Annotated in this window: 94 protein-coding genes, 2 pseudogenes, 2 riboswitches and 1 other annotated feature (1 of these 99 cut by a window edge); of the genes and pseudogenes, 32 read left to right on the top strand and 64 right to left on the bottom strand. The window is 53.5% G+C overall.

Translation table 11 applies throughout. The features are described 5' to 3' along the window. From ACTID9_RS04870 to bcp, 7 genes are all read right to left on the bottom strand, one after another. On the bottom strand, positions 1-954 hold the 5' portion of the coding sequence (locus ACTID9_RS04870) for a glycosyl hydrolase family 18 protein (protein WP_441070142.1). Its footprint begins 789 nt before the window's first position; the window shows 954 of its 1,743 coding nt (coding positions 1-954); its start codon is at positions 952-954; its stop codon lies beyond the left edge, outside the window. Positions 955-1,153: 199 nt separating this feature from the next. Beyond that, entirely contained in the window at positions 1,154-1,585 is a 432-nt protein-coding gene (perR, locus tag ACTID9_RS04865) for a peroxide-responsive transcriptional repressor PerR (RefSeq protein ID WP_441070141.1), read from the bottom strand. Positions 1,586-1,691: 106 nt separating this feature from the next. Next, positions 1,692-2,345, bottom strand: a complete 654-nt coding sequence (nth, locus tag ACTID9_RS04860; protein WP_441070140.1) for an endonuclease III — start codon at positions 2,343-2,345, stop codon at positions 1,692-1,694. A gap of 156 nt (positions 2,346-2,501) precedes the next feature. After that, complete coding sequence (locus tag ACTID9_RS04855) at positions 2,502-3,050, bottom strand: cob(I)yrinic acid a,c-diamide adenosyltransferase (RefSeq protein WP_441070139.1); 549 nt, start codon at positions 3,048-3,050, stop codon at positions 2,502-2,504. 48 nt (positions 3,051-3,098) lie between these two features. Beyond that, positions 3,099-3,854 (bottom strand): class I SAM-dependent methyltransferase, encoded by a 756-nt coding sequence (locus tag ACTID9_RS04850; protein WP_441070138.1) that lies wholly within the window; start codon positions 3,852-3,854, stop codon positions 3,099-3,101. Between the two features lie 22 nt (positions 3,855-3,876). Then, positions 3,877-4,932, bottom strand: coding sequence for a M42 family metallopeptidase (locus ACTID9_RS04845; RefSeq protein ID WP_441070137.1), 1,056 nt, complete (start codon positions 4,930-4,932; stop codon positions 3,877-3,879). 30 nt (positions 4,933-4,962) lie between these two features. After that, a complete protein-coding gene (gene bcp / locus ACTID9_RS04840; protein WP_441070136.1) occupies positions 4,963-5,430 on the bottom strand; it encodes a thioredoxin-dependent thiol peroxidase in 468 nt (155 codons plus the stop codon). Positions 5,431-5,646: 216 nt separating this feature from the next. Between bcp and ACTID9_RS04835 the strand changes: the two genes are divergently transcribed. Beyond that, entirely contained in the window at positions 5,647-6,261 is a 615-nt protein-coding gene (locus tag ACTID9_RS04835) for a helix-turn-helix domain-containing protein (RefSeq protein WP_441070135.1), read from the top strand. A gap of 114 nt (positions 6,262-6,375) precedes the next feature. On the opposite strand, the gene ACTID9_RS04830 is transcribed toward ACTID9_RS04835, so the two are convergent. Continuing rightward, on the bottom strand, positions 6,376-6,984 hold the full coding sequence (locus ACTID9_RS04830) for an ECF transporter S component (protein WP_441070134.1): 609 nt from the start codon (positions 6,982-6,984) through the stop codon (positions 6,376-6,378). A gap of 247 nt (positions 6,985-7,231) precedes the next feature. Beyond that, positions 7,232-7,381: riboswitch (FMN riboswitch) on the bottom strand. A 306-nt stretch (positions 7,382-7,687) separates the two neighbouring features. On the opposite strand from ACTID9_RS04830, the gene ACTID9_RS04825 reads away from it, so the two are divergent. After that, positions 7,688-8,014: a hypothetical protein gene (locus ACTID9_RS04825; protein WP_441070133.1), complete on the top strand. Its 327-nt coding sequence runs from the start codon at positions 7,688-7,690 to the stop codon at positions 8,012-8,014. An 82-nt stretch (positions 8,015-8,096) separates the two neighbouring features. Here the strand turns inward: ACTID9_RS04825 and ACTID9_RS04820 are convergent, their stop codons facing one another. Genes ACTID9_RS04820 through ACTID9_RS04810 form a run of 3 tightly spaced genes read right to left on the bottom strand, consistent with a single transcriptional unit; the run spans position 8,097 to position 10,698 of the window. Continuing rightward, positions 8,097-8,894 (bottom strand): ABC transporter permease, encoded by a 798-nt coding sequence (locus ACTID9_RS04820; RefSeq protein WP_441070132.1) that lies wholly within the window; start codon positions 8,892-8,894, stop codon positions 8,097-8,099. Between the two features lie 6 nt (positions 8,895-8,900). After that, the gene (locus tag ACTID9_RS04815; RefSeq protein WP_441070131.1) at positions 8,901-9,695 is read right to left on the bottom strand and encodes an ABC transporter permease; all 795 of its coding nucleotides are present in this window, start codon (positions 9,693-9,695) and stop codon (positions 8,901-8,903) included. Then, positions 9,688-10,698: an ABC transporter ATP-binding protein gene (locus ACTID9_RS04810; RefSeq protein WP_441070130.1), complete on the bottom strand. Its 1,011-nt coding sequence runs from the start codon at positions 10,696-10,698 to the stop codon at positions 9,688-9,690. Before ACTID9_RS04810 ends, ACTID9_RS04815 begins: the two co-directional genes overlap by 8 nt. Positions 10,699-10,934: 236 nt before the next feature. Between ACTID9_RS04810 and ACTID9_RS04805 the strand changes: the two genes are divergently transcribed. From ACTID9_RS04805 to ACTID9_RS04790, 4 genes are all read left to right on the top strand, one after another. Further along, positions 10,935-12,233, top strand: coding sequence for a glutamate-1-semialdehyde 2,1-aminomutase (locus tag ACTID9_RS04805; protein ID WP_441070129.1), 1,299 nt, complete (start codon positions 10,935-10,937; stop codon positions 12,231-12,233). Between the two features lie 73 nt (positions 12,234-12,306). Beyond that, positions 12,307-12,447 (top strand): hypothetical protein, encoded by a 141-nt coding sequence (locus ACTID9_RS04800; protein ID WP_441070128.1) that lies wholly within the window; start codon positions 12,307-12,309, stop codon positions 12,445-12,447. 458 nt (positions 12,448-12,905) lie between these two features. Further along, positions 12,906-17,447 carry a glutamate synthase-related protein gene (locus tag ACTID9_RS04795; RefSeq protein WP_441070127.1) on the top strand — a complete coding sequence of 1,514 codons (4,542 nt, stop codon included), beginning with the start codon at positions 12,906-12,908 and terminating at the stop codon, positions 17,445-17,447. A gap of 253 nt (positions 17,448-17,700) precedes the next feature. Further along, positions 17,701-18,387, top strand: coding sequence for a zinc metallopeptidase (locus tag ACTID9_RS04790; protein ID WP_441070126.1), 687 nt, complete (start codon positions 17,701-17,703; stop codon positions 18,385-18,387). Between the two features lie 49 nt (positions 18,388-18,436). Here ACTID9_RS04790 and ACTID9_RS04785 read toward each other — a convergent pair whose 3' ends face one another. From ACTID9_RS04785 to ACTID9_RS04770, 4 genes and pseudogenes are all read right to left on the bottom strand, one after another. Further along, the gene (locus tag ACTID9_RS04785; RefSeq protein ID WP_441070125.1) at positions 18,437-18,637 is read right to left on the bottom strand and encodes a hypothetical protein; all 201 of its coding nucleotides are present in this window, start codon (positions 18,635-18,637) and stop codon (positions 18,437-18,439) included. Between the two features lie 3 nt (positions 18,638-18,640). Beyond that, positions 18,641-19,372 carry a cytidylyltransferase domain-containing protein gene (locus tag ACTID9_RS04780; RefSeq protein WP_441070124.1) on the bottom strand — a complete coding sequence of 244 codons (732 nt, stop codon included), beginning with the start codon at positions 19,370-19,372 and terminating at the stop codon, positions 18,641-18,643. Between the two features lie 135 nt (positions 19,373-19,507). Further along, positions 19,508-19,872, bottom strand: a pseudogene (locus tag ACTID9_RS04775) (NAD-dependent epimerase/dehydratase family protein); the annotation flags it as partial. Between the two features lie 547 nt (positions 19,873-20,419). Further along, positions 20,420-21,427 carry a sporulation protein gene (locus ACTID9_RS04770; RefSeq protein ID WP_441070123.1) on the bottom strand — a complete coding sequence of 336 codons (1,008 nt, stop codon included), beginning with the start codon at positions 21,425-21,427 and terminating at the stop codon, positions 20,420-20,422. Between the two features lie 133 nt (positions 21,428-21,560). Between ACTID9_RS04770 and ACTID9_RS04765 the strand changes: the two genes are divergently transcribed. After that, the gene (locus tag ACTID9_RS04765; RefSeq protein WP_441070122.1) at positions 21,561-22,382 is read left to right on the top strand and encodes a pyrroline-5-carboxylate reductase dimerization domain-containing protein; all 822 of its coding nucleotides are present in this window, start codon (positions 21,561-21,563) and stop codon (positions 22,380-22,382) included. 66 nt (positions 22,383-22,448) lie between these two features. Here the strand turns inward: ACTID9_RS04765 and ACTID9_RS04760 are convergent, their stop codons facing one another. The 4 genes from ACTID9_RS04760 to ACTID9_RS04745 form a co-directional block, all read right to left on the bottom strand. Further along, positions 22,449-22,640, bottom strand: coding sequence for a hypothetical protein (locus ACTID9_RS04760; protein ID WP_441070121.1), 192 nt, complete (start codon positions 22,638-22,640; stop codon positions 22,449-22,451). Between the two features lie 128 nt (positions 22,641-22,768). Beyond that, the gene (locus ACTID9_RS04755; RefSeq protein WP_441070120.1) at positions 22,769-23,398 is read right to left on the bottom strand and encodes a DL-endopeptidase inhibitor IseA family protein; all 630 of its coding nucleotides are present in this window, start codon (positions 23,396-23,398) and stop codon (positions 22,769-22,771) included. 47 nt (positions 23,399-23,445) lie between these two features. Next, positions 23,446-24,657, bottom strand: a complete 1,212-nt coding sequence (locus ACTID9_RS04750) for an MFS transporter (RefSeq protein ID WP_441070119.1) — start codon at positions 24,655-24,657, stop codon at positions 23,446-23,448. A gap of 35 nt (positions 24,658-24,692) precedes the next feature. Further along, a complete protein-coding gene (locus tag ACTID9_RS04745) occupies positions 24,693-26,480 on the bottom strand; it encodes an ABC transporter ATP-binding protein (RefSeq protein ID WP_441070118.1) in 1,788 nt (595 codons plus the stop codon). A 168-nt stretch (positions 26,481-26,648) separates the two neighbouring features. On the opposite strand from ACTID9_RS04745, the gene pdxR (ACTID9_RS04740) reads away from it, so the two are divergent. Beyond that, a complete protein-coding gene (gene pdxR, locus ACTID9_RS04740; RefSeq protein WP_441070117.1) occupies positions 26,649-28,082 on the top strand; it encodes a MocR-like pyridoxine biosynthesis transcription factor PdxR in 1,434 nt (477 codons plus the stop codon). Between the two features lie 79 nt (positions 28,083-28,161). Here pdxR (ACTID9_RS04740) and ACTID9_RS04735 read toward each other — a convergent pair whose 3' ends face one another. Further along, positions 28,162-28,698 carry a DUF402 domain-containing protein gene (locus ACTID9_RS04735; RefSeq protein WP_441070116.1) on the bottom strand — a complete coding sequence of 179 codons (537 nt, stop codon included), beginning with the start codon at positions 28,696-28,698 and terminating at the stop codon, positions 28,162-28,164. Between the two features lie 68 nt (positions 28,699-28,766). Beyond that, positions 28,767-29,180: a GNAT family N-acetyltransferase gene (locus tag ACTID9_RS04730; RefSeq protein WP_122915975.1), complete on the bottom strand. Its 414-nt coding sequence runs from the start codon at positions 29,178-29,180 to the stop codon at positions 28,767-28,769. 771 nt (positions 29,181-29,951) lie between these two features. Between ACTID9_RS04730 and ACTID9_RS04725 the strand changes: the two genes are divergently transcribed. From ACTID9_RS04725 to ACTID9_RS04715, 3 genes are all read left to right on the top strand, one after another. Beyond that, positions 29,952-30,113: a hypothetical protein gene (locus ACTID9_RS04725; protein WP_441070115.1), complete on the top strand. Its 162-nt coding sequence runs from the start codon at positions 29,952-29,954 to the stop codon at positions 30,111-30,113. A gap of 161 nt (positions 30,114-30,274) precedes the next feature. After that, complete coding sequence (locus ACTID9_RS04720) at positions 30,275-30,436, top strand: hypothetical protein (RefSeq protein ID WP_441070114.1); 162 nt, start codon at positions 30,275-30,277, stop codon at positions 30,434-30,436. Between the two features lie 27 nt (positions 30,437-30,463). Further along, positions 30,464-31,441, top strand: coding sequence for a S66 family peptidase (locus ACTID9_RS04715; protein WP_441070113.1), 978 nt, complete (start codon positions 30,464-30,466; stop codon positions 31,439-31,441). Positions 31,442-31,517: 76 nt separating this feature from the next. Here ACTID9_RS04715 and mutY read toward each other — a convergent pair whose 3' ends face one another. Together mutY and ACTID9_RS04705 are read right to left on the bottom strand one after the other, a co-directional pair. Continuing rightward, positions 31,518-32,615, bottom strand: a complete 1,098-nt coding sequence (mutY, locus tag ACTID9_RS04710) for an A/G-specific adenine glycosylase (protein WP_441070112.1) — start codon at positions 32,613-32,615, stop codon at positions 31,518-31,520. Between the two features lie 11 nt (positions 32,616-32,626). Beyond that, complete coding sequence (locus ACTID9_RS04705; RefSeq protein WP_441070111.1) at positions 32,627-32,911, bottom strand: hypothetical protein; 285 nt, start codon at positions 32,909-32,911, stop codon at positions 32,627-32,629. A gap of 179 nt (positions 32,912-33,090) precedes the next feature. On the opposite strand from ACTID9_RS04705, the gene ACTID9_RS04700 reads away from it, so the two are divergent. After that, entirely contained in the window at positions 33,091-34,092 is a 1,002-nt protein-coding gene (locus ACTID9_RS04700) for a metal-dependent hydrolase (RefSeq protein WP_441070110.1), read from the top strand. 39 nt (positions 34,093-34,131) lie between these two features. Here ACTID9_RS04700 and ACTID9_RS04695 read toward each other — a convergent pair whose 3' ends face one another. Further along, the gene (locus ACTID9_RS04695) at positions 34,132-35,469 is read right to left on the bottom strand and encodes an APC family permease (RefSeq protein ID WP_441070109.1); all 1,338 of its coding nucleotides are present in this window, start codon (positions 35,467-35,469) and stop codon (positions 34,132-34,134) included. A 457-nt stretch (positions 35,470-35,926) separates the two neighbouring features. Next, entirely contained in the window at positions 35,927-36,556 is a 630-nt protein-coding gene (locus ACTID9_RS04690) for a LysE family translocator (RefSeq protein WP_441070108.1), read from the bottom strand. A 108-nt stretch (positions 36,557-36,664) separates the two neighbouring features. Between ACTID9_RS04690 and pdxR (ACTID9_RS04685) the strand changes: the two genes are divergently transcribed. Then, the gene (gene pdxR / locus ACTID9_RS04685; protein ID WP_441072415.1) at positions 36,665-38,071 is read left to right on the top strand and encodes a MocR-like pyridoxine biosynthesis transcription factor PdxR; all 1,407 of its coding nucleotides are present in this window, start codon (positions 36,665-36,667) and stop codon (positions 38,069-38,071) included. Positions 38,072-38,101: 30 nt separating this feature from the next. Here pdxR (ACTID9_RS04685) and ACTID9_RS04680 read toward each other — a convergent pair whose 3' ends face one another. The 4 genes and pseudogenes from ACTID9_RS04680 to ACTID9_RS04665 form a co-directional block, all read right to left on the bottom strand. Then, positions 38,102-39,304: a serine hydrolase domain-containing protein gene (locus tag ACTID9_RS04680; RefSeq protein ID WP_441070107.1), complete on the bottom strand. Its 1,203-nt coding sequence runs from the start codon at positions 39,302-39,304 to the stop codon at positions 38,102-38,104. Between the two features lie 16 nt (positions 39,305-39,320). Then, the gene (locus ACTID9_RS04675; RefSeq protein ID WP_441070106.1) at positions 39,321-40,217 is read right to left on the bottom strand and encodes a cation diffusion facilitator family transporter; all 897 of its coding nucleotides are present in this window, start codon (positions 40,215-40,217) and stop codon (positions 39,321-39,323) included. A gap of 212 nt (positions 40,218-40,429) precedes the next feature. Beyond that, positions 40,430-40,624 (bottom strand): annotated as a pseudogene (locus tag ACTID9_RS04670) (multidrug ABC transporter ATP-binding protein); the annotation flags it as partial. A 71-nt stretch (positions 40,625-40,695) separates the two neighbouring features. Continuing rightward, positions 40,696-41,304, bottom strand: coding sequence for a superoxide dismutase (locus tag ACTID9_RS04665; RefSeq protein ID WP_441070105.1), 609 nt, complete (start codon positions 41,302-41,304; stop codon positions 40,696-40,698). 203 nt (positions 41,305-41,507) lie between these two features. Here ACTID9_RS04665 and ACTID9_RS04660 point away from each other — a divergent pair, with 203 nt between their 5' ends. After that, positions 41,508-42,275 carry a TSUP family transporter gene (locus ACTID9_RS04660; protein WP_441070104.1) on the top strand — a complete coding sequence of 256 codons (768 nt, stop codon included), beginning with the start codon at positions 41,508-41,510 and terminating at the stop codon, positions 42,273-42,275. 363 nt (positions 42,276-42,638) lie between these two features. Here ACTID9_RS04660 and ACTID9_RS04655 read toward each other — a convergent pair whose 3' ends face one another. The 3 genes from ACTID9_RS04655 to ACTID9_RS04645 all read right to left on the bottom strand — a co-directional run bounded on the left by ACTID9_RS04655 (position 42,639) and on the right by ACTID9_RS04645 (position 43,726). After that, entirely contained in the window at positions 42,639-43,103 is a 465-nt protein-coding gene (locus ACTID9_RS04655) for an EVE domain-containing protein (protein ID WP_441070103.1), read from the bottom strand. A gap of 188 nt (positions 43,104-43,291) precedes the next feature. Then, entirely contained in the window at positions 43,292-43,480 is a 189-nt protein-coding gene (locus ACTID9_RS04650; RefSeq protein ID WP_441070102.1) for a hypothetical protein, read from the bottom strand. 18 nt (positions 43,481-43,498) lie between these two features. Continuing rightward, positions 43,499-43,726, bottom strand: a complete 228-nt coding sequence (locus ACTID9_RS04645) for a YneF family protein (protein WP_122915990.1) — start codon at positions 43,724-43,726, stop codon at positions 43,499-43,501. Between the two features lie 192 nt (positions 43,727-43,918). Between ACTID9_RS04645 and ACTID9_RS04640 the strand changes: the two genes are divergently transcribed. Beyond that, entirely contained in the window at positions 43,919-44,707 is a 789-nt protein-coding gene (locus tag ACTID9_RS04640) for an N-acetylmuramoyl-L-alanine amidase (RefSeq protein WP_441070101.1), read from the top strand. On the opposite strand, the gene ACTID9_RS04635 is transcribed toward ACTID9_RS04640, so the two are convergent. The 7 genes from ACTID9_RS04635 to ACTID9_RS04605 all read right to left on the bottom strand — a co-directional run bounded on the left by ACTID9_RS04635 (position 44,685) and on the right by ACTID9_RS04605 (position 50,121). Next, positions 44,685-45,536 carry a metallophosphoesterase gene (locus tag ACTID9_RS04635; RefSeq protein ID WP_441070100.1) on the bottom strand — a complete coding sequence of 284 codons (852 nt, stop codon included), beginning with the start codon at positions 45,534-45,536 and terminating at the stop codon, positions 44,685-44,687. The two genes, ACTID9_RS04640 and ACTID9_RS04635, sit on opposite strands and share 23 nt — an antisense overlap. A 130-nt stretch (positions 45,537-45,666) precedes the next feature. Beyond that, complete coding sequence (locus ACTID9_RS04630) at positions 45,667-46,299, bottom strand: response regulator (protein ID WP_441070099.1); 633 nt, start codon at positions 46,297-46,299, stop codon at positions 45,667-45,669. Continuing rightward, the gene (locus tag ACTID9_RS04625; RefSeq protein WP_441070098.1) at positions 46,296-47,432 is read right to left on the bottom strand and encodes a HAMP domain-containing sensor histidine kinase; all 1,137 of its coding nucleotides are present in this window, start codon (positions 47,430-47,432) and stop codon (positions 46,296-46,298) included. Before ACTID9_RS04625 ends, ACTID9_RS04630 begins: the two co-directional genes overlap by 4 nt. A gap of 13 nt (positions 47,433-47,445) precedes the next feature. Continuing rightward, on the bottom strand, positions 47,446-48,243 hold the full coding sequence (liaF, locus tag ACTID9_RS04620) for a cell wall-active antibiotics response protein LiaF (RefSeq protein WP_441070097.1): 798 nt from the start codon (positions 48,241-48,243) through the stop codon (positions 47,446-47,448). A 29-nt stretch (positions 48,244-48,272) separates the two neighbouring features. Further along, positions 48,273-48,836, bottom strand: coding sequence for a class I SAM-dependent methyltransferase (locus ACTID9_RS04615; protein ID WP_441070096.1), 564 nt, complete (start codon positions 48,834-48,836; stop codon positions 48,273-48,275). 86 nt (positions 48,837-48,922) lie between these two features. Beyond that, a complete protein-coding gene (locus ACTID9_RS04610) occupies positions 48,923-49,639 on the bottom strand; it encodes a PspA/IM30 family protein (RefSeq protein WP_441070095.1) in 717 nt (238 codons plus the stop codon). A gap of 68 nt (positions 49,640-49,707) precedes the next feature. Then, positions 49,708-50,121 carry a LiaF transmembrane domain-containing protein gene (locus ACTID9_RS04605; protein ID WP_441070094.1) on the bottom strand — a complete coding sequence of 138 codons (414 nt, stop codon included), beginning with the start codon at positions 50,119-50,121 and terminating at the stop codon, positions 49,708-49,710. Between the two features lie 328 nt (positions 50,122-50,449). After that, positions 50,450-50,591: riboswitch (cyclic di-AMP (ydaO/yuaA leader) on the top strand. A gap of 7 nt (positions 50,592-50,598) precedes the next feature. Between ACTID9_RS04605 and ACTID9_RS04600 the strand changes: the two genes are divergently transcribed. From ACTID9_RS04600 to ACTID9_RS04590, 3 genes are all read left to right on the top strand, one after another. After that, positions 50,599-51,123: a C40 family peptidase gene (locus ACTID9_RS04600; protein ID WP_441070093.1), complete on the top strand. Its 525-nt coding sequence runs from the start codon at positions 50,599-50,601 to the stop codon at positions 51,121-51,123. Between the two features lie 184 nt (positions 51,124-51,307). Then, the gene (locus ACTID9_RS04595) at positions 51,308-52,030 is read left to right on the top strand and encodes a response regulator transcription factor (protein ID WP_441070092.1); all 723 of its coding nucleotides are present in this window, start codon (positions 51,308-51,310) and stop codon (positions 52,028-52,030) included. Between the two features lie 2 nt (positions 52,031-52,032). Beyond that, positions 52,033-53,376: an ATP-binding protein gene (locus ACTID9_RS04590; protein ID WP_441070091.1), complete on the top strand. Its 1,344-nt coding sequence runs from the start codon at positions 52,033-52,035 to the stop codon at positions 53,374-53,376. A 184-nt stretch (positions 53,377-53,560) separates the two neighbouring features. Here ACTID9_RS04590 and ACTID9_RS04585 read toward each other — a convergent pair whose 3' ends face one another. From ACTID9_RS04585 to ACTID9_RS04540, 10 genes are all read right to left on the bottom strand, one after another. Further along, positions 53,561-54,907 (bottom strand): cytochrome P450, encoded by a 1,347-nt coding sequence (locus ACTID9_RS04585; RefSeq protein ID WP_441070090.1) that lies wholly within the window; start codon positions 54,905-54,907, stop codon positions 53,561-53,563. Between the two features lie 393 nt (positions 54,908-55,300). Continuing rightward, the gene (locus ACTID9_RS04580; protein WP_441070089.1) at positions 55,301-55,564 is read right to left on the bottom strand and encodes a hypothetical protein; all 264 of its coding nucleotides are present in this window, start codon (positions 55,562-55,564) and stop codon (positions 55,301-55,303) included. A 181-nt stretch (positions 55,565-55,745) separates the two neighbouring features. Beyond that, positions 55,746-56,534 (bottom strand): SDR family NAD(P)-dependent oxidoreductase, encoded by a 789-nt coding sequence (locus ACTID9_RS04575; RefSeq protein ID WP_441070088.1) that lies wholly within the window; start codon positions 56,532-56,534, stop codon positions 55,746-55,748. Further along, complete coding sequence (locus ACTID9_RS04570) at positions 56,524-58,029, bottom strand: class I adenylate-forming enzyme family protein (protein WP_441070087.1); 1,506 nt, start codon at positions 58,027-58,029, stop codon at positions 56,524-56,526. The genes ACTID9_RS04575 and ACTID9_RS04570 overlap by 11 nt, the downstream gene beginning before the upstream one ends. Beyond that, entirely contained in the window at positions 58,026-59,192 is a 1,167-nt protein-coding gene (locus tag ACTID9_RS04565) for a thiolase family protein (RefSeq protein ID WP_441070086.1), read from the bottom strand. The genes ACTID9_RS04570 and ACTID9_RS04565 overlap by 4 nt, the downstream gene beginning before the upstream one ends. Before the next feature lie 88 nt (positions 59,193-59,280). Beyond that, entirely contained in the window at positions 59,281-59,871 is a 591-nt protein-coding gene (locus ACTID9_RS04560) for a biotin transporter BioY (RefSeq protein ID WP_441070085.1), read from the bottom strand. Between the two features lie 127 nt (positions 59,872-59,998). Beyond that, entirely contained in the window at positions 59,999-60,550 is a 552-nt protein-coding gene (locus ACTID9_RS04555; RefSeq protein WP_441070084.1) for a hypothetical protein, read from the bottom strand. A gap of 148 nt (positions 60,551-60,698) precedes the next feature. After that, positions 60,699-60,845, bottom strand: a complete 147-nt coding sequence (yhfH, locus tag ACTID9_RS04550; protein ID WP_441070083.1) for a protein YhfH — start codon at positions 60,843-60,845, stop codon at positions 60,699-60,701. Between the two features lie 180 nt (positions 60,846-61,025). Next, the gene (locus ACTID9_RS04545; RefSeq protein ID WP_441070082.1) at positions 61,026-61,877 is read right to left on the bottom strand and encodes an EamA family transporter; all 852 of its coding nucleotides are present in this window, start codon (positions 61,875-61,877) and stop codon (positions 61,026-61,028) included. Between the two features lie 174 nt (positions 61,878-62,051). Further along, positions 62,052-62,393 (bottom strand): hypothetical protein, encoded by a 342-nt coding sequence (locus ACTID9_RS04540; protein WP_441070081.1) that lies wholly within the window; start codon positions 62,391-62,393, stop codon positions 62,052-62,054. A 144-nt stretch (positions 62,394-62,537) separates the two neighbouring features. On the opposite strand from ACTID9_RS04540, the gene ACTID9_RS04535 reads away from it, so the two are divergent. Then, the gene (locus ACTID9_RS04535) at positions 62,538-63,464 is read left to right on the top strand and encodes an RluA family pseudouridine synthase (RefSeq protein WP_441070080.1); all 927 of its coding nucleotides are present in this window, start codon (positions 62,538-62,540) and stop codon (positions 63,462-63,464) included. Between the two features lie 54 nt (positions 63,465-63,518). Here the strand turns inward: ACTID9_RS04535 and ACTID9_RS04530 are convergent, their stop codons facing one another. After that, on the bottom strand, positions 63,519-64,082 hold the full coding sequence (locus ACTID9_RS04530; protein WP_441070079.1) for a DJ-1/PfpI family protein: 564 nt from the start codon (positions 64,080-64,082) through the stop codon (positions 63,519-63,521). Positions 64,083-64,131: 49 nt separating this feature from the next. Next, positions 64,132-64,359: a binding site (T-box leader), on the bottom strand. Between the two features lie 161 nt (positions 64,360-64,520). Here ACTID9_RS04530 and ACTID9_RS04525 point away from each other — a divergent pair. Next, positions 64,521-65,186 carry a CPBP family intramembrane glutamic endopeptidase gene (locus tag ACTID9_RS04525; RefSeq protein ID WP_441070078.1) on the top strand — a complete coding sequence of 222 codons (666 nt, stop codon included), beginning with the start codon at positions 64,521-64,523 and terminating at the stop codon, positions 65,184-65,186. A 39-nt stretch (positions 65,187-65,225) separates the two neighbouring features. Here ACTID9_RS04525 and ACTID9_RS04520 read toward each other — a convergent pair whose 3' ends face one another. Both ACTID9_RS04520 and ACTID9_RS04515 read right to left on the bottom strand, forming a co-directional pair. Next, positions 65,226-66,056 carry a 1,4-dihydroxy-6-naphthoate synthase gene (locus ACTID9_RS04520; protein ID WP_441072413.1) on the bottom strand — a complete coding sequence of 277 codons (831 nt, stop codon included), beginning with the start codon at positions 66,054-66,056 and terminating at the stop codon, positions 65,226-65,228. Next, on the bottom strand, positions 66,056-66,688 hold the full coding sequence (locus ACTID9_RS04515; RefSeq protein ID WP_441072411.1) for a futalosine hydrolase: 633 nt from the start codon (positions 66,686-66,688) through the stop codon (positions 66,056-66,058). The genes ACTID9_RS04520 and ACTID9_RS04515 overlap by 1 nt, the downstream gene beginning before the upstream one ends. A gap of 243 nt (positions 66,689-66,931) precedes the next feature. Here ACTID9_RS04515 and ACTID9_RS04510 point away from each other — a divergent pair, with 243 nt between their 5' ends. Then, positions 66,932-67,354, top strand: a complete 423-nt coding sequence (locus ACTID9_RS04510) for an NUDIX domain-containing protein (protein WP_441070077.1) — start codon at positions 66,932-66,934, stop codon at positions 67,352-67,354. 227 nt (positions 67,355-67,581) lie between these two features. Here ACTID9_RS04510 and ACTID9_RS04505 read toward each other — a convergent pair whose 3' ends face one another. Beyond that, positions 67,582-67,899, bottom strand: a complete 318-nt coding sequence (locus tag ACTID9_RS04505; RefSeq protein ID WP_441070075.1) for an ArsR/SmtB family transcription factor — start codon at positions 67,897-67,899, stop codon at positions 67,582-67,584. Between the two features lie 2 nt (positions 67,900-67,901). After that, entirely contained in the window at positions 67,902-68,315 is a 414-nt protein-coding gene (locus ACTID9_RS04500; RefSeq protein WP_441070073.1) for an SRPBCC family protein, read from the bottom strand. 232 nt (positions 68,316-68,547) lie between these two features. Here ACTID9_RS04500 and ACTID9_RS04495 point away from each other — a divergent pair, with 232 nt between their 5' ends. The 4 genes from ACTID9_RS04495 (at position 68,548) to ACTID9_RS04480 (ending at position 73,371) form a co-directional block, all read left to right on the top strand. Then, positions 68,548-71,859: a DEAD/DEAH box helicase gene (locus ACTID9_RS04495; protein ID WP_441070071.1), complete on the top strand. Its 3,312-nt coding sequence runs from the start codon at positions 68,548-68,550 to the stop codon at positions 71,857-71,859. Between the two features lie 11 nt (positions 71,860-71,870). Next, positions 71,871-72,329, top strand: coding sequence for a GNAT family N-acetyltransferase (locus ACTID9_RS04490; RefSeq protein WP_441070069.1), 459 nt, complete (start codon positions 71,871-71,873; stop codon positions 72,327-72,329). 66 nt (positions 72,330-72,395) lie between these two features. Further along, the gene (locus ACTID9_RS04485) at positions 72,396-72,863 is read left to right on the top strand and encodes a GNAT family N-acetyltransferase (RefSeq protein ID WP_441070067.1); all 468 of its coding nucleotides are present in this window, start codon (positions 72,396-72,398) and stop codon (positions 72,861-72,863) included. Between the two features lie 88 nt (positions 72,864-72,951). Next, on the top strand, positions 72,952-73,371 hold the full coding sequence (locus tag ACTID9_RS04480; protein WP_441070065.1) for a cytidine deaminase: 420 nt from the start codon (positions 72,952-72,954) through the stop codon (positions 73,369-73,371). Here ACTID9_RS04480 and ACTID9_RS04475 read toward each other — a convergent pair. The 3 genes from ACTID9_RS04475 to ACTID9_RS04465 all read right to left on the bottom strand — a co-directional run bounded on the left by ACTID9_RS04475 (position 73,355) and on the right by ACTID9_RS04465 (position 75,692). After that, positions 73,355-74,755 (bottom strand): glycosyltransferase family 4 protein, encoded by a 1,401-nt coding sequence (locus ACTID9_RS04475; protein WP_441070063.1) that lies wholly within the window; start codon positions 74,753-74,755, stop codon positions 73,355-73,357. The genes ACTID9_RS04480 and ACTID9_RS04475 overlap by 17 nt on opposite strands. A gap of 22 nt (positions 74,756-74,777) precedes the next feature. Continuing rightward, on the bottom strand, positions 74,778-75,284 hold the full coding sequence (locus tag ACTID9_RS04470) for a PIG-L family deacetylase (RefSeq protein WP_441070061.1): 507 nt from the start codon (positions 75,282-75,284) through the stop codon (positions 74,778-74,780). Positions 75,285-75,428: 144 nt separating this feature from the next. Beyond that, the gene (locus tag ACTID9_RS04465; RefSeq protein WP_441072409.1) at positions 75,429-75,692 is read right to left on the bottom strand and encodes a DUF3817 domain-containing protein; all 264 of its coding nucleotides are present in this window, start codon (positions 75,690-75,692) and stop codon (positions 75,429-75,431) included. A 293-nt stretch (positions 75,693-75,985) separates the two neighbouring features. On the opposite strand from ACTID9_RS04465, the gene ACTID9_RS04460 reads away from it, so the two are divergent. From ACTID9_RS04460 to ACTID9_RS04450, 3 genes are all read left to right on the top strand, one after another. Continuing rightward, a complete protein-coding gene (locus ACTID9_RS04460; RefSeq protein WP_441070059.1) occupies positions 75,986-76,318 on the top strand; it encodes a DUF1904 family protein in 333 nt (110 codons plus the stop codon). Between the two features lie 122 nt (positions 76,319-76,440). Beyond that, positions 76,441-77,661, top strand: coding sequence for an amidohydrolase family protein (locus tag ACTID9_RS04455; RefSeq protein WP_441070057.1), 1,221 nt, complete (start codon positions 76,441-76,443; stop codon positions 77,659-77,661). 80 nt (positions 77,662-77,741) lie between these two features. Next, positions 77,742-78,320 carry a TIGR00730 family Rossman fold protein gene (locus tag ACTID9_RS04450; RefSeq protein ID WP_441070056.1) on the top strand — a complete coding sequence of 193 codons (579 nt, stop codon included), beginning with the start codon at positions 77,742-77,744 and terminating at the stop codon, positions 78,318-78,320. Here the strand turns inward: ACTID9_RS04450 and ACTID9_RS04445 are convergent. Further along, positions 78,317-79,069 carry a hypothetical protein gene (locus tag ACTID9_RS04445; RefSeq protein ID WP_441070054.1) on the bottom strand — a complete coding sequence of 251 codons (753 nt, stop codon included), beginning with the start codon at positions 79,067-79,069 and terminating at the stop codon, positions 78,317-78,319. The genes ACTID9_RS04450 and ACTID9_RS04445 overlap by 4 nt on opposite strands. Positions 79,070-79,182: 113 nt before the next feature. On the opposite strand from ACTID9_RS04445, the gene ACTID9_RS04440 reads away from it, so the two are divergent. Continuing rightward, positions 79,183-79,584: a gamma-glutamylcyclotransferase family protein gene (locus ACTID9_RS04440; RefSeq protein ID WP_441070052.1), complete on the top strand. Its 402-nt coding sequence runs from the start codon at positions 79,183-79,185 to the stop codon at positions 79,582-79,584. On the opposite strand, the gene ACTID9_RS04435 is transcribed toward ACTID9_RS04440, so the two are convergent. Together ACTID9_RS04435 and ACTID9_RS04430 are read right to left on the bottom strand one after the other, a co-directional pair. Continuing rightward, positions 79,574-80,095 carry a DUF6886 family protein gene (locus ACTID9_RS04435; RefSeq protein WP_441070050.1) on the bottom strand — a complete coding sequence of 174 codons (522 nt, stop codon included), beginning with the start codon at positions 80,093-80,095 and terminating at the stop codon, positions 79,574-79,576. The two genes, ACTID9_RS04440 and ACTID9_RS04435, sit on opposite strands and share 11 nt — an antisense overlap. Next, positions 80,092-80,616, bottom strand: coding sequence for a GNAT family N-acetyltransferase (locus ACTID9_RS04430; RefSeq protein ID WP_441070048.1), 525 nt, complete (start codon positions 80,614-80,616; stop codon positions 80,092-80,094). The genes ACTID9_RS04435 and ACTID9_RS04430 overlap by 4 nt, the downstream gene beginning before the upstream one ends. Before the next feature lie 93 nt (positions 80,617-80,709). Here ACTID9_RS04430 and ACTID9_RS04425 point away from each other — a divergent pair, with 93 nt between their 5' ends. Next, positions 80,710-81,501, top strand: a complete 792-nt coding sequence (locus tag ACTID9_RS04425; RefSeq protein WP_441070046.1) for a GNAT family N-acetyltransferase — start codon at positions 80,710-80,712, stop codon at positions 81,499-81,501. 2 nt (positions 81,502-81,503) lie between these two features. Here the strand turns inward: ACTID9_RS04425 and ACTID9_RS04420 are convergent, their stop codons facing one another. After that, on the bottom strand, positions 81,504-82,040 hold the full coding sequence (locus tag ACTID9_RS04420) for a GNAT family N-acetyltransferase (RefSeq protein ID WP_441070044.1): 537 nt from the start codon (positions 82,038-82,040) through the stop codon (positions 81,504-81,506). Between the two features lie 70 nt (positions 82,041-82,110). Here ACTID9_RS04420 and ACTID9_RS04415 point away from each other — a divergent pair, with 70 nt between their 5' ends. After that, positions 82,111-82,902 carry a DUF4184 family protein gene (locus ACTID9_RS04415; protein WP_441070042.1) on the top strand — a complete coding sequence of 264 codons (792 nt, stop codon included), beginning with the start codon at positions 82,111-82,113 and terminating at the stop codon, positions 82,900-82,902. Between the two features lie 14 nt (positions 82,903-82,916). Next, on the top strand, positions 82,917-83,585 hold the full coding sequence (locus ACTID9_RS04410; protein WP_441070041.1) for a hypothetical protein: 669 nt from the start codon (positions 82,917-82,919) through the stop codon (positions 83,583-83,585). 5 nt (positions 83,586-83,590) lie between these two features. Here ACTID9_RS04410 and ACTID9_RS04405 read toward each other — a convergent pair whose 3' ends face one another. The 3 genes from ACTID9_RS04405 to ACTID9_RS04395 form a co-directional block, all read right to left on the bottom strand. Next, positions 83,591-84,973 carry an MDR family MFS transporter gene (locus tag ACTID9_RS04405; protein WP_441070039.1) on the bottom strand — a complete coding sequence of 461 codons (1,383 nt, stop codon included), beginning with the start codon at positions 84,971-84,973 and terminating at the stop codon, positions 83,591-83,593. A gap of 98 nt (positions 84,974-85,071) precedes the next feature. Beyond that, positions 85,072-85,470, bottom strand: coding sequence for an acyl-CoA thioesterase (locus tag ACTID9_RS04400; protein ID WP_441070037.1), 399 nt, complete (start codon positions 85,468-85,470; stop codon positions 85,072-85,074). A 115-nt stretch (positions 85,471-85,585) separates the two neighbouring features. Next, the gene (locus tag ACTID9_RS04395) at positions 85,586-85,792 is read right to left on the bottom strand and encodes a hypothetical protein (protein WP_441070035.1); all 207 of its coding nucleotides are present in this window, start codon (positions 85,790-85,792) and stop codon (positions 85,586-85,588) included. Positions 85,793-86,049 lie beyond the last annotated feature (257 nt).

Genomic DNA, 86,049 nt, shown 5'->3' with positions numbered 1-86,049 from the left:
GCCTTTGCTGTGTGCCCATTTCACGTAAGCCGCATCCGCTTTGTTTGTAAACGTCCCTTTGTCATCCTTCAGCTCGAACCAGGTGGGTGAAACGACGTTCAAGCCTGCCATTTCAGGAAAATTCGCTGTATTTGCCGTCTTTTTGGTGACCTGCTCCCACGCGAGAACGATCTTTTTGCCGAGCGGCTTCCAGGCTGCTGCTTCCTGCTCGATCGTCGGACTTGCAGGGGCAATCGTTTTAATCGCAGTCAGCGAAACCGCATCCTTCGGCAAATAGCCGACCAAGCCGTTTTCCGCTTGCACCCGGTACCAGCCCTCCCGCTCAGCCAACACTTGCACGATCGAATCGCCCGCCAGATCGCCCGCGATCGGATTTTTAATGCCAGCCCCTGTCCGCAGCGGCTCCGTGTCCCCATCGGCCACGACTTTCCCTTCCTGTACGCTTGCGCCGTGCTTGGCCACTTTCAGCACATTTGTTTGCGCCACGAGATCGAGCTGGAACGGATACAGCTTTTCCAACGGGGCATACGGCACATAGCGGATGCCATCTTGCTCGGTCAGCGGGATCTGCAGGGTAACCGGTGTTTTGTTCAAATAAGCGGTCAGCTGGCCGCTCTCCATTCGCAATACTTTGTCTTTTGTCGTAATGATCAAGGAATCCGTCGGCTCGTCCCAAAACGCATTGGGATCGAGATGCGCCTTGATAAAATCGAACGGCAGCATGATCTGCCCATTTTCTGTGCGATACGGCTGCTCGAATGCTTCTCCGTTAAAGACAATGACATTGGTTTTTCCGCCAAAAGGCGCGACATGTTCCGTAGAAGGCAACTGATTCACATACCAAATCCCGATACTCCCCACAACCAAGACAAAAAAGCAGAGGAGCATCAGACGCGGTCCCCACAATTTTCGCTTTCGCTTGATGCGCGGAGGAGAATGTAACGATAGGCTCACAACGGTTCCTCCTCATTTCTTTTCCCGATCATACATTGTATGTACTGTTTACTTCCGCATTTCCCCAAGCAATAAGACGTCGAAAGGCATCAAGAAGTTACATTTCCGTATTTCACTTCCACATGGACGAAGACAAAAAAACATCTTCACTACCGTTCGTCACAGCAGATAAGATGTCTTCCCCAAGGATGAAACTCGATCAATGCGGTTTTTTCTGGCAATCTTCGCACAATCCGTATACTTCCATCCGGTGTCCCGTCACCTTGAAGCCTGTGAGCTGTGCGGCAGAATGCTCAGCTTCACTCAGGTACGGAAACTGGAAGTCACGGATGACTCCACAGCCGGAGCAGATCACGTGGTAGTGCTCTTCCTCAACATTCGCGTCAAAACGGCTGGATGCGTCACCATAGGTAAGCTCTTTAACCAGCCCGGCATCTTTAAAGACACGCAGGTTGTTATAGATCGTCGCAACACTCATGTTGGGGAATTGTCCCTCAAGCGCCTTGTATATCTCATCAGCCGTAGGATGGTTCATGGCATCCAAAAGATACGCCAAGATCGCATGACGCTGCGGAGTCATGCGCACTCCGGTATGCTTCAAAATTTCGATCGCTTTTTCCACTCGCGCCATATCATCTTGCACCTCCTATCCGTAAGCATCATGGTAACAATTACAATCATTTTAGAATTGTTATAAATAAAGTGTATCTCTAGTTTGTCAAAAATGTCAATATCAATTACGATGAAGCCTTCGACTTGGAAAGATTCCGTCTTGACGGACACGCATCGAACAGCGGACAGGTGGCGCACTGCGGGTTTTGTGCCTTGCAGTGGTAGCGTCCGAAAAAGATCAGACGATGATGGTTCACGGTCCATACCTTTTTCGGGATTTTGCGCATCAGCGTCTTTTCCACCTGCAGCGGCGTGTCCTCTTCCTCACAAAAGCCGAGACGCTTGGAGACGCGCTCCACATGCGTGTCGACAGCCAGCGCAGGGACACCGAACCAGGTCGAGACGACGACGTTTGCCGTTTTGCGCCCGACCCCCGGCAGCTTGACCAACTCTTCGTGCTTCTCCGGAATTTCGCCATCGTAATGATCGATCAACATCCGACACAATTCTTGAATATGCTTCGCTTTGTTTTTATATAACCCAATTTGCCGGATGTCCTCCTGAAGCTCTTCAAGCGGAACCATCAAATAATCGGTCGGCGTTTTGTATTTTTGAAACAGCCGCTCCGTGACCTGGTTCACCTTTTTATCCGTGCATTGCGCAGACAACAGCACCGCGATTGTCAGCTCAAGGGCGTTGGTATGATTCAGCTCGCAATGCGCATCGGGGAACATGTCCGCGAGCGTCTGCAGGAAACGTTTCATCGTTAGTTTTGCCATAGCCTGCCCCTCACCTCTTCTCTATTCCTTATATTATAACACGCCATCCCACATTCACTGGGAAGACCTTTCTGGGAAAACCTCATCGGCATATGTACAAAAAAAAGCGTGCCTGGACGCTGCTACTTCCGCCCAACACGCTTTTTGCTGCAACTTCTATTCGTGCAAATTCGGCTCCACATTGCCCGTCTTGCTGTTCACATAGCGGGCGGCGACAAACAGATAATCGGACAGGCGGTTCAAATATTTGATGACGACCGCATTCACTTCTTCCGCAGTCGAGAGTTGAACGGCTTTTCGCTCGGCTCTGCGCACGACGGTACGAGCCACATGTAGCGCTGCTGCACTCGGGTGTCCGCCTGGCAGAACAAAATTGGTGAGCGGCGGCAAATGGCCGTCGAGCGTGTCGATCTGGGCTTCCAGGTCGAGAACATCCTGCTCCTGGATCGGCCATCCCACCTTTTTATCAGCTGGCGTAGCCAGTTCCGCCCCGATATGGAACAGCTTCGTCTGCACGATATGGAAAAAACCGCGCAGCTCCCGCCACTGATCGTCCTGCGGCAGCGTAGACAGCGCAAGCCCGATCACCGAGTTCGCCTCGTCGCATGTCCCGTACGCCTCGACCCGATCCGCATATTTGGGCACACGCGCGCCGTACACAAGCGATGTTTCCCCTTTGTCGCCCGATTTCGTGTATATTTTCATCCCGCACAACCCCTCCCCAGATTCCATTTTGCAAGCCGTGAGCATCGATTATTCCGCAACGAGAATCAGCTCGCTGCTTTTCGCGTCGAACGGCGATTTGTCAAAAGCGCCGTACCGTTCGATCACTTTAAAGCCGTTTAACCGCAGCAAATGGTGCAGCTCCGTCGGAAAAATATAGCGCAGCGTGAAGCGGCCGACCACTTTTTCCGTAACGACGCCTTGCGGACTGAGCCGCTCGTACGTCCGTGTCACCTCGGAAAGCTGCTGGAAATGGTCATAGCGCGTGTAATCCCACATGGCCACCTGCTCGCCTGTCTCCAACGGAAAAATGCTGCGCAGCGACATTTTTTCGCTTTCTTCGTAAAGGTGTTCGATTTTCGGCACAAACACGTTCATGATCAGCTTGCCGCCGGGCTTCAGATGGCGCCGGATGCAGCCGAGCGCTTTCATCTGCTCGTGGATTTGCAGCAGATGCAGAAACGAGCGGAACGGAATCATGATGACCGAAAACGTTTTGCCAAGCTCGAATTTGCGCATATCGCCTTGCAGGAACGTGATCTGCTCAAAGAAACCGGCTTCTTGCGCCTTGACCTGGGCGCGGGCCAGCATCTCGCTCGACAAGTCCATGCCTGTCACCTCAAGACCCGCCTCCGCCAAAGGAATGCTGATCCTGCCTGTACCGCAAGCCAGATCAAGAACGTCCCCTCCGTATTTGCGCGCCGTTTCCACATAAAAAGAAACGTCTCCCGGAACGCCGCGCTGCGTCAAATCGTAGTAATCCGCCCAGCTGTACATGTTGTTCAACCTTGATTGCCCCTTCCGCCGCCTACGCCATCAATTCGCCATGCAGCAGGTAGGCGAGAGCCAGCTTGTAAGTATTTTCAAACGATTCGCGGTGCGTCCGTTCAAACGAGTGGGACGCATCCACGCCCGGTCCGATCAGGCCATGTACGATATCATGCCCTGCCCGCAGCGCAGCGCTTGCGTCAGAGCCGTAGCTTGGATAAATGTCCACCTGATAGTTGAGCCCAAGTTCATCAGCCAGCTTGACCAGATGCTTGCGCAAACCATAGTGGTACGGGCCGGACGAATCTTTCGCGCAGATGGAGACGCAGTATTCGTCCGTGGCCTGTCCTTCACCGATCGCGCCCATATCGATCGCCAAATACTCAACGGTTTGCGCAGGAATGTTGGAATTCGCGCCATAGCCGATCTCTTCGTTATTGGCGATATAAAAATGCGTGGTGTACGGCAGTTTTTGTCCGCTCTCGTTCAGATGGCGCAGCAAGCCGAGGATAATCGCTACGCTCGCCTTGTCATCGAGATGGCGCGACTTGATGAATCCGCTGTCCGTCACAGTCACCCGCGGATCGTAGGAGACGAAATCGCCGACGCGGATTCCGAGGTCGAGCACATCCTGCTTGGACACCACTTTTTCATCCAGGCGAACTTCCATCACTTTTTCCGTCCGCTCCGTCTTGCCCACCTCAGTGCTGTGCACATGGACGGACGACTTCATCATCACGACGGTGCCGGTAAACGTTTTGCCGGTGATCGCCGACTCGATGGTGCAATACTCGCCTTCCACCGTATTCCACGCATAGCCGCCGATATTGGTCAGGCGGAGCCTGCCGTTGCTCTTGATTTCCTTGACCATCGCGCCCAGCGTATCGACGTGCGCCGCTACAAGACGGTGCTTCTCGTCATTGGCTCCCTTGACTGTCGCCAGCACCGCTCCTTTGTTCGTCCGCGTCACCGCCAGCCCAAGCTTGCGGAATTCTTCTTCCACCCACGCGATCGCTGGGCCCGCGTTTCCGGTCGGGCTTGGAATGTTGGCGAGTGTGACAAACGATTCAATCATATAATCCATAGGTATGCTCATGCGTAATCATTATCCCCTTTGGCAAATGGTCTACTTCTGTTGCGCGCGAATGAAATCGAGCACTTCCTGCACATGGCCTTTCACCTTCACCTTCGTCCATGCCTTGGCAATGTTTCCTTCCGGATCGATGACAAAGGTTGAGCGCTCGATGCCCATGTACTCCCGGCCGTACATTTTCTTCAGCACCCACACGCCATATGCTTCCGCTACCTGGTGGTCGGTGTCGGCAAGCAGCGGGAAAGGCAGCTCGTGCTTGACGGTAAACTTGTCATGCGACTTGACATCGTCCGGGCTAATGCCCAAAACGATCGTGTTCAGTTTGGCGAAATCGCCGTGGTAATCCCGGAAATCGCACGCTTCTGTCGTGCAGCCCGGCGTCATGTCTTTCGGATAAAAATAAAGCACAACATAGCTGCCTTTGTAATCGGAAAGCGAGATCGTCCGATTGTTGCTGGCTGGCAAAGAAAACGCAGGGGCGGCTTGTCCGACTGAATTCATGGAAATCCCTTCCTTAAAGAGATGGTTTTGCTCACATTTTACCATACACGAATGAGAAACTTAATTTTTTCGCACATTAATGTATTAAAAACATACAGGAGCAAGTTGCGATTTGCCCAAGAAAACGATAGAATTGATGGATGGCAGCAATTATAAAGAATTGTTAAGAGTGTAGATGAATCTTTCATATAGAAGCTGGACGGTGAACTGAAAGTCATGAGAGAATTTTACGATGTTACAGATCCTGAAGCCTTAAAATCATTGGCGATCCCCGAGCGTGTGAAAATTCTGGAGTTATTCGAAGATTTGGAGCCGCGGACAGCCAAGCAGATCGCGACAGAGCTGGGCGAAAACGCAGCCCGCCTTCACTATCATGTCAAAGAGCTGGTGCGTGTCGGCTTGCTTGAGCAAGTGGATACCCGTGTCAAAGGTTCCATCGTCGAAAAATATTACCAGCCTGTAGCTAAGCTGATCACAGTCAAGCTGCAAGTGATGATCGAGGAAAACGCCCACCAGTTGAGCGACGTGATGTTTACGCCGATCCGCACCACCGAGCAGGACCTCATGCGGACCTTGAACCACTTCATCGCCAGCGATGTCGATGTCCGCAAAGAGTACAAGGATACATTCGGGTACAACATCACCGAATTCAACCTGACGAAAGAAGAGCGGAAAGAGTTTTTGAACGAAATCTCCAACCTGATCAAACGGTACCGCGAGCTGAAGCCGGACGAGAACCGCAGAAAGTACAAATTTTACGACATCCTCTTCCCGTATACGCCGCCACATCCGTCCGAAGATGCGGACGAGCCGTTTGAAGACATCGATTAATCGCGCACATCCGGTTACGAAAGCGGCCCCGCCAAGCGATTGGACGGGGCCTTTGTCATGATACTCCCGTTCTAGCAAAAAAGGACAGCCTCTTCTCGAGAGCTGTCCTTTTTCTCATGATCCCATATGTTTGATTCGCGGTTCGATTTTGACATAAATCAAAAATGCCAAAATGGAAACGAGAACACCTTTGACAATATTGAAAGGCGCAATGCCGTATACGATCAACGACCACAAGCTGTCCATCCGGAACATTTCCAGCAGTTTTTCTACCGGCATCTGGTACAAGACAGCATAAGCCGGAATCATCACAAAATAGTTGGCTACCGACATAAACACCGTCATCAGCACGGTTCCCAGCGCGAAACCGGCAATCAGCGAGCCTTTCCCTTTGCCCATGCGCTGCATCGTGACCGTCAAATAAATGAAGCAGGCGCCGGCGATAAAGTTGGCCAATTCACCGATCAGCAAGCCGTCTGTGTTTTTCAGCAGCAAATGGAGGCCGTTTTTCAGCAATTCCACCATGATACCAGCTACCGGACCGAATACAAGTCCCGCGAAAATGCCAGGCAGCGTGCTGAAATCAAGCTTCAGAAACGTCGGGAAAAACGGCAGCGGGATTTCCAACGCTTGCAGAATAAAGGCAACCGCCGCCAAAACCGGGATCGCCACCAGCCGTTTCATCTGCGTCGGCTGATTCAAAGACAATTCATGTTTTTGCATCTGTTCCATCTCCTCTTTGGCTACTTCTCCTTCTTGAGGAATGGCAACAGTCTCGCGGCACGCCCTGCCCGACGAAACGTAAAAAGCCCCCGAGCTGCATCAAAAGACGCATGATTCGGGGGCATGGGTATCGTTTCTTGCGTGAAAATGAGATAGGGAAACAAGAGGTGCTCCATCCCGCAAAACGGCGCCTCTTCCACCCCAGTCATTTGCACAAGCAAACAAGCACGTGTGCGAACGTACTGTCGTCATCCTTCTCCCATCCAGACTGTACTGTCGGCTTTGGAATCGCACCAAATCCTGCACTCTGCCGCTTGAAGCGACGAGAGGCTCGCGGGCTTACACAAAAATCGTGATCACCGCCGGTCGGGAATTGCACCCTGCCCCGAAGGAATTGTGAAGTTTTTTCCCACTTATTATATACGCGGGTATTGTTTTTGACAATAAGAATTGCTACCTAATTCCTAGGAATTATTTCTTTCAAGCTCCTCGTGTAGGTAAAGCCGCCTTTTATTGTAGATAGACATTCGGCCTGTACTTCTCTCCTTCCCTCTTCCAGACTGCCTTTTGGCAATATTGCCTGAACGTCTGTATTCCAGCCATCCCCTCTTCAGCAATAATAAGTTGCACCCGACCGCGCTTGTTCCCGTACGACAGTGCGTAGAGGCGTCGATCGATACTCATGCAGAAGGTGGTCATCTTGATGACAAATGAGGTACAAATAAGCCTCGCCCAAACCAAAAAAGCGATTGTCACAAACCTTTATCACTTGATCAAATCGGTGCCGGACGATACGGACCGCACATCTGTCGTCAGACTTCTCACGTACTTGAACGGATTGCTCCGCATCAAAATCGTCACCCCGCCGACAGCGGAAATCATGGCCTTGATCAAAGCCCAAAAGCCAACCTTATATAACGCTGCCCGCAGAGCTTTATTCCCTTCTTCACATCTCTACATGCTTTTTCAGATCGATATGGACCCGAAGCTGGCAGTAGAGCGATTGTCACGCTACGTGGAGGAATTGTAATCGTCACAGTAAAAAACGCCGAATCCCGATGTAAATCAAGGATTCGGCGTCATGTGCTAATTGCTTGTTTGCTTGTAAACGCCTACGACCCGGCACCCTGGTATTTCTTCACGCCATACTGCCAGACAGCAAGACCGATGGCAAAAAAGATCACGCCCATCACGGGAGTCAGCATGGTGAACGTGTACCACTGCTCTTTTTTCAAGAAGTAGGCGGACGGGTAAAAGCCGACGAAAGCAAACGGCAAAATGTAGGTCAGCAAAAACCCGATAAACTTGTTGTAAATCTCCACCGGGTAGCGGCCGTAGTTTTGCAGGTTCCAAATCATCGGGGAAATCCCGGTCCGCGAATCAGAGAAAAAGCTGACCGCAGCGATCGCCGTGTACACGCCGGCATAAATCAGAACGCTGCTGATCACCAGCCCGATAAAAATAAACGGATCATACCATGTAAAACTGAGCTTGAGCTGAAAGGCAGCGTAGCCCATGATGATCAAGCCGCTGATCACGCCGAAAATGCGGTCCGGCGCGATTGACTCCAGGCACACTTGCGCAAGATTGTGAACCGGACGCGTCAGGATGCGATCCATCTCGCCGCGGATAATGTAGCGCTCGTTGAAATCCCAAAATCCGAAAAACATGCTGAACAGTGCGTACGGAATCAAAAAGAAGCCATAGATGAATATCACTTCATACATCGTCCATTCCTTCAGCGTCGGCACATGCTGGAAGACGACAATGATGAAAACAAGATTGATCAGCTCGAACACCAGATTCGAGACGAGTTCGCCGAGGAAATCCGCGCGGTAGGCAAGCCGCGTCTTGAAATATTGGCTCAAGTAGTCGGCAAACAAACGAAAGATGGTTCCCATGTTCTTCATGTCATATCACCCTCCCTGCACGATCAGCCGGCGGCGCGCACGCGTCCACAACAGCCAGATCGGGAGCAAAATTACGAATACCCAAATGAGCTGGATGCCGATGACCGACAAAGCCCCATCGGCCTGAATCGCTCCGGTAAAAATCATGCTCGGGTAGTAATTGATCGCCTGGAACGGCAGCCATCCCATTGCCGTCTGCGCCCACAGCGGGAAAAAGCTGATCGGCAAAATCAAACCGGATAACAGATCGACGACGACGCGCTTGGCGTGCATCATGCCTTCATTGCGGAATAAAAAGAACGTCAGCACGCCGGTCAGCAGGTTGATCTCCGTGTTGATGATAAAGGCCAACAGCAAGCTGACCAAATACAGCCCCCAGGCAGCCAAACTTGGCGGAAAGCTGAGCGGCAAAAAGATGCTGACCAGCACCATCCCCGGCAACGCGAAAAAGATCATGCGAAAAATGCCTTCCCCCAGCGCTTGTGCCGTCTTGACCGACAAATAGTTGTACGGCCGGATCATTTCGATGGCGACTTTTCCATCGCGCACATCTTGGGCGATCTCCTGATCGATATTATTGAAGTAAAAAGCCCGGGACATCCAGGCAATCGCCACATAGGAAGTCATCTGGGCCACGGACAATCCGGCCAGATTAGGCTGGTCGCCATAGATGGCGCTCCACAAAAAGTAATACGCCCCGATATTCAGCCCATAGATGATGATGCCGCTGTAATAGTTGACCCGATAAGCGAGCAAGGTGAGAAAACGCATGCGGATCAGCTCGGCGTACAGTTTACCCATGGCTCGCTACCTCGCCATCCGTCGAGTAAATGTTGCGCACGATTTCTTCTGTGTTCGTCTCCAGCATTTTCACATCCGCCACTTCAAACGAAGCCATGACAGTCGACAAGATATGCGGGAGCGCATTTTGGCTCTGTTTCATCCGCACGCGCATGCTCATATTGTTCTCGGCCGTCAAGTCACAGACAAAATCGCCCAGCGCCGCGCGGACTTGCTCGACAGTCGTGCGCTGCTTGAACTGGAACACCACCTCGGTACCGTCGCCCCAGCGCGTTTTCAAATCGTGCAGCAGCCCGTCGAAGATCAGCTTCCCTTTGTCCATGACGATGACCCGTTTACAGAGCGCTTCGATGTCGGACACGTCATGTGTCGTGAGCAGGATGGTCATTTTCTCCGTCTGGTTCAAATTGTGCAGGAAATCGCGAATCTTTTGCTTCACCAGTACATCCAGCCCGACTGTCGGTTCATCCAAAAACAGCAGCTTGGGCTTGTGGATCAGGGAAGCCGCGATCTCACATCGCATCCGCTGACCAAGGCTCAGCTTGCGCACCGGCTGGTTGACGAATGAGGATATTTCCAGCTCCTCCACCAAACGGTCAAGCCATGCGTTGCCCGCAGCGTCGTCCACTTTGTACACCCGACGCAAAAGGCGGAACGATTCGAGCGGCGACAAGTCCCACCACAGCTGCGAGCGTTGGCCGAATACAACGCCGATCGACTTGACGTATTCCTCCCGCTCTTTGAACGGCACGAATCCGTTCAGGCTCATTTCGCCCCCTGTCGGCGTCAAAATTCCCGTAAGCATCTTGATCGTGGTCGATTTGCCCGCGCCGTTTTCACCGATCAGTGCAAAAATTTCCCCCTCCTCTACATCAAAGGAGATTGAATCGACAGCCTTCACCGTCTTGTATTCCCGACTGAACAAATCCCGCAACGCGCCGCCAAGCCCTGCGCGCGCCTGATGGATCTTGAATTCCTTTTGCAGGTTCTTTACGTGGATCATTTTCACACATCCTTACCACTTGAAGATCGAATACCTTTGTAAGTGTATATGAGACTCGTAGCACGATGCAAAGAAAAATGCGCGGTGAATTTGCTCGTTCCCGAAAAAGCAGGCATGATAACCGGCAGATGGCTGATCTCTTCTATAATAATAGAAACTTCGCCTCCCTTCCCCGCTTGCCTAAATGTGTTATCATATTCCGTGATACCATTTCGGAAAAAAGCGAGGAATGATTTATGAATCACGAGAATTCAGCCCGTCTTCATGAAAAAGCTCTGGACTGCATCGTCGGCGGCGTAAACAGCCCGTCCCGTTCGTTCAAAGCGGTTGGCGGCGGCGCTCCTGTCGCGATGGAACGTGCCCAAGGAGCTTATTTCTGGGATGTCGACGGCAACCGTTACATCGACTACTTGGCGGCATACGGCCCGATCATCACCGGCCATGCGCATCCACATATCACCAAGGCGATTGTTCGTGCGGCGGAAAACGGCACCCTGTACGGAACACCGACCCCGTGGGAAGTCCAATTCGCGGAAATGATTCGCGAAGCGATCCCGTCGATGGAAAAAATCCGCTTCAACAACTCGGGAACCGAAGCTGTCATGACGTGCATTCGCGTGGCCCGCGCCTATACCAATCGGATTAAAATCATCAAGTTCGCCGGCTGCTATCACGGCCACTCCGATCTCGTGCTGGTGGCAGCAGGCTCCGGCCCTTCCACGCTTGGAATTCCTGACAGCGCGGGCATTCCGCAAAGCATCGCGAACGAAGTGATCACCGTGCCATTCAACGATATCGATGCCTATGCAGACGCAATCAAAAAATGGGGCAGCGAGGTCGCAGCGGTTTTGGTCGAGCCGATCGTCGGCAACTTCGGGATCGTCGAACCGAAGCCGGGCTTCCTCGAAGAGGTGAACCGTCTGACGCACGAAGCAGGCGCGCTCGTCATTTATGATGAGGTAATCACCGGCTTCCGCTTCTGCTACGGCGGTGCGCAAAACTTGCTGGGCGTCACGCCGGACCTGACGGCATTGGGCAAAATCATCGGCGGCTGCCTGCCGATCGGCGCTTACGGCGGACGCAAAGACATCATGGAACAAGTTGCGCCGCTCGGCCCTGCCTACCAAGCGGGCACGATGGCCGGCAACCCGGCTTCGATCCAAGCGGGCATCGCCTGCCTGGAAGTGCTGAAACAGCCTGGCGTGTACGAAAAACTCGATCGCCTCGGCGCCATCCTGGAGGACGGAATCCGCACAGCAGCTGCCAAACATGGCGTGACGATCCAGCTAAACCGTGTCAAAGGCGCTCTCGCCGTTTATTTCACAGACAAAGAAGTCGTCAACTATGACGATGCGCAAACAGCAGACAGCGAGACGTTCGGCCGCTTTTTCCGCCTGATGCTCGAGGAAGGGATCTGCCTCGCTCCGTCCAAATACGAAGCGTGGTTCATCACCACCGCTCACACGGAAGCGGATGTGCACGAAACGATCGCTGCAGTGGATCGTTCCTTCGCAGCATTAGCAAGCGCGCGTTAATCACCAGCAATTTCCGAAAGGCTGCCTCGTGTTCTAAGACATACTAGGAGTGAAGCTGAACAGGAGGTGCCATATGTCAAAAGGCGAAAAAAGCTATCCCCAAGCACCTGAGCAAACATTGGATTCAAAAATGAGTTCCAAAATGCTTGAAGTAACCGGATTTCAAAATCCGCGCAAAACCGAGCACCACAAGGCTCAAAAGCAGGATTCATAAGACATGTGCGAGGCACTCCGGACGCTAACTGCGTGCAGAGTGCCTCGTTTTTTTTACATAAAAATTCATTTCAATTGCATAATATATACATTTTACAGATATTACAGAAAATTTACATTTGTTCACGTGGCGTACTTACTGTTATAGAACAAAATTTTTTACTGATTTTACCGGTAGAAAAGCGAACGTTTTTATCTATTTACAATTTAATGTACGAGAATAGTGCTCAACCGAAAATACATGTCACAAAATTGCCAAAAAATATTTCTGTATAAAAACGCTTACATTTGTATATTTAGCCAATCTCAGGTTGTATCTTCAGAATATTCGTGTTATCCTTATGATACTTTTTTTGTACTGATGAGAATTTTTACACAATTCTTGTCTCGCAGCAGCGCTTTCTAAGCCTGTCATTCTTTAAAGGAGGTGGAGGATCGGTTGAAAAAGCCGATCGGAGTATGAAAAAAAGAGACCATAGAGAGATTATCCAACGTTTTGAAGGGTACCGCGACATTGAGCACGATAGCTGCGGCATTATCAGCATCGTCGAGAAATCAGGAATCCCGTCCCGCCGCAATGTAGACGAAACCATTCGCTCGCTGATTCAAATGGAGCACCGTTCCGGCTTCATCGACGGTGAGGGAGACGGGTGCGGAATTTTGACCGACCTGCCTCGCGCACTTTGGGCTTCCCATCTGGACGCAGCTGCACTTGATCCTTCCCTCGTGGGCGATCCGGGATTCGCTGTCGCTCATATCTTCGTTCCTCGCCACGGGCATGACGAAGCAGCCGTGAAGGCTGGCATTCGGCACATTATTGCCAAATATGGTCTGAATATTCTGTTAGAACATAACAACGAGGTCAACTCGGCGGTACTCGGCAAAAACGGCAAGCAGGATGAGCCGTCTTTCTGGCAAATCGCCGTCATGCCTGCCGATCGCGAATCGTTCGCTGCCGGAGCTGCTTATTCGGCACTACTTTTCGATGCGCACGTCGAAATTGAAGCAAGCTACAACGTGCACGTCGCTTCGTTCAACCAACATTCAACCGTGTACAAAGTGATGGGAGCAGCAAACATTTTGCCGCTGTATTTCCTTGATCTTTCCAATGAAGCGTTTGCCTCTTCGGTCACGATCGGTCACAACCGGTATTCGACCAACACCCTGTCCAACTTTTTCCGCGTTCAACCGTTTTCCCTGCTCGGTCATAACGGTGAAATCAACACCATCAGCAAGCTGCAGGAAGAAGCGAGCATGCTGAATGTGCCGCTGGTCGACGGTGGAAGCGATTCGCAAAACGTCAACCGCACGATCGAAACATTTATCAATCGCTACGGGCTCAGCCTGTTTGAAGCGATGGAGGTCGTTTTCCCGCCGATCCATCATGAAATGAAAAACTTTTCGGACGACCTCCAGGATCTGTACGTGTATTTGCGCCAAGCTTGGGGTCATTTCGCCCAAGGCCCTGCCGGCATCGTTTCCCGCTATGGCAACGAATGCGTCTACAGTGTCGATTCGCTCGGGCTGCGCCCGCTCTGGATGGTGCAAAGCGAAAGCTCGCTGTATTTCTCCTCCGAGCAAGGCGTGCTGCCGGTTTCGCAGATGACGGCCGAGCCGAAATCGATCGCTCCCGGCGAAAAAGTGGGACTGCGCCTGGAACCTGGCTCCCCTGTGGAAGTGCTGTACCATCATGAGCTGCAGCAGGTTGTCTTGGAGCGCTTCCAAGCGAAAGCTTCCTTTGCTGGCGAACGCAAGCATCTGACATACAGCTACACCTGTGACCTGCAAGCAGGCGAACCGGACGCTGCAGAGCCGACTTCTTCCTTCTACAGCGCGTTTGGCTGGGACCGTGAACAAATTCAGCTGATTGAGCAGATGGCGGTAAGCGGTGCCGAACAGATCCGCTCGCTCGGCCATGATGGCCCGCTGGCCGCACTCTCCAAGGAACGCCAAAATTTGGCCGACTTCATCAAAGAAAGCGTCGCCGTCGTTACCAATCCGGCAATCGACCGCGACCGCGAAATCGAACACTTTTCCACGCGCGTCATCCTCGGAGCACGGGCGCCGTTCGCCGCAAAACAAACCGATGGCAAGCGTATGGAGCTGCCGTCGCCGCTTTTGTTCGAAGGACAGTCGCTCCAGCAAACAGCCGGGGAACAAGGCACTTTTACCTTGGAGCAAGTCATCCATACATTCAATGATCATCCGGGCAGCATCGTGATTCTCTCCACTTCCTACTCGCTTGAGGAAGGGTTGGCAGCAGGTCTCGCTCGCCTCGCCACAGAAGCCCGGACGGCAGTGGAAAATGGCGCTGTCATCCTGCTCCTCGATGATTCGGACTGCCACCGCGACAACCGCTATTGGATCGATCCGCTGCTTGTGGTTGGACAGATCGATCGTTCGCTCAAATCGGCAGCATCGGAGGAAATCCGCAACTACCGCCGCCAAACGAGCATCGTGCTGCGCTCCGGCGCGATCCGCAGCCTGCACGATCTGGCGCTCGCTTTGGGCCTCGGCGCAGATGCCGTTTCTCCTTATGGCATGTTCGCCACCGCTTTCGCCAAATCCGGTGCAAGCTCCGTTGCGAATCTGTACGCGGCTTTGAACAAAGGGCTGGAAAAGGTGATTTCCACCATCGGGATTCACGAGCTGCGCGGCTATGGCCGCCTGTTCTCCTCCATCGGCTTGCACAATGAAGTCGCGGATGTGCTGTCCATCGTCAACTTCTGCGGCTCGGATGAGGCTGGCACCTCGTTTGCCGCCCTGCAGGAAGACAGTGTCCGCCGCTATCATGATTTCGCCAATGAGCAGGCGCGCGAGTCGAAGACATTCCATCTCTTCCCGCGCTTGTGGAAGCTGATCGGCCAAGTGGCTGCCGGTGAAATTCCTTATGCAGACTATGCACTGAAAATCGAGGAGAATGAGCGTCAAAATCCGATTTCCTTGCGCCACCTGACAGACTTCTCCTTTACGGAAAATGATCGTGCGATCGCTGCAGATGATGTCGATCTCACGGTTGGAGAGCATTCGCTGCCTTTCCTCATTTCCTCCATGTCGTTCGGTTCGCAAAACGAAACCGCGTTCCGCGCGTATGCGGAAGCGGCTGAGCAGCTGAACATGGTGAGCATGAACGGCGAGGGCGGCGAAATCAAAGACATGCTGGGCAAATACAAAAAAACGCGCGGCATGCAGATCGCTTCCGGCCGATTCGGGGTAAACATCGAACTGGCCAACTCCACCAACCTGCTGGAAATCAAAATCGGCCAAGGAGCGAAACCGGGTGAAGGCGGGCATCTTCCGGCATCCAAAGTGACGGAGAAAGTCGCGGCCGCGCGCAATGCGACAGTCGGGTCTGACCTTATCTCCCCGTCCAACAACCATGACATTTACTCGATTGAAGATTTGGCGCAAATGATCACGGAATTGAAAACCGCAAACAGCCACGCCAAAGTATGCGTGAAAGTGCCGATCGTGCCAAACATCGGGACGATCGCGGTCGGAATCGCCAAAGCAGGTGCTGACATCATCACGTTGTCCGGATTCGATGGCGGTACAGGGGCTGCGCGCGTGCATGCGCTGCAGCATGTGGGACTCCCGGCCGAAATCGGTGTCAAAGCGGCTCACAACGCCCTGCTCGAAGCGGGCTTGCGCCAGAACGTGGAGCTTTGGGCGGACGGCGGCGTAAAAAGCGCAGCAGATGTCGTGAAGCTGATGCTGCTCGGCGCCAACCGGATCGGGTTTGCCACGCTGGCGATGATCGCCGTAGGCTGCACGACGTGCCGCGGCTGCCATCTGGATACGTGTCACGTGGGGATCGCCACGCAGATCGACTCTTTGGAAGAAGCGCACGAAAAAGGGCTGCGCCGCTTCGTGCCGCGCGAGCTGGATATCGCTGTCGGCGGTCTGAAAAACTTCTTCACCTTGTTCGGGCAAGAAGTGCAGCGCCTCACCGCTGCCCTCGGCTTTACACGCGTGCAGGATCTGGTCGGCCGCTCCGATCTGCTAATCCAGGCGCGCCTGCAGGAAAAAATCGATTTGAGCAGCCTGCTGACCGTTCATCCGCTTTATAAAACGGACAACGTGCAGACATCAAACCGCGAGGCAGCACATGTGCTGGTGGCGGCAGGCGCTATCGGCGAGAGCGAGGAAACCCGCTATTTCAGCGCAGACCGCCCGATTCAGGAGACATTCAGCCGCATCCTTTCCGGCGAGCGCGTTTTGGGCAGCCGCTGGTCCGGCGAACGCGTAAAAAATCATCTGGACGGCAGCTACGCCTCCCTCCCGGAAGTGTCGCTTTCCTTCACGGATGGCAGCGTGCCTGGCAACGGCTTGGCTGCATACAACGCACAAGGCGTTAACATTCGCGTCGAAGGCGGCGCGCAGGATGGCGTGGGCAAAACCGGGTTCGGCGGACGCGTCTCCATTTTGAAAGCAAAAGGGGCAAACGGTGCCTATCTGGACGGTTCTGTCGGCAAAAGCTTCTGCTATGGCGCGCAAAAAGGCTTGTTCCTTGTACAGGGCAATGCGGACTCCCGCGCATGCATCCGCCTGTCCGGTGCCGACGTCGTCTTTGGCGGCGAAATCACCGAACCGCTCCGCGATGAGCTTGGGGGAATCGGGGCACGTGCCAATATCAAAGGATTTGCTTTCGAGTATATGACGAATGGCCGCGCCGTCGTGTTGGGCGATCCCGGTCCATGGATGTGCGCCGGAATGACCGGGGGCGTGATCTATGTCCGCATGCAGCCGGAGCTTGGCTTTGACCGCAAAGCGCTGAACCGCCGCATCGCGAAAGGCGCCAAAGTGTTCATTTACGACCTGGATCAAAAGGGCGCAGCCGATGTGCGCGAGCTGCTGACCGCTTATCGCGAAGAGCTGCTGGCCACCGAGCAATATGAAGCAGCCAGCGGCGTACAGAAATTGATCGACGCGCCGGAAGCGAATTTTATCATGATTTCGCCGAAGCGCGATCAGGCTGATCCATCCGTTTCGACCGAGTAAACACAGCCGCACACCGTAGACATTCCGCCAGCTTTGGACATGATAAAAGGCAGGGGCCATTTCGCCTCTGCCTTTTTGCATTTTGCTTCGGCGCAGTTCATCGTTGCCGTTATCGAGCGAAAATTTGAACATATAAACGCATGTGAATATTGTCATTCACGAAAAGGAAGTGTACAATTTTTTTAGAAACCTCCTGCCAGGTCAATCGTATAAAACAAGTGTAGGAGCAAGAAAATAAGGAGTGAACCCGCATATGTTCTTTCATCCGATGGATTTTCTGATTTTGATTGCGTTCGGTCTGTCGCTGTGGGCGCAATTTCGTGTCAAGGGAACATTCAATCGGTTCGCCGAGGTTCCTGTGTCCACCGGAATGACCGGGGCAGAGGCCGCACGCCGCATGCTTGATGCCAACGGTTTGTCCAACATTCCTGTCGAGCACATCCCCGGCACGTTAACAGACCATTACGATCCGATCGATCGCGTCGTACGTCTTTCAGACCCGGTCTATCTCGGCCAATCGATTTCTGCCGTATCGGTGGCATGCCACGAAGTGGGGCACGCCATTCAGCATAAAGTGTCCTATCCGATGCTGGTGGCGCGCCACCGCATCTTCCCGATCGTCAATTTTTCGTCCGGCATTGCGCCGCTGCTGCTGATCGCCGGATTCCTGCTGCATCAGCCGAACCTGATTTTGTTCGGGATCATCTTCTTCTCGGCGGCTGTCGCATTCCAGCTGATCACGCTGCCAGTCGAGTTCAACGCCAGCAGCCGTGCTCGCACGCTGATGGTTCAAATGGGCTTCATCCGCAATTCGGAAGAAGACGGCGTGGGCAAGGTACTCAACGCCGCAGCTCTCACCTATGTAGCCGCAGCCTTGATCTCGCTGCTTGAGTTGATCAAGTACGTATGGATCTTCAATAGCTCTTCTGACGATGATTAAAAATCGTCGGTAGCCCAACGCAAAGAAGCTGAATCGGGTTTCAACCGGTTCAGCTTTTTTCAACATTTCTTATGCAGGCAACCACCTCGATCAGCCGGACCCATGGCTCCGCCGTCTGTCGCATGATGAAATGCGAACGGATGCCCATTGTACCGAGCGCCTTCGCCAACGCCACGCACCGCTGCACATGCCCGCTGCCCGTGAACCGATCCGCATCGCAGCGAAAGCAGACGGAATATTCACGATTCATTCGTTATGCCTCTTTTTGCTGGACATCCGCGTTGATTTTAACCAATTCCGGTTTTTGGGCCAGCAGGGCAAGGACGTCTTTCCAAGAAAACGCCGGGTTGTACGGATACAAGTGACGATACACCTCCTGGATAAATCGCCAATCCTGCACCGTGTCCAGCGTCCAGCGATAAGCGGAGTAATCGATCGGATTGGCATACATCCCCAAACGGAACTGCTCGGGATGCCGGTACAAATACGGGGTGACGTGCTCCCGTTCATCGGCATGCGCAGCAAACAGGTAAGCTGCCTCCAGTGCCTGCATGGTAAAAATCTCGACATCCAGCCCGCGCGGAAAACTGCGCATGAGCGTATTGCTCATATAATCAAAGGCACTCGCTTCACCGGTGAACTGTTCGACCATCTCATCGATGATCCCGGGATCAATCAGTGGGCAATCCGATGTGATCCGGACAATCAGATCAGTCGGAAACGCTCGCGCTGCTTGAACGAATCGTTCGAGCACATTTTGCTCGCTGCCGGCAAAAACCTGCACGTTGTATCGTTTGGCCTCCTCTACAATCGAGAGGTCCCTCGTCAAATCGCTGGTCGCCACAACGATTTCATCCAAGCAGCGAGACCGCTGCAATCTGGTGATGACATGACCAAGCATCGTTTTATCCTGCAATGTCAGCATGACCTTGCCGGGAAGACGCGTCGACCCCATACGTGCCTGCACAATCGCTGTCGCCTTCATCCGTAAAACCCCTTTGCCCTGTAATAATGGATGACTTTCTCTACCGCATCGATCACGTCTTGAACATCTTGGTCGCTCATGGCCGGAAACAGGCTGGAAACAGCGGAATGTCTTTCCCCTTCAGGCAGTTGACCAAAAAGTAGAAACGACGACGCCCTCGCCGCCAGCTTTTTGATAGGGGCCGTATGTATGAAACGGCCGAACAACCACAACGGGCAAATCATAGGCATAGTGATAGGAAAGCGCCATGCACTCCGCGGCGAGCTTGGCTCCCGCATATGTCGACGCCGGCTTGGTCAGATCGGTCTCGCGTATGCCCATTGGATGCGTGGAACGATCGCACACCATGCAGGTGCTCATGAAGACTATCTTGATGCGGGGCTTTTTGCCTTGCTCCAGCAGCAGGAACGTCCCCCCCATACATCATGGCCATCCTCGAGCAATCGCTTTACGTCCCAGCGGCCAATAAATCCCGCCCCGCCGGTAACCCGTACATTCATGTTGAGACTCTCCTCTCGGTGTCCTCTTTTATCCGTATGCAGCAATGCCGCTTTCGGTTCAGCCTAAGCCGAATCCCGGACGCCACCATCCGGGATTCGTTTCCCCTTTTTATCCTTGGCCTTGCAAGAAAACTCGAACGCCGACTACGCTTGCGTCGGCGCCACATTTTTGACGGAAAGGCCGTCGTCGTGACGGTCGCAGAGCTTGTCGTATCGCGGGTGACCGGTTATGTTGTGATGTTCAAGGCTGATGCGAGCGATTGGAAGACTTGCACGCGCAAAGTTGAATAGGTTGACTGCAAGACGCGCACGTAAACGATGATGCTAGTTCCACCTCCCCTCACTCTATTACTATGTAGCCTGACCGTATCTGAACAGGCATTTGGCAGTGTTCATCCGTGCATTTTTGTAGAAAAGGGGCTTGCTTATGACACAGCCTATTGAGCGAACGAATGGCCGCCAGCGTGAGAGACGTCGAAAAAGGCGGCATGACATGACAAAAATGGGGCAGCGGGCGCAACCGCTGCGCCCCACTGCCCACCCGTGCTTATTCGTCAAATCCGCCGAAATCGCCGAACCCGCCAAAATCTCCGCCATCGCTGCCGCCGTCATCCGTGGAAGTATCGTCATCGCTGAAAATGCCGGTGTCATCGCCAAACAAGGAGTCACCCGCAATCTCACTGGCATCATCGATCAGCTCATTGAGCAGCATGCCGCCCAACAAGCCGACGGCCATACCGCCCATCATCTCCCCAATGCCGAAAGAAGAAGGCGAGTGATCGTAGCGATCGCCGTAACGCGGATACGATACATACGGAATCGACTCCGGATTTTGCAAATACTGTTCGAGCTTTTCTGACAGAAAATCGGTCAGCTGCGGCAGCGCATCCTCCTGCAGCAACTCACGCGGGATGATGATTTCCGCCCGAAACTCGCGCTCGCGCCGGAACCATCCAGCCTGCGCGACATCCAGTTCAAGCAATAGCCGCAAACCCTCTGCCGCCTCCGAAAATGTTACGCTGATCTCTTGCAGCGGCACGGAAAACGGTCGCCCCGGGAAAAACGAAAACTCTTGGCCATAGCGAGTCAGTTTGCCTGAGCTTGCTTTTTGGCGCAAATCCAGCTGCTCGAATGCGCGGAACACTTGCTGAACCTCCGCTGTAGGTAGCACCGTCACGCGATCCAGATCGGTCGGATCGACAGCCATCTCCACATCCAGGACGGTTTGCAGGTGATACCCGATCGCCGGTGTCGAAATCGCCAGCTCTTTGGGGAGCGCGTAGTAGAACGGAACTTCTTGTGCAAATGGCTTCGGTTGCACGATGAAGTGCTGCAGCACCGGGATCGTTGCAACCACACGGGTCACGACGCTGCCTTTGACGTTGGCTTTGAGCACAAGCGCCACGGAAAGCTTCGAGATTCGCTGCTCGACCGCACCGCCTTCGATATGAATCATCCCCGTAATCGTCTCGCCCAGCCGGAATGCTTCCCGATCCAGGCGCAAATCGACTGTGGCAGCACCGATGCCGAATTTTGCCATGATTTTTTTAAACATGCGCTTTTCCACTCTCCCAACTGAAACATGCGTGTTTCCTTATGGTTATCATAGCGCATTCCCAACACTTTTTCATTTTCTCTTTCTTTGCTTATAATTAGGGAAATGAGAAAAAGAAAGGGCGGTCGCTTGAATGAAAATCGGTATCATCGGGCTGGGCAGCATCGGCCAAATGCTGGTGAAAGCCTTCACCCGCAGCAAAGCTGCCTTTGCAGATTCACTCTATGTCTATAACCGCACGCGCGAAAAAGCGGAAGCCTTTGCCAAAGATTGGCCGTTCATCGTATGCGATTCGGTTCACGAATGCGCCGCAAAGGTGGACATGCTGTTTTTGTGCACGAAACCGCTCGACATTTTGCCTGTCGTCGATGAAATCGCAAAGGATCGTACAGTGCGAGCGCACCTGGTGTCTGCTGCCGCCGGCGTCAGTCTGGATGATTTGGCCTCCCGCTATGCCGGTCCCGTCTCCAAGCTGATTCCAACCGTCACCTCGCAGGAGCTGCATGGCGTTTCGCTCTTTTGCTGCCACCGATCCGTCTCCGCCCACGATCGCGAGGTGCTGATCGGCCTGCTCGACCATCTGGGCAAACCGGAGGAAGTGACCGAATCGACGATTGAGACGGCCACCATCCTCACGAGCAGCGCGCCGGGACTGATTGCCGGAATTCTGGAGCAGTTCGCACAGGCAGGCACGCGCCACACGCCGGAATTGTCCATCGAGCAGACGCGCCGCTATTTGGTCGAAACGTTGCTGGGAACGGCGATGCTGCTGCAAGCGGAGAACCTCGGCTTCGACCAGCTGATCGAGCGCGTCGCCACAAAAGGCGGCATCACGCAAGAAGGGCTGGAGGTGCTCGGGAAGTTTTTGCCTGCCGCTTTTGATGAGGTTTTCGCCATGACCACCCAAAAGCATCAGCTGCTCAAAGAAATGATTGCCCGGCAGCAGAAAGCATAGCGGAATTCACCGCATGTTCGTAAAAAGAAAAAAGCACCCGATCCGAGTGCTTTTTTCTTCTGCCCGCTAGTCGACCGTACGGACTTTAATGTACGAAATGTTTCTCACGTTGATGACGATGTCATCGTATTGCAGCCATCCATCGCTTTGATTCGCAACCATTTGAATAATTTCTTCCGGCCCAGTGGTGATGATGGAGACGGTATCGCCGCCGCAAAAGTGAAAATCAACCCTCGTCTCTACTGCCACACGCTTCATCCTCCCAAGAACGCCCGAGCCCGCCTACCATCGGACAAAGCCAAGCCGCCCACTTGTCGATAAGAATCGGCCTCTCCAAAAGGAATATCTTTCCTCGAAAAGAGCACCTGTTTCTTCTATCGGCAAGACTACTTCAATTCATGAGGGGGCGTGTTGATGAACCAGGCTTTTCCCTTTTCCCGCTTCATTTCCACCATGACCGGTTGAAACTGGACTTCTTTTCCTTCGCCGACAGGCACCTTCATCTCGTACTGCTTCATATTCTCCGCCTCTTTGGCAAGCTCGGCCGTCGCTTTGTCCCATTGCAAGATGCTGCCGCCGTCCGCGTTCGGCTGGGCCGTCCGCCCCTCCTGCACGATGATGCGGGCATGCTCGATGAACGCTTCCACCGCTTCACCCGTGAAGTATTGGCCCAGGTAGGCTCGCAGCTTTTCCATGGTGTCCAGATCGCTTCCGAGATAACGGTATTCCATTCCGTCGACCAGAAACGTTTGGACCGGTGCGCCATCCTCAGCCGGTTTGCCTCCTGTCATCACGTGCCAGTATGTTTTGATTGCGCTTGCTGTCATTTCAACCGCCGTCGCTTCATCCATTTGCATATACTTCTCCGACTCTTCGGCAGCGGGTATCTCTGGCTGTGTTGTATGCGTGGAGCCGGCGTTTGGCTGCTGCGGCGCCGCAGGGGTTTTGCCCGAGCAGCCGCTTGCGGCGAGCAGGAGGATGAGCCCTAATACGAAAAATAATTTCCATTTCTTCATTTTCCAATCACTCCCTGCTAACGTAGACGTTACGGACAGGAAAAACGTTACAATTCCTTTCCCTCTTTTGCCAATGGCGCGCGGTATAGATTGACAGCGACCCAGATCGCATTGAGGAACAGCAGTCCGCTCGTCACGTAGAAAACGCTGCGCAAGCCGATGGTGCTCGCGATGAAGCCGCCTGTGATCGGGCCGAACAAGTTCCCGACACAGACGAAGCTGTTGTTGAAGCCGTACACCCGACTCACCATGTGCACAGGCGTGATTCGCCGCAGAAGCGAGTTGACGGAAGGCAGCAGCCCCCCGAGACACAGCCCGAGCAGAAAGCGCAGTGCCACCAGCTGCCAGATGCTTGTCACCATCGCTTGCGGAATAAACAGAACAGCAGCGATCGCGAGGCAGATGAGCAAGACTTTGTTCGGGCCAAAGCGATCCCCCAGCTTGCCCAGCTGCGGGGCAGACAGCACGTTGGCGATGCCCATCGCAGAGGCAACGATGCCGGCGTAAAATGCGACGTTTTCCGGCGATTCAAGCAAGCTCTGAATATAGAGGGGCAGCACAGGCACGATGCTGAACAGGGCGAACTGGATCATGACCGTCACACCGAAGATCGCCGGCATCATCTTCAGTGAGAAAATTTGGCGCGTGTCTTCGCGGAAGCTCGTTTTTTCCTGCTTGGCAGGCGGTACGAACTGCTCCTTCACCGTGACCAACACCAAAAGGGTGGCCAGCAGCAGCAAGGCACCCGTAAAAACAAAAATCATGCGAAACCCGATGCGGTCCGCCAAAATGCCGCCGATCAGCGGTCCCATGATGGAACCTGCCACCGCGGACGACTGCAGGATGCCGAGCGCCCACCCCGAATTTTCGCGCGGAACGCTGGAGGCAACCAGCGCGGTGCTCGACGGGATGAACCCGCTCATCGTCCCGTTCAAAAGCCGCAGCGCCAGCAGCTGCCACATGCTTTGGGCGAATCCGGTCAGCGCGACCGTGATCGCCATGAAAAAGCCGGAGCGCAGCACCATGATTTTGCGGCCATACCGGTCTGCCAGCCTGCCCCAGATCGGCGAGACGATCCCCGCCGTCAAAAAGTTGGAGCCGAAAATGATCCCGGCCCATAGCGTCACTTGCTTTTCGTCCTCGATCCCAAAATCTTGGTGTATATAGAGAGGCAAAAACGGCATGATCATGCTCATCGCCATCATGACGACAAACACGGCGACACATAGCACGTACAGATTGCGTTTCCACACTTCCACAAAGCTCCACTCCTATCATGCCAGGCACGTTACATTCATGTTGCAGGCGTGGATTCTGCCGGCACACCAAAATCTTGCACATTCCACAGCGTGTGGTACACGCCTTCCTTTGCCAGCAACTCCTCGTGCCGTCCCATCTCCACGATCCGCCCTTCCTTCATCACGATGATCTTGTCGGCGTGGGTAATCGTCGACAGACGGTGGGCGACGATGATTGTCGTCCGGCCTAATGTAAGTTTTGCCAACGATTCCTGAATCATGTGTTCCGATTCCAGATCGAGCGCCGAGGTGGCCTCATCCAGAATGAGAATGCCCGGATTTTTTAAAAACACGCGCGCGATTGCCACCCGCTGCTTCTGCCCGCCTGACAGCTTGACTCCCCGCTCGCCCAGCTCGGTTTCATAGCCTTCCGGCAGATCCAGCAAAAACTGGTGTGCGTTCGCTGCCTTGGCTGCTTCAATCATCTCTTCCTCGGAGGCATCGGGGTTGCCCATCATGATGTTTACGCGCGCCGACTCGCTGAACAGGATGTTGTCCTGCATCACGATACCGATATGGCTGCGCAAATTTTGCTGGGTCACATCGCGAATATCCACTCCGTCGATGGTGATGCGTCCTTCCGTCACATCCCAAAAGCGCGGCAGCAGGCTGATCAAGGACGACTTGCCCCCGCCTGACATGCCGACGATCGCCACGGTTTCGCCCGCCCGGATCACCAGATCGATGTCATCGAGCACGTAATCCCCTTCGTCACGGTACCGGAACGACACATGCTCAAACCGGATTTCGCCGCGAATGCGTCCCGTATCCGGCTGCACGGGCAGCACGCCCGCCCCCGGCTTGTCGGTGATGTCATACTCTTCATCGATAAATTCAAACATCCGGTCCATCGCTGCGGTTGCCTGCGTCAGCGTGGTGGAGGAATTGACCAGACGGCGCAGCGGCGTATACAGCCGCTCCAAATACGCGTAAAACGCGACCATCGTCCCGATGCTTAAGCCCCCCGCGATCACCTGATAGCCCGCGATCCAGATCACCAAAAGCGGCGCAATATCCGTGATCGAATTGACCACGGAAAACGTGTACGCATTCCAGCGCGTTTGGGCAAAAGCTTTGTCAAGGAAATTGCCGTTCTGCTTGGCAAACTGCTTTTCCTCGTATTCCTCCAGCGCAAAGCTGCGAATGACGGGAATTCCGTTCACACGCTCATGCAGATGGCCTTGCACCTGCGCCAAAGCAGCGGCCCGATCGCGTGTCAGCTGGCGCAGCCGCTTGTAGAAAAACTTTACGGAGAAGCCGTACAACGGAAAGACCAAAAGCGAGGCCAGCGTCAAGGTCGTATCCATTGACAGCATGATACAGGCGGTCAACGCGATCGTGATCATATCGAGCCATATGTTCATCAAACCCGTCTCGATAAAGCTGCGCGTCGACTCGACGTCGTTGATCACGCGCGAAATGACCTCGCCCACCTTGTGGTTGTTGTAATACCGCATCGACAGGCGCTGAATGTGATTAAACAGCTGGTTGCGGATGTCGTAGAGCACCCGGCTTGACACCCACTGCGCATAGTATTGCCGGTAATATTCCACAGGCGCGCGGACAACGGTAAAGACAAAAAGCGCCCCGATCATAAGCCAAAACAGCTGCTTCATTTTTTCATCCGCCGGCATCTGGCTTGGCAGAAGGTCATCGAGAATGTATTTGATCAACAGCGGGAGCAGAAGCGGAATCCCGAATTTCAGAATCCCGATAAAAATGGTGAGCACGATCTGTTTCCAGTAGGGCATGACGAATTGCATGTAGCGTCTTATATTGTTCATGCCATCCCTCCTCTTCTTTCCAAATTCTACACCTTTCTTCCCGTTTTGTCTCTTTGGAAGCGACTGCGAACCAGCTTGCCGTTTTGCCTCGTCCCGCTTTTCATCGCCCGTCCATTTTTCCTATAATGGAGACAAAACACGGAATTGGCAAAGGCGGTCATGGAACGGATGGATTGGAAACCTGTCCCGCAAAAGGGCACCCCTTATTACAAGCAAATCGCTGAACATCTGGAGCGGCGCATCTCGTACGGCGAGTTTCCCGCAGGCAGCTTTCTCCCCTCGGAACGGACGCTGGCCCGCGAGCTGAACGTGAATCGCAGCACGATCGTCGCTGCTTACGAAGAACTCCGCGCCGCAGGGCTGGTGGAAAGCATCCAGGGCAGCGGGACACGCGTCAGCCACGACATTTGGGGCTTGACCAAAAATCGCGTGCCCAACTGGCGTCACCTCGTGGAAAGCGGCTCGTTTTTGCCCAACCTCCCGCTGATCCAGCGCATCCGCAAAGAGACGCAGGAAAACGGCCTGATCGATATGGCGAGCGGCGAGCTGTCGGCAGACCTGTTTCCGACCGCGTCCTTTCAGACCATCATGGCGACGCAGCAGTTTGACGGTCATCTCGGCTATGACCACCCCCAAGGCCATTTTCCTTTGCGTGAAACGATTTGCCAACATGTCGGCAGCCTCAAGCGGATTGAGGCGACGCCCGACTCCATCCTGATCACATCGGGCGCGCAGCAAGCGCTGCATCTGGTGGTGCAATGCCTGCTGAAGCCGGGGGATGCGGTGGCGATCGAAGACCCGTCGTACTGCTATTCGCTGCCGCTGTTCCAATCGGCCGGCTTGCGGACGTTCCTGTTGCCTGTGGAGCATGACGGCATCAATCCGGAAGAACTCATCGCGCTGCACCGCAAGCATCGGATCAAGATGGTTTTCGTCAATCCGACCTATCAAAACCCGACGGGCACGACGATGTCGATGGAAAAACGGCTTCGGCTGCTGGACATTTCCACCGAATACGGCATTCCGATCGTCGAGGATGACCCGTACAGCCTGATTACTTTTGCCGGCCAGCAAATGCCGACGCTCAAATCGCTCGATCGGCATGGAACGGTGCTCTACATCAGCTCGCTGACCAAAATCGTGGCGTCCGGCCTGCGGATCGGCTGGGTCATCGGACCGCAGACGGTCATCCAGCGACTGGCGGATGCCAAGCAGCAGGTCGATTTCGGCCACAGCATTTTTCCGCAGTGGATCGCCCAGCGTTTTCTCGCTTCCGCCGAATTCGACGCGCACATCGAGCTGTTGACGGATGCGCTGCACCATAAGCGCGATGCGATCCTCTCCGCCTTGACCCGCCACCTGAAGGGACAGGTCGACACCCAACCGCCGGATGGCGGCATCCATCTGTGGTGCAAGATAAAAGCACCGGTCAAGGACACCCCGCTGCTGAAGGAAGCGATACGCGCGGGCGTCGTCTATGTGCCAGGGAATGTACTGGGCAGCAAAGAAGGCTATGTGCGCTTCACGTACGGACACGCGCCGCTTCACCTGATCGACGAGGCGATTGAACGCTTTTCACAGGCTTTGCAAAAGCTTTTGTAGCATTCCTCCCTCTTCATCATGAGCTACGCCCTTGCAAAAAAAAAGAAAATCCTTCTCCCGTTACAAACGGGAAAAGGATTTAGTCTTCATCCTGTCGGACAAGCTGGTAACGCTCATACCAGCGCTGGACGAATCCGCTTTGGAACGGACCGCGTCTGAGTCGAACCCATTGCAATACATCATCTAATGCTGTTCGGACGCGCTCCACAACAAACGGGGGATAATTCATCTGCTCACTGTGCATACGGAATTCCTCTTCATCGAGGATGGAGTACGTCATATCCGGGAACACTTTCACATCCAGGTCATAATCGATATAGCTGAGAAAATTCCCCTTCAGACTGAACGGAGATCCGATGTTGCAGTAATAATAGATCCCATCATCGCGGATCATGGCGATCGTATTAAACCACTGTCCCCGGCCAAACGTGCAAATGGCTGGCTCACGCGTACGCCACTCCCGGCCGTCTGCTTCCGTCACTTTTACACGGTCATTACCGGCAATCACCACCGCATCGCTGGTATGTATCAGCGTCGTCTTGTCCCATGAGCGATGAAGCGATTGGTCGTGCTTATAGCTTTCAATACGTAAAATACTGCCCGGAGCTGGCGACATTTCTCTCCCCTTTCTTCTCTTCTATATGGAGATAATCGCGCTTATTTTCCGATCCGATCCTGTACGTGCTAAGAAGAGAGCTTTTTGGAAAGTGTAACATATTTCTGCAATTCATAGCCAAGCGAATGATAAAACGGAATGACTTCTTCATTATCTTGATTCACCATGATGAGCACCCGATTCACACCGCGCTGTCGAAAACGAGTCTCGATGGCTTCTACCAGCTTGCGGCCAATGCCTGATTTTTGCACTTTCGGATCAACTGCGAGCCGGTAAAAGTAAGCCCTGGTACCGTCTATCGTTCCTACGACTACTCCTACAACTTCCCCATCCTGCTCTGCCACCATGACTAATTCACTGTCCCACGCTAATTGCGTTGCCAAAGCATCTAGTGATTCAGTCTCTGAACGATCTAAATTGGTGTCCTGCCAGATCCGAGTGATAGCGGAATAATCACCGAGACGAAACGAACGAATCAGCATATATGGCCTCCTTAGATGGCTTGTCTTTCTATTTTACACTACAGTTCTACGTTTGTCTGCTTTTGATAAAAGGAAAGGATTTTATGTCAAGAGTGACCTCTCGCCGCTCCAGTAAAGCGTGGGGCCGCACATTTCCCTGCAAGCCCGGGGCGCAGGAGCAGCCGGCGCAAAACGACCGATGCCGCATTATTTACCAGTATATCCAATCTGCAAAAAGTATCCTGACTTTCCTGTAACATTCCCCCTCGTTTGCGATGAAAATCTTGCTCTTTTTCGACATATGATTTAGTACGAGGTACTAAAGGCCCACTCTACATTATATAGAAAAATGACGGCCAGCGCTATCCTCCGGCTCCCTGCAATCGGGCAGGCGCATAGAAGTAAATGTTTTGCGCCGATAAAAAAGATTATTCCGAAAATAAAAAACCCCCTTTACAGAAAGAAATTTTTGCCATATCATATGTTTACAATAATTTGAAGCGAAAGGAGGATGGCTATAATGATGAATACAGTGGTTCAGGCGTTTCTTGCAGATCAGTACCCAACTCAAAACTTCACATTGCAGTGCATCCTCCATAACCGGCATCTTACAAGCAAGTGAATGCTTATTCTTGCGATTCCTTGTCGACCAACGCCGTAGGTGCCTGCATCTACGGTTTTTTATATCCTCTTCCATGTTGTAGCTCAAGACCGTAGGCCCATATTTTCCTCGGTCTTTTTCTATAGACTTTTAACCGAATGTACGTTCGCATATAAAGGAGGTGATTTTGTATGTTACTGAACCTGATCTGGTTTACCGTCAAGATTGAACGCAGCCAATTTTCCGTGGAGAAAAGCGCCGCTCGCTTCCGCGAAGAGCAGCTGATTCAAGCCCGCAATGAAGCGGAGCAACTGCAGGCGATTTCGATTTCTTCTTTTGCCAGCCGCCTGTAAGAAGGTTTGTTTTCAAAGTTTGCGCCATATGGTTTATCACAAGAACAGGAGGGGTGTCAGATGGATAAAAAGCAACGCCGTCAGCTAATGAAGATTGTAGGAGTCAAGGTGCTGGATGGTACCTGACTGGGTTATCTTGAACAGGAAGGAGGTCATATGACATGCAGATCTCTTTAATCTTATTTACCATCATCATTGAAAAACGCGCCAAGTCGGCTGAAACGCAATTTGCCGAATACTTGCGCCATAAAGAGCGGGAACGCATCGAGATTGAAAATACGAAGCTTCTGGCTCAATACCCAAGCTATATCACGCGCTTGTAATGCTTCATCCCATAGAGGAGGTTTGTTGTGATTCCGCAAAAACTGAAAGCCGGAGACGAAGTACGCGTCATCTCGCCTGCAACAAGCCTCCATGTCATTACGCCGGACCAAAGGCGTCTGGCCAACGAACGATTGGCGGATTTGGGGCTCACCGTCACATATTCCGCACATGCGGAGGAGTGCGATGAGTTCTCCTCTTCCTCCGTCGAATCGCGGGTAGCCGACCTTCATGAAGCTTTCGCCGATCCGAATGTGAAGGCGATCCTGACGACGCTGGGCGGCTTCAACTCCAACCAAATGCTGCAATATCTCGATTATGACCTGATTGCCCGGAATCCGAAAATCTTTTGCGGCTATTCCGACATCACGGCAATCGCGACTGCAATCACTGTCAAGACCGGCCTCATCACCTATTCCGGCCCGCATTACTCCACGTTTTCGATGGAAAAAGGGTTCGCGTATACGCTCGATTATTTCCGCAAGTGCTTGTTCTCGGAAGAACCGATCGACGTAACGCCATCTCCTGACTGGAGCGATGACCATTGGTACCTGGATCAGGCCAACCGGACGTTCATCGAAAACGACGGCTACACCGTCTTGCGCGAGGGGCATGCGGTCGGCAAAATTGTCGGCGGCAATCTCTGCACGCTCAATTTGCTGCAAGGTACAGCGTATATGCCCTCCTTGGAAGACACGGTGGTACTGGTCGAGGACGATAATTACTCGAATCCGCATATTTTTGACCGCGATCTGCAATCGCTGCTGCACCAGCCTGGATTTGACAAGGTCAAGGCGCTTTTGATCGGCAGATTCCAACATGCTTCGGGCGTTACAGACGCCGCACTTGCTGCAATCATCCGCTCCAAACGCGAGCTGGATCATATCCCCGTAGTCACAAACGTGAACTTTGGCCACGTCTCGCCGATCATCACGTTTCCGATTGGCGGAACGATCGCAGTGAACGCCGAAAATGGTCAAGTCGCGATTCAAATCCAAAAGCATTGAGTACGATTCCTTGCCCCAAAAAAGAAGCGGCTGCCGACATCGTAAAATGTTCAGGCAGGCCGCTTTCTTTTTTTCATTACGAATGCGAAATATATTCCAAAATCTTTTGAAACGCGACGGGAAACGCAAAGTCCGCCCATTCCTGCGGCGTGGCAAAAACCGCTGAGGCAGGGAGTTCTCCCGCTTCGATGACGCTGCAGGCATAGACATGCAAATTCCAATGGAGATGGGAAAACGTATGCTGAACCGTCGGCAGCTGCTCGCCCACTTTCACATCTACGCCATACTGCTCCAGCAAAAATTCGGCCAGCTCGTCTTCTGGCGTGCGCTTGCCTGCCGTTTCCACCATCGGCAGCTCCCACATATCGGCCAAAAGTCCGGTGTTGGGACGCTTGTTCAGCAGCAATGCGCCTGCATACGGAATGACGGCGACCAAATAATTGACTTCACGCGGCGGCTTCGCTTTCGATTTGACCGGCAGTTCGTGCTGGACGCCTTCCCTGCGGGCGAGGCAATAGTCGAACACCGGACAGGTCAAGCATTGCGGCGTGCGGGGCAGGCAGACGGTCGCGCCCAGCTCCATCAAAGCCTGGTTGAAATCGCCCGCTCTTCCATGCGGGATGGTCTGCCGCACGAGCTGTTCGGTTTTGATTCGGGTCGCAGGCTTCGCGATGTCATCGTGCATCAGGAGCAGGCGGGAAAACACGCGCATGACATTCCCGTCCACGGCCGGCTCAGGCTTCTCATAGGCAATGCTCAAAATCGCGCCAGCCGTGTAGGGACCGACGCCCTTCAGCCTGGAGATTTCCTCGAGCGTGTCAGGCACTTCTCCGCCGTACAGCGTCTTTACTTCCCGTGCAGCGGCTTGCAGATTTCGCGCCCGCGAGTAATACCCCAATCCTTCCCATGCTTTCAGCACCTCTTCTTCCGGTGCGTCGGCAAGCGCGGTGATCGTCGGGAATTTTTCCATGAAATTGTGGTAATACGGTTTGACCGTCTCCACGCGCGTCTGCTGCAGCATGATTTCCGAGACCCAGACGCGATATGGGTCCCGATTGATGCGCCACGGCAAGTCCCGCTTTTGCGCATCGTACCATTCGAGCAAGTCGCGGGCAAAGCCGAACACCTCGAATGCATCAGGCAGCTTTGGAATCGCTTTGGTGCTTGTTTTCATTTTGTGCGGTTTCACTCCTTTGGTGCAAACGCCCACATGTGCAGTTTGGCAGCGCCTCCGCTGATGAAGGTCGGCAACTCGGTGTCGGACAGCCGCCAGCTGCGGATCGCCTGATATGTCTCAAGCTGTTCGACCTCAAACGCCTCCACAAACGTGTTCGGCTGCTCCACACCTTCCAAGTGCCGGTAGCCAATGCCGCCGCGCTCACTGATTTGGGCGGGAATGGTGCTCATATAGTGGAAATACGCTTCACGCTTTTCCGGTAAAATGCGGTACTCGACAAAAATCGTGTACATGCGATTCGCCTCCAGTCCATGCAGACAACTCTCTCCATCTTAGCGGAACAGGTTTAGGCTCCACAAGAGGAGGGTAAAAATCTGGGCATACAAAATAATGGCTTCATGGAAAATCAACGATCGAAAGCGCTATAATATATCTAAGCGAGCTTGAGCGCAAAGGAGGAGAGCAACTGCCCATGGATACCGCCACACACTTCGTCATGGGATTCGGATTAGCAGGCCTGGCTCATCTTGACCCGGCGGTCGCCGCTGTTCCCGGACTGGCGGAAACGGTTCTGCTTGGAACGGTCATCGGTTCGCAAGCCCCCGATTTGGACGGATTCACGCGCGTGCTGGGAAGTGCCGCTTATATACGCAACCATCGCGGAATCTCCCACTCCATTCCAGCGATCTTTGTGTGGACGCTGCTGATTTTCGGCGTCATACAATGGCTTTATCCGCAAACTCTCTGGCTTCATCTGCTGGGGTGGACCTTTTTGGCCGTTGTTCTTCATGTGTTTGTCGACTTGTTCAATTCTTACGGAACCAAAGGGCTTTTTCCGTTTTACAAGCGCTGGATTGCATTGGACACGATGTTCATTTTCGATCCGTTCATTTTCGCCATGCACCTGCTCGGCTTGGGCATGTGGCTGGCCGGAGCGGACCCTGGCAAATCCTTTTTAGTCATTTACGTGCTGATCGCCTGCTATTATGTCTGGCGCTACCGCGTGCACCAGCGCGCTTTGGTGACGGCCGAGAAAGCGCTCAAGCAAAAGGGGAAATACTGGCTCATTCCGACGCATTCTTGGCAGCAATGGACCATGATTGTTAAGACCGCGACGCATTGGCACGTCGGCGAAATGCACGGCAGCGAGCCAATCGTTCTCGACTCGTTTGTGATCAAGCCGGAATCGGACATCGTCCGCATCGCCAAGCAGGATTACAAAGTCCAATCTTTCCTGTACTTTACCAGCTTCGCCCATCCCCTCGTGAAGGAACATGATTTCGGGTACGAGGTGAAATGGATCGACCTGCGCTACCGCTCCAAATTTCACGGCAAAAGCCATTATATGTTTGTCGCCGTCGTCTATTTGGATAAACAGCTGCAAATCCGCGATTCGTTCGTCGGCTGGATTCATCGTGGCGAGGAGCAATTGGCGAAAAAGCTCGATCCGGAAAAAGACATTCAGGTGTTATAGAAAAAGCACAGCCGCATTGCGCGAGCTGTGCTTTGTTATTTATTCGACGTTCATATCCATCTGTGGCGGCTTGCGCGTAAAACAACGGGTCAAAACCAGCAAGTAAATCAATCCGATCAAGCTCCAGGCAAATCCGAGGTAAAGCGAGGTCGGCTCCAGATTGTACCACAGGAACAGAATGAAGCTCATTCCGATCAATGGGGAGACTATATACTGGAACACCGCCTTTAATGAGCGTTCCTTCTGCTTGACAACATAATGGGCGATGACAGACAGATGCACGAATGTAAACGCTACCAATGCGCCGAAATTAATAAACGATGTTGCCGTTAACAAATCGAGCCACAAGGCGGTTAGCGACAGCAGGCCGATCAGAAAGACGTTGCAAAGCGGTGTCTGGAATTTTGGGTGCACATAGGCAAAAAAACGGGCAGGCAGTACATTGTCGCGTCCCATCGCATACAGCAGCCGGGAGGCACTGACATGCGAAACGATCCCCGATGCGATCGTTGACGTGAGCGCGGCTGCCAAAAATACCGACTGAAACAACAAACCGCCGATATACAGCGCGATTTCAGGCGATGCCCCCTCAGGGTTTTGCAGCTTGGATACATCCGGAAACAGCGATTGAGTGAAGTACGATGCCACGATAAAGAGCGCTCCTCCAATCAAGGCGACCAAAAAGATACCGCGCGGAATGTTGCGCTTCGGGTTGATCGTTTCCTCTGTAAGCGTGGTCACCGCATCAAAGCCCAAGAACGAAAAGCAAAGAATGGATGCGCCGGTCAGCAAGGTAGAAACATCCATCGTCTCCGAAAAAAACGGTTGAAGCGACAGCAATTTGCCCGTGCCGTCCCCTTGATGCAGCCCTTTCACCGCAAGAATGACAAAAATGACGACGGTGGCGAATTGGAACAAGACGAGCAGGCCGTTAATGGAGGCGCCGATCTTGATGTTCCAAATGTTTACGACCGTAATGAACAGGACGAATCCGACAATCCAGATCCAGCCTGGAACATCCGGAAAAGCGGCGGACAGATAGATTTTGGTCAAAAGCGCATTGATCATCGGCAAAAACAAGTAATCGAGCAGGGCAGACCAGCCAACCAAAAACCCGACGTGCGGGTTGATCGTGCGGCTTGTATACGTATAGGCGGAGCCTGCGGTCGGATACACTTGCACCATCTTGCCGTAGCTTGAAGCGGTGAACAAAATGGCGACCAACGTCAAAACATACGCGGCAGGAACATGCCCATCCGTCACCTCTGCCACAATGCCAAACGTATCAAATACAGCCATCGGGGCCATATAGCCCAAACCGATCAGAACGATGTGCCACAAGCGTAGCGATCGGTTTAATTGAGGGTGGTTTTCCATATATGTGATCTCCTCCGATACATTACATGATGGTGTGTAAAGCTGATCGATCATGCGGATAAGACCGTGTGGGATGATGCGAGGAAAAACCGCTCCTATAGAAAATGGAATTATCCGCAGCGATCGCAGAGTAGCTTACATCCTGCGATCGGCTGCGTCAGGTAATTCCATGGACAAGAGTACGGCAATCAGAAACAGCTTCGTTGACATTGAATCCCCCCGATGCAACTCACTCGTCTGGTAATTCACTCACCTAATTACCATTCGTTTGGTTGTACAAAGCAGATTTTATTCCAACCCGTTCGAGAACCGTGATGCAGCAATATTCGACATTTTCCTGCACTTGATTATGCAGAAGTGCATTGGTTATGCAATTTTTGTGCATAGAAGCTGCAATGATTTTAACTTTTGCTAAACAAATAGTAAAAACCCCCGCCGCAGCGAGGGTCACGTCGCGTTATATTTTGGATTGACTCGCAAAGGCGGAGAAAACCGCCAGCGCGATATATAAATAACCGGTTATCCGATTCTGTACGGTAGCATTCACTTTCATCCGCTTTCGAATACTTGCGGCAAGAACGGCATACAGGCCATCGCTAACAAGAGCCAGGGCAATAAATATCGCTCCTAACAGCAAAAACTGTCCGGAGACTGATCCAGCAGAAGGCGATATGAATTGCGGAAAGAAGGCTAAGAAAAAGAGTGCTGTCTTCGGATTCATGACCTCCACGAGCGCTGATTCGTAAAAAATCGTTCCTACCTTTTTGCGAGGAGCTTGGGGAATTTCTGAAGTCGTACTTTTCGCTGGAGAAAACAACGTTTTGCACCCCAGATAGATCAAATAAGCAACACCCAAGTATTTCACGATCGAAAAAGCAATTTCTGATGTCATCAGGATCGCAGAAACTCCAATGGCGCCGGCGAAAACGTGAACAGAACCGCCAAGAGCTACACCGAGAACGGATACCAGGCCCGCTTTCTTCCCTTGATCCATGCTTCTTGCCATAATGTAGAGCACAGCTGGCCCAGGTATGATTAACAATGTAACTGCCGTAATGATAAATAGCCAAATCATTGAAAAATCCATAATATGCAGCTCCTTGTTGTACGTTTATCCTGTAAAAAATACTATTATACAAACTGACATATTAAAAGGTACAATAACGAGAAAACACACATGTCAGAAGGAATGAAAATGAAGAATACCATTTTTACCTTTGAAGATCACGCTCCCAAATACAAACAAATCTACGAGAAATTCAAATCATTTATTGAGCAAGGCGACATTTTGGCGAATGAGCGATTGCCCTCCATTCGTCAACTTGCAGATTCCTTGCATGTAAGCCGCAATACAACATTAATGGCATACGAACTGCTTGTTGCGGAAGGGTATATTCGTGGCGAGGGGCGAAAAGGTTACGTTGTAAATGAGGTAGAGCCTTTGCTATCTCAGGGTGCATTGCTCCCTCCTCATCAAAAGCAAACAGAGTCGACGAAACCACCGGTTGTTACGTTCAGGGCGGATGCCGTTGATCAAGCGCATTTCCCTCTGAAAATTTGGCGGAGAATTGCGAATCAGGTGCTAACCTTGCAGGATAGCTTTCGATATGGGGAACCATTTGGGGAAGCATGCCTGCGCGAACAGATCGCTACCTATTTGTTTCAATCGCGCGGCGTGAAAACAACTGCGGATGCGATTATTATCGGGAGCAGTACCCAGCAAATGCTTGTCTATCTCGGGCATGTACTAAAAGATGAGTTCCAGAGCGTTATCGTTGAAGACCCCGGGTACGACGGTGCCAGGGAAGCTTTTCAATTCCATCGTTTTCAGTTTGAAACGCTGCCTGTCTATGAAACAGGTGCTGATCTTGCCCAATTGGAACAAATGAAATCGCGGTTAATCTATGTAACCCCTTCCCATCAAAGCCCGCTGGGAGTAAGCATGTCGATTCAACAGCGGCAAATGCTGATTCATTGGGTTAACAAGATGCAAGGATATGTTATCGAAGACGATTATGACAGTGAATTTCGCTATACCCAAAAACCTTTTCCGGCTCTTGCCTCCATTGATGCAGCCAGAGTCATTTATTTGGGCAATTTCTCAAAATCATTTCTCCCGGGAATCCGGTTAACGTATATGGTGTTGCCGGAATCAGTGTTGACTCGTTATCAACAGCATTTTTCTTATTTTGAGACCCCTGCTTCGCTCTTCAGCCAGCTTACAATGGCAAAATTTATGGAATTGGGAGAGTGGAGCCGCCATGTGAAACGAATGCGCCTTGTTTATAAGCGAAAAATGCTGCACCTAGTTTCTGAATTAAAAAAGCAATTTGGCAAAACGCTTTCGATCATCGGCGAGCAGTCCGGTTTGTACGTACTAATCAAGGTGCACCTGAATCGCTCAGAAGAATGGCTCATCCAACGCGCTTCTTCTTATGGTGTAAAAGTGTGTCCCACCTCACTCTACTATATGAAAAATAACACCGATTACCCAATCATTAAACTTGGATTTAGTCATCTGTCCTGTGATGAAATTGAGCTGGGTGTCGGGCTCTTAAAAAAGGCATGGATGCAAGAATATGTTTACGAAAAAACCCCTTAGCACGGCTCGCTAAGGGGTCCTTTTCATTCATTATGATTGAAAAAAATGCTGGTACAGCATATCGCTGATGGCTTCTTCTACGTTGTTGAAGCCGCCTCTCGTGCCTTCGGCAGCGTTGGAGCCGTTGGTGATGAAGATGATGCCGAAATTTTCTTCCTTGCTGAAATACATGCCGGAGTACAAGCCGTATGCGTTGCCTCCGTGGCCGTGCATGCGTTTGTTCGGGATGAACTGGTCGGTGATGTGGAATTGCAGGCCGATCTCCGAGAAGGCGGGGTCTACACCTTCGTACTGCCATTGGGTGGAGAGCATCAATTCGACGGTTTCCGGCTGCAGGATGCGGGCTCCATTGTTTTCGCCCCCTTGCATGAAAGCGAGCATGAATTTGCTCAGCTCGCGGGCATTGGTACGCAAGCCGCCCTGCGGGCCATACAGCGAGCCGTTGGTGCCGGGAACATATCCGGACCAGTCGATCGGTTCCGGCTTGACGCCTTTCAGATCGTCGACACCTGACTCAAAGCGGCCGTCTTCCCAGCCGTAGATGACGCCCAGCTTGTTGATGTCACCCATCGCCTGAATATTGAAATCAGAGTTCGTCATCCCCAAAGGACGGAGAATGTGCTCGCGGCAGTATTGATCAAAATGCTTGCCTGACAGGCGCTCCACCAGCGCTGCGACGATCATGGAGGCGAGATTGCAGTAGGCAAAACAGCGGGCATCGCCCGGCTTGTAGCTGCTCCACAGGCTGTCTACGTAAAGCCTGCCGCCAGGGACGAGCAAATCTTCGAGCGTCGGCGGGTTTGGATTGCGTGACGCTTGCGAGAAGACGACGTACAGCTCCCCGCCTCGTTCATCCTCATTCAGGCTGGATGTATGCGTCAGCAAATGGCGGAATGTGACCGGAACGTCCGGATGGTGCGGATTGCGGAAGGTGAAGCCGAGGGTGTCGCTGATGTCGTCATCAAGCTGAAATTTGCCTTGCTCATACTGCTGCATCAACGATGTCGCGACGAACAGCTTGGAGATGGAGGCGATGCGAAAGACGGTCTCTTCCGTTACCGGTAGCTCCCGATCCAGATCGGCCCAACCGTATGCGTCGGACCAGATGACCTGTTTATCCTTGACGACGGCTGCCGATACTCCGACAATTGAAAACGTTTCCATGAGTGCGGCCATTTTTTCATCGATTTGCGTGGTGGGCGCCTTTGCGGGCGGCTGCTTCCAAAGACTCATCTTGAAAAACTCCCTTTCAGCATGTTTTGCCTTTTGCCATGAATGGTTCCACATGGACATATACCCGTTTAATTTCAGCGAACCCGATCAATTTTCCTTCTACGGTCTCTGTCAGCCCGTGACTTTCCACGACGTTGAGATGATGATCGACGCCAATCGTCACGTCGACCAGCACGGCGCTTCCCTGATAGCGCGCACGCAGATCGATGATCTCCCGAATCCCTTCCACCTGCCTGATTCGCTGCTCGATCTCCTTCAGCTTCTCTTCCTCGAATCCATCCATCAGCGCATGGATGGCCTGGGACACCACTTGCCAAGCCGTATACAAAATAATAATTCCGACAATGCCTGCGACAATCGCATCGGCCCAGCCCAGGCCGATTCGCGTGACCGCGATCCCGACCAGCGCGCTCACGCTGACCAGCGCATCGGACCGGTTGTCATACGCCATCGCCATGACGGCCAGGTTGTTCGTTTTGTTGGCGATCCGCTTGTTGATCAAATAGACGATATACATGATGACAGCGCCCACGATCGCGACATACATCGATTCGGCCGTCGGCACGGTCGCCGCTTCCCCTTGAAACAGCTTTGTTCCTGTATTTTTCAGCACATCAATCCCTACGACCGCCATGATGATTCCCGCCACCAGCGCTGCCGCCGTTTCGGCGCGGAAATGGCCGTATTTGTGATCGTGGTCTGCCGGTTTTCTCGCGATAATCATGCCAAACAGGATCGCCAGCGAGGAAATCACATCGGAAGCGTTGTTCCAGCCGTCGGCCACCAGCCCTTGAGAGCTGGTAGCAAGGCCGAACCCGATTTTTCCCGCTGCCATGATGATATAGGTGAAAATGCTGATATAGACACCTCTCGTCCCTTGCTGGTGACGGTCCAACTCCTGCTTGTTTCGCATTTCTTTTGTTCCTGCCCTTCCCACGAGACCATGCGCGCGTCTCTTTCTTCATGTCTTATGGTAAGAAATGAACCCCTTTTTAGTCCAGAGAAACGTTTTTGTGAAACCGAACAAAAGAGGCCAGGGGGCAATAAAGTTGGACGAACGAAAAAACCCCCAATCCCGATTGGGCAAACGGGCTGGGGGAACCGCTGTATAGTAAATGCGATGGGTTACCGGTTGAACTGGGCCTGATGCAGCCGGCTGTAAATGCCTCCCGAGGCGACCAGCTCCTGGTGCCTGCCCTGCTTGACGATGCCGTTTTCATTGACGACAATGATCCGGTCTGCGTTTTTGATCGTAGCCAAACGGTGCGCAATGACGAGCGTCGTCCGCCCTTGCGACAATTCTGCCAGCGATTGCTGGATAAAAAAACGATTGCCCGGCCGAAAGATAGGCCGGGCGATCGCCTTATTGAGACTTGCTCAGGTGTGCAGGATTACTTCGCTGCGCTGTAGCGCTTGCTTACTTCATCCCAGTTTACAACGTTCCAGAACGCGCCGATGTAGTCAGGGCGTTTGTTTTGGAATTTCAGGTAGTACGCGTGCTCCCAAACGTCCAGACCGAGGATCGGCGTTTTGCCTTCGAACAGCGGGCTGTCTTGGTTAGGAGTGGACGTGATAGCCAATTCGCCGCCATCGACGATCAGCCAAGCCCAGCCGGAACCGAAACGAGTGGTTGCCGCTTTTGCGAATTCAGCTTTGAAGTTGTCAAAGCTGCCGAATTTGGTGTTGATCGCGTCAGCCAATTCTCCGCTTGGAGCGCCGCCGCCGTTTGGACTCAGGATTTCCCAGAAGAGCGTGTGGTTAGCATGTCCACCACCGTTGTTGCGGACTGCGGTGCGGATTGCTTCAGGAACTGCATCCAGGTTCCCGATCAGCTCTTCAATGCTTTTCGCTTGCAGGTCAGCGTGACCTTCCAAAGCTGCGTTCAGGTTATTTACATAAGTAGCGTGATGACGGTCATGGTGGATTTCCATGGTCAGCGCGTCAAAATGCGGCTCCAAAGCGTTAAATGCGTAAGGCAATGCAGGCAGTTGATGTGCCATAGTACAATCTCCTCCTTTTTGTATGTACCTCAATTTCATCTCAATTATAAACCATACCCCTTACTAATGCAACAAATCAGTCGGTAAAGTATATTAACAAGCCATGCCAACCAACATTAACCTGCAAGCATAAGTCTTGCAATGAAACGGTGAAGTGCTAAACTGGAGATTGTTTGACTTTTACGGAAACGTGGGTGTACGAAATGGATTTAGATTTGACAACAGTGCTTCTATTGGCATTGTTCGGCTTTGTCGCAGCGTTTATCGACAGCTGCGTTGGCGGAGGCGGACTGATTTCGCTGCCAGCCTTGGTCGGTTTGGGCATACCGATGCATTTGGCCCTCGGCACGAATAAGCTTGCCAGTACCTTTTCATCCTTTACCAGTTCGGCCACATTTATTAGTATGGGCAAGTATGACAAAAAATTAATGCTGATGCTTTTTCCAGTTTCTTTCATCGGCTCGCTCATCGGGGCAAAAGCGGTGCTGTTTATTCCCGACTCCGTCTTGCGCACGCTGATCATCGTGATGCTCGCCGCGATTTTTGTTTATACGCTCATCAACAAAAAATTCGGTAAAGAGACGCAATTTAAAGGGTATACCCGCTTCACGCTGGGGCTCGGGATTCCGTTCGCGTTCATCATCGGCTTTTATGACGGCTTTTTTGGACCGGGCACTGGTTCTTTCCTGATTTTCGTCATGGTGCTCTTGTTCGGCTACGATTTCGTCATCGGGGCCGGAAACGGACGCATTCTCAATTTTGCCAGCAATTTGGCCGCACTTTTACTCTTTTTATTCGAAGGGAAAGTATTGATCTTGCCGGGGCTGACGATGGGTGTTGCGATGATTCTCGGAGCGACGCTGGGAACGCGGATGGCGGTAAAGACCGGGGTCAAATATGTGCGTCCGCTTTTCATGCTCGTGTCGCTTACTTTGATGGGAAAAATGATTTATGAGTTGATTTGGAAATAGCTTTTTGCCGTCTGGCCACCTTTTCTGTACTGGGAAGGTGGCTTTTTTTTGGTGCTGGGAACTGGCGGTGGTGGAGGCGAGGGGATTTCCGGAAAAAAGCTCCACGGAAGCTCTGACAATGCCTGCTGTGGGTAGGGAAGACCGGCTCCGCGAAAAAAGGGAAACCGCGCCCCAATGCCACACGCTGCGCGGCGGGTGTATCTCAACGATGATCTGGGACGCGAAAGACGTTTCCCTTTTTCCGCTCCGCCTGGCGGGCATCGCCAAGGCTTCCGTTCCGCTTTTTTCCGAAAATCCCTTCACTGCAGCCTCGTCTCGCCGCTAACGGATATTGGGAGTTGTTGCTTCGGTTCCCTCGCGGCGTTACTCGGGGGCACAAAAACCACTCTCTACATATTCCTTCACTCCCATCGCTTCTGCGATTACCGCAAAATCGGCTTGATCGATTTCAAAGTGACCGGTTCGGAAGCGATAGCCCCAGTTTCGGTTATCTTTGGTGAAATTCAGTTTGTGCAAAAGGGAATGAATCGGGGCTTCCGTGCATGTATAGTAATGAATGTCGCGGCGGAAGGGGATGAAGGATTCGCTCATTTGGTATTCGTATACGGAATCGTCCTTCACGTTTCCGATTGCGGTGAAAGCCTGAAGCGGTTCGCCGTTCGTCAAGTCGGTTTTGGGTGAATAATAAATCAGCCAATCCCCTTGGCGCATCCGCTTCAATGGAGCGGCCTTTCCGTGGCACAGCTGGGCGAACCCGCCTGCTACTCCTCTTGCGACATGCGATTTCGATACGACTCCGATCCAGTAACGCGGACTCGATGTTTCCATACAGCATCCTCCTGTCTCACGTTTTGAGATGTGTGCTTATATATTCATGATAACAGCACGCTGCTGACAGCGTATTGTCAGCAGTCAAACAGGAATTTTGCGCATGTACAAAAAAACCAGCGCAGTTTCCCCCGCACTGGTTGTTTCTTACACTCGTTCTTCTTTTGCAATACACGCCGCAAGCGGCATTACTCGTCTTTTCCTTTGCGCTCCTTGATGCGGAGCACGATGCCGTCGATGATGATTCCCACTCCAAACAGATAGATGGGAGCAGCAATCCTGAGACCGGTGCTGATCGGCGCATCTTTCAAAAAGTAGACGAGCAGGACACCCACAATAAACCCTATCATTGCGAAACGCAAACGGGTGGTTGCCACGCGAATCCCTCCGTCCGCCTATTTTGGGAACTTGTTGGGCATTTTCATATTTTTCATGTTGCGGCTCATCTGTTTCAGCTGCTTCTGGTTCAAATTCATGCCCATCGAGCGGGCCATGTTTTGAATTTGCTTTTCATCCATCTGCATGTTGGAAAGCTGTTTTTTCAAATAATAGGTCGCTGCATAAAATCCGCCAACGAGACCAATGATGAGCGTCACAATCGGAATGACCCAGTTCCACCACATACGTCACTACCAACCTTTCTGTTTGTCTTCCGATCAATTTTACCTTAAATCGCTGCAAGATTCCACGTCTATCTCACGAGCTTCCTCGCTGTGCCGAGCTTTTGGGCGGAGCTGGTTGAACCGTCGTACAAATCGCCCTTTCATCCAATCATTTGCAAAACTTTGCGCATATAAGTAGTACGAGGTGATCGTATGGCTCCAACAGTGATAATCGATCCCGGCCATGGGGGCATAGACCCCGGAGGCGGGACCAATGCGCTTTTTGCGGAAAAAGATTTGGTTTTGAAAATTTCGCTGTACCAGCAGCGACGATTCGCGGAACTGAACATTTCCGCCACCTTGACTCGCACAACCGACCAAACGCTGGAGAGCGAAGCCCGGGCAGCACTCGTCAAAAGCAGCGGCGCGCGCTTCTGTCTTTCCAACCACATCAATGCGGGTGGCGGACAAGGAGCAGAGCTGATCTACTCCATCTACGGAACCGCGGCCTTCCCCCGCGCGATGGCGCTTGAGCTGCAAGCGGCCGGCATGGCGGTCCGGCGCGTCTATACGCGCACCTACCCTGGCAACGCCAAGCAAGACTACTACTTCATGCACCGTGATACGGGCAATGTCGAGACGGTCATCATTGAATACGGATTCGCAGACAATGAGCAAGATGCCCAGCTGCTCAACACCAAATGGCAAAGTCTTGCCGAAGCGGTCGTGAAAGGCTTCTGTACCTACAACAAGCTGCCTTACACACCGCCGAAATCCCAGACGACTCCACCCGAATCGCCAGCGCCTTCCACGCCGGGCACCGGACAGCCCAACACACCGGCGGCTGATTGGAAACAGGAAGCGGTTGAGTGGCTGTATGAGCAAGGTCTTTTAACCGATGCAACCTGGCGCAATCAGGTCGATCAGCCGCTTCCGCTGTGGGCGGAGGCGATTTTGCTGCGCAGATTGTACGAAAAGCTTACGAACCAGGATGAAGCTTGAGTTCCGCTTGCATCCGCTCCCGGCAGCGAGTCAGCGGCGTATCGGTTTGCCCTGAATAATTTTCGGCGGCTTTGACGCTCACCAGCTCATTGTCCGGAAAACGGAACGCCGTCAGCTTGCCGCCGAATACGCAGCCCTGGTCGATGTTCAGCGTGTTGTTTTTCCATTCCGGTTCCAAGCGCGGGTCATGCCCCCACACGATCAGACAGCGCTTCGACTTCCGTTCATTCGCCCATTCTTTGCGGATCGGCCGGCCATCCGCCGCGACACCTGCGATATCGCCATAGCGGCAGTACGTTTGGACAGCAGACGACTCTCTGCCGATATAATCATCGCGGATTCCGGCATGGACGGCCACCGCTACGATTTCGCCGTTCCGCTTTATCATGATGTGCGACGGAGAGGTCAGCAGCAATTTGCGCGAGGCCTCTTTCAGCTCGTCCGCTTTCTTTTTCCCGAATTCGGCCTCATACTGCCTGAACTCTTCCGCCACTTTTTCATCACCGTGCGCCAACGTTACCGCTCTGCCATCCAGCCAGCGTGCGATTTTCCATCCGTGATTGCTGTCCGTCATCTCAGCCAATCCCGCTGCGATATGCCGCACAAAAAACTGCAGCAGTTGCAGCGATTCCGGTCCCCGACTGGTAATGTCTCCGAGCGAAAGCAGCTTGCGCCCTTGTGGATGCCGGTAATAGCCATCCTTCTCCACATACCCAAGCAAACCTAGCAATTGCAAAAATTCCTGATAGCAACCGTGAATATCGCCAACTATATCAATTCCGCGATCGACCTGCATGGTTTTGGAGCGCTTCTCCACCCTTTCTCTCATCGTATCCCCCCTTCATTTCATCCGATTTTTTCCTATTTCTATTAGAATCACCAATTTCACTTATGGCATACCTATTACATACCTATTACCACTTTGTAAAAAAACGAAACCAAGGAGCTGGCCCCTTGGTTTATCCGTTCAAATTATGCTTATGTACATAGATGGCCGCTTGCGTGCGGTCTTCCACACCCAGTTTGGACAAAATGTTGCTGACATGCGTTTTGACGGTCTTGATCCCGATAATCAGCTCGTCGGCGATCTCTTGGTTGGATTTCCCTTGTCCGATCAATGCAAGCACTTCCAGCTCGCGAGGCGTCAACTGCTCATGAGCAGCCGCTTCCTGTCCCTGGCGAAAGCGTGCCATGATTTTGCCGGCTACGCGTGATTCCAGCACAGGCTCACCCGCGGCTGCGGAACGGATTGCCCGGGCAATTTCAACGGCGCGCGACGTTTTGAGCAAATAGCTGAACGCGCCCGCCTCGATGACAGGGTATACTTTTTCATCATCAATGAAACTCGTCAGAACGATCACTTTGGTGCCTGGACAAATTTCGCGAATCCGCCGCGTAGCCTCGACGCCGCCGATGCCTTCCATCACCAGATCCATCAGGATGACATCCGGCTCCAGCTGCTTGGCCAGCTTCACGCCTTCCTCGCCGCTGCCGGCTTCCGCCACCACTTCAATATCTTCTTCCGTCGAAAGATAGGCAGCCAGTCCCATCCGCACCATTTCGTGGTCATCCACCAACATCACTCGAATCATTCGCTTCCCTCCGCCGCCTTTGTCTCCACATAACTCATCGGTTCCATCAACGGGATACGCACTTCCAGCTGCGTCCCTTTTCCAATCGCGCTGTATATTTCCAGCGAACCCCCGACCTCGGCGACCCGCTCGCGCATGGAAACGAGTCCGTAGGAGGTCATCTTTTCGCCATCGGTGTCGAAGCCGACGCCATCATCGGTAATCCGCAGCCTGACCTGTCCCTGGAGCGTGAACAGCTTGACCTCGATCTGGTCAGCGCGGGCATGCCGCAGCGTATTGGACAACGCCTCCTGCAAGATGCGGAAGAGATGGTCCTCGATCCCGCTCGACATGCCGTCGATCTCTTCCAGCTCCCACGTAATCTTGAGCAGCTGCTTTTGTTTCAATTCCTCTAATAGCTCAACGACCGCTTCGCCCAACGATTTGTCCTGCAGTGTCGCAGGGCGCAAATGCAGCAGCAGCGCCCTCATCTCCGTCTGCGCGGCGGAAGCCATCTCTTCCACCAATTCGATCTGTTGGGCGGCGCGGGCCGGATTTTTCTCCATCAATCGTTTGATCGCCGCGGTTGTCATCGCAATCGCAAAAAGCTGCTGGCTCACCGCATCGTGCAGCTCCCGCGCAAGCCTTTGTCTCTCTTCCACCACCGCCGCCTGGCGCAATTGTTCCCCCAAGGCAGCATTATGATTGGAAAGGCGTTGGAGCGACACCACTTGTTCTTCCCACTTGGCGGCAAGGCGATTAAATGACCAGCCAATATCCCCCAGCTCGTCAGTCCCCAGCTCGGGCACACGGTAGGAAAGCGTACCGCGCTCCAGGTTCATCGCCGCCTCCCAGAGGGCGTTCAACCGTTTTTTCAGCAAATTCCCTACAACGTATCCGCTGATGACACCCAAAATACCTGCAAAAATGATAGCAACAACAAAAAAGAGCAATAAATATTTCCAATCAAGCCCGAATGGCACCCGTATGCCTAAATAAAGAAACAGCCAGTCAGCCGCTTGCCCATAGCTGCCAAGCCAATAAATGCTGAGCCACAATAATCCCAAAACAATGACGACAGTACCTACTGCGAGGGTTAAGCCCTGCTTGACGAAGCTCCATTGGATACTTGCCAGCCTTCGTTGCGTCTGCATGAACAAGTACCCCCTAGATGTATTTCACATCAATATCGCCAACGTGCAGCGACAAGATGAGTTTCACTTTTCGAGGGGCCGTGTCAAAATGCTCGGAACGCATCATCACTTGCCGGTTCAAACCTCCCTGACGGTGGCCGAATACTTCCAGGTCCCCAATTGTCACCGATGCGTTGACCGAAACAGGCAGATCGACCGGCACATAAATCGTCAGGTCGCCGACCCAGCCTTTCACGACCAGCAGTGTCTCCTCCTCCGGAATAAGCGCCCGCGACAAATCGATCACAACGTCGCCGATCCCGTGCCAAATATGCAAATTGGTCAGTTCAAAGCGACCGGAAGTCAGGTGAAAATCGCCGATGAACGTGCTTCGCGTCTCCGCTTGCCGGAAAATCGGCCCTTGCCATTCCTCGCTTGCCTTCCTGTTTGGCGGCGGGATTGGGCCAAACGACGGCTGCTCGGGTTGCGGTTCCGTCTGACCGAAATCTTTCAGCAAACTCCTTCCCCGCTCGCCATTGCGGTGGCGAATGAGCCGATAGCCCAGATAAATGAACAAAAGCGGAAAAATCAAGTCAAACGCGTCCACATGCAGCCATTCATCCAATGCAAAAACCGCTCCCAGCCCTAACAGCACGCCTCCGAAAATCCGGCGGTTCGCGGTCCACAGCTTCATGCCGAAATAAAAGAACAGGAACGGCCAAAGCATGAAAATGCTGAAATGGATGAGATGCAGGCTGTCGAGAAAGAGTCCGATGCCGGCCGCGATTATGACCAATCCGGCAACAATTGTATTCACGCGCGATTGTTTCACATGTGTCTCCTCTTTCTACTCATCTAAAGTCATTTTGGTTTCGCATGCTTGCGACAAGTATAAACAAACGCAGGTGGAATGTTGAACGGCGTAAACCCGACCTCCACTTGCTCAAACAAGCTGCCAAGCATCCCTTTCATCTGCAAGGAATACTGATACGTGACAAAGACGCCATCATCGTCCAGCGAATCCATGATCGCCTGCAAAATCTCATTGCGCAGCTGCTCCGGAAACACGGCAAACGGCAAGCTGGATACGATCGCGTCTACTTTGGCCAACCCTTGCTCTTGCAAATAATCGCGCAGTTTCTGCGCCTCATCTTCAACAATCAGCCCTGGAAACCGGCTGCGCAAAATCTCCTGGAACTCTGCATCCCGCTCAATGACGAAAAAGGTGGCATCGGGCCGTTTTTTTTGCAGAATATCTTTGGTGAATACGCCTGTACCCGGTCCCAATTCCACGATTGCTCGTGCCTCATCCCACTTCACTGCCTCCATCATACGCTTGCATAGAAACCGGGAACTTGGAATCACGCTCCCGACTTGATTCGGTTGGGAGACAAAACGCCTCAAAAACAAGATGAAGTCTGTCACCTTTTTACGACCTCCTAGGGGAAAAGCAGCTCGCGCATCGCAAGCTGCTGTTAACTTTCAAGCTGTAACTATTAACTATTCAACACTTAGCTTTCTTTTCCCTGTACCGTTGCAGACTCAATTTCGGCTTTTTGATGATGCAGCTTTTCTTTGCGCAGGGCCAGCTCAGCCGCAATGTCATCGACCTCTGTGCTTCTGAAGCGATCGTCGATGGCATCGAACCCCAGCTTCGCCGTTCTCCATTGGCCGCTCATCTCCGCTTCGGCCTCCATGCGCATCACTTTTTCCTCCATGCGGATGAAGCCTTTGCTCGCATTATCGCTGCACATCCCGGTGATCGCTTCATTCACTTGCTTGTGGGTACGTGCCACTTGCGCTCTGGACATCAGCGTAAATTTTTTCGCACGCATTTTATAAAACTCGTCTTTCAGTTCGGCGAGCTTCTCGCGCATTTGCTGTGCAGCTTCTGCCGCAGATGTAAAGAGGGTTTCATATTCTTGCGCACGGGATTCGTGCAGCTTTTTGTCGACAAGCGCGCGGCGCGCCAATTCGTCATCGTTCGTCGAAAGAGCCAGTGTCACTTGACGGTCGCGTTTCTCCACGATCGCGTTGGCTTCTTCCCATTGCTGGCGGAAACGTTTTTCCAAAGCGACCTGACGGGCTACCGCCACTTCCACCTGTCCAATCTCCGTTTCCATGTCGCGCATATACTGATTCAGCATGACGATCGGATCTTCCAGAGAATCCATGACCTCATTGACAGAAGCTACCGTTAACGTGCGCAATCTTTTAAAAATACCCATTGTGAATTCCTCCTTGTACTATACCATTATTGGTTTGGTTGTGAAAAACATCTTGCTCTTTTTTTCTGTTAGGATTGCTTTTGTTTCCATTCCCGCTCAAAACGCTCCCGTTCATCTTCCTTCAATATCGACTGCGCCCAATGGCGCTCTGCCATGCTAACCGCTTCGGGCGGTTGGTGCCTGTGACTTTTCAACAAGCGGAAGCCGGCGTACATGATGGCTACTGCCACCAAGCTGGAAAACAGCAAGTTCAGTTTGCCAATCAGCATCAAAAGGCCGAACAGGAAAACAAATATCCCCCATCCTTTTGAGTTGGCCGGCTCGGTGGAAATGATTTTCTTCGCACCGTAGACCATTAACAGTCCGGGAATAAACACCTTCATGATCGTTCCAAAGTGGATACCCAGCTGATCGAATACGAGCATGATCCCTACGATGAGAAGAACCAATCCGAGAAGTATCTTCCCAGACCGCTCACCCATGATCCATCCCTCCATGATTGTGGTGTGTTGCTTATGTGTTTATTGTAGACGGGCGGCGTGTTCCGAATAACGGGCGTGCGATTGGTTTTTGCCTCAGCCTTGAGGCGGAGCTGTCCTCCTGCTTTTTGGCGAGCAGGGCAGCAAGGTTTGTTTGCTATTTAATGTAAGAATGCAAAACGAATCTAGTTGAAACGTGCAAAAGAATCGCCCTTATACGCAATCGATCGGGGAAAGTTTACAATATATTGTGACAAATTCGTGAACAAGGAAATAGAAAAGAGGAATTTGTCTGATTTCCCCGAATTGGGTATAGTATGCGTGTTAAAAAATCTAATAGTAGCCGAATTCCGACATGCTCGGAAGCGGGGGAACCAATTTTTTGGGGTGAATAGCTGTGCTTTTCTCACAGCTTAGGGCAACCTTTCTGACCGAACCCTTCAGCTAACCTCGTAGGCTCCAGGAGAGGAGCAGCTTCAGTTGCGTAAGTTGTTTTGTAGCTTTTTGATTTTGGGCCTGCTTGTAGTAGGTGCAGGTGCAGCGTACGCCCAAAACAATCCGTTGACAGATACTGTCAAAGATTTGTACGGCACTCCCTACAAGGCCTCCGGCACTACCCCAAAAGGATTTGACTGCTCCGGTTTTACACGCTACGTCTTTGATGCGTTAGGTGTAGATCTGCCTCATTCCTCAGCTGCCCAGTACGAGATTGGCACCAGCGTTGCCAAGTCCGAACTGCAACCAGGCGATCTGGTATTCTTCCAGACCAATGGCCGCAGCGTTTCTCATGTAGGCATCTACATTGGTGACAACACATTTGTTCACTCCGAGTCCAGCCACGGCGTCATGAACACCAAGCTGGATGAAGCTTATTGGAAAAAGCGCTTTGTCGGCGCAAAACGTGTAGAAATTCCTGCACTGACCGCCGCCAAAGAAGAGTCGAATAACAAAAAAGTTGTGCAAGCCGCTTCGCTCGAGACAAACCCAACGCCAAAAAAGAAATAGACGAAATGCTTTTGATGAAGTCAGGGACATCGATCTCTGGCTTTTTTTGGCCCCATTTAGTACCAGCTATCAAGATTTGCTAGCAAATCCTTCTATATCAGTGCAGAATCCGCAACAACCATGCTATGATAGGTACACACGCATGTCAGAAAAAAAGATTTGATCAGTTTTGGGGGTGCCTTTGATGAAAGAGACAATTATGATTGTTGACGATAACCAGGAAATATTCGAACTGCTGCAAGATATTTTGGAAAACGAGGGCTATGAGGTCGTATGGGCGGAAAATGGCGAGCAGGCTCTTGCCAAGCTGGAAGCCGAAGCCCAGCCCAACCTGATCCTTCTCGATATTATGATGCCGCACATGAGCGGTTACGAGCTGTGTGCCCAGATTCGCCGTGAGCGAGACATGCCGATTATTTTCCTCAGCGCAAAAGGAAAGCCGGTCGATAAGGTCGTCGGCCTGGAGATTGGCGCTGATGACTATATCACGAAGCCATTTGACGCGGAAGAGCTGCTCGCGCGCATCCGTGCGCACCTGCGCCGCTACGAGCGGATTCGCAAACAGACGCAGGAAGAACAGCCGCCAAAAGAGGCAGCATCCCCGGCCATTACCGTCCTGCGCTTTAAAGGCTTGGAAATCCACAAGGAAACGTACTCCGTGTATATCGGCGAGCAGAAGGTAGAGCTGTCGACAAAGGAGTTCCAGCTTCTGCTGTTTTTGGCGGAAAACGCTGGCATCGTCTTTACGCGGGAGCAAATCTATGACCGTGTCTGGGGGTATGGGTACGGTTCGCTCAATACCGTCACCGTCCACATCAAAAATCTGCGCGAAAAGCTGGAAGTCGAACGCACGTTTATCAAAACCCAGTGGGGTACCGGCTATGTATTCATCGGGGAGCGCCTGTAGCGATGACCATCGGGAAACGGCTGTTCCTTTCCTTTTTGGCGGTCATTGCCCTCAATTTGCTGAGCTACAAGTTCATCTTTGAAAATATCATCGTCGAGCAAATCAAAACCGACCGCCACGAGCAGTTCAAGCAGGAAATGGATGCTGCCGCGAAAGTGCGTTTGAATCAGCTGTTGCGCAGTTATCATTTTAAGGACCCTGTGGAATCCCGGGAAATATCCGAGCAGCTGCCGGATGATATGATGTATGTGATCACCGTTGAGGACGGAACGGGCAAAACCATTTTTACGAATGAATCGGAAGCCTACAGACGCAAGAAAAACTCCAGCACAAAAGTTGTGTCCGAGTACCACTTTGAATACGGTTCCACCTCGCAAGGCCGCACCATCATTCGTTTTTACACCGATGATTCCGACATTCTCGCCACCAAGGGCGTGACGATGGTGGTGATTTACATTTACGGCAGCGTGCTCATCGTCGGTCTGCTGCTCATCTTCATGCTGGTCCGCTGGATTTTGCGCCCGGTCAATGAGCTGTCCGTTTTGACCCAGAACATCAAGGCGGGGAAACGGGAAGTCTCCTTCTCGTATAAGGCCAATGACGAATTCGCAGCCTTGCTCCAATCGTTCGCCGACATGGTCGAGCAGCTGCGCATTTCCGAGGACCGGCAGCAGGAGCTGATCGCAGCGATCGCTCACGATTTCCGCACGCCGCTCACCACGATCAAAGGCTATGCTTCCTATATCGCGTCCGGCCGGATTACGGATATGGAACGCATCCGCAGGCAAATGGGCAAAATCGAGCAAAAAGTCGGGGATCTCGATGAGCTGCTCGATGAGCTGCAAGACTACTCGCGCCTGAGCAACGAGCTGCCGCTCACGATCAACCGTTTCCGCCTGCATCATTACATGCGCCAAATTAGCGAGGAATATAAAACAAAGGTGCGCGATGCGGGTCTGCATTTTCACAGCAAAATTCGCGTATCCCCGGAGCTGCACATCGAGGCCGACGAATTCAAGCTCAGGCGCGTCCTGCAAAATCTGTTAAACAATGCGATCTATTACAACAAGCCGGACGGTTCCATCCTGCTCACCTGCGACCAGCGCGATGGCCAGGTCGTCATTTCGGTCATCGACAAGGGCGAGGGGATTGCCGAAGATGAGCTGCCGAAAATTTTCACCAAGTTTTACCGCGCAGAAAAATCGCGGAACCGCAACAGCGGCGGAACCGGCCTGGGTCTGACGATTTGCCAGAGCATCATCGAGCGGCACAAAGGGCAGATTACCGTCACCAGCGAACTGGGCAGAGGAAGCTGCTTCACGGTTTCGATCCCGATCCATCAGTAGGTTGGAAAAATTCGGACAAAAGCTTTATGAACGTTTATATTCCTTTCACACACAGTTTATTTTTCGTTGCTATAGTATTCAGTAAGGAAGCTACTTTTCAATGCAATTGTTAATAACCCCCCATATAGACTTACCAAGCGGCCCGTTGCCGCCTGGTAAGCTTTTTTTTTGCTATAGCTAAAAATTATCGTTGATGAATGGTCATTTTCATGCCGTTTTTCGGACGCAACGTCACGACCGGTTCCGGGATCGCGGCCGGCTCGTTTTCGCCCCGGCTGATGCGGAATCGTTGGCCGATCGTCGCCAGAAGCAGCGCCGACTCCATCAGCGCGAAGTTGTTGCCGATGCAGATGCGCGGCCCGCCGCCAAACGGAAAATAGGCGAACTGCGGGTTACGCTTGAGCAAATCGCCGCCATCAAAGCGCTCCGGCTTGAAACGGTCGGGCTCGTCATAGAAGCGTGGATCTCGATGCATGACGAACTGGCTCATCATGAGAATCTCGCCCGGCTTGAAATGATAGCCGCCGATCTCGACCTCCTCGACTACCTCCCGATTGATCATCCAAGCCGCCGGATACAGGCGCATCGATTCCTGGACGATTTGATTCACATACGGCAAGTGCGGAATGTCGTCCACCGCAGGCACGCGCCCTTCCAGCACTTCATCAAGCTCCTGATGGAACCGGGCCTCAATCTCGGGATGCTGCGACAGCAAATACCATGTCCAGGAAAGCGTATTGGCTGTCGTTTCATGGCCCGCCACGAAAATCGTCATAACCTCATCGCGCACTTGCTTGTCCGACATGCCGGTTCCGTCCTCTTCATCGCGCGCCGCCAACAGCATGGCAAGCAGATCGGTATGCTCTGTCCCCGGGGGTTCCTTGCGCCGAGCGTCAATGATGGCGTAGATCGTCTTGTCCAGCAGCTCGGCTGCCTGCTGGAACTCTCGATTGCCTTTGGTCGGTACTTCCAGCGGAATATCGAGCACAGAGGTCGCCTTTTTGCTGATGTACTGCAACCCTACCTCGATGGCACGACCGATCTCATCCGCATTGCTGCTGACATTCGCGCCGAACATGGTGCGCGTGATGATCGCCAAGGTCAAACGCATCATTTCATGGTGGATGTCCAACGTTTCCCCGTCTTTCCACGCATCGATATGGTTCACGGCTTCTTCCACCATGATGTCTCCGTAACCGGCGATGCGGTCGCGATGGAACGCCGGCTGCATCAATCTCCGCTGCCGCAAATGTTCCTTGCCCTCGTTCGTGAGGATGCCTTCGCCTACAACCAGCTTGGCGACCTGCAGCCCTTTCGCTTTTTTGAAGTGGGCCTGTTTGACGACCAGGATTTCCTTGATATACTCCGGGTTGCTGATCAAATAGGCATGACGGCTCGGCCCCATGCGGATATGGGCCACATCGCCGTATTCGCTCGCGGCCCGAGTCAAAAAGGAAAGCGGGTCCTTGCGGAAGGACAGCAGATTGCCCGAGAGCGGCAGCCCGCGCGGCCCTGAAATTTGTGTTGTCAATGGTTTCGCCTCGCTTTTTATTGGGGGTGATCTCCTTCTTTAGTATCCTTTTCCCCTTAGCGAATTATGCATGGCGAGGCAGACTGCAAACATGGCGAGCGTCCGTGAAAAAATAAAAACAGCCAACCGACGAGATCGGCTGACTGCTTGGGAACAAAATCGCGTTATAAGTGCTTGATGACTAGTTGTTGCGAGCGGCTGTCATCGTGCCAACGAATGCAAATGTCATGGTGAGAACCAGGAAAAACATGCCTTCCAGTGTCATTGTTCTTCACTCCTCTTTCACATAAGCTCAAGCGCATCGCTGCTTGATGTGTTTATCTTACCACTAAAAACGGAGTCGGAACGTGGCGATATAAGGCGAAATTTTTACACAAAAGTGACCGAATTGTGTCATGTGGGGGGATGGCAAGGCTTTTTGGGTTTGGATTGGGTTTGGATTGGGTTTGGATTGGGTTTGGTGGAGGTGAGGGGATTTGCGAAAAAAGAGGTGGCTGCCGCCGTGGCAATGCCTGCGAGGATGTCTTCAAGTCCGGCTCCGCAAAAAAGCGGAACCGCGCGCCAATGCCACACGCTGCGCGGCGGATGTATCTCACGGATGCTGTGACGCGCGAAAGCCGTTCCGCTTTTCTGCTCCGCCTCTGCTGGCATCACCAAGGCTTACGCCCCCTCTTTTTTCGCAAATCCCTTTGCTGCACCAAAAGCATTGCCGGGGTGGAGAAAATAAAAAAAGAAAATAATAGGTTGGCTACGCCAAATTTTGTGGGCCGTGCCAGGTAGTTATAATAAAAAGCAGTTCCCGATGAGGCGTGAGCCATTGGGAACTGCTTTTTTTGTGTTATTCACTTGTTGTTTGTTGGTACACAGGCTTTGACCATAGGCCGATTTGGTTACCATTTACGCCCCAGACGGTTCCGGTTTCGGTTGGATGGGTGATGAGATGGAGCACGAGGCGGGCGACGTCTTCCGGTTGGCCGATGCGCCAGTAGTCGGGGAGTTCTTCGCCTTTTGCTCGTGCTGCGGCTTCCGCTTTTTCCACATGCGGGCGGGTCATGTCTGTCAGGGCGGCGGGGGAAATGGCGTGCACGCGGATGCCTGCTTGTTGCCACTCTTGTGCCAGGGTGTAGGTCATCGCCAAAATCGCGCCTTTTGCGGCAGCGTAATTCAGCTGGCCGACGACGCCATGCAAGCCTGCCAGCGAGGTCATGTTGATGATGACGCCGCCTGTGCCCGCCTCTTTTTTGGCTTGCAAAAACGGCTGTGTGCAGGCAAACGTTCCTTTCGCATGGACGGCAAGGACGCGGTCCCAATCATGCTCGTCCAGCTTGTGGCTCATCCGGTCGGCGACGATGCCGGCGTTGTTGACCAAATAGTCGACGCGCCCGAACGCGTCGAGCGCCGCTTCGGTCAGTTTTTTGCCTGTCTCCATCTCTTCGACCCGACCGGTAACACCGACTGCCAAGCCGCCCGATTCCTTGATTTCTGCCACGGTTCGATTCACGCCTGCTTCCGTCGTTCCGTTGACGACGACCCCAATGTTCGCCTGGGCCAAGCTGGCAGCGATTGCGCGCCCGATTCCTCGCGTAGAACCGGTAACGATTGCAGCTTTGACGCTCCTATCGCTCATTTGTCCGCCCCTCCTTTTGCTCGAAAAACAAGTCCCGCAGCTTCCGTTTGTCCGTTTTCCCCGCTGCATTGCGCGGCAGCTGCGGCACGATCCAATAGTCATCCGGCCTTCTGGCACGGGCAAAGCGATGCTGCAGCAACGCTGCCAGCCCCGGGTCCTCACCGTCAGCATCCGGACTGTTTGCCAGGGTAACCGCAGCGATAATCCGTTCACCCAGCACCCGATCCGGCACACCGAACACCGCCGCTTCGCGAATGGACTCTTCGGCAGCCAACACCCGCTCGATTTCAGCAGGATAAAGGTTCACCGCTCCGCGCACGATCACATCCTGCTTTCGCCCGACCAGATGCAAGCAGCCCGCTTCATCGAGGTAGCCAAGATCGCCGACGGTGTACCCTCCCGCTGTCGGTTGGATAAAAGGCGGCGCCTGCGCATGACCGTAGCCTTGCGCGACCATCGAGCTTTTCACATGCACCTCACCGACCTCGCCTGTCTCGAGCAGTCGCCCCCGCTCGTCGCGAATGGTCACCTCCACGCCGGGAAACGGCCGCCCGACGCTGCCAGCCACGCCGCTCTGCTGTCCGTGACGAATATAGCTGACGAAGCTGATCTCTGCGGCGCCATAATATTCGTACAAGTTACTGCCAGGAAAGGCTTGCAGCCATTTGTCCACGATTTCGAAAGACAGCTTGTCTCCCGCCGAAATGAACGTTATGCTTTCGTCCGTGAAAGGTTCGGTCCCGCTGCTTTGCCCGATCATGGCCAACAGCTTGGCATACATCGCCGGAACCATAAAGCAGGCTGTCACTCCGCCGGATTGCAAATGTTCGAGCACCGCACGGCTGTGAAAGCGCGTCATCAGCACGACCTCGCCGCCTTCATGCAGCACTTGCAGCGCAGCGATCAACGTGGCGGAATAATGCAGGGGCCCCGGCAGCAAGATCACGTCCTGCCCGCCTGTTCCGAAAGCCTCCTTCATCCGGTAAAAGCTCTTCACCCATGACCGGTGGGTGCGCAAAATGCCTTTGGGCATGCCTGTCGAACCGGAGGAAACCGCCATGTAAAAGAGCTGCTCTGGATCGAGTTCAGGCTGTTCTTTTTGCTTGGTGCATGGGATCGCCAGCCCGTGCCAGCCCGGTTCTGCCTCCAGCACCACCGATAAGCCCAAATGTTGACGCCAGTCCACAAGCTGATCATTCGGCAAGTCGGCTGGCAGCGGGACCGCGATGGAACCAGCAAGCACGGCACCATAAAAACAGGCGAAAAACGGTGCACCGTTTTCAAGCTTGAGCCCGATGCGCTGGCCGCCCAGCTTTTGCGCTCGAATCCATGCGGCGACACGTTTGCTCTTCTCGAGCAGTTCACCATAGGTGACGATCGTTCGCTCGATCCGAATGGCACACGCGTCCGGGTTTTCATGTGCCTGCCGCCAAAAACCGCTGGCAATCGTCTCCTGCAGAGCCTCCGCTGTGGCACGTACATCGCCGTTGCTCACGCGTATTCCCCCCGTTCAAACAAAACGGCAAGCCCCATTCCGCCGCCGATGCCAAGTGTCGCCAAGCCGTATTGTCCGCCCATGCGCCGCATCCCGTGCGCGAGCGACACGACCAGGATCGTGCCGGATGCCCCGTACGGATGACCCAAAGCGAGCGCACCGCCATCCGGATTGATTTTTTCATGGGGGATCGCCAGCTCATTGACACAGGCGAGCACCTGTGACGCAAACGCTTCGTTGAACTCTACCCGCTCGATGTCACCGATCGCAAGGCCGTTGCGGTCAAGCAGCTGGCGCACCGCCGGAATCGGTCCGGTGCCGAGCAAGTTCGGATCGACCCCACAGGCCACGCTGTCTTTGTAGACGAGCATCGGGGCGATGCCCAGCTGTGCCGCCTTCTGCGCCGACATGACCACGACGAGCGCAGCGCCGTCATTGACGGGACAAGCATTGCCCGCAGTGACGGTGCCGCCCTCGCGAAACACCGGGCGCAACCGGGCCAATTTTTCCATGCTGCTGTCCGCCCGGGGGCATTCATCCGCTGTCACCTCTCCGCTGGCAAGCGGGAAGGGGAGGATTTGCTCGCGATACACGCCGCCTTGCCATGCGGCGAAATAGCGCCGATGGCTCTCCAGTGCCCAGCGGTCCTGCTCCTCACGCGCAATTCCGTAGTGCAGGGCGACATTTTCGGCGGCTTCGCCCATCTCCGGGTCGCCCACAGCATCGGGTGAAAATCTCGCTCGTCCGTACATACGGGGAAGCCGTCCGTACAAGGTGCTCGGCTTTTCCATTTTCCACGGCGCTCTGCTGGTGCTCTCCACTCCGCCTGCCAAAAAAATGTCGCCGGCGCCCGCCTGCACGAGCCGACAGGCAAGCTGGACCGCTTCCAAACCTGAGCCACACTGACGATCGACCGTCACGCCCGGCACGGTCACAGGCAATCCCGCCTCCAATGCGGAAAGCCTCGCCAGATTCCCACCCGGACCGACGACATTGCCCAAAACCACATCGCTGATCGCCTCACCGTCCAGCTTGCACGCCCGTACGGCGTCTTCAATCAGCGCACAAGCCAGCTCATGCGGCTCGATGTCTCGCAGCACACCGCCGATTTTGCCGATTGGCGTCCGCTTTGCGTACACAATAACAGGTGTTTGCGGGTTCATGTTTCAACGCCCTCCCTCTCATTGAATCAGAATCGTTTCGTCACATGGAAAAAGGAAGGCTCGCCCGAAGCAACCCTTCCCTGATCATTTATAATGTTTGCCCGCGCTGATCGCCAAATCGGTCAGAAGGCGCAGCTACCTGTATCAGCGGATAAGCATAGCGCAGCCGCACCGCGATCACCGCTGCCACAGCCGCTTTCAACAGATCGCCTGGCAGGAAGATCATCGACTTGATGGCGACCGTGTAAAACGGAACGCCGGTCAATGCCGCCTGGTACGCCATGCCGATCACGTATACAACCACGATGCCGCCCAAAATATTAAACAGCAGCACTTTCCACGTGCGCAGCGAATACCAGCTTTTTTCCACCAAATATCCGATCAAATACGCAGCCAGCGGCCAGCTCAACACCCATCCCCCGCTTGCGGAAGCAAAAATGCCGATTCCGCCGCGGCCCCCCGCCAACAGCGGAACGCCCACGGCGACCAATGCCACAAAAGCAGCGACGGAAATCCCGCCGAGCCTTGCCCCAAGCAGGGCGCCTGCCAGCATGATCCCCAGCGTCTGACCGGTAATCGGTACTTCATTAAACAAAGGAAACGATATTTTCACCATGCCCAGCGCCGCTGTAATCGCCATCATGAGTGCGGCCATCACCAAATTGCGTGTGCTCACCATCCATCACCCTACTCCTGTTATGTAATGAGTGCCATTCATCAGCTTGCACTCTTAGGGTAAGGGAGAGAACCCACTTTTGTCAACTGATTATGTTTTTAGGTTAACAAAAAAACAACGCTGTTCTGGACTATAACAGCTCTTTCAGCTTTTTCATTGATAGAAAACAGTGCTCCAGCAAATCACGCATATCCTGGATGTTTCCTTCATCGATCTTGCGGAGGAAATCAAGCGTAATCGTATCCTCAAACTGCGCAGGCGGCCATTCTCTTGACCCGCTATCGATCTGCGCCATGAGCTGCTGCGTGATTTGCGGCCGGTTCCCCCAGATTTCGTTCAAAATCGCATCGATGGCTTCCGTTTCCCGCGCGACTTCCCGCACGCGCATCTTGAATGTGATACAGATGGTACAGCCGATATGATCCGTCAGCGATTGTTCGAGCTGTTCGCTTGCGATGTCCGCCAATGACGTCTTGAGCTTCACGTGAGCCATGACTTTATCGGCCGGGTCGATCAGCACGTCATCGGCCAGGCAAAACTCAATTTGAAACGAGCGGTGAAATGCAGCCAAATCAGCCAGATCAGAACGTCCGGTCACGAAAATCACATTGTCGAAATCGGCGTCGTAGACGGCCCCCTCCAGCACCACCTTCAAATTGTCAAACACGGTCGGGTGAAACATTTCTTCTCCTCCATCCTCATTCGGAACACTACTTCCTATCATGCGCTTTTTTTCCGCCAAACGCAAAATGGAATCAGCATTCCCGAACACAACAAAACCACTCGTCTCCATTAGAGAACAAGTGGTTTTTCATTCGCTTGGGCCGATCTTATTTTTTATTTGCAATCACGTATTCCTTCTCTTGGCAAGTGAAGCACTCGTTCATGTACGCTTCCGCCTGCTCCACAATCACTTCACCACAAGCAGCGCAGCATTTCGGTTGTAAATTACGAAAGAATGTAGAAACAGGTGTCATAGTACAGCCCCTCCAGTTATCTTGTTGTTATGATTGTATTATAACAAGTATCATTCCGTAAATCTTTGTTGTAATACATTTACGGACATTTTGCAGAAAATTCATCGATTTCCTTCAAATCGCTCGTTCTTTCTCTGTTTCTCGCTGTATCGGACTATTCTTCACCTGTTCTACTACAATCTATCCCCACATCCCGATGCAAATAATGCCAACCGTGATGACCGCCGACATCATCACCCGCTTCAAGCCTTGCTGCTCTTTTAAAATATAAATGCCAAACAGCGTGCCGAAAACGGTTCCGATCTCACGCACCGGCGCGATGTGGGCGAGCGGTGCCACCTTCATGGCAAGCAGAAACAAAAGGTATGAGGCCGGCGACATGATCGCACCAAGTACAATCGTCTTCTTGTTCACCCGCCACTCCCGGCGCAGCTCCTCCTTTGATTTCAGCGAAACCCAGGCAAACGCAAAGACGAAGCCAAGATTGGAGATTTCCAGCACGCTCAACGGCGATAAATATTGCAGGGTGACTTTGTCCCCCAATACATAGCCGATGGTGCTCAAGCCGACCAAAAACGCGAACAGGATCGCTTTATAGGACAAAGCGTCCATTTTCGCTGTGCCCAACCCGCTGATGATCAACAGCCCGCCCGTTACACAGGCAAGTCCAATCCATCCGAATAGCGACAAGGATTCACCAAACAGCAAGATTCCGACAATCGGGATAAAAAAAGCGGACGTTCCCCGGATGATCGGATACACCTGGGACAAATCACCGAACTGGTACGCTTTGGACATGAAATAAACATAGGCCAACTGGGAGAAAAAAGAGAGCAGCACGTAATACACGACCGGGGTTTGCAGCGCTTTGGTGAACAGCTCTGCAGCGACAAACGGAAACAGCGCAGCAACGGCAAGAACGTGGATGGACCAGAGAAACACCTGCTTGTTCAGGCTCCTTTTGGTGAAAAGGTTCCAGCAGGCGTGAATCACCCCTGAACAGATGACAAGCAGTGTTGCGATCGACGTCAAGAATACCACCTCATCAGGCGAATTTGGCTTTGCACACCTTTATTATAGGGCGTGGTTGCGGATTATCCAACATAAAACAGGAAAATACATAGAAAAACAACAATAAAGATTGAGTTTGTGGCGGTTCGGGGATGCCTCAACCCAAATAAAAAACAGCCCCGAAAGGCTGTTTTTTTATACTGCTTCGTAGATGGCTTCGTAGCGCTTGCCGATCTCTTCATCGTTCAAGCCCATCTCATGCAGTCGCTTCATCATGGCGCTGATCCAGATGTCGGTGCGCTCCACGATTTTTTTGTACTTTTTCATTTCCTTCAGACGGCGTTTGGCGCGGTCGTCAGCGTTGGACTTGAGGTTGTCCAGGATGAAGAGCATCTGCATGCTTTCTTCCTCACCCAAACCTTCCCAGCCCTTGCCCAGGAAATCAATCACTTCTTTATAGTATCGGTCGAACTCCTCAAACGAGATTTCAGTATCCATGTTGAGGTATTCCTTCATTTTGTCAAACAAAGCCTGCATCCTTGTAACACTCCCTCGCTTTTCTAGTGACATTATAGCAAAAAGAAATAGCCGAAAGAAAGCGCCATCTACCCAAACCATGCGTTTTGCCAGCATTTCGCCTATAATAGAGAGAAATGAACGGTACAAAGGAGTTCTCAGCGAATGAACAAGCGCAGCAGCCACACCCCCAAAAACGCAGCAGATCCCAAACAGTATACGGTCAAGGAGCCGGAGGAGCTGCTCCGTTTTTTATTGAACACGCTCTCGAATCTGGGGCGCAATTCCGTGAAAGCGATTTTGACCCGCGGTCAAGTCTCTGTCAACGGCAAGGTTGAGACACGCTACAATTGCCAGCTTCACCCCGGGCAGATCGTCACGATCCGCCGGGAGAAGATCGTGGAAGCGCCGCCGCTGGTCGGCTTGAAAATTTTGCATGAGGATGACGATGTGATCGTCGTGCAAAAAGATGCCGGGCTTCTCTCCATTTCTTCCGGCAAAGGGGTGGAAAACGAACTGACCGCCTACCGGCAGCTGATGGAGCATGTCCGGCAGACCAATCCGGTTAACCGGATTTTTATCGTGCACCGATTGGACCGTGACACATCCGGCGTGATGATGTTTGCCAAAAGCGAGCGGGTTCAGCAGCTGCTGCAAAACAGCTGGAAAGAAGGCGTACATGAGCGGGTGTACGTCGCCTTGGTTGAAGGCGCTGTAAAAAAAGCGGAGGGGACGATCTCCTCCTGGCTGAAGGAAAGCGCCACGCTGAAAATGTATTCGAGCCGTCATCCGGGCGACGGCCAGCATGCGGTGACGCACTATAAAGTGCTTACCGCCGACCGCCACTTTTCGCTGCTGGAGGTCCGCCTCGAAACCGGCCGGAAAAATCAGATCCGCGTTCATATGCAAGACATCGGACACCCGATCGTCGGCGACAAAAAATACGGTGCCAAAACAAAGCCGATCGGCCGAATGGGGCTGCACGCGCGCGTCCTGTCCTTCGCCCATCCGACGACCGGCAAGCTGATGCGCTTCGAGACCGACATTCCCAAATCGTTTTACCAGCCGTTCCGCAGCGCGCCTGCGAAATAAAGACAAAGAGACGAAGCTGTCGCATGCGCGGCGTTCGTCTCTTTTTTATATGGGCTACACGCGCCAAAATTGCAGAAAGGCGTCAAGTGTCTGCTCATCATAGACGGCAAGCCGCTTGACAATTGCATGGGCGAATTCGATCGGGTATCTACCGCTCGCGGTGATCAGCCCTTCCGTGAAGACAACCGGTACCTCTTCATACAGCGCTTCCCCATTGTAGCCAGGCGCCCCCTCCTGCAAATAAGCAAGCCCGTTGCTCGTATGCTTGCGTTCATCGAGCACCCCATGACGCGCGAGAAACAGCGTCGCCCCGCAAATCGCCGCGACCGGAATGCCTTTTTGCAGCAAGCGATTTACGAGGGTGCGAATCGGCTCGGGATCATTCGTTTCCCACATCGAGCCGCCCGGTAAAATCAGCATCGACACCTCGTCGTCGCATAGATCCGCGATCGTTTTATCCGGGATTACGCGCAAGCCGCCGCCCGTTACGATTGTTTCAGCTGTCAATGAAAACGTGTGCAGCGCCCTCCCATTCGCCGTTTTCAAATCATACGTCACCAAACCGATCTCCCAGTCCGCCAAGCCATCGAACACGAATACATGTACAGCCTTTTCCATCGTTCCTCTCTCCCCTTTCTTTTCTGTAAAAAAATAAATTCCCCGTCCGAAAAGGGACGAGGAATCGCGGTACCACCCTGATTAGCAACACAAACAGGCTTGCTCTCTTTTGCAAACGATAACGGGCTTTGCCGTTTCACTCTAGTAGGCGTGACGCCGTTCAAGCGACGACTCGGGAGTGAATTTCGCTGCGCATGCCTTCAATATGCTTGCAGTCGGCGGCATATTGTCCCTGGAAAGGCTGGAAGCAGTTACTTGTCTCCGTCATTGTCATTGTCTTTGGATTTGTTTTTTGTAAATTATACCCAGTCGTCTGTTATTTGTAAATCGTTCTCTCCGCTTCGCGGTACCAGCAAAAGTTGGTACTCCCCCAATCGCATCCGCCTCGATAAGATGGATCTGATGTACATAAACAAGCCTGATCTGGGTGGGGATGGCATGGCACTGATTGTTTTGTTGGCGGCGCCGACGCTGCTGATTTTTCTCGGTTTGCAAGTGATGAACAGCGTTCCGATCACGTTCCTGCTGTTCTACGGATGGCTTTTTGCCGTCCCGTTCATCGATATGATGCTGGTGAAACGATTTACCTTTTCGCAGACCATGCATCAGCTCGGTTTTATACCCCAGCGAAAAAGCATCGTGGTCGGCTTGGTGTCGGGGGCTGTTTACTTTTTGGTCATTCTTTTGGCAGGTTCGCTTTTTCTTCCGCTTCTGTTCAAGAAGGCCGAGCTGGAGCGGCTGCTTGTCGAATGGAATTTTTCCGGCGAGCTGTTTTGGTGGCTGGTGCTGGTTCTGGTCTTGGTGAACCCGTTTTTGGAGGAGCTGTACTGGCGGGGCTATTTTTTCTGCAAAGCACAAGGTCGTTTTACGCAAAAGAAGCTGATTTGGCTCAGCTCCTTCTTTTACAGCCTGTATCATCTGCTCTCGGTGGTGCCGCTGTTCGCTTGGCCCACGCCGATCATCGTCATCATCGCGGTATTTGTGGCCGGTGTGAGCTGGGGGATGCTGCGGGCCAAAACCGGTTCGCTGGCAGGCGCTGTCGCAAGCCACATCTTTGCTGACGCGGGGATCATTTTGCTGTATCTGCTCTATTTGCGAAGCTAAAAAAGGCGCGGGTAGGCGCCTTTTTTGTTTCCGCTTCGTTTACCGCAGCAGCGCCAAGTCCACTTTTGGCACCAGCCCTTCGTCTGCAGCACGGCTGAGCAGAGCAGAAATCGCTGCGTAGCCGTCCTCGCCGAGATCGGCGGTGAACTTGTTGACATACAGATCGATGTGCGCCTGCGCCACCTCCGGGGACAGCTCCTGCGCGTGGCACATCACATAATCCCGCGATTCCTCCGGGTGCGCCCAAGCGTATTCGACCGATGCGCGCGTCCATTTGGCGATCGCCTCGAGGTCTAGCGAGCGGCGGGCGATAATCGCCCCCAGCGGAATCGGCAGCCCTGTGTCAGCCTCCCACCAGCTGCCCAGGTCGGTCAGCATGGACAAGCCGTAGTTTTGGTACGTAAACCGCGCTTCGTGGATGACCAGACCAGCGTCGATCTTGCCGTCGCGCACGGCAGGCATGATCTCATGGAACGGCATGACCACGATCTCGCCTACGCCGCCCGGAACATTTTGCGCTGCCCACAAACGGAACAGCAAATAAGCGGTGGACCGCTCGCTCGGCACGGCCACGCGTTTGCCTGAAATCGCCGCCGGGTCTTGGCTTGCGCCAGTTGTCAAAACGAGTGGGCCGCAGCCTCTGCCAAGCGCTCCGCCACATGGGATGAGGGCATACTCCTGCAAAACCCACGGCAACGCCGCATAGGAAATTTTGAGTACCTCCGGCCCTTGGCCGCTTGCCGCCAAACCGTTTGTAATATCGATATCCGCATACATCACATCCAGCTCGGGCGCTCCAGGAATCAAGCCATGCGCCCAGGCATGGAAAACAAATGTGTCATTCGGACAAGGGGAAAATGCGATTTTCATCATAACACCTCCGCTACTACTTTGCTGGCAGCCTCAAGCGCCTCCAGCGCGTCTTTGATGCGCCAAGCAGCCCGATCGCGCGGGCCAACCATGTTCGATACGGTGCGAATTTCCAGGACCGGCACGCCGGCCGCTTTGGCTGCGGTCGCTACGCCAAAGCCTTCCATCGCCTCGGCAGCCGCGCCGGGAATGCGGCTCGCTAGCTCCGCTGCGGTTTCGGCTGTCCCTGTAACCGTCGACAGCGTGAGCACGGGGCCTGACACCGTGGCCACGCCAGCTGCCCGCAACGCTTCCGTGACGCGCGTCGCCCTGGCTGCGTCTACCGCGATGCGGGCTGAGCCGAATCCAAGCTCATCGATGCTGCAAAAACCGTCCGGCGTCTGTGCGCCCAGATCGGCCGCGATGATTTCGCTCGCCACAACCACTGATCCCATCTCCGCCTGACCCGCAAAGCCGCCCGCAATCCCGGCGCAGATGACCAGCTCGTACGATTTGCCGGCAAGCGCCCGCGCTGTGCTCGCCGCAGCCGAAACCGGGCCGACGCCCCCGATCAATACCTCAAACCGTTTATCACCATTCAGGCCGCGCACCACTGCATCATGCTCCGGTCCGACAGACGTAACGATCAACATGCTCAGAATGCCCAGCTCCTTTCTTTCGTGAAAATCGTGACGGCAGCCCCGCTTGCGCAAAGCGGCTCGTCCTTTTTGGCAATGATGCCGCGCCGTTTTTTTCGCAAATCGGCTTTTCACTTCTGGTATACTTTCTTAAAGTTATCTCTATCCTCTCCACTTGTAAAGTTTTTCGGTGCAAAGCGATACGTAAAAACTTACATATCGATTGCAAAAATTCGCGAAGATGGGACGTGACGTCGCATGGCAGAGCAATACCCGCGCATCGGAGTCGGTGCGGTGATTCTCAATGAACGAAACGAAATCTTGCTGGTTTGGCGCAACCGCAATCCGGAAAAAGATACGTGGAGCATTCCCGGCGGCAAGGTGGACCTGTATGAGAAATTGGAATCGACCGTCGTCCGCGAAATCAAGGAAGAAGTGAATCTTGATGTGGAAATCGAGCAGCTTCTCTGCATGGCGGAAACGATCGACCCTGCGCTTGGCGAGCATTGGGTATCTTCCATCTACAAAGTCCGGATCATCGGCGGGGAAGCGCGCAATATGGAAGAGGGCGGCGCGATCGGCGATATGCGCTGGTTTGCGCTCGACCAGCTGCCGCCGAATTTGGCTTGTTTCACCGTGCCAGCCGTGCGTGCGCTTAGGCAGCTCGAACCCGCCCGCTGATCAAAAAGGGAAGCTCTCTGGCAAAAAAATAGACCAAAACGCCGATGCGCTCTGGTCTATTTTTTTATTGCTTGAAGCAGTTAAGGACCCAGTTGAAGTTGTTGCGGTCGATGAGCTGGCCGTGCAGCGCGCCGAAAAAGTATCCTGCAGCGGAACTGTCACTTGCCCGTCCGCTCCCGGCTGCTCGAATACGCGTTCCGCCTCCCTGAATGGTTTCCTGCGGCCCCTTATTCTGATGGAAACAAGTTTTTCAGATTCATGATTTTTTCATCCCAAAACTGTTCGTAATGGGCCAACCACTCTTTCACTTCGCGCAGCGCCTGCGGATTGAGCCGGTAAATTTTTTCGCGCCCGATCTTCTCTTCCTTGATCAGATCAGCGCCCTTTAAAATGCGCAGATGCTTGGAAACGGCCGTCCGCGTAACCGGAAATCGGCCGGAAAGCTCCGTCACGTTCATCTGCTTCACCGACAAAAGCGACAAAATCGCACGGCGGGTCGGATCGGCTATGCCCTCGAACACATCATACCGTCTCGCCTGCTCCAACTTTAGCTCGCCTCTACCTGTGCGGCAAGACGAGGGAAGCAATGGTGAACCCAGCCATGATCCAGCATGTCGCGAATCGCCTTCGTGCTTTCCGTCCAGCCGGAGTGAACGAGCGACACTTCGGTCTTGCCATCCTGCTCGGTAAGCTCGATCGTCACGAGCAGATTGGTCAGTCCGCCGCCTTCCCACGTGAATGCGAGCAAATTCGGCGCTTCAAGCTTGACCACCTCGCACGCGATCGTCCCGTCCCACTCCCCTCTCGGAGACGTTTGCATGGTGAATCGCGCGCCCAGCTCGGGGACGAATGTATTGGGCATCAGCCATGATGCGAGTCCTGCCGATGTCGCAACCGTCTCCCATACCTGCTGAATCGGGGCATGCAATGTGATGTGATGCTTAATGTCAGGAACCAACATGTTCTCGATCACTCCTGTTCAATATGTAACCTTTTGGTTTCGTTTATCATATGAAACGAAATGGTTTCATGTCAAGCTTCTCCTGTCCGTCCCCAGCTGGTAAATGTATGCTCCCTTGCAGTTCAACGCAGGAAGCATACTCGTTATCGCATTTCGTTTGCAGCAGATTCTGTTATGATAGACTGAACAGGTATCTTTTGTTGCGAAACTAATGAAAAGGAAGGATCAGGGAATGGGCTTTCAGTTGACATCGCGGATCATTATGCAGCTGTGCGGACGCCTTGCCTATGAGCGGGGAGAAGCATATCAACGGGCGAAACAGGTGATCTTCAGCAACTACGATGCGGACGCCTCCCTCTACGAAGCAACGGTCAGGGGCACTGGCAACTATCAGGTTCACATCCAGTTGGACCAGACCGGTGTCGAGGCGGAATGCACCTGCTCCTCCTTTGGCTCCTCTGACGATTATTGCAAACATATCGCAGCTGTGCTGCTCACCATACGCGATACGCAAAGCGGCAAAACTCCCATCCGCTCATTCGCTTCCATGCTCCATCCCGACAATCGATCTTTGGCTGATGAAGAAGGCTATTTGCAGCCGCGCTCGCCGGGAATCCAGGCAGCCGATCGGCAGCTCACCAACCGCATCCTGGATTTGTTCCACGAAAAGCCGGTGCGCCCGAGCGTCGCCCGGCCTTTGTTCGATCCGCGCGCTGTTCTGGACGTGGAATTCACCTTGAAGGTGGCCACGATCGGGTTTGGCCAGCGCCGCTCCTTGTTTGGCATCGAACTCAAGCTTGGGCCGAAACGGCTTTATGTCGTACAAAAGATCAGGGAATTTCTTGATCATGTCGCCCGTGGAGCTACCTATTTTTTCTCCAAAAACTTCATGTACGATCCCGCAGCGCATTGTTTCCAACGGGAAAATGACGCGGTGATCCAGGCCTTGATCGGACTTTATCAAAATGAACAGGTGTATCGCGAAAGCATCGCGATGTACAGCAGCCACACCCGCAACGACAATGAGCGGCGCATGCTGATTTCGCCCGCCTCCTGGGACGCTCTGTTCCCGCTGTTGACCCAAGCGCCAAATGTGAAGCTTGTGCAGGAGGAAGCCGTTTATGATGGGCTCCAGTTAACGACAGACCCGCTGCCGCTCCATTTTGATTTCGATCAATCCGGCCAGTCGAGCTATCGCCTGGACATCCAGGGGCTGGAGACGATCACCGTGCTGGAGCCGTACAACATCGTCCTGTGCAACGGGAAGGTCACCAAGCTCGCCCCCGAACCTTGCAGACGGCTCGCCGAGATCAAGCAAACGCTCCATTCGCCCGGCAAGCAGCAGCTCTTGATCGCGCAGGAGCAAATGGAGCCTTTCATGGTCAAAGTCGTCCCCGGCTTGCTCTCGCTCGGCAGCGTCCACGTCGCGCAAGCTGTGTCCGACCGGATCGAACAGACGCCGCTTTCGGCCAAGCTGTATCTCGACCGGATCAGGGACCGGCTGCTCGCAGGGCTTGAATTTCACTACGGCGACATCAAGATCAACCCGCTGGCTGCATCCAGTCAAAAGCCGGGAGCCGAGAGGATTTTGATCCGGGATGGCGAAAAAGAGCAGCGTATTTTGGAACTGATGGACCAAAGCAATTTCAGCAAGACCGAAGAAGGCTATTATCTGGAGGACGAGGAAGCGGAATACGACTTTTTATACTACCGGCTGCCGGAGCTGAAAAAACTGCTCACCGTGTTCGCCACCACCGCCGTCAAGCTGCGCATACATCCGGGCCATACGGTACCGAAAGTGACGGTGGATGTCAACGAAAGAACCAATTGGCTGGAGCTTGGCTTTGAGTTGGACGGGATTCCCGAGAAGGAAATCCGCCTCGTCATACGCTCCCTTGAAGAAAAACGGCGCTATTACCGCATGGCCGACGGCTCGCTTCTGCCGCTGGAGAGCGCAGAGTTCCGCGAGATCAGCCAGCTGATGAGCGACATGGGCGTAACGGCGATCGATCTCAAGACTGCGGGCATCCACATCCCCGTCGTACGCGGGCTCCAGCTGCTCGACCGCGAACGGCAAGGAAACAGCGTCAAGCTGGGCAAATCGTTTCGCCGCCTGCTGGAAAACATGCGCAACCCCGACAATCTCGATTTTCGCGTGCCCGAGGAGCTGGACGGGGTGCTGCGCGACTATCAGAAATATGGCTTCCAGTGGATGAAAACGCTCGCCCATTATCAGTTCGGCGGCATTTTGGCCGATGACATGGGGCTTGGCAAAACGCTGCAAAGCATTGCGTTCATCGTTTCGATTTTGCCGGAAATCAGGGAGCGCGAAGAGCCTGCGCTGATCGTCGCACCCGCCTCTCTCGTTTACAATTGGCAAAATGAGCTGAAACGATTCGCGCCGCAAGTCCGTTCCGTCATCGCGGACGGCACGAAAGCCGAGCGGACCCGCTTGATCAAAGCGTACGCCGATGCGGATGTGGTGATCACGTCCTACCCGTTGCTGCGCAGAGACGTCGAGCAGTATGCCGCCCGGTCGTTCCATACGCTCTTTTTGGACGAGGCACAAGTTTTTAAAAACCACGCCACCCAGACTGCGCATGCGGTAAAAGAACTCGTGGCACGGCACCGCTTTGCCCTTACCGGCACACCGGTGGAAAACCGGCTGGAAGAGCTGTGGTCCATTTACGATGCGGTGTTCCCGGAGCTGTTCGGCAATCGCAAGGCGTTCCACAACCTGACGCGCGATGCGGTCGCCAAGCGCATCCGCCCTTTTTTGCTGCGCCGCCTGAAAACGGACGTGCTGAAGGAGCTGCCGGAAAAAATCGAAACGCTGCAAGCTTCAGCGCTCCTGCCCGATCAGAAGAAGCTGTATGCGGCCTATTTGGCCAAGCTGCAGCAGGAAACGCTCAAGCATTTGAACGAGGACGGCTTCCAAAAAAGCCGGATTCGCATCCTTGCCGGCTTGACCCGGCTGCGCCAGCTTTGCTGCCATCCGGCCCTGTTCGTCGAGGACTACACCGGAAGCTCCGCCAAATTCGAGCAGCTGTTTGAAATCATCGAGGAGTGCCGCGCTGCGGGCAAACGCTTGCTCATCTTCTCCCAGTTCACCGACATGCTGCGCATGATCGGGCGCGAGCTGGGCTTTCAGGGCGTCCCGTTTTTCTATCTGGACGGACAGACGCCCGGCGCCGAACGGGTCGAGCTGTGCCGCCGCTACAACGAAGGCGAGCGCGATCTGTTCCTCATCTCGCTTAAAGCGGGCGGAACCGGTCTCAACCTGACCGGAGCGGATACGGTGATCCTCTACGACCTGTGGTGGAATCCCGCCGTGGAGCAGCAAGCCGCAGACCGCGCCCACCGCATCGGCCAAAAGAACGTGGTGCAGATCATCCGCCTTGTCACACAAGGCACGGTGGAGGATAAAATGTTCGAGCTTCAGCAAAAAAAGAAAAACCTCATCGAAGAAGTGATCAAGCCCGGACAGGAGGAATTGTCCGCTTTAACCGAAGCGGACATCCGTGAAATTTTGATGATTGGATGAGGAGGACGATCATGGTGATTCAAAAAGCGAGCCTGGAACAAGCACATGCTTTGACCGAGCTGACTTTTCGCTCGAAAGCGCATTGGGGATACAGCGACAGTTTCATGGAGGCGTGCCGGGAGGACCTGACGATCACGCCCGCCTACCTGTCCGCCGCTTGCGTGTATGTCGCCATGGATGGGGAGACAGCTGTGGGGTATTATGCGCTGGAGACAGATGAGCAGGATGAACGCGCTGCGACTCTCAGCTACCTCTTCGTCGATCCCCAGACGATCGGCAAAGGGCTCGGCCGCGCGCTGTGGTCGCATATGCGGACAACCGCGGAGCAGCTGGGCATCCGCACGGTGACCATCCATAGCGATCCGTTCGCCGAGCCGTTTTATTTGGCGATGGGGGCCGTGCGCATCGGCGAGACCCCATCCACAACCATTCCCGGACGGATACTTCCGTTATTGCAGTTCGTGCTTTAACCCTGTACGGTGAATGGATAAAGACTGCATTCTCTGCCATGCTTCCGATGATTGGAGTGAGTTTGTTTGCGTATTTCCTTGCGATCTGTAACAAGAGCCAATTGGCTGGAAGCCATCCGATTGCGCGTTTTGGACAAGCAGCGAGATTTCGTCCCAACGGTCGCCGTATCGCTCGCCAAGGTGCATGTGAAGCCGGATGGCGATGATGTGGACTACCTGCCCTTCGCCATTTATGCCGATGAAACCATGGTCGGATTCGTCATGCACGCCTATGTGGAGAGCACGACCACGATGTATTGGATCAACGGCTTTCTCATCGATGAATCCCAGCAGCAGAAAGGATACGGCAAAGCCGCATTAGCCGAGATCGTATCCTACATCAAAAACCGATTTGCCCAGTGCAAGGAAATCCGGTTGACCGTTCACCCCGACAATCTTGCAGCCCAGAAGCTGTATCAAGGCTTCGGATTCACGGAAACCGGCGACGCGATGGATGGCGAGCTGGTGTACAAGCTCACCATTGACCGCGAATGATGAGCATAGCTACAAAAGAAAAGAGCCATACCGAACGCGGCGTGGCCCTTAACTGTTCCCAATCCAATGGCAAGGAGAGATCGAGAGGATGTTTATGAACGAAATTACCCAAGAAGACCAACAGCTGGTCGAAGCTGCCCGTGACACGATTAAAAGGCTCTATGTGTTTGAACGCCACCATGTCGGTGCCGCCGTGCGCACCAAGACGGGTGAAGTGTTCACCGCCGTCCACCTTGAAGCGAATGTGGGCCGCGTCGCCGTCTGTGCAGAGGCGATGGCGATCGGAAAAGCGATCTCCGAAGGCTTCAACGATTTCGACACGATCGTGGCTGTGCTCCATCCCGATCCAGACAACGAGAATCGCGAAATCCGCGTCGTTTCCCCCTGCGGGATGTGCCGTGAGCTGCTTGGTGACTACGGGCCGCAGATCAACGTCATTTTGCCCGACGGCGGCGATCTGCGCAAATGCGCGGTCAGCGATTTGATTCCATTTAAGTATCAGCGGTAAGACGTTTGGCGATTTCCCCATCCGGAATGGCATAGCCGTCAGGGAGCGAAGCGATTGCGGCTTTCCACAGCGGCATATCCTCCACCTTATTCGCGTAGCGCTTGGCAAAGAGCCTGGCAAACGGCTTGATCGGCTGATTGCCAAAGACCATTCCCTCGCTTTCGCTGCCGGCTGCCCGCTTGACTTGGTCAAAAGCGTTGCGGTAAACGTCCATCGTTTGGCCAAGCATGTTTTCGACCGGCCACTGCTTTCGTGCCCACCGGCGCGCATTCGCCCCAAGCCGACGGGCAAGCTTCCGGTCATCGAGAAGGCGCAGCAGGCTGGCCGAAAGTGGGGCAATTTGCCCTGTCGGCACCACCATTCCCGTCTGCATATGCTGGACCACTTCCCCCAAGCCGCCTGCGTCCGTCACGATTACCGCCTTTCCGGCAAGCTGCGCCTCCATCGCCGCATACCCCAGCGTTTCCAGCATGCTTGGCAGAACGAAGATGTCTGCTTGTGCGAGAATGCTTGGTACATTTTCTTGGGAGCCTGCAAACACGACCTGTTCCTGCAACCCCACGCGATCCCGCATTTCCGTCAAGGTTCTGCGCAAGTAGCCGTCACCCACAAGCCAGCAAACCCAGTCTTGACGAACTTTTTTCAGTTGCGCCAACGCCTCGAACAAGTAGCGGTGTCCTTTTTCCGGAACGAGCCTCGCCACACAAACAATGGCGGCGATTCCTTCCTTCCGCTCCAGCGGCGAGGGAGCTGCCATCCGCGCTCGCAGCATGGCCGCATCGATGCCATGCGGAATGACCCTTATGTGATTTTTCTCAGGATGGTAATCCGCCTGAATGATCGAGTGCAGCCAATTCGACGGAACGATCAGGTTATCCGCCGCATTCACCGCCAACTTTTCTTCCACGGCGACGTAGCGCCACCGCATCGTCCCGGGAGCCTTGGTCTGGGCCACAAACGTTTCCCTTGTATGGGAACAATGAAACGTGCTGATCAGCGGGGTTTTTGCCGGCTTGACCCGCCAGATCGCCCGTGTCGATTCGGCGTCCTGCGTATGAATGATGTCATACTGCTGCAGGCCGAAATAGGCAGCAGCCAACTCAAAGGAATAGCGGAAAATCTCGCGGTTCAAGATCCAGCTATCCAGCTTGGGCCGACGCTTCTTGTAATACTGCTCGACAATCGGCTTCACCACGCTGGAGAATGAGCGTGTCCGCACCGTTTGATCGGTACCGAGCAAATAATAATGCTGGTTCCTTGCATCGGCACCCAGGATCGCGACCGAATGTCCCTTTTTCTCCAGCGCTTGCCTCAATTCATGCACATACGTCCACAGCCCCCCGACATGGGGAAGACTGTAACAATATGCGATCAATACCCTCATGCTCCTTCCTCCCCCAACGCCATCAATTTACTTTTTTCAGCGCTTCATACATGATCTCTTTTTTGTACATTTCAATGATGGAGCGCTGGCTTGGATACAGCATGAGCAGATCCAGCTTCTTTTTCAGCAAAGTCAATGGCATCAATTTTTTCCCTTTTTTAAATACATGCAGGTTCTTTTTCACCAGCGAATGCATGATTTGCGATAGCGCGATATGCTGGGTGTGTCCGTATTCTCCCTTTTTGTTGTGCGTCACGATTTTTTTGTAGGAATGGGAAGCCAATTCTTTTTTCAGCTTCGCCTTTAAAGCCTTCCGGTCAAAATCGCCTTTCCATTGATCGGGAAAGCTCCAGATTTCATAGGCGGCGCCCGCGCGTCTCATCACCCTGATAAATTCGCGCCGCCGCACCGGGTGATCGCCGTTCGTTACGCAAATAACCTTCCACCCCGTCCTTTTCAATAACTGTGCGCCACCGAAAATCGCTTCATCGTCCGGGTGCGCTACGACCATCAATTTATTGATCCTCATGCCTCCGCCCCCCAGCGAATTCAATGCACCACTTTATGATATGTTTCGGCCCGGAATCAGGAATGGACGATCGCCCACTTTTTGCACACGACAAAAAGGCGATCAAAGTCCGATCGCCTTCCAAGGTCATGTCAACGGTCTATTCTATTCTTTGCGCAAACGGGAATCGAGAATAAAGTTGCCGAACGGCACGAATGCGATCACGAACGTGAACAGCACGCGGCCGAATTTCCAGCCATCCGCAATCGTAACATTGATGAGCGCGATCAAATACAGGACAAAAAAGAGCCCGTGCAGGCCGCCAGCAACCGTCACGACTTGCGGGAGCCCCGCAAAGTATTTCAACGGCATGGCGATGAACAGCAGAAACAGATAGGAAAGACCTTCGATCAGTGCGATGAGACGCATGCGCGACAAGGCTGTTTTCAAAAGAAAAGCACCTCCACAAAATACGTACAACCAAAATAGACGGCAGTCGATCACGATTGCCCGCTTTGATTATAGTTGATTAAACACATTAACATAATGGCAATCGTGCTTTGTTCATAATAATTTCAATTGTGTGTGAAAGTGGTGGAACGAAATCGCGCCAAATGTGCCGCTGCCCTTGACGATCGCACGATTTTTCGTTACGCACGCAGCGAGGAAATCAGCCGATTTTTGCTATAATGGAGCCATTCGACGAAAAGGAGACATGCCCCATGCCACATTTACTCGTTCGCGGTGTTAGCGTTGAACAAATGAAACAGATCAGCGCGCCGCTTGTTGAAGAATTAGCCGCTATCTGCCAGTGCGGCACCGACAATTTCACCATTGACGTTTTGTCCACGACAGCCGTTTTCGCAGGATCTGTCGTCGAATCGTTCCCGTTCATCGAAGTCGCCTGGTTCGAACGCGGACTCGAGACGCGCGACCGGTTCGCCCACGCGCTGTCCAGACACGTTCGCGGGACCGGAGTGGCGGAAATCGAGGTCGCCTTCAAGACGTACCGCGAAGACAGCTACTATCTGAATGGCGAGCGCTGCTTTGAATAAAAGCGGCGTTCACGCAAAAAAGTAAAAATTTTTTAAAAACTGGTAAATCGCCAGCAAAACGAACCGCTTCCGCCGCTCTATACTTGAAGGGATACGCCCCATTTGGAAAGGATGAGTGACGGATGCATTCTCTGTACTGGCTCACAAACGTGCGATTGGACAGCGGCTTTGAAGAAGATGAAGATGGCGTGGTACACACGCGCTCCGAGCTGTGCCACCTGAAAGTGCAAAACAGCAAAATCGCAGACATTCGCCCTGCCAGCCTGCCGCTTGACACCGATCTCCCCCGCTATGATGCGAAAGAGCTTCTTGCGCTCCCCTCCTTTGTCGAAAAGCACAACCATCTCGACAAAACATACATGGGCTATAAATGGAAATCGTGCAAGCCGGTAAACGGCCTGATCGAGCGGCTTGACTTTGAAGCCAAGGAATCGCTCGTCCTTTTAGACAGTGTGAAAACGCGGGCGATGGCGATGCTGTCATTGATCTCCGCAGCCGGCTCCACGCATATTCGCACGCATGTCAATATCGACCCATACGTCGGGTTGAAAAATTTGGAGGGGGTGCGCGAGGCGCTGGAGGCGTTCAGCGACAAGCTGACCTATGAGATCGTCGCTTTTCCGCAGCACGGCCTCTTGCGCACGCAATCCGCTGCGCTGATGCGGCAGGCGATGAAAGAAGGGGCCACATTGGTCGGCGGCCTTGATCCTGCGGGGGTGGACGAAAATATCGAGCACTCCCTGTCGCACATGATGGAGATCGCGGTGGAAGCCAATGCCGATGTCGATATCCACCTGCACGACGGCTCGCTGCTCGGACTGCATACGATGAAGCGGCTCGCTGCCATGACCGAGGAAGCCGGCTGGCAAAACCGGATGGCGATCAGCCACGCATTCGCGCTCGGCGATGTGCCTATGGAGCAAGCGAGCGAGATGATCGACCGCTTCGCCGGGTTGGGCATCCAGATCATGTCGACCGTACCGATCAACCGAGCCATGCTGCCGATCCCGCTCCTGCATGAAAAAGGAGTTAAGGTCGCGCTCGGCTGTGACGGCTTCTATGACTCGTGGGCGCCCTATGGCGGCGGTGAAGTGCTCGACAAAGCGAATCGCCTGGCCGAGCGCTGCCGCTGGATCGACGAGCGTTCGCTGACGGAAGCGCTGACGTTCATCACGGGCGGCAAAACGACGCTGGACCGCGACGGGAATCGACTGTGGCCGCAGATCGGCGATGAGGCAAGCCTCGTCCTGGTGGAGGCGTCCTGCTCGGCGGAAACCATCGCCCGCCGCTCGAAGCGAACAGCAGTCTTGTTCAATGGAAAGCTCGCGCACGGATCGCTTTAGCGATTCGCACCTTGCCCTTCCCTTCCCTTTCAAATGTCCTTATACTTGTGGATAGAGTCGAAGGGAGTGGACAGAAGCGGATGAAACGAGTATGTGTTTACGCAGGCTCCAATTTGGGGGCGCATCCAGACTATGTGCACCATGCCAAAGAATTGGGCCGTGCGCTTGTGAATAACGGATTGGAGCTGGTTTATGGCGGTTCCCGGCTGGGCTTGATGGGCGAGTTGGCCAATCAGGTGCTGGTGCTCGGCGGAAGCGTCACCGGCGTGATGCCGACCGGACTGTTTCGCGGCGAGGTGGTCCATACCGGACTGACGCAACTGATCGAGGTAAAAGATATGCACGAGCGGAAAGCGACCATGAGCAGGCTGGCTGACGCCTACATTGCGCTTCCCGGCGGCTTCGGGACGTTTGAAGAATTGTTTGAGATGATTTGCTGGGCGCAGATCGGCATCCATCAAAAACCGATCGGCATTTTCAATATCGCCGGCTATTACACACCGCTGCTGCAAATGATCGACCATTCGATCGCGGCCGGATTCGTCAAAGAAGAGCACAAGCAATTGCTGCTTTCGGCATCGGACAGCGAATCGCTGATCCAGCTGCTCCAATCATATGTCACTCCCGTGTTCGGAAACAAATGGAACCAGCTCTCCTAGGCTGGTTCCTCTTCGTTTTTGGGGAGCAGCTGCTTTGCCAGCTCCACCATACTCCGCTGCACGGCCTCGTCTGCTTGATTCCCGTTCACCACATAATTGATCTGATACAAATACCCATGCGCGTAAAAATCCAGCTCATTGGCACTCGTTGTCGTCACAGACACGCGATTCGCCGCTTCGTCGTAGTCATAATAATGGGAGACGTAGCCGCCGTTCGTTTGCAGAATATGATGGAACAGCCGTGTATCCTTACCTGCCTTTTCCACGAGAAGCTTGTTGCCGAACAGATCGACCCCCGATTCGGCAACGGCAAGACCGGCAAACGGGTCCGCTTTTGCCTCAGTCATCGTGATGGCTACGAACTCCTCACCATATCGGCCGTACTCATCCTTCTCCTTCAAATAGACAAGCTGCACCTGATTTAGCGGGGTTTTGGACGTTTCGTCCGTGAAGGTCACCAAGTAGGCCGAGGCCTTTCCTACCTGAAACGGCAGGTTAGGCACACCGAGCCGACTCACACTATCATGTATCGGTTCCGGCAAGTGCGGAATCGCCGCTTCGATGGCAAGCGGCTTCACATGCTTAACTTCCGTAACATGCTGATAAAGCTGGTACGGCTCGCTGCGGACGAGGCTGTCACCGTCTGCTCGTTCGAGTGGGCTATCCGGTACCGAGCAGCCGCTGACCAGACATGCAAGCGCGAACCCGAGCACAAGCCTTGTCATGAGGCGGCATTTCTTTCCTTCCATATGTATTTCCTTTCTTGCACGGCACGACGGCCACGCTTTCTTTTCTTTTCGCCAAGACGCCCGTATAATGGGAATGTTTCAATCCGAAATTTTTTACCGGTAGGGGGATGCTGATGCTGACGAAAGTTTTTGTATACGGAACATTGTGCCAGGGCCAACGCTACCATCACATCATCGCGCCTTTTGCCAAACATACGCAAAAAGCGACGGTGCGCGGCACATTGTATGATCTGCCGGTCGGATACCCCGCCCTGATCGAAGGCGACAACCTTGTGAAGGGCGAACTGGTCGAGCTGCAAAACGCGCCCGAGGCGCTCCGCCTGCTCGACGAGCTGGAAGATTACGAACCGAATCGCGATACGAATGAATATGAGCGGATCGTGGTCAACGCGGTCACCGAAAGCGGAGACGCGGTGGAGTGCTACCTCTACCTGTATGCCCCCAATCGCCGGGAGTGGCTTGCCGAACACGGCACGCTGGTACCTGACGGAGATTGGCCGTCCTTCAAGGGGTAAGGATTGCATTCCTCATCCGGATCATGGACACATGCAGCGTTGAGCCAAGCAGCACATCCCGCAATGGGGCGAGCGTTGGCGTCATCCTCAGCTCGACTTCTGCATCGGCCAGCCGCCGCAAAAGGTCGCCGACCGGTTCCACGGAAAGCGGCGTAACCGGCTGCTCCGCAATAAAGTATCCCGCTCCCTCATCCATGCAACGAAACGGCTCGCCCGCAAAGCGATAGACATAGACGTCGGTCTCCCTGATTTTATCAAGCCAGCGGTTTTCGACGGCAATGACCATACGTGCAGCGGTATGCCCAAGAAATCGTTCCCGGTCCCAGTCAGTCGTAGCGGGTGTGGACCAGAATGCGATGCGCGGACAATCCCGGGGGAAAAAGTACAGCGGCGCCCGCTTTTCATCGATAGCCCACACGGCAGGGCCCAAATCCGGATGCGCCGGATGGCAGCGCGGCTCGAAACGCGAGATGGCTGCCTCTTCGCTAAAATGATAATAATACACAGTCATGCTTTTGCCCGCTCAACTCGATGATAGTCTGGACGCAGCATCGACATCACGACAAGCGACTCGAACGAATCGCCGTTTTTCAGGCATTCCCGGGTAACGCCTTCCACGATGAAGCCTTCCGTTTCATACAAGTGCCGCGCGCGGGCATTCTGTTCTTTCACATCGAGCCAAAACCGATGGGCTCTTGCATGCTCGAACACCCATCGCTTGATCAGCTTCAATGCCTCTCTGCCGTAGCCTTTTCCTTTTTCCGTGATGGCAATGCGCTTCAGCTCGACGCTTTGATGCGGATTTTGCAAACCCGCCACGATCAGATAGCCGATTTGCTTCCGTTCTCCGATCGTTTCGATGACGATATGTCCCACGTCTGCTTCCTTACTCGCCTGTTCATGCTGATCGGCCGTCCATTGCAACACAAAGCGGCTGTTCTCTTCATCGCTTTCCGTCATCATCACAAAAGGAATATTATCCGATCGGGTCGGCCGAAACAGCAGCCTGTCTGATTGAATCAGCGTTTCCATTCGATTCACCATCCCTGGCAAGTTTATCCATAAAATTCTAATTGATCGCCAATCTGCTGACAAGATTGCGATGTAAAAGGGAGAGCACTTGAAATGATGATTGAAAACATCACGGAAGAATTCGATACCGCCCAGATCTTAAGCTACGCGTCACGCGAAAAGCGCGCGTGGGGAGATTTGTTTTTCAATGAGCAAAATCCGGCTCATTACGATGCCAACCATGCCCATTTGAGCGTCCTGCCTGCCGATCCTGATGAGGTCATCGACGAGGTGATCCAGTTTTACCGTGAAAAAGCGATTACGCCACGCTTTTACTTGCACAATGTCGAAGCGCTCGCTCCGTTCATCGAAAAGCTGACCGCTCGCGGCTTCGGCTATGAAGAGTTCGATCATGCTGTACAGCTGTGGAATGGCCAGCTCGCAAACGCCCCTCATGACGATCGCGTCTCGATTGAAAGAGTCGGCTCGCACAATTTCGCTGAGGCGATGGAAGTCGAGTGCAGCATTGCGGAATTCGGAGGCAGGGAAGTCCGCGAGAAAGCATTCCAGCTGGAGTTTGCCAATCCCGCTTACGATTACTACTTGCTGTCTGTGAACGGCATGGCCGTCTCGACCGCCTGTACCTTCAAGGCCGGCTCGCACATCCGCCTGGAAAATGTGGCCACTCGCAAGGAATGGCGCGGACAGGGACTGATCGGCATCCTCATTCGCCACATGCAGGAAGAAGTCGCGCTGCAAGGCTACAAGCAGTTTTGGGTGTATCCGATCAATGAGCAGGTCGAGAAGGTGTACAAACGCTACCATTTCGATACGGTCGGCCGCTTGCGTATGGCACACGCTTTTCTGGGCGGGAAAAGCATCAAAGAGATTCACGCCGGAAACTGAAATTATGCAAAGCGGAGAATCAGGTGAATATCCGCCGGTTCCTTCGCAAACAGCTCTGGGTCGACACGATCGGCGAACTCGCATCCGTAGTCGAGGTAAAAGCCGACGGCCGAGCCCGATTCAGTCGCGGAAATGTACAAACCTGCCGCTCCCCGCGCCATAGCAAGCTCACACATGTTGTCCATCAACCGCTGGGCAATTCCTTGGCGGCGAAAAGCATGGCTGACGTAAAGAAACGCCATCTGCAGCAAGTCCTGCTTTTCGCCCAACAAGCGGTTCCCCAAGGCCGCGACACCTACCAGCACCTCCCCGGCAAACGCGCCGACCATGCTGCCGCCTTCCTGCAACAGCGGCAGGAGCATGTCACTATGCTCTGCCACTTGCTGTTCATCCCAGCGCGCAATTTGATAGTGGACCGGCTCTTTTTGCAGCTCCCCGTCCTTGTACACGTATTTGAATGTCCACTCCTCTGTTCTGTCAATCTCCCCGATTCGCGCCAGCTCTTCCTGCTCCATGATGCGATAAACTATCGTTTCCATATTGATCCATCCTTTTTCTGGCAATGTGCTATGATGAGCCTATCAACTTTTTTGCTAAGGACGTGTGGAGATGCCGTTTACTTTCGCCCATCCTGCCGCTGTTGTCTGGCTGCCGGCACGCTTTCGCCGCTATTTCTGTTTCACCGGTCTGATCGTGGGCAGCATGGTCCCCGATTTTGAATACTTTCTCCACTTCAAGCCGCATTCGGTGTGGGGGCACACGCTCATCGGCTTTTTCCTCTACGATTTGCCGCTTGCACTCATCGCAAGCTGGTTGTTCCACCGCGTGATCAAGCGGCCGCTGCTTTTGCATTTGCCTGCCCCGCTCGATCGCTGGTACGCCCCGCTTGCCAGCACGCCCTGGTCGATCCGATCAGGCAAAGCAGTTCTGCTGTTCGCAAGCTCGGCGCTCATCGGAATGGCTACCCATGTGCTGTGGGATCACTTCACGCATCAGAACGGCTATGTTGTCATCCATGTCGACGCATTGCGCACACGCATTCCGCTGCTACTTGCCGAAGTTCCGCTGTACAAGCTGGCCCAGCACGGCAGCACGCTGGTTGGTTTGACCGTGATTGCCGCTTACTTGTACAAGCTGCGCGACAGGCGGGGAAGCCGCGCTTTTCAACAAGGACGCACGCGCGCGCAAAAACGTCACTACTGGATTCGCATCATTCTCGCTAGCTGTGTGATTCTGACAAGTAAACTTTGCTTTTTTGCCAGCACGCTTTTTGAATGGCCGCCGATCGGAGAGTTGGTCGTCACGTCGCTTGACAGCGTGCTGATCGCCATGCTGCTCGTATCGCTGTGGGCAAATCGGCGTCTGATCGAAGAGCAACGGCCGTTTATTCCGAAACCTTGAATGGAGTGATCATTATGAAACACACCCCGACCCGCATCAGCTGCCTGCACGCCCACCATTCCAACATTGCCCTCATCGACGCGGCGCTCGCGCCATTCGACATGGAGCTTGTGCATTTCGTCGATCCGGGCCTCGTCCATCGTCTCGGGCACGACCCGTCCTTCGACGCGCAGCAGGCGGAGCGCAAGATCGCAGACCAGCTGGACTGGATCATCCGCTGTGGGGCAGACCTGCTGTTGATCACATGCACGAACTACATCGCCGCGATGAAAGATCAGCCAAGCAGCATTCCGCTCATCAAAATCGATGAGCCGTTCTTTGCCGAAATATGTGCTGCGCCAAAGCCGATCCGCCTCGTATTCACGAATCCGGCAACCGTGGATGGAACGGTGTCCCGCTTGATGTCCTATGCCGCTTCCATCGGAAAAGCTCCGCACATTACAGTTGAGGTCATTCCCGATTCGTTTGCGCTCGTCATGCAGGGAAAGCTCGACGCTTACAACCAAACCGTCAGCAGCTATTTGATCGAGTTGCAGCAGACAGTGGGCGATGCGGAGCAAATTTGGGCGGCACAGCTCTCCATGGTAACGGCAGCCCAAATCGCCCAACAAAAAACGGGCCTGGAGATCGGCGATCCCCAAAACCCGTTGGTCCGTCATATTGCCCGCTTGCTTTCCGAGTGAAATCGCTAATTCGCGCCCTCCGGCTGCTTGGCCGGTTTGGGCAGCAAGAGCGAGAGCGCAAAGCCGAGCACGGAGATGATCAGCATCCACATGAACACATTCATCAACCCGTTTGCCAAAGCGCCTTCGCCACCTTTGCTTACGAACGCGTTGAGCGCGACGCCCAGAATCGCCACTCCAACCGTCTGCCCCATGGTTCGCATGAACTGCAGCGTGCCGGTGGCGACGCCTCGCTCCTGCCAGGAGACACTGCTCTGGACCGCGATGGTCATCGCCGTAAACGACGCGCCGAAGCCCAGTCCCATGATGAAGATGACAGCCGGAATGACCCATTCCGGCGTTTCCGGCGTGACCGTCGCCAGCCAGATGCCCGCGATGATCAAAAGGACTGCCCCGATCAGCGAAACCAGCTTGTAGCCGCGTTTCAGCATCAGGCGGCCGCCGAAGGAAGCCGCGATCAACCAGCCGATCGACTCCGGCAAAAGCGCAAACCCTGCATACGTAGCCGAATGGCCGTGAATGTCTTGAATCCACAGCGGCAGGTAAGCGCCCGCGCCGATCAAAAGAATGCTCTGCGTAAAGCCGACCGCCTGCGAAAATACGTTCAGCTTGCTTTTGTACAGCGACATCGGCAGCATCGGCTCCGGTACGCGCCGTTCCACGAACAAAAAGCCGATAAATACCGCGATGCTGATCACCAGCAAAATCAGCGAATTGCCATCCCACACGGATTGCTTTCCTTCGCCGCCAGCGAGGAGCAGATACAAAAACAAGCTGACGCTGATCGTAAACAGACATGCTCCCACATAATCGACATTGATTTTTTTCGGCACGATTTTTTCGTTGAAAAACTTGGCCAGCAGCAGGATCGATGCCAGGCCGATCGGGATGTTCATGTAAAAAATCCAGTGCCATGATACATAATCCACGAAAAATCCGCCGACGAGCGGACCGACGATCCCGGCCATGCCCCACATGCTGCTCACGAGGCCCATCACCTTTGCCCGTTCCTGCTGATTAAAAATGTCGCCCAAAATCGTCATCGTGATCGGCTGGACCGCTCCGGCGCCCAAGCCCTGCACCGCCCGGAAAATCATCAACTGAAACATCGAGCCCGACAGCCCGCACAAAAGGGACCCAACCAAAAAGATCCCCGTCCCGACCATAAACACGCGTTTGCGGCCGAACAGGTCTGCCAGCTTCCCGTAAATCGGCGTCGTTACCGCCATCGTCAACAAATAAATCGAAAAGATCCATGATAAATACTGGCTTTCGCCCAGGTCACGCACAATTTTCGGCATCGCCGTACTGACAACCGTCGATTCGATCGCGGTCAAAAACGTGGAGACGAGCAGAGCGATCAAAACTTTTCGCCGCGAGTCCTTCATATTTCCAAACATCCCCTTAATGATTCACTACCTTAGATTTATCCATCTTTCCATCTTTTATCACCAAAGGAAATTTGTCAATATGAATCGGCAGCGCGCTACGCTTCGAAAGCGGCCCTGATTTCGGCAGGCAGCTCGATGGATCGGCGCGTCTCTCCATCGATCATCACCATCGTCACATCGGCCTCGCAGGAGCAGATCTCGTCTTCTGTCCACACTTCCTGGCGCATGGTGAAGCTTTTTTGGCCAGCGCGGGTCAGCCAGGAAATCACCTTGATGCGCTCGCCCAGCTTCAATTCTTTACGGTAATTGATGTTTACATTTACAATCACCGGCAGCGTATTGCGGCTCATCATCTCTTCGAGCGTATAGCCGCAAGCCTCTTCCATCAGATCGTTGCGTGCCCATTCCATATACTCCAAATATTTGGCGTGATGGACATGCCCGATCAAATCCACTTCTGTCGAACGAACCGTATGTGCAAAGACCGTTTTCATCCGCGACCTCTCCCTTTTCCTTTTTTCCCAGTATACCTCATTACCGCTACTGAGTGAATGATCATTCATAATCATTGCACATCGGGATGGTCCAAAAGAAAGCAGCCGAAAAGGGTCATTTCCTTTTCGGCTGGTACACAAGCAAGGGGGCTTCTCCCGCTCCCTCACCCGCCTTGGCCTTGGGCCATAGATAAAGCAGTTCCGGCTTGGTCTGGTTGATGAACCGGGTGATGGCTTCTTCCTTCGAAGCCGCTTCCTGATCATTTGCAGGCCGTCCATTCGGTTGCTCGCTTGCATCCCCGGCTGTCTCCCAATCGTACACAGTTCCGTGAAAAATTTTGGCAATGCCGCAATTCCTGCATTTTCAGCTATCAGATTATTCTTTCCATTCCCGTAGCTGTCCGGTCGAAAGTGTGGTACATTCTTATCAAGTTTTTCCAAATCGCTGTTTCAATCGACGTGGAGGTGATCATGATGCAGCACAGCCGATTTGAGCGGGATGTACCCGGATCGTTCGTTTCCTAGACGGACGGGAATGAATGGATCGCACTGCCTTTGTTCCCCCCGGCCAGGAGGATA

Source organism: Brevibacillus fluminis (genome assembly GCF_052072235.1).
GTDB lineage: Bacteria > Bacillota > Bacilli > Brevibacillales > Brevibacillaceae > Brevibacillus_D > Brevibacillus_D fluminis_A.
The sequence above is the reverse complement of the archived record's forward strand: the minus strand, read 5'-3'. Positions and strand labels throughout refer to the sequence as shown.

Coding starts and splice junctions, on each gene's coding strand:
- ACTID9_RS04575 (WP_441070088.1), bottom strand. CDS start 56,534: ATGAGCGATAGGAGCGTCAAAGCTGCAATCGTTACCGGTTCTACGCGA.
- ACTID9_RS04495 (WP_441070071.1), top strand. CDS start 68,548: ATGGGCTTTCAGTTGACATCGCGGATCATTATGCAGCTGTGCGGACGC.
- bcp (WP_441070136.1), bottom strand. CDS start 5,430: ATGAATTCAGTCGGACAAGCCGCCCCTGCGTTTTCTTTGCCAGCCAGC.
- ACTID9_RS04855 (WP_441070139.1), bottom strand. CDS start 3,050: ATGAAAATATACACGAAATCGGGCGACAAAGGGGAAACATCGCTTGTG.
- yhfH (WP_441070083.1), bottom strand. CDS start 60,845: ATGACACCTGTTTCTACATTCTTTCGTAATTTACAACCGAAATGCTGC.
- ACTID9_RS04720 (WP_441070114.1), top strand. CDS start 30,275: ATGCAGATCTCTTTAATCTTATTTACCATCATCATTGAAAAACGCGCC.
- ACTID9_RS04825 (WP_441070133.1), top strand. CDS start 7,688: ATGACAAATGAGGTACAAATAAGCCTCGCCCAAACCAAAAAAGCGATT.
- ACTID9_RS04605 (WP_441070094.1), bottom strand. CDS start 50,121: ATGGGTGAGCGGTCTGGGAAGATACTTCTCGGATTGGTTCTTCTCATC.
- ACTID9_RS04810 (WP_441070130.1), bottom strand. CDS start 10,698: ATGATCCACGTAAAGAACCTGCAAAAGGAATTCAAGATCCATCAGGCG.
- ACTID9_RS04790 (WP_441070126.1), top strand. CDS start 17,701: ATGTTCTTTCATCCGATGGATTTTCTGATTTTGATTGCGTTCGGTCTG.
- ACTID9_RS04755 (WP_441070120.1), bottom strand. CDS start 23,398: ATGAAGAAATGGAAATTATTTTTCGTATTAGGGCTCATCCTCCTGCTC.
- ACTID9_RS04630 (WP_441070099.1), bottom strand. CDS start 46,299: ATGATTCGAGTGATGTTGGTGGATGACCACGAAATGGTGCGGATGGGA.
- ACTID9_RS04425 (WP_441070046.1), top strand. CDS start 80,710: ATGATGATTGAAAACATCACGGAAGAATTCGATACCGCCCAGATCTTA.
- ACTID9_RS04530 (WP_441070079.1), bottom strand. CDS start 64,082: ATGGAAAAGGCTGTACATGTATTCGTGTTCGATGGCTTGGCGGACTGG.
- ACTID9_RS04690 (WP_441070108.1), bottom strand. CDS start 36,556: ATGGATTTTTCAATGATTTGGCTATTTATCATTACGGCAGTTACATTG.
- ACTID9_RS04655 (WP_441070103.1), bottom strand. CDS start 43,103: ATGGAAACATCGAGTCCGCGTTACTGGATCGGAGTCGTATCGAAATCG.
- ACTID9_RS04640 (WP_441070101.1), top strand. CDS start 43,919: ATGGCTCCAACAGTGATAATCGATCCCGGCCATGGGGGCATAGACCCC.
- ACTID9_RS04635 (WP_441070100.1), bottom strand. CDS start 45,536: ATGAGAGAAAGGGTGGAGAAGCGCTCCAAAACCATGCAGGTCGATCGC.
- ACTID9_RS04430 (WP_441070048.1), bottom strand. CDS start 80,616: ATGGAAACGCTGATTCAATCAGACAGGCTGCTGTTTCGGCCGACCCGA.
- ACTID9_RS04440 (WP_441070052.1), top strand. CDS start 79,183: ATGCTGACGAAAGTTTTTGTATACGGAACATTGTGCCAGGGCCAACGC.
- ACTID9_RS04660 (WP_441070104.1), top strand. CDS start 41,508: ATGGATTTAGATTTGACAACAGTGCTTCTATTGGCATTGTTCGGCTTT.
- ACTID9_RS04490 (WP_441070069.1), top strand. CDS start 71,871: ATGGTGATTCAAAAAGCGAGCCTGGAACAAGCACATGCTTTGACCGAG.
- ACTID9_RS04845 (WP_441070137.1), bottom strand. CDS start 4,932: ATGAGCATACCTATGGATTATATGATTGAATCGTTTGTCACACTCGCC.
- ACTID9_RS04500 (WP_441070073.1), bottom strand. CDS start 68,315: ATGTTGGTTCCTGACATTAAGCATCACATCACATTGCATGCCCCGATT.
- ACTID9_RS04525 (WP_441070078.1), top strand. CDS start 64,521: ATGGCACTGATTGTTTTGTTGGCGGCGCCGACGCTGCTGATTTTTCTC.
- ACTID9_RS04480 (WP_441070065.1), top strand. CDS start 72,952: ATGTTTATGAACGAAATTACCCAAGAAGACCAACAGCTGGTCGAAGCT.
- ACTID9_RS04700 (WP_441070110.1), top strand. CDS start 33,091: ATGGATACCGCCACACACTTCGTCATGGGATTCGGATTAGCAGGCCTG.
- ACTID9_RS04435 (WP_441070050.1), bottom strand. CDS start 80,095: ATGACTGTGTATTATTATCATTTTAGCGAAGAGGCAGCCATCTCGCGT.
- ACTID9_RS04535 (WP_441070080.1), top strand. CDS start 62,538: ATGAACAAGCGCAGCAGCCACACCCCCAAAAACGCAGCAGATCCCAAA.
- ACTID9_RS04625 (WP_441070098.1), bottom strand. CDS start 47,432: ATGCAGACGCAACGAAGGCTGGCAAGTATCCAATGGAGCTTCGTCAAG.
- ACTID9_RS04785 (WP_441070125.1), bottom strand. CDS start 18,637: ATGAATCGTGAATATTCCGTCTGCTTTCGCTGCGATGCGGATCGGTTC.
- ACTID9_RS04460 (WP_441070059.1), top strand. CDS start 75,986: ATGCCACATTTACTCGTTCGCGGTGTTAGCGTTGAACAAATGAAACAG.
- ACTID9_RS04770 (WP_441070123.1), bottom strand. CDS start 21,427: ATGTTTAAAAAAATCATGGCAAAATTCGGCATCGGTGCTGCCACAGTC.
- ACTID9_RS04795 (WP_441070127.1), top strand. CDS start 12,906: ATGAAAAAAAGAGACCATAGAGAGATTATCCAACGTTTTGAAGGGTAC.
- ACTID9_RS04515 (WP_441072411.1), bottom strand. CDS start 66,688: ATGTTGATCGTTACGTCTGTCGGACCGGAGCATGATGCAGTGGTGCGC.
- ACTID9_RS04455 (WP_441070057.1), top strand. CDS start 76,441: ATGCATTCTCTGTACTGGCTCACAAACGTGCGATTGGACAGCGGCTTT.
- ACTID9_RS04555 (WP_441070084.1), bottom strand. CDS start 60,550: ATGTTTCACCCGACCGTGTTTGACAATTTGAAGGTGGTGCTGGAGGGG.
- pdxR (WP_441072415.1), top strand. CDS start 36,665: ATGAAGAATACCATTTTTACCTTTGAAGATCACGCTCCCAAATACAAA.
- ACTID9_RS04420 (WP_441070044.1), bottom strand. CDS start 82,040: ATGGAAACGATAGTTTATCGCATCATGGAGCAGGAAGAGCTGGCGCGA.
- ACTID9_RS04835 (WP_441070135.1), top strand. CDS start 5,647: ATGAGAGAATTTTACGATGTTACAGATCCTGAAGCCTTAAAATCATTG.
- ACTID9_RS04760 (WP_441070121.1), bottom strand. CDS start 22,640: ATGAAGCGTGTGGCAGTAGAGACGAGGGTTGATTTTCACTTTTGCGGC.
- ACTID9_RS04730 (WP_122915975.1), bottom strand. CDS start 29,180: ATGCTGATTCGTTCGTTTCGTCTCGGTGATTATTCCGCTATCACTCGG.
- ACTID9_RS04820 (WP_441070132.1), bottom strand. CDS start 8,894: ATGAAGAACATGGGAACCATCTTTCGTTTGTTTGCCGACTACTTGAGC.
- ACTID9_RS04765 (WP_441070122.1), top strand. CDS start 21,561: ATGAAAATCGGTATCATCGGGCTGGGCAGCATCGGCCAAATGCTGGTG.
- ACTID9_RS04565 (WP_441070086.1), bottom strand. CDS start 59,192: ATGAACCCGCAAACACCTGTTATTGTGTACGCAAAGCGGACGCCAATC.
- nth (WP_441070140.1), bottom strand. CDS start 2,345: ATGGCAAAACTAACGATGAAACGTTTCCTGCAGACGCTCGCGGACATG.
- ACTID9_RS04560 (WP_441070085.1), bottom strand. CDS start 59,871: ATGGTGAGCACACGCAATTTGGTGATGGCCGCACTCATGATGGCGATT.
- ACTID9_RS04800 (WP_441070128.1), top strand. CDS start 12,307: ATGTCAAAAGGCGAAAAAAGCTATCCCCAAGCACCTGAGCAAACATTG.
- ACTID9_RS04815 (WP_441070131.1), bottom strand. CDS start 9,695: ATGGGTAAACTGTACGCCGAGCTGATCCGCATGCGTTTTCTCACCTTG.
- ACTID9_RS04735 (WP_441070116.1), bottom strand. CDS start 28,698: ATGTCGCCAGCTCCGGGCAGTATTTTACGTATTGAAAGCTATAAGCAC.
- ACTID9_RS04780 (WP_441070124.1), bottom strand. CDS start 19,372: ATGAAGGCGACAGCGATTGTGCAGGCACGTATGGGGTCGACGCGTCTT.
- ACTID9_RS04450 (WP_441070056.1), top strand. CDS start 77,742: ATGAAACGAGTATGTGTTTACGCAGGCTCCAATTTGGGGGCGCATCCA.
- ACTID9_RS04470 (WP_441070061.1), bottom strand. CDS start 75,284: ATGAGGATCAATAAATTGATGGTCGTAGCGCACCCGGACGATGAAGCG.
- ACTID9_RS04590 (WP_441070091.1), top strand. CDS start 52,033: ATGACCATCGGGAAACGGCTGTTCCTTTCCTTTTTGGCGGTCATTGCC.
- ACTID9_RS04410 (WP_441070041.1), top strand. CDS start 82,917: ATGAAACACACCCCGACCCGCATCAGCTGCCTGCACGCCCACCATTCC.
- ACTID9_RS04595 (WP_441070092.1), top strand. CDS start 51,308: ATGAAAGAGACAATTATGATTGTTGACGATAACCAGGAAATATTCGAA.
- ACTID9_RS04745 (WP_441070118.1), bottom strand. CDS start 26,480: ATGAACAATATAAGACGCTACATGCAATTCGTCATGCCCTACTGGAAA.
- ACTID9_RS04830 (WP_441070134.1), bottom strand. CDS start 6,984: ATGCAAAAACATGAATTGTCTTTGAATCAGCCGACGCAGATGAAACGG.
- ACTID9_RS04645 (WP_122915990.1), bottom strand. CDS start 43,726: ATGTGGTGGAACTGGGTCATTCCGATTGTGACGCTCATCATTGGTCTC.
- ACTID9_RS04805 (WP_441070129.1), top strand. CDS start 10,935: ATGAATCACGAGAATTCAGCCCGTCTTCATGAAAAAGCTCTGGACTGC.
- ACTID9_RS04665 (WP_441070105.1), bottom strand. CDS start 41,304: ATGGCACATCAACTGCCTGCATTGCCTTACGCATTTAACGCTTTGGAG.
- ACTID9_RS04705 (WP_441070111.1), bottom strand. CDS start 32,911: ATGTACACGATTTTTGTCGAGTACCGCATTTTACCGGAAAAGCGTGAA.
- ACTID9_RS04465 (WP_441072409.1), bottom strand. CDS start 75,692: ATGCGTCTCATCGCACTGATCGAAGGTCTTTCCTATCTGTTTCTGCTG.
- mutY (WP_441070112.1), bottom strand. CDS start 32,615: ATGAAAACAAGCACCAAAGCGATTCCAAAGCTGCCTGATGCATTCGAG.
- ACTID9_RS04400 (WP_441070037.1), bottom strand. CDS start 85,470: ATGAAAACGGTCTTTGCACATACGGTTCGTTCGACAGAAGTGGATTTG.
- ACTID9_RS04610 (WP_441070095.1), bottom strand. CDS start 49,639: ATGGGTATTTTTAAAAGATTGCGCACGTTAACGGTAGCTTCTGTCAAT.
- ACTID9_RS04475 (WP_441070063.1), bottom strand. CDS start 74,755: ATGAGGGTATTGATCGCATATTGTTACAGTCTTCCCCATGTCGGGGGG.
- ACTID9_RS04445 (WP_441070054.1), bottom strand. CDS start 79,069: ATGGAAGGAAAGAAATGCCGCCTCATGACAAGGCTTGTGCTCGGGTTC.
- ACTID9_RS04680 (WP_441070107.1), bottom strand. CDS start 39,304: ATGAGTCTTTGGAAGCAGCCGCCCGCAAAGGCGCCCACCACGCAAATC.
- ACTID9_RS04725 (WP_441070115.1), top strand. CDS start 29,952: ATGTTACTGAACCTGATCTGGTTTACCGTCAAGATTGAACGCAGCCAA.
- ACTID9_RS04510 (WP_441070077.1), top strand. CDS start 66,932: ATGGCAGAGCAATACCCGCGCATCGGAGTCGGTGCGGTGATTCTCAAT.
- ACTID9_RS04415 (WP_441070042.1), top strand. CDS start 82,111: ATGCCGTTTACTTTCGCCCATCCTGCCGCTGTTGTCTGGCTGCCGGCA.
- ACTID9_RS04695 (WP_441070109.1), bottom strand. CDS start 35,469: ATGGAAAACCACCCTCAATTAAACCGATCGCTACGCTTGTGGCACATC.
- ACTID9_RS04405 (WP_441070039.1), bottom strand. CDS start 84,973: ATGAAGGACTCGCGGCGAAAAGTTTTGATCGCTCTGCTCGTCTCCACG.
- ACTID9_RS04540 (WP_441070081.1), bottom strand. CDS start 62,393: ATGCAGGCTTTGTTTGACAAAATGAAGGAATACCTCAACATGGATACT.
- ACTID9_RS04675 (WP_441070106.1), bottom strand. CDS start 40,217: ATGCGAAACAAGCAGGAGTTGGACCGTCACCAGCAAGGGACGAGAGGT.
- pdxR (WP_441070117.1), top strand. CDS start 26,649: ATGGATTGGAAACCTGTCCCGCAAAAGGGCACCCCTTATTACAAGCAA.
- ACTID9_RS04520 (WP_441072413.1), bottom strand. CDS start 66,056: ATGAAAATCGCATTTTCCCCTTGTCCGAATGACACATTTGTTTTCCAT.
- perR (WP_441070141.1), bottom strand. CDS start 1,585: ATGGCGCGAGTGGAAAAAGCGATCGAAATTTTGAAGCATACCGGAGTG.